Source organism: Saccharothrix sp. 6-C, from assembly GCF_016695385.1.
Lineage (GTDB): Bacteria > Actinomycetota > Actinomycetes > Mycobacteriales > Pseudonocardiaceae > Actinosynnema > Actinosynnema texasense.
Window position 1 is genome coordinate 2,228,862 of record NZ_CP064192.1, and the last position, 115,343, is coordinate 2,344,204.

The window sequence follows — 115,343 nt, forward strand, 5'->3', positions numbered from 1 at the left end:
CCCCGGCGACGGCCGAGGCCACCTCGTCGGCGGCCACCACGCGGACCAGGGCGCGGTAGTCGCGCAGGCGTTCGGCGAAGAGCTCCAGGTCACCGGGACCGCGGGTGCCCGCCGCCCGGTACTCGCGGGGCACGGGAGCCACCTCGCGCGGCCCCTTCGCCCGCCGCACCCTCGCCAAGACCTCGTCACGGGCACTCATCGGGACCCCCACCAGTCGCGGAACGTCTCCTTCGGCGGTTCGGGCAGGTCACGGGCCGTCGACCAGCCCGGCAGCGGCACGTGACGGCTCGCCACCCGGCCGAACCTGCCCAACCCCAGCAGCCGGCGCCACCGCCGCGCGTCCGACATCGCCCACGCCAACGCCCGCATCGCCGTCGACTCCGGTGTGGTCCGCTTCGCCGACACCACCCGCTCCCGCAGGTGCACCAGCATCGACGGGATGTCGATCGCCACCGGGCACACGTCGTAGCAGACCCCGCACAGCGACGACGCGAACGGCAGCGTCGGGTTCCGGTCCACCCCGGTGAGCTGCGGCGACAGCACCGCGCCGATCGGACCCGGGTACGTGGAGCCGTACGCGTGCCCGCCGGTCCGCTCGTACACCGGGCACGAGTTCAGGCACGCCGAACAGCGGATGCAGCGCAGCGCCGCCCGCCCGTCCGGGTCCGCGAGGGTGGCCGTGCGGCCGTTGTCCACCAGCACCACGTGGCTGGTCTGCCCCTCGGTCGGCCCCGTCCACACCGACGTGTACGGGTTCATCCGCTCACCGGTCGACGACCGGGGCAGCAGTTGCAGGAACACCTCCAGGTCCCGCCACGACGGCACCAGCTTCTCGATGCCCACCACGCTGATCAGGGTGCGCGGCAGCGTCAGGCACATCCGGCCGTTGCCCTCGGACTCGACCACCACCAGCGACCCGGTCTCGGCCACGCCGAAGTTCGCCCCCGAGATGGCCACGTCCACCGTCATGAACTTCTGCCGCAGGTGCTTGCGCGCCGCCTCGGCCAACGCCCTCGGGTCGTCGGTCAGCCCGGGGTCCACGCCCGGCATCGCGCGCCGGAACACCTCCCGGATCTCCGCCCGGTTGCGGTGGATCGCCGGCACCAGGATGTGGCTCGACCTGTCGTCGCCCAACTGGACGATCAGCTCGGCCAGGTCGGTCTCCACCGCGTGCACGCCGATCTCGGCCAGGGCCTCGTTCACCCCGATCTCGACCGTGGCCATCGACTTGACCTTGATCACCTCGCGCGTGCCGGTCGCCCGCACCAGGTCGCAGACGATCCGGTTGGCCTCCTCGGCGTCACGCGCCCAGTGCACCCGGGTGCCCCGGCTCGTCAACGCCTCCTCGAACCGCACCAGGTGCTCGTCCAGGTCGGCCAGCACCTCGTCCTTGATCGCCGCGCCCGCCGCGCGCAGCTGCGCCCAGTCCGGCAGCTCGCCGACGACGTTCGCCCGCTTGGCCCGGATCGTGGACGTGGCCTTGGCGAGGTTGCGGCGCAGCTGGGCGTTGCCGAGGGCCTCCCGCGCCGCCTTCGGGAACGGCTCGCCGGTCAGGTTCCCGCCACCGGCGGGCATCCCGAGGAACGTCGTCATCGCGTCTGCTCCAGGATCTGGGCCAGGTGCAGCGGCCGGACGCCGCTGCGCAGCCTGCTCAACCCGCCGCCGATGTGCATCAGGCACGACGAGTCGCCCGCCGTGACCACACCGGCCTTCGTGCTCAGCACCGCGCTCATCTTGTCGCCGAGCATGGCGGTGGACGTGTCGGAGTTCTTCAGCGCGAACGTGCCGCCGAACCCGCAGCACGTCTCGGCCGACGGCAGCTCGACCAGGTCGATGCCCTCGACCGCCCGCAGCAGCCGCAACGGCCGGTCCCGCACGTCCAGCACGCGCAACGAGTGGCAGGTGGGGTGGTAGGTGACCCGGTGCGGGAAGTACGCGCCCACGTCGGTGACCCCCAGGACGTCCACCAGGAACTCCGACAGCTCGTACGTGCGCTCGGCGGTGCCCGCGGCGGCCTCGGCCAGCTTCGCGTCACCGTGCGCGCGGGCGACGTCGGCGTGCTGGTGGCGCACCGACCCCGCGCACGACCCGGAGGGCGCGACGATCACGTCGGCGCCCTCGAACGCCTCCACGTGGTTGCGGATCACCGGCATCGCCTGACCGGCGTAGCCGGTGTTGATGTGCATCTGACCGCAGCAGGTCTGGGCGGACGGGACGACCACCTCGTGGCCGAGCCGTTCCAGCAGCCGGACGGTGGCCTTGCCGACGTCTGGGAACAGGCCGTCGACCAGGCACGTGACGAACAGCGCGACTCTCACCGCGCCGACTCTAGACTCCGTGGTCTGACCACACCAGGCTGTGGTCAGACCACACGACGGAGGTGTTCCGCTTGTCCGGGTACGGCACGGTGCTCAGGCACGTCGAGTCGGAGCTGACCGCGGGCCGGCTCGGCGTGGGGCAGCAGCTGCCCGCCGAGCGCAAGCTGGCCGAGGACCTCGGCGTCAGCCGCGCCACCGTGCGCGAGGCGATCCGGGTGCTGCAGGCGATGGGCGTGGTGCGCAGCGGCGTCGGCTCGGGCCCGGACGCGGGCACCACCGTCATCGCCGACCCGGCGGGCGGGCTCGGCGCGGCCCTGCGCCTGCACCTGGCCACGCGCCGGCTGCCGATGGCCGACCTCGTCGGCACCAGGGTGATGATCGAGAGCCACGCCGTGCGCGCGGCGGCCGCCGGTCCCGACCACCCCGACCTGGCCCGCGCCGCCGACCTGCTGACCCGCATGGACGCGCCCGACCTGGACGCGGACACCTTCCACCAGCTCGACGCCGACTTCCACGTCGCCCTCACCGCCGCCGCGGGCAACGCCGTCAACACCGCGATCATGGCGGCGCTGCGCGACGCGATCCACCGGACCGTGCTGGACGCCGTGCGGGCGTTGCCGGACTGGTCCCGCACCGCCGTCCGGCTGCGCCGCGAGCACCGGTCGATCCTGCGCGCCGTCCGAGCGGGCAACGGCGAACTGGCCGCCACCAGGGTCACCCGCCACGTCGAAGGCTTCCACCGCGAATGGGTCCGGCACTCGACCCGGGGCAACTGATCCGGCGACGCCCCGTCCGGCCGTGGTGGAGCGCCGTGCCGGCCCACGTCGCCGTACCGTGCTTCCTGGTGGGCCCGGTGAATTCCGCTACGCGTGCCCTGGGCGCATCCCCTACCGTGACGGCGTGTTCCCCGACTTCCACCGCGCGCCCAACATCGCCGACCACCCCGACCTGTACGAGCGGGAGAACGAGGCGATCGACCCCGCGGGTCTGCTGTGGCGGGCACTGCGCGACCAGGCCGACTGGGCCGGTCGCACGGTGCTGGACCTGGGCTGCGGCACCGGGTTCTGGCTGCCCCGGTACGCGGTCGACGCGGCCGCGGTGATCGGCGTGGAACCCGATCCGGACCTGGTGGTCAGGGCCCGCGAGCGGGGCGACGCGCGGCACGGCTCGGCCGAGCACATCCCGTTGCCCGATGCGAGCGTGGACGTCGTGCACGCCCGGTTCGCCTACTTCTTCCCGCCCGACGGCGAGCCCGGTCTCGCCGAGGTGCGGCGCGTGCTGCGGCCCGGCGGCGCGCTGGTCGTGATCGACAACGACTGGCGGCACGGCGAGTTCGCCGACCTGCTCGCCGCCTCACCGTGGGCGTCCGCGCAGGGGACGGCGGAGACGACCGACGCGTGGTGGCGGGCGCGGGGCGCCTCCCGGACCGAGGTGATGTCGGCGTGGCGGTGCCGTGACGCGGCGGAACTGGAAGCCGTGCTGCGCATCGAGTTCCCCGGCGACGTCGTGGACGCGTGGGTCCGCGCCAACCCCGGTCGGCGGGAGCTGACCTACGGCTACGTCCTGTTCACCACCACCACCTGACCACTCACCCCACCGCCCACGCCCGCAACGCACGTAGCCGGGCACGCGCAGGGTCCGTCCGCCGCTCGTCCAGTGCGCGGTCGAGCACCGCGAGCACTTCGTCCCGATGTCCACACTGGACCAGACGGGACGCCGCCAGCACACCCTGGTCGACGGCCTCGCCGTGGTCGCGGACCACGTGCGACCACAACGTCACCGCAGGATGCAGCAACCCTTCCGAGGCCAGCACATCCGCCACCATCACCCGGCGACTCGCGGGGAGCGCCAGCGCCTTGGCCACGATCTCGTCGGCACAGTCGATGCCGGCGGCTCTCATCCAGTCCCGGATGATGTAGTCGAACCAGTAACCGCTGCGCATGGTCGCCGCTGCCGCGCGCTCGGCCGAAGCGGCTGCTTCTTCCTTGCGTCCGCTGTCGACGAGCGCCTTGATGATCTTGTGTTTCTGGTAGCCGTCGCAGTCGAGGAGCCTTTCCATCGCTGCGGTCAACAGGCCGTCGGCGAGCTCGAACCTCCGATTGCCGACGAGGTCCGCCGCCACATCGGCCAGCAGGTCGGGTTCGGTCACGGTGTCGAGCAGGCCCCTGATCAGCTCGCCGACGTGCTCACCGTGCTCACCGCCGCTGAGCACTTCGATCGCCACGGCTCGGTGCTCGGGACTGCGTGAACGAGCTGCATCGGTGATGTCCGCCGCGGTGGCCGGATCGTCCGGGTCGAACAACGCGCGAACGGCTCTCTCGAAGTCCCACCTGTCCGCGGTGAGGTCGGCCAACGCGGACCGGGCGAATCGGCGTGCGGCCTCTGCGTCCTTCGTGTCCGAGAGCGCGGAAGCGACCTGCGTCAGGTGGTGGACGCTCAACCGCGGTTGCCCCTCCACGACCCGCAGGAGTTCAGGCACGGCGTTGCAGTGCACGTAGACCTGGACGGCCTTGTAGAACTCGTAGGGATCGACGTGCCGTTCCGACAGCACCCGGCGGGCCACCTCGACGGCCGCGTCGTGCTGCAGCGCTTCTTGGAGCGCCTGCGCCGCCGCGGTCAGGTACTTGACCGGCTTCGCCGCTGCGGCGGTCAGCACGATGGGCACCCCGTCGGAGTCGGCCGCTGACAGGACCGCCCCGACGGCGTCGCGGAACTCGTCGACGGTCGGGGTGCTCACGGCGAAAGCCCGGTCGGCAGCCCACAATGCCTCGTCACGGCACTTGGCCCTGGCGGCGAGCTTCGCGAGGGCGCCCCAACCGGCGGGGCCGGCGCCGGACAGGTCCGCGGCCGCCGAACCAACCGACGGCAGGGGCAGTGCCCGGTCGCCCGTCACCGCCGGATCGGCGCGCAGCCTGCGGACCAGCCTGCGGACCAGAGGCCCGGCGGCCTCCGTCGTCCCGGTGTCCAGCATGATCGAGACGATCGCGACCACCTGCGCGTAGTCCGGTTCGGCGGCCAGTCGGACGAGGAGGCGTTCCGCGCGATCGGCGCCTTCCGGGACGAGGTCCTTCAACGCCACGACGCCGCGCTTGATCCCGGCGGGACTGGCCTGGTCCGCGAAGTCCTCCAGCCACCGGGCCGCGGAGTCCGGGTCTTCGAGCTTGCCGAGCACGACGGCGGACTCGACGCGCACGGCTTCGGCGAGTTCCGCACGGTCCCGCAGGGCGCCCAGCCGGGTCATCACGGCCGGGGGCACTGCCTCCGGGGGCAGGGAGACGAGCACCTCGCCCGCTTCTTCGACGTCGCCCCACGGGTCGGGCAGGACACCGTTGGCCAGGATCAGCTCCACGACGCGGTCCACGACAGCGGCGGTCAGCGTCTCGTCGACCGCCACGCCCTCCGCGAGCAGCCGGCCGGCCAGCAGCACCTCGGGCTTCGCGCCCGCGAGCAGCACGGACAGCACGCGGCCGAGATCGCGCTCATCGCGTCCCCACAGCACGAAGGTGAACAAGGCGAAGACCCGGTTGTTCCCGGACAGACCGCGTTCGATCCACTCGTCCAGGTCCGGGAAGTCCGCCGGGATCTCACCGGCCCGCCGGCGCGCGGCCAGGAACTCGGCGAACGAGTGGTGCCGGAAGCGCAGGTCGTCGTCGGCGTGGACGAAGACGCCGGTCCCGGCCAGGAGTGCGCGCAGGTCGTCCTGCCACTCGTCCGGCAGGGCCGGGTGGTTCTCCCGCACCCACGTGCACGCGGCCTCGAACAGCGGCGATTCGGTGTCCAGCCGGTGGGTCGCGAGGTGCTCCACGATCCCGGTCCGATGCTGGTGCATCCACTCGACCAGGGCCTGCCGGTCCGGGTCGTCGCGCACCGAGCGGCGCAGTTCGGCGATCGTGTTGCGCCTGCTCGCGCCGTCGTCCAGCAGGTACTCCATGAACCGCCCGTACAGGTCGACCCGGTTGTTGGGCAACGGGCGGTCCGGTTCGAGGGTTTTCGCGATGGCGGCGATCGTGGCCAGCAGCGGGTTGCGCACCAGTTCGCGCAACCGGCCGTCGCGCACCTGCCGGACGAACGCCTCCGCCGAGCTCATCGCGGTGATCGGGGTCTGCGCCCGGAACCACGCCCGCGCGAACTCCTCCAGCTCGACCCGGCCGAACGGCTGGATGGCGTAGCTGTCGACGCCCGCCTGCTCCAAGGGCTTGAGCTCGTCACCGGGCAGCGGGCGGGTGGTGATCACCAGCCGGTGGTCCGACCCGCGCCGCACCTGGTGCGCGATCGCGTCGATGACCTGCGCCCTGGTGTCCGGTTCGATGATCTCGTCCAAGCCGTCGATGAACACCAGCCACCGCGCGCCCAGGGCGCGGCGGGCGAGCAACGCGGCCGGTGGGCGTTCGCCGAGCAGCCGCCCCAGCGCGTCCTCCGTGCCCGCGGCCAGGAGGTCTGCCCACGCCTTGTGCTGGGCCAACGCCCGTGCGGGCACCCGCAGCGGCAGGACCGGTTCGGTGAGGGGCGGCGGGCCATCGCTGCCGCTGAGCCAGAATTCCGAGATCTGCTGCACGTACAGGTAGCCGACGGTGGACTTGCCGCTGCCCGGCTCCCCGGTGATCATCAGGTGCCCGTTGCGGTCGAGCGCGCCGGCGATGGTCAGGGTGCGTTCGGTCGACTCGGCGGAGGGCTTGCGCTCGGGCTCGGGGGAGCGGTCGAGGACCTGCGGGCGCATGGTCTGCTGCACGTAGACCTGGGTCAGCTCCGGCTGCTTCACGCCGAGCAGCTTGTAGGGCAGCGACTCCGTCGCCCGGCGTTGCGCCTCCAGCAGGTCCCGCAACGCCGGGGTCAGCGCCGGGCGGTCCGACCAGGAGGTCAACGGCGGGGCCTCCCCCGACTGCGCGGCCTCGAACCGGACGGTCAGGTGGTCGATGCTGCCCGTCTGCACGACCGGACCGGTGAAGTGCCCGCCGGTGATCTCGTTGTGCCGTTCCGCCATGCCTGATTTCTACGCGGGAACACGGACCCGGTGACCGCACATCTCGGAAGATCCGCTCGGCGGAGTACCGCGGGCCCCGCTTGACCGTGCGCTGGGGGCAGGCGTTGGACAAGGCGGCACGACCGCACCGAGGGGGAGTTCACGTGATCGACCACACCACGCAGAGCCGGTTCACCGACCCCGGTCCGATGGCCGGGCGGTTGGACGGCGCCGGCGTAGCGGTTGGCGGAGGTCGACCTGCGGTACGCGGCGGACATTCCGGCCCGGCTGCACGCGCTGAACCCCGCGCCGTTGGGGAGGAGCGCGCGCCGACCGAGCGGATCGTGGGCTGCTGCCGGGCGGCGGTGGCGGCTGGTCGACCCGCAGTTCCTGGCCGGTCGACCTGATGGACGTGCCGACGGTTCGTGGTGTCGCCCGGGCTGACCGTCCCCGGCACCCGCAGGTGGACCCGGGTGCGGCACGGCCTCGTGCAGGACCTGGTGTCGTTGACCAAGCACGAGATGATTTTGTGGGGCGGGTTGAGCGACGTGGTGGAGCTGTCCGAGGAGGAAGTCGCGGCGGCGGACGAGCCGGCGGCCCTCCTGCAAGTGCCCGAGGTGGAGGTGCGGGCCGCCTTCGACACCGACGCCTACCGCGTGACGCCGGTGATCACGTCGCCTGACCAGGTGGCTCAGTCGCCGGTGGAGGTCGTGCTGCGCTAAGCCGCCGTGTTGCGCGACGCGGCTCTGCGGGCGGCATCGCGGACGGCTGTGCGGGTGGACGGCCCGAGCCGGTTCATCACGGCCAGGTAGGAGGTGGGGAAGAGGCGGGCGAGCAGGTCCGGCACGACGGCCGTCCACGCGATCAGCGCCCGGCCCTCGCGCTTCGCCACCCCGCCCAGGATCCGCTCGGCGGCCTTGTCCGCGGGGTACGTCAACAGCTTGGCGAAGCTCGCCTTGCCCTGCGCCGCCTCGACCTCGCCGACCCCCGACGCCACCCGCGCGGTCTCCGCGATCCTGGTGCGGATGCCTCCCGGGTGGACGCAGGTCACGCCCACGCCCCGGTCGACCAGCTCGTGGCGCAACGACTCGCTGAACCCGCGCAGCGCGAACTTGCTGGCCGAGTAGGCCGTCTGGCCGGGCGGCCCGATGAGCCCGAACAGGCTCGACACGTTCACGATGTGGCTGCCCGGCGCGGCCAGCAGGGTCGGCAGGAACAACCGGGTCAACGCCACCGGCGCCCGGAAGTTGACGTCCATCACCCAGTCGAACTCCTCGGCGTTCACCTGGTCGAACGTCCCGCCCAGCGCCACGCCCGCGTTGTTCGCCAGCAGGGTGATCCCGGGGTTCTCGGCCACCACCCGCGCCACGAGTTCTCCCAGCCCGGCGACCTCGGCCAGGTCCGCGACGTACGTCCGCACCCGCGCCCCCCGCACCCTCCCCGCCACCGCGGCGAGCCGCTCGGCGTCGCGGTCGATCAGCACCAGCCCGCAACCGCGCCGCGCCAGCCCGTACGCCAACTGCTCCCCGATGCCGCTGGCCGCTCCCGTCACCACCGCCGTGCCGCCTGCGAACCGGAAACGCGAGAGCTGCTGGGACATGCTGCCTCCTCGACGACGCTCACCGACGACACTCACCCCGGACCCCGCCATCAATCCTCGCCGGTCCGGCTCGACACCAGTACCAGTCTGGCCCGATGCCAGTCCGGCCCGATGGCAGTCCGGTCCGGCGCGTGCCCGCTGTGTCCGCTGGGCGGCGAGGGCGAGGGCGAGGCCGAGGCCTGGGGGTGGCGGGGCCGGGGTGGGTGAGCGGTGGGCTGGTGGCGTGGGGGTGGTTGGTCGGGGGCCTCATTTCTTCAACCGACGTTTAACGGCGAAGAAAACGGCGTTTTGGTTGATCGGTCGGTTCAGATTCACCCGTCCGTGAACGATCGACCTTCGCCCCGCCTCAGGTTACCCCAGGTAGGAGGGGTGGGCCGGCCATCCGACACACTGGGAGCCATGACCACACCCGAGCACCTCGACGTCGTGATCGTGGGCGCCGGACTGTCCGGTGTCGGCGCGGCCTACCGGCTCCGCACCGAGTGCCCCGGCAAGTCCGTCGCGATCCTCGAAGCCCGCGACGCGATGGGCGGGACGTGGGACCTCTTCCGGTACCCGGGCATCCGGTCCGACTCGGACATGTTCACCCTCGGCTACCCGTTCAAGCCCTGGCGGGAGGCGAAGTCGATCGCGGACGGCCCGTCGATCCTCGCCTACATCCGGGACACCGCCGCGCAGTTCGGCATCGACCGGCTCGTGCGGTACCGGACAAAGGTGGTGGCCGCCGACTTCTCCACCGAGACCGCCCGCTGGACGCTGACGCTCCACCGCCGCGACGGGCGGGGTGACGTCGAGACCAGGGTGGTCACCTGCGACTTCCTCTACTCCTGCGCCGGCTACTACGACTACGACCAGGGTCACGACCCGGTGTTCCCCGGCATCGGGTCGTTCCGCGGCGAGGTGGTGCGACCGCAGTTCTGGCCCGACGACCTCGACTACGCGGGCAAGCGGGTGGTGGTGATCGGCAGCGGGGCGACGGCGGTGACGGTGGTGCCGTCCATGGCGGAGACCGCCGCGCACGTCACGATGCTCCAGCGCTCGCCGACGTGGATGGGTGTGGTGCCGGGTCGCGACAAGTTCGCCGACAAGGTCCGCGAGCTGTTGCCCGCCAACGCCGCGCACCGGGTGATCCGCACCAAGAACATCCTGTTCAGCCTGGCCTTCTACCAGTTCTGCCGCCGCTGGCCGAAGGCCGCGCGCAAGGTGCTGACCAAGCTGTCCACCAAGGTGCTCGACGACGAGGCCGCGATCCGCGAGCACTTCACCCCCACCTACGACCCGTGGGACCAGCGGCTCTGCGCGGTCCCGGACGCGGACCTGTTCCGGGCCGTCAAGCGCGGCCGGGTGTCGGTCGTCACCGACCACGTGGACACGTTCACGCCCGACGGGGTGCGGCTCAGGTCCGGCCGGGAGCTGCCCGCCGACGTCGTCGTCACGGCCACGGGCCTGCGGCTGCTCGCGTTCGGCGGCATCACGCCGAGCGTGGACGGGCGCCGGGTGGAGCTGTCCGAGCAGTTCATCTGGCGCGGCGCGATGATCACCGGCCTGCCGAACTTCGCGGTCTGCGTCGGCTACACGAACGCCTCGTGGACGTTGCGCGCCGACCTGACCTCACGCCTGGTCTGCCGGGTGGTCGCCCACATGGACCGGCACGGTTACGCGTCCGTCGTCCCCACGCCGGACCGCCCGCTGGCCCGCCGGCCGCTGCTGGACCTGGCCTCCGGCTACATCCAGCGCGCCGTCGACGCGTTCCCGCGCCAGGGTGACCGGGATCCGTGGCGGGTCCGGCAGAACTACGTGCTCGACGCGGTGTCCACGTTGCGCGGCGACCTGGGCCGCCAGCTCGTCGGCACGCCGAGGGTGCTGCCCGCGTCTCACGGCCGGTAGCGCAGGCCGTCCATCACGAGGTCCAGCATGCCGTCCGCCGGGCCGACGTCGGGCACCGTGTGGGCGATGCCGGCGATGGTGGCGATCACGTCCAGCGGCGCGACGTCGGGGCGGTCGACGGCCTCGAGCAGCGTGCCCATCGCCTCGGTCAGCCGGTCCCTGCTCTGCGCGTACGGGTCGCCGCCGGACGCGATCACCGCGCGCAACGCGTCGCCCATGCCCTGCTTGGTGGCCATGTACTCGACGAACCGGTCCATCCACGCCCTGGTCGCCTCGTGCGGCGGCAGCGTGCGCAGCAGGTCGGGCACGGCGTCGCAGAGCTTGGCCAGCTCGTTGCGGTAGACCGCTTCCACCAGCGCCTCGCGGGTGGGGAAGTGGCGGTAGAGCGTGCCGATGCCGACGCCCGCGCGCTTGGCGATCGCGTCCAGCGTGGCGTCCGCGCCCTCGTCGGTGAACGCGGCCAGCGCCGTCTCGATCAACCGGTCGCGGTTGCGCTGGGCGTCCGCGCGCAGTGGGCGGGACACGGTGCCTCCCTATGGGTGTGACGCGGCTCTCGGTGCTAAACGGAGGAACCTCCGGTTAACGTGGAACGTAACGGAGGAACCTCCGCTTCAGTGTACGACAGCACGACAGGGGAACGGACATGACCGAGCACATCACCACGCCGTTCGGCGCGGAGTCCACCGCGGCGCAGGTCGTGGCGGGCATCGACCTGACCGGCAAGCGCGCGGTGGTCACCGGCGGCGCGTCCGGCATCGGCGTCGAGACCGCCCGGGCGTTGGCGTCGGCGGGCGCCGAGGTCACGCTGGCGGTCCGCGACACCGGGGCCGGGCGACGGGTGGCCGACGAGATCGGCCGCGACGTCCGGGTCGCCCGGCTCGACCTGGCGGACCAGGCGTCCGTGGCGGCGTTCGTGGCCGACTGGGACGGCCCGCTGCACATCCTGGTGAACAACGCGGGCGTGATGGCCGCGCCGGAGACCCGCACGCCGGAGGGCTGGGAACTCCAGTTCGCCACCAACCACCTCGGCCACTTCGCGCTGACCAAGGGCCTGCACCGGTTCCTGGCGCCGGAGGGCGCGCGGGTGGTGTCCGTCAGCTCCAGCGCGCACCTCATGTCGCCGGTCGTCTTCGAGGACATCCACTACACCGAGCGCCCCTACGACCCGTGGACGGCGTACGGGCAGTCGAAGACCGCGAACGTGCTCTTCGCCGTGGAGGCGACCAAGCGCTGGGCGGCCGACGGCATCACGGTGAACGCCCTGATGCCCGGTGGGATCGACACCAACCTGCAGCGCCACGTCGACGACGGGCAGTTGCGGGCGATGAGGGAGCGGGCAGCCGCGGACGGGTACCGGCTGAAGACGCCGGAGCAGGGCGCGGCCACGTCGGTGCTGCTGGCGACGTCACCGCTGCTGGAGGGCGTGGGCGGCCGGTACTTCGAGGACTGCGGCGAGGCGCTGCCGAGCCGGGGCGAGACCCTGATCCGCGGTGTCGCGGCCTACGCGCTCGACCCGGAGGCGGCCACCCGCCTGTGGGAGGTCACCGAGGAGACCCTGGCCCGCTGAGCCGGGCGAGCACCAGGTCGACCGCGGGCCGGTAGGCGCGGACCTGGTCCGCCGGCCGGTCCCCGCCGGCCAGGTCTCGGGTGACGATCCGGTAGATCAGCGCCCGCAGCACCACCTGGTGCCACGCCGGCAGGTGCGACCACCGGTCGAGCAGCGCCGGTGGTGCGCCGTACCAGCACAGGCAGTCCGCCACCACGACCGCCGCCGCCCACGACGCGGGCCGCCAGTACGGCGGCCAGTCGATCACCGCGGGCGGCAGGCCGGGGGCGAACAGCACGTTGCCCGCCAGGTCGCCGTGCACCACCTGGGCCGGCAGGTCCACCGGGCGCCGAGCCGTGACGAGCGGTTCCAGGAGTCCGAGCGCCGCCGGGCCGACGTCCACCGGCGACTCCTCCCACGCGACCCGGTCGCCGACCGACCACGGGTCGTCGCGGAGGTCGAGGTACGCGGGTCGGGGCACGTCGCGCACGGCGGCGTGGAACGCGATCCCGGCCCGCAGCACGTCGTCCGCGCGGCCGGTGTCCGGCTCGCCCGGCACGAACCGGCACGCCTCCCACCCGTCGACCACCCAGCCGCCGGACGCGGACCGCACGGGAGGCGCGACCCGGAACCCGGCCGACGGCGGCAGCGCGGCGAGCACGTCGGACCGCCACCGCGTCTCGGGCTCGAAGTCCACCGGCTTGAGGACCACCCCGCCGGCGCGCCACGTCCCGCCCCGGCCACCGGGCAGCGCGACGGGCTCGGCCGTGACGCCGAACGCGGACAGCACCGTGCGCGGAGGTCGTGGCACGCCGGGATCGTAGGCAGCCGGACCCGGTGGCGGCGCGCCCTTTTCGGCGGGGCACGGGGCAGGGCGGCCCGCCGCCCCGCCGGGTGGTCACGTCAGCTCGACGCCGGTGATCTCCGCGCACGCGTCGAGCAGGCGGTCCTGGACCTCCACGTCGTACGCGGCGGGGTTGGCGCGCAGGTCCTCGCGCCACTTGAAGTAGCGGCCGGTGACGGTGGCGGCGGGCTCGTCGCTCGTCGCGAGCCACACCTGGGCGTCCGCGCCCGTCGGCAGGTCGTCGGTGGCGTTCGGGCCGCCCAGCTTGGTCCTGATCCAGCCCGGGTCGACCGCGTTGCTGAGCACGTCCGGCCACCGGCGGGCCACCGCGAACGCCAGCGCCACGTCCAGCAGCTTGGAGTCCGAGTAGGCCTGCATGCCGTCCCAGGGGCCGCGCTCGTGCTGGAGGTCGTCGAGGTCCGCCACGCCCTGCGCCTCCAGCCCGGACGTCAGGTAGACCAGCCGCCGCGGCCGGGGCATCAGGGCCGTGAGCAGGTAGGGCGCCAGCACGTTGACCTGGAACAGCAGCTCCAGGCCGTCCTCGGTGACGGTCCGCTCGGGCAGCCCGCCGCCGAGCCCCGCGTTGTGGACCACCACGTCGAAGGGCTCGGCGGCCGCCGCCAGCTCCCTGGTCCGGGCCAGCGAGGCGAGGTCGCCGACCAGCACGCCGGCCGCGCCGGGCACGGCGGCCAGCGCCTGCCCGGCCCGCGCCTCGTCGCGCGCGTGCAGCACCACCCGGTGCCCCTGCGCCACCAGCGTCGCCGCCGTCTCCCGGCCGATACCGTCCGCCGACCCCGTCACCCACACGCTCACCATGCGCCGGAGCCTACCGTGGGAGCGCTCCCAGTCCGGGTTCGGCCGAGCGCCGGGGCGGTCAGCCGACGACCTGCCACCGGGCCAGCTGCGCGGCCGGCCAACCCGTGTTCCCGCTGAACCGCAGCCGCAGGTGGCGGGCGCTGAACCCGCTGGGCAGGGTGACCGTCACCGAGTTGCCCGCGGCCGGGTCGAACACGTACCCGGTCGCGCCGAGCACCGAGGTGAACGTCGAGCCGTCCACGCCCGCATCCACCGCGATGGTCTGGGTGCGGCGGCCCCACGCCGGGTTCGGCGGCAGGCTCAGCACCATCCGGCGCGGCGCGGCCACCGCGCCCAGGTCGACCCCGATCCACTGCGGGAACGCGCCGTTCGCGCTCTCCCAGTAGGTGTTCGGGTCGGCGTCCACCGCGAGCCGGCTGTCGTAGTGCTGGGTCTGGCTGCTCTGGGTGGTCGGCCGGCCCGCCGCCAGGTCGCGCTCGACCGGTGGCGTGTCGGAGAGCACCGGCTTCGTCGGGCGGATCGCCGTCAACGCGATCTGGCCCTTGAGCATCCGGCCACCGTCGCCGGTCAGGCGCAGGTAGTAGTCCGAGGAGCAGCGCGTGCCGTCCTCGTCCAGCGCCAGGAAACCGGAGCCGGCGGGGATGCCCGCCTGCGTCTCCGGCGTCTTGGCGATCTGGTTGGCCTCGTTGTACTCGTCGAACATCGAGATGTAGATGCCCTGCACGCCGAGGCGGCACATGTTGTAGAACTGCCGCCACATGAAGTCGCCGTGCGCCCGGTGCCGCCGGGACAGGTCGCCGGGCAGCACGCACGGCTGGTAGTCGATGCCGAGCCGGGCGCACTCGGCCACGTCCGGCGAGTTGACGTTCGCGTGGAAGTTGTCCGCGTCGGCGACGCTGCCGATCCGGCCGACCATCCACGGCGAGATCATGTGGAAGCTGCGGTAGACCTGGGCGAAACCGGGCCGCGAGTCCTCGATCTCGCGCCGCCAGTGCGTCGGCACGCCGCCGATCAGGTACACGCCCTGGCCCTTGAACCAGTCGATCACGTCCTGGCACTGCTGCGGGGTGAACGGGCGGCCCGGGTCGTTGAAGCCGAAGCCCCAGACGCACACGACCGGCTTGCCGTTCTGCCGCGCGTACATCGGTGACGAGGTGTACGCGCGCATCTTCTCCGTCCAGTCGGCCTTGATCTCCGACTGCATGTTCGTCCAGTTCGTGACGTCGTACATGACGTAGAACTTCACGCCGTGCGCCTCGGCGGCCCGCCGGACGTGGGCGGTGACGGCGTCGCGGATCGGGCCCTCGCCGCCGGTCGGGTTGAACCGCTGCAGGGCCGCGGTGTCGCAGCCGTACTCGCGCATCCAGCGGAAGTGCACGTCCACGGTCTGGTAGTCGTAGTTGGAGAAGACCGTCGCCGGTTGGCCGTTGCCCAGGGAGCCGAACGCCGTCGGGTACTTGGCGGTGTAGTCGGTCATGTCCGGCCACGACATGAGGGCGTGGTTGGTCGGCGACGGCGGCTGGCCCCAGTTGTCGCTCCAGTGCCACCAGCCGTTGACGGGGGAGTTGTCGCCGCGGGCCGCGAACCAGCCCTGGTAGCCGACGGTGATCTTGCCGACCACGTCGCCCGGTGGGCTGGCCGCGACCGCCGGGGTCGACGTGGTGGAGGCGAGGGCGGAGGCGGCCAGGGCCGATCCGATGAACGTCCTGCGTGACAGGGGCACCGCACGCTCCTTCGTTGGAGGGACGGCATCAGCATGCAAGAAGTGAGCAGCATCACGCAATAACTTGACAAACCGGGATTTGTGGGCCGGACCGGGACTACGCCAGCCCGGCCAGCAGCGCGGCGGCCTCCCGCGGTCGGACCAGGAAGCCCATGTGGCTGGTGTCGAGGCTGCGCACGTCGAACGGGTTGTCCGGGAGCAGCGCGTCGGCCTCGCGGATGAACCGGTCCTGCAGCCCGACCGGGATGGAGCGGTCGCCGGTCACGCGGACGTAGGTGTGCGGCAGGCGCGCCCACGCGTCCGGGTCGACGCGGTCGTCGCCACCGTCCAGGCTCTCGTCCGGCTCCAACGTGTTCAGCGCGGCCAGGAACTCCGCGTCCGTGCCGTCGGCGAACATCGCGGTCTTCAGCTTGGCCAGCAGCACCGGGTCGGCGGTGCGCCAGTTCATCCGGAGCACGCCCAGCTCGGCCGGGTTGCCCGCGAGCAGTCCCGCGCCGAGGTCGTTGAGCGCGCTCGACGCGTACTCGGGCTCCTGCATGTACCCGCCGACGCCCAGGTCGACGCAGCACCACGCGGTCACGTACACGACCCGGTGCAGCAGTTCCGGCACCGCGTTCGCCACCCCGGTCAGGGTCATCCCGCCCCGGCTGTGCCCGACGAGGACCACCGGGCCGTGCTCGCCGGCCCTCCGCACGACGTCGATCACGTGCGCGACGTTGTCGGCGTGGGTCGCGCCCTCGAGCCCGGCCGGCGCGGTCGCCAGCGCGGCGGGGTCCTGCGGCGCTTGGTAGGAGGTGGCGAACGTGGCGTCGAAGCCGTGTCCGGGCAGGTCGACGGCGAGCGCGCGCCGGCCGAGCAGGGTCAGTTCGCGGAGCAGGGGCGAGAAGTGGAACGAGTTGCTGTTGGAGCCGGGCACGAAGACGTAGATCGCGTTCATGCGGTGATCCTCACATTCGGCCGTGACCGGGCCAGCAGCACGCCGCCGACCACCACCACACCGCCCACCAGCGTGTTCCAGCCCACGTGCTCGCCGAGCAGCACCGCGCCGATCGCCGTCGACCACAGCGGCGTGACGTAGGTGACGGTCGAGGCGACCGCCGGTCCGGTCGCTCTGATGACGTCCAGGTTCAGCACGTACGCCAGGCCGGTGCCCGCCGCGCCGAGCACGAGCAGCGCCACCGCCGCCGACGTCCCCGGCCACGACGGCGTGCCGCCCAGGATCGGCGCGACCACCGCCAGTTGCAGCGTCGCGCAGGTGATCTGCACGGCCGACAACGCGCTCGCGCTGTGGTCGCCGCCGGAGAAGAACCGGCGGGTGTAGGCGAACCCCGCGCCGTAGCACGCGGTCGCGGCCAGGCAGGCGAGGCTGCCCCCGAGCACGTCGCCCGCCAACCCGCGCCACGCGCCCAGCACCACGAGCACGCCCGTGAAGCCGACCAGCAGCCCGACCACCCGGGCCCGCGTCATCCGCTCGCTCGGCACGACCAGCAGCACGAACACCAGTGTGGTCAACGGCGTGGTGGCGTTGAAGACACCCGCCAGCACCGAGCTGACCTGCGTCTCGCCGTGCGCCAGCAGCGTGAACGGCACCGCGTTGAGCAGCAGCGCGACCACCGCCGCGTGACCCCACGTGCGCCGGTCCAGCGGCACGGCCGCACCCCGCGCCAGGCAGATCCCCCACAGGGTGAGCGCGCCGAACAGGCAGCGCGCCGACGCCACCCACACCGGGGGCACGCCCGCGTCCACCGCCACCTTGATCAACGCGAAGCTGCCGCCCCAGATCGCGGACAGCAGCACGAACTTCCCGGACGTCTGCACCGGGCGAGGATCGCCGCACCTGCGATGATGAGTCCAACAAGTGACGCACCCCTACTCATGAGAGTTGTTCATGGCCCTGAACCTCGCGCAGCTCCGCGCGTTCCTCGCCGTGGTGGACGAGGGCGGCTTCGGCACGGCCGCCGACGCGCTGGGCCTCACGCAGTCCGCCGTGTCGCACGCGGTGGCCGCGCTCGAACGCACCCTCGGCCACCCGGTGCTCCTGCGGCGCGGCAAGCCGCGACCGACGGCGTTCGGCGCGCAGGTCGTGGCGCACGCCCGCGCCGCGGTGGCCGCGTCGGTGGCGATCACGGACCTCGCCGCGCGGCACGGCGGCGCGGCCAGGGGCACGATCAAGCTGGCCGCCCCGCCGACCGTGTGCCAGGGCCTGCTGCCGCAGCTGATGTCCCACTGGGAGGCAGAACACCCGCACGTGCGGGTGCGGGTGTTCGAGGGCGAGGACGACGAGGTCGCCGAGTGGCTGGCCAACGGCACGGTGGAGATGGCGGTGGCGGTCGACCCGCCGCCCGGCGCGGGCGTGCTGGTGGGCGAGGACGCGTTCCACGCCCTGCTGCGCACCGACCACCCGTTGGCCGGGGTGGGCGAGGTCGACGTGGCGGACCTGGCCGACGACCCGTTCCTGCTGTCGTGCGGCGGGTGCGAGCGGCACGTGCGGCAGGTGCACGCGGGCCTGCCGTTCGACCCGCTGCACCGGGTGCGCGAGCTGGGCACGCTGCTGGCGATGGTGCGGGCGGGCGTCGGCATCTCGATCGTGCCGGGCCTGGTGGCGTCGATGCTCGTGCCGGGGCTGGCGCTGGTGCCGCTGCGGCCGAGGGTGGTGCGCCGGCTGGTGGTGAGCGGACCGCCGGGCCGGGAGTGGCACCCGGCCGTCACCGCGCTGGTCGACTCCGCGCGGGAGCGTGATCACCGCCGGGTTTGACCCCCCGTGGAGTTTGATCTCTCTTGGGCGGGCAACTCCACGGCCATGACGAGAGGCACGCGAGCGCCGCTGGTGCTCGGCCTGGGGATCGGCGGGTTCGTGGACGGCATCGTCGTGCACCAACTGCTGGGCTGGCACCACATGCTGTCCGGTTGGCACCCCGACGACCTGCACCTCAACACCCGGGCCGACGGGCTGTTCCACCTGCTGTGCCTGGTGCTCGTGGTGGTCGGCGTGGCCATGCTCAACCGCGCGGGCACGCTGCCGCGCCGGGTGCTGTGGGGCGGTGTGCTGGCCGGCTGGGGTGTGTTCAACCTCGTGGAAGGCGTGGTCGACCACCTGGTCCTGGGCGTGCACCACGTGCGCGGCGGCCCGCACGAGCTCGCCTACGACCTCGGGTTCCTCGCGCTGGGCGCGGTGCTGGTCGTGCTGGGCCTGCTCGTCGCGCGGGAGCGGGTGGGCCGGTGAGCGGCGTGCGGAAGCGACTGCGCCGGGCCGCCGAGGACGTGTTCGGGTGGGCGGAGCTGCGCGACGAGCAGATCGACGCCATGGAGCAGGTGCTGGCCGGGCGGGACGTGTTCGTGGTGCTGCCCACCGGCGCGGGCAAGTCGGCGATCTACCAGGTGCCCGGTGTGCTGCTGGACGGCCTGGTCGTCGTGGTGTCGCCGCTGATCGCGTTGCAGCGCGACCAGGTGACGGCGTTGCGCGCCGCGGGCGCGCCGACCGCCGCCCTGGTGAACTCCGCGCAGTCCGATGCGGACAACGACGCGACGTGGGCGGCCGTGGGGCGCGGCGAGGTGCGGTACCTGTTCGTCTCGCCCGAGCAGCTGGCCAAGCCCGACGTGCCGGACCGGGTCGGCCGGCCCGTGTTGGTCGTCGTGGACGAAGCGCACTGCGTGTCCGCGTGGGGCCACGACTTCCGGCCCGACTACCTGCGGCTCGGGTCGGCGGTGGAGCGGCTCGGCCGGCCGCCCGTGCTGGCGCTCACCGCCACGGCGGGCACGACCGTGCGCGAGGACGTGATCGCCCACCTGGGGTTGCGCGACCCGGTCGTCGTGGCGGTCGGGTTCGACCGGCCCAACCTGTCGCTGGAGGTGCGCGCGTTCGTCGAGGACGACGACAAGCGGCGAGCGGTGCTCGACTGGGTGCGGGAGGCGCCGAAACCCGGGCTGGTCTACGTGGCCACGCGCAAGGACGCCCGCCGGTACGCGGAGGAGCTGGCCGCCAAGGGGGTGGTCGCCGAGCCGTTCCACGCCGGGATGAAGGCCGCCGAGCGGGAACGCGTGCAGGACGCGTTCATGCGCGGCCGGGTGGACGTGGTGGTGGCCACCTCGGCGTTCGGCATGGGCATCGACAAACCGGACGTGCGGTTCGTCGCGCACGCGTCCGCACCCGGCTCGCTGGACGCCTACTACCAGGAGATCGGCCGGGCGGGGCGCGACGGCGAACCGGCCGAGGCGGTGCTGTTCTACCGGTCGCAGGACCTGGGGTTGCAGCGGTTCCTGCGGTCGCGGCACGTCGACCGGGACGCCTTGGCCGACCTGGCGGCGTGCGTGCGCGACCACCCCGGGCTGCGGATCACCGAGCTGGCGCGGGAGAGCGGGCGGTCCCGCCACCGGGTCACCTCCGGGGTGAACCTGCTGGAGCGGGTGGGCGCGGTGAAGGCCGCCAAGTCCCGGTTCCGGCTGGTGGGCGAGCCGGAGCGGGCGGCCGACCTGGCGGTGGAGGAAGCGGACCGGCTGCAACGCCTGGACCGGTCGCGGATCGAGGTGCTGCGGGCGTTCGCGGAGACCCGGGCGTGCCGGCGGCAGCACCTGCTGGGGTACTTCGGCGAGGTGCTGGAGCGGGCGTGCGGCAACTGCGACACGTGCGCGCGGGGCGAGGCGGGCACCGGTGTGTCGGCGAACCCCGAGTACCCGGCCCAGTCGCGCGTGCACCACCGAGAGTGGGGCGCCGGCACGGTGGTGCAGAGCGAGACCGACCGGCTGACCGTGCTGTTCGAGCAGGTCGGGTACAAGACGCTGTCGCTGGAGGCGGTGCACGCCGCCGACGTGCTCGGTCGACACCCCGTGGACTGATCAGTCCACAGTGGACAAGTGGTTTACTGGTGCGGGGGCGACCGCCGCCGCGCCCCGGTTCCCCATGATCAACGTCGATCAGCCGGAGGAGACCACCTTGTCCGTCACCAGTTCCGCCCGAGGCTTGCTGCCGGCGCTGGCCGTCACGGCCGCCCTCGGGGCCGTGCTCGCGCCCACCGCGACCGCGGCCCCGACCACCGAGCTCACCATCTCCGTGCACGACCCGCTCGGGCCGGTCGCCCGGGAGTACCGCCTCACCTGCGACCCGGACGGCGGCACCCACCCGCGGGCCAGGGCGGCGTGCGACGCGATCCGCACGTCGCCGGGGACCATCGAGCCGCCCCCGCCGACCGCGAACTGCTACGACCGCGTCTTCGGCCCGCAACGCGCCGAGGTGTCCGGTCTGCTGGCCGGCGTCGAGGTCGCGGCGTCGTTCAGCCGGGTGAACTCCTGCGAGGAGGACCGCTGGCAGGCGTGGCTGCCGGTCTGGGGGTGACACCGGCGGTTCACCCGGTGCGGGCGGTTCGGCACCCGAGCGGGTAGCACGCGGCGATTCGGGGTGCGAGGACCCGAGCGTCGCCGAGCATTGAGCGCATGTCCCGGACCCGCTTGGTCGGAGCCGTCGGCGCGGCGGCGCTGGTCGCGGTCGTCGCGCTGGCCGGCGTCGCCGTCGCCTTCGCCGACCCGTTGCCGGGCGGGCTCGGGCCGTGCCTCGGACCGAGGTGCCCGGCGGAGTTCCCGCCCGTGCACAACGGCGCGTTCGCCGGCCGGGACGAGGCGGTGAACATCTTCGTCGGCGGCGACTTCCTGGTCCGGCAGAGCGCGGCCGAGGCCGAGGGCCGGGTCGTCGTCGGCGGCGACTTCGACCTGGCGAAGGCGCCGGGCGCCTCCTCGATCTACAACGTCGGCATCGTCGGCGTCGGCTCCCGGGTGCCGCCGCCGGACGGGACGGACTTCCTGGTGACCGGCGGCGCGGTCACGGTCGCGCCCGGCCAGACCCTGGTCGCCGAGGGCGGCGTCGTGCGCCACGCGGGACCGCTGACCGGCGTCGTCTCCGGCGCGGTCGACCCGGACCCCGCCGCGTTCACCCCGTACGAGGGGCTGTCCGCGCAGTTGACCACCGCGAGCCGGTGCTACGCGGCGGCGGCCGTCACGGGCACCGCCGTCAACCAGGGCCACCGGACCCTGTTCACCGGCGACGGCACGTCCGGCCTCCAGGTGTTCACCGTGGACTTCGACCTCGCCGGCCCCGCCGGCGGCCAGCAGGGCCTGGTGTTCGAGGGCGTCCCGGACGGCGCGACGGTGCTGGTGAACCTGGTCGGCGACGCCCGCCGGATCGTCACCTACACCGGCGAGCTGACCGACGAGGGGCCGCTCAACCGGCTGCGCGAGCGGTTGCTGTGGAACTTCCCGGACGCCACCACGGCCGGGATCGGCGGCACGGCCCAGTTCCAGGGCAGCGTGCTGGTGGGCAACCCGGCGAGCACGACGACGGTGACCGTGCCCGGACTGGCCGGCCGCTTCTTCACCACCGGCTCGCTGACCCACGGCGGCGCGGGCGGCGGCACCGGCAACGAGTTCCACGCCTACCCGTTCACCGGCGACCTGCCCGCGTGCGGCCTGCCCACCACCAGCCCGACCACCACCGCCACCAGTCCGACCACCACCACCGCGTCGACCACCACCGTCGAAACGACGACCACGACCGGACCGACCACGGACACCACGACCGCGCCGACCACGACCACACCGACCACCACCACGCCGACCGCCGCGGCACGCCCCGGTGACGACCACGACTCCCTGGCGGGCACCGGCGTGGACGTCGTCCGGCCCGCGCTGGTCGGCGGCCTGCTGCTGGTCGTGGGCGCGACGGCGCTGACCCTGGTCGCGCGCAGGCGGCGCGGCTGACGCCCCGGACCGGCGCACGACCGGCCCGGGGCGCCGGGCGCTACCCGCGGGTGATCTTGTAAGCGCGGATCACGGTGTGCTCGAACGTGTTGCCGTCGCTGTCGGCGCCGGACGCCCTCAGCGAGACGTACCCGGCCGCGTCGGGGTGCCGCACCAGGGCGACCCCGCCCGCGACCGGCGCCCGCCGCCAGCTCTTGCCGTCGTCGAACGACACGTCGACCCGGACCTGGCCCACCTCGCCGTTGTCCGCGCCGTCCTGCTGCTCCACGACGAGCGGCACGCTCAGCAGCCGGCCGGCGGGCGCGCCGCCGTCCGCGTCGAGCTCCGGGTTGAACCGCACCACCGACAGGGGCAGCCGCCGGCCATGGCCGTCGGGCAGCGTCGCCATCCGGAACGTCCACGCGCCGCTGACCCTGGTGGTCAGCTCGTGCGCCGCCGGGTCGCGGACGACGTCGTGCTCCACCCGGTAGCGGCCCTCGCCCTCCGGCACGGTGAACTCGCCCCACTGGTCGCGGATCTGGCCGACCAGCCGCCCGTCCCGGTACACCGAGGTGCGGGCCGACTCGTGGCTGCCCCGGCCGAGGTTGCCGTCGCGGTCGTTGATCAGCGGGATCTGGGCGGTGACCCGGTCCTCGTGCACGCCGAGGTAGGTGGCCGAGTAGCCGGACAGGCCGGGGCCGAGCACCGGGCGCCCGAACCGCTCCGCGTGCTGCTCGCCCAGCCGGTAGGTGCGGTTGAACGAGGAGTAGTCGGCCTCGGTCCGGTACTGGGGCGAGAGCCGCTGGAAGCCCCAGCTCCAGGTGAGCCGGTCGGGCGTGACCAGGTCGACCACCGCGCCGCCCGCGGGCACCGGCAGGCCCACGGACCAGCCGCCCGAGCCGTCCGGCGGGCTGGCGTTGCCGCTGTGCAGGTACTGCCGGTCGGCCGGGCCGGGCGCGAACGTGGTCCGCACCTCGGCCAGTTCGGCCCTGGTCGGGGCGCGGGTGTAGCCGGTGGGCACCGCGCCCTGCGCCATCCAGCGGAACCGGTAGTGCGTCGGCGTGCCGTCGACAGGGGGGCTCTGGAACTGGGCGCCGATCGAGACGGTCAGCTCGTCGTCGGTCAGGGTCGGGCCGACGTGGCCGAGCGTCATGTCGCCGAAGCCGCCGATGAACGCCGTGTTGAGCACGACGCGCCTGCCGTTGAGGAGCCGGGAGACGTTGATGTCGCCGATCATCGGCACCGCGGCGGGGTCGGGCGCGGTGACCTGCACCGGCCGGGCCACGCGGGCGTCGAAGGTGTAGCGGGTGTGGTCGGCGTCCACGGTCAGGACCGGCTGGGCGAGCACCGCGGTCCTGGGCCACGCGCGGATGACCGCGCGCGCCATGTACTGGCCCTTGGGGACGCGTGTGGTCGCGGTGCCGTCGGGGCCGTACAGGTTCTCGTAGACGTCGTTGTCCATGCCGACGAGCGCGGTCGAGTTGTCCAGCGCCGGGTTGCCGTCGGCGTCGATGTTCTCGATCGCGATGTCGTAGCTCTCGACCTCGCGGGCGAGGCTGACCGGGACCCGCGTCGGCCCGCCGACCAGCGCGCCGGCGAAGACGCCGTCGACCGCGCCGACCCTGGTGTCCGCGGTGACGGCCACCGCGGTCGTGCCGCCGGCGGGCACGGTCACCTTCGACGGGGTCACGGTGAGCAGGCCGGCGGGCGCGGCGGCGCCGTGGGGGCCCCGCAGCTCGGCGGTGAGGTCGAACGTGACCGGCTCGGCGCCGCTGTTGCGGTAGGTGACGGTCTTGGTGACCGGCGTGTCGTCGTGGTGCGGCCACAGCTGCTCTTCGAAGGTGACGCTCACCGGCGTGGCGCCGACGTTCGCGGTGATCGCGCGCGTCAGGTCCACCCGGCCGGTGCCCTGGTCGAACACGGACAGCCCCGGGTTCGGCTTGGCGGAGGCCATCAGGACGGCCTTGAGCTGCGCGCCGGTCCAGTCGGGGTGCCGCTGGGCGAGCAGGGCGGCCGCGCCGGCGACGTGCGGCGTGGCCATCGAGGTGCCGGACAGGGAGGTGTGCCGCCTGCCGACGGGCGTGCCGAGGGTGCCCTCGGCGGCCTTGGCGGCGACGATGTTCAGGCCGGGCGCGGTGATGTCGGGCTTCACCGCGCCGTCGCCGTTGCGCGGGCCGCGGCTGGAGAAGTGGGCGAGGTCGTCGTCGTGCCGGACCGCGCCCACGGTGAGCGCGGCGTCGGCGCTGCCCGGCGAGTCGATCGACCTGGACCGCCCGCCGTTGCCCGCCGCGACGACGAACAGGGTGCCGGTCTTCTCGGTCAGCTCGTCGACCGCGGCTTCGAGGGGGTCGATGCCGGGCGAGTCGTAGCCGCCGAGGCTGAGGTTGACGATGTCCGCGCCCTCGTCGACGGCCCACCGCACACCGGCCAGGATCGCCGACTCGGGGCAGCCGTTGGCGCCGCAGACCTTGCCGTCGAGGATCCGCGCGTCGGGCGCCACGCCCCGGTAGGTCCGGTCGCCGCTCGCGATGGTGGCGGCGACGTGCGTGCCGTGCCCGGTGACGTCGGTGGTGTCGGGGTCGTCGGTGAAGTTGCGCTCGGCGACCTCCTTGCCCTTGAGGTCGGGGTGCGCGCCGTCGACGCCGCCGTCGAGCACGGCGACCCGGACGCCCTTGCCGGTCAGGCCGGCCTGCCACGCGGTGGGCGCGCCGATCTGGGCGGTGGAGCGGTCGAGGGACGGGCGGAGCACCCCGTCGAGCCACACCTTGGTCACGCCGGGGTCGGCGAGCAGGTCGCGGAACACCGCGCCGGCGTCGGCCTTGGGCGCCCGGGTGGCCAGGGCGCCGGGCAGCGCGCGGGCGGAGCGCAGGCCGGTGGTCGGCGTGCCGGTGACGATGAGCGGCACGTCGTCGCTGCGGGCGTCGTCGTAGCCGGCCTCGATCAGGCCCGTCACGTCGAACAGCCGCGGGTCGAGCTTGCCGGTGGCCACGCCCTTGAGCGCGTCCTCGGGCACGACGGTCAGCCGACCGTCGCGGTGGGTCGAGTGGAAGGTGATCCTGTCGCGGCCGGGACCGGGCCGGAGCGACCCGACGGCCTCGCCGGTCACCACGACCCGGTCGCCGGTGACGAGCGTGACGGTCCGCGGCTGGACGCCGGTCCCCGCGGCCGGGCCGGCGGCTCTCGCGGGGGCCGCCGGCTCCGCGCCGGCCACCCCCGTGACCGGTGCGGCGACGAGCCCCACCGCCAGGACGGCGGCTCCCAGTGCTTTACCGCGCTTTCGTGGTCTGGACACACGTACCTCCCGGATTCGGCGCGCGCGATGGATCGCGCGGTCCGGGGCGTCGCAGACCCGCGGTGGCGGTGGACCGGAAGGTGACGATGCCCCCAACGCCTCGACGCTAGCCACCCGTCACGGTGCGGTCAGCGTCTTTTGGAAGGGTGTTCCGCCACCCGAATGCACCATCGGCGGACTGTGCGCGTTCACCCGGGGAGGCCGCCGGACTCCACCCGCGCGGTGGACGCGACGGCGTCCGGGGCCCACGGGCACGGCGGCAGGCGTGACGTCCAGCAGCGACGCGGGAGCGGGTCGCGGGTCAGGTCGAACGCGACCCGGCGGCGCGACCCGTCCTCGCCGACGACCGCGGCGCGGGCGGGCGCGGTGGCCGCCGGCGTCTCCTTTGGCGTGCGGAGGGGGAGGGACGTGTCGCCGCGGCGCCGCCCGGCGAACCGCGTGACGGAGCCGACGCCCTCGACGGGCGTGTCGCACTCGCGCGCGATCTTCGTGGCGCACCACCGGACTTCCGCGCTAGCCCACCTCCGCGTTCACCGGCATGCCGGTGACGGGCCGGCCGATGGCCGACGCGATCGCCGCCGCGGCCGGTGGGTAGGCCAGCTCGCCCAGGCCGCCGACGGGCGCGTCCGACCGCACGAGCACCACGTCGATGTCCGGCGCCTGGTCGATGCGCGCCCACGCGTAGTCGCGGAACGAGGACTGCACGACCCTCCCGTCCCGCACGGTGATCTGCGCGCCCGACACCGTGGACAGCGCGTCCATCACGCCGCCCTCGACCTGCGCGCGCACCCCGGACGGGTGCAGCACCGGACCCACGTCGACAGCCGCCGTGACGCGGCGGACCCGGCCCTCGGAGGCGTCCGCGACCACCGCGATCACCGAGCCGTAGTCGTCGTGGCACGCCACACCGCGGGTGAAGCCCGGCCGGACGGCACCGGCCCGCGCCGCCGCCGCGTCCAGCGCCCGCCGCAGCCGCGAGTCGGCGGGCAGCAGCCGACGCCGCAGGTCCACCTGGTCGAGCCCGGCGCGGTGGCCGAGCTCGCTGAGGAAGTTCTCCTCGACGTACTGGAACTGCCCGGCGTAGACCGCGCGCCAGAAGCCGGTGCGCAGCGGTGCGGCCCGCAGCGCCACGTCCACCCGGCCCGGCACGGCGTACGGGAAGTGGTCGCCACCGGCCTTGACGACGGCGGGGTTGTCGAAGAACGGGAAGACGGTCAACGGCCAGGTCGCGACGCCGTGCGCCCGCCACGTCGGCATGCCGGACGCGTCGACCACGGCGGACAGCCGGTGCACCGACATCGGCCGGTACGAGTCGTGCCGCAGGTCGTCGTCACGGGTCCACAGCACGCTCACCGGCGCGCCCGCGACCCGTGAGCAGGCGACGGCCTCCAGCACCGGGTCGGACTCGATCCGCCGGCCGAACGCGCCGCCGGCCAACGTCGCCTCGACCCGCACGTCCGCTTCGGCCAGCCCGAGCTGGCCGGCCAGGGCCCGCCGCAGCGAACCCGGGTCCTGGGTGGGCGCCCACACGGTGAGACCGGTGGCGGTGAGGTACGCCGTGGCGTTCATCGGCTCCATCGGCGCGTGCGCCAGCAGCGGCAGCTTGTAGGTGGCCTCGAACGCCACCGGCCCCGGCGCGGTCGGCACGGCGGGCAGCGCGGCCTCCAGGTCCGCGAGCCACTGCCTGCTGTCCGCGGTCGGCGTGCCGCCGCGCCACGTCACGCGCAACGCCTCACGTCCGCGCAGCGCCTCCGGCACCGACCGGGCGATCACCGCCACCCCGCCCTGGCCGGACGTCGCCGGGTCCAGCGTCGTCACCGCGACCACGCCCGGCACCGCCCTCGCCGCGCGGTCGTCCACCGCGTCGACCAGCGCGCCGATCCACTGCGGACGGAGGACGACGGCGACCAGCGCGCCCGGCGGGCGGGTGTCGATGCCGTACCGGGCCTTGCCGGTCACCACCGCCTTCGCGTCCACCCCGCCGGCGCTGGTGCGGCCGAGCAGGCGCCACCGCTCCGGCGGGGTCAGCGTCACCGGCACGGTCGCCGGGTCCACTGCCGCCGCCTCCCGCGCCAGGTCGCCGTACCGCAGCACGCGCCGCCCGTGGCGGACCGCGCCGTCCCGCGCCGAGCACTCCTCGACGGGCACACCCCACCGGCGCGCGGCGGCCGCGACGAGCAGGCACCGGGCGGTCGCGGCGGCGCGGCGCATCGGCTCGTGGAGCCGGCGTGCGGAGAAGGAGTTGCCGACGCCCTGCGAGCCGAACCGGGCCGGGTCGCCGTGCGCCTGCTCCAGCCGGACGTCGTCCAGGCCGACCGCCAGCTCCTCGGCGACCAGCAGCGCCACCATGGTGCGCACGCCCTGCCCGGAGTCGGGCGTGGGCACGGTCGCGGTGATCCGGCCGCGCTCGTCCACCCGGACGAAGACGTTGGGCGCGAACTCCTCGGCGGCCTCGGCCGCGCTGGGCAGCGCGACGGGCGCGGACACGACCAGCACGCCACCGAGGAACGCGCGTCGGCTGATGCTCACCGCTCACCCCGCTTCAGCTCCGCGGCACGCCGGACGGCCGCCCGCACCCGCGTGTAGGTGCCGCAGCGGCACACGTTGTCGCGCAGGGCGGCGTCGATCTCGGCGTCGTCGGGGTCGGGGTTGGCGGCCAGCAGCGCGACCGTCGACATGATCTGACCCGCCTGGCAGTAGCCGCACTGCGGGACGCCCAGCTCCAGCCAGGCCCGCTGCACCGGGTGGTCCCCGTCCTCCGACAGGCCCTCGATGGTGGTGACGCGCTTGCCGCGCACCTCCTCGACCGGTGTGACGCACGGCCGCGCCGCCTGACCGTCCACAAGGGACGTGCAGGCCCCGCACGCGCCGACCCCGCAGCCGTACTTGGGGCCGAGCAGGCCCAGTTGTTCCCGCAACGCCCACAGCAGCGGCGTCTGCGCGGGCACGTCCACCTCGCGCCGCTCGCCGTTGACGTGCAACCGGTATCGCCCCACCGCGGACCCCTCACGTTCGGCTGCCCTCATCGTGCTGGCGCGTGGACCAGCCGGCAATCATTCGTTCAGCCGCCGGCCGGCGGTCCGGGTACGGCCGTCAGGCGGTTGCGCGCGGGCCTCGGCGGCAGGGCGCGCACGCGCTTCGGCCGCCGGCGCGGTGCGGCGGGGTCGGGGTCGGCCGAGTCGGGCTATGAAACGTTTCACTCCTGTGCGAGAGTCGTGGTCCGCCGCCGTCCCGTCAACCGATCCCCGAGGTCTTCAATGAGGAAGGCACCACTCGCGGCGGCCGTCGTGCTCGCCGCGTCCCTGGTCCAGCCCGGCGTCGCGGACGCCGCGCCGGGCGTCACCCTGTTGTCCGACACGCTGCTCGACCAGTCGGCCCTCTACTTCGTGTCCTACGACGGCCTGGTCAACAACAACGCGTTCCAGGACGCCCTGATCACCTACAACGGCCACCAGTACGCGGCCTGGTACACGGCCGGCCGCAACGCCGTGATCGCCCGGCGGGCGTTGGGCGGCAGCTGGGAGAAGGCGGTGCTGCCGCACCGGCTGAGCGCCGACGACTCGCACAACGTGATCTCGCTGGGCATCTCGCCGCAGGACGGCACCCTGCACGTCGCGATGGACACCCACGACACGCGGCTGCACTACTCGAAGTCCGTGGCGGGGCTGGTGTCACAGCCCGGGTCGCACCCCTGGTCGCCGTCGGTGTTCGGGACCGTGCAGCGGACCCTGGGCGGCGTCGAGCTCGGCGCCATGACCTACCCGCAGTTCGTGGTCACGCCGGAGGGCGCGCTGCAGTTCAGCTTCCGCACCGGCAGGTCGGGCAACGGCGTGAACGAGCTGGCCGAGTACACCGGCGGCGCGTGGCGGAAGCTGGGCGGGTGGTCGTCGGCCACCGGCAGCTACACCGGGCCCAACGGGGTCGTGTCCACGACCCGCAACATGTACCTGCACGGCCTGACCTACGACCGGCGCGGCCGGCTGCACGCGGCGTTCACCTGGCGCGAGGGCAACTCGGGCGTGCTGTGCAATCCCGGCGGGCTGACCAACCACGACACCGGGTACGTCTACAGCGACGACCGCGGCCGGACGTGGCGCAACGCGGCGGGCGCGGTCGTCGGGACCACCGGCGGCACGCGCGTGTCGGTCGGCTCGCCGGGACTGGTCGCGGACCCGCTCGACCCGAACCACGGCCTGATGAACCAGGAGGGCCAGGGCGCGGACTCGACGGGCACGCCCCACGTGGTGATCAGCTACGTGCCGGGCCGGTTCACCCAGTGCGTCTCGAACTACGCGCAGCAGCGCACCCAGTACGGCCGGACGTTCCACGTCGTGCGCGGCTCGAACGGCACGTGGACCAAGCGGGAGGTGCCCGTGGCGCCGGGCAGCACCCAGCGGACGAAGCTCGTCTTCGACCGCGCCGACAACGCCTACCTGGTGATGCCGCGCGGCCGGATCGTGTCGGCGAGCAAGGCCAGCGGGTGGACCGACTGGGCGTTGGTGTTCGACCAGCCGTCGATGAACGCGTTCGGCGAGGTCAACGTCGACACGTCGAGGCTGGCCGCGGACGGCGTGCTGTCGGTCCAGTACCAGCAGCGCTCCAGCGGCACCACGCCGTCGCCGATCCGGGTGGCCGACTTCCGCCTGGGCTGAGCGGCGTCCCCGGGCACGGCGGCGCCGTCGGCGGCCGCCGTGCCCGTGAGCCGCGTCGAGGGGCCGGGCTCAGTACCCGACGTAGCCGGTGCCGGCGTTGATGCCGACGAGACCGGGGTGGTTGCCGAAGCCGCCGTAGCGCGCGTAGGTGTAGCGGACGCCCGCGATGATGTTGTCGACCGGCGCGTAGATGTCGTCGTACCCGGCCAGCTTGTACGTCTGGAACGTCGGGTCGATGCACTGCATCAGGCCCTTGGAGGGTGTGCCGCGGGCGGCGTTGGAGTCCCAGGTGTTGACGGCGTTGGGGTTGCCGTTGGACTCCTTGATGATGATCGTGTAGATCTCGTCGACGCTGCTCTCGTCGATCGCGGTGCCGTTGGCGGCCAGGACGCCGATCGCCTCGCGGATCCACCCCTCGACCTGGCGCTGCTTCGGCGGCTTGCGGGCCTCCTCGGCGTCGCGCGCCTCCTGCGCCGCCTTCTCCTCGGCCGCCTTGCGCGCCGCGTAGCCGTCCTGGGCGATGCCGCTGGCCTGGTTGAACGTGTGCAGCGCGGTCAGCTGCTCCTGGCGGATGATCCGGGCGGTCTCCGAGCCGAGGTCGACGGCGTGCACCGTGTCGACCTTGCCGGTGCGCACCGTCTCGTCCGGCACACCGCCGAGGTCCGCGCCACCGGCCACCGGGCTGAACGTCCCGGTCATCGCGTGGGCCGCGGCCCCGGCGCCGGAGACGATGCCGACGGCGACCGCGACACCGGCGATGCGGCGCGGGAGGACCCGCTCGGCCTCTGCCCGGTGCGCGCCCTTGTAACCGGGCGGCGGCGGGGGTACCTGGAACGTGGTCTGCCCACGTTTGTTCTTGTGACGGACGTGCCGAGCCAAGGGTGCAGCCTCCTGCGGTCGGGGAACTCCGTCACCGGACCTGGCGGGGGATCCAGGTGGACGTGGGCCGTATCGGGGGATGTCGGGCCCGTGTCCCTTCGGTGATGGAACCGTGATCTGCGGCCGAGAACGTAACCGTTCGTGTTTTGCGGAGGCAAGGCATGGACGTTAATGGGTGACACTCGTCACGTTTTCCGAGAGCAACCACTACCGATTGTTGCAGAGAGTGCCACTAACGGGTGAGGACGGTAACGGTGGTGGATCAAGGCGGCCCTGAACGGCCTAGAAGCGCGTCCGCACCGTCACACCGCCGGTGCTCGCCGGGGCTCGAAAGAGGGTGACAGCGGACGGTGACGACCGTTCCCGCGCTCGCCGCAAGAGTGCGGTGACGTGCGGCGACAGTGCCGGAACCGCCCGAACCGGACTGTCCGGACGGCTAAGGTCGGAAGTCCTGCGTCACGCCGGAGAGGGCGGGACGAGGCTGGTCCGCGAGGAGTCCGGTGGCCGAACACGGTGCTGGGGAACGATTATCGTCGGTCGACGTCGTGGACGAGCTGGTGAAGCTCTTGCAGGACCTCACCGAACGACCGCGGTTCGGCGAGCTGCCCGGCCGCCGGGCGGGCGCGCGGGTGAGCGGCGACCGGGGCATCCCGCTGGTCTGCCTGGTGCGCGGCGAGCCCGCCGACGGCCTGCTCCCGGCGCTGCAGGCCCACCTGCGCGGCGCGCACCCCGGCCGGGTGCCGCACGCCTACCACCGCTTCCCCGACGCGACCCCCGGCGTCGAACCGGCCGGGACCAGCACGCTCGAAGCGGTCGGCTCGGTGCTGGTGCGCGTCGCCCGTGACCTGGCGCACGGCGCGAACGACCGCTACGGGCGGCACGAGTTCCGCCGCTTCGAGCTCGTCTACTGGCTGATGAACCAGCGCCTGGACGGCGCCGACCCCGAGTCGGCCGTGACCCTGCTGACCCGGCTGCGGGAGCGGGACCTGGGCCGCCGCAGCGGCGACGACCTCAAGGACGTGCTGGACGACGCCGCCGGGACCGCGCCGTGGTGGGTGCGGCTGGTGGTGCGGCTCGTGCCGTCCTTCCTGTTCCGGGCGAAGCTGCGCGGGCTCGTGCCGGGCAGCGAGTACCGGTGGCTGCTGCGCCAGCCCTACCTCGCGCCGCACGACCCGGGCACGTTCATCGGCTTCGCCGAGCGGCTGACCTCCGCGCTGGTGCCGGGTCAGAGCGCCGAGCCGCGCGAGGACACCGGCCAACTGGCCAAGCTGCTGGTCAACGCGTTCCTGGAGGACGTGCGCCGCGCCTACCGCCGGTCGTGGTGGCGGATCAGGTCGGCCCGCCGCACCGTGTACCCGGTCGTGCTGCTGGACGGCATCCGCCGCGACAACGGCGGCTACGCCGTGCTGAAGATCATCAACGACGTGCGCAACGACACCGGCGCGTTCGACCCGCTGGTGATCATCAGCGGCAGCGCCAAGGTCCCGCCGGACGCGGAGACCACCGCCGAGCGCGAACCGGCTCCGGTGAGCCAGGCGAGCCACGCCTACGAGACGTGGGCGCGCAAGCTGGCCACCGACAGCCGGGCGCGCCGGCCCACCGCGTGGTTCCTGCCGTTGCAGGTGCCCGACGTGCGCGTCGTGCGCGGCGAGGTGCCGCCCACGGCCACGCTGTCCGTGCGGCAGGCCCCGGTCTGGTCGCGCACGTCGGTGCTCGCGATCGTGGTGCTGCTGCTGGTCGCGTCGGTGGCCACGGTCGGCTACCGGCACGTGCGCGACGTCGTCGCGGCGAACGAGTCGTGGCGCTACGAGCACTGCGGGCTGGACCGCGACAACCCCGACGCGCACACCCTCAAGCGGATCGGCGACGACTGCGTCGGCGTCACCACGGGGCAGGTGCCGCTGTTCGGCCAGGCCGACAGCGAGGACCTCACGCGCTTCAACCGCGTCCAGGACCTGATCGTCCGGCAGAACCGGCTGGTGCTGGAAGCGCACGCGCGCGACCCCGGCCGCCCCTACGCGACCGTCGTGTACGTCTCGGCGATGGGCGCGGCCCGTGACGCGCTGGCCAGCAACACCGCCCGGCTCGTCGGGGTCGCGGCCAGGCAGGCGCGGCAGCTCGACCGGACGGACTCCGACGAGCCGCTGGTCCGTATCCTGCTCGGCAACGCCGGGTCGGCCATGCAGCACGGCGACGCGGTCGCCGGCACGCTCCGGTCGATGCTGGAGAAGGACAAGAGCATCATCGGCGTGCTCGGCATGGCGTTGAGCAGCACGCCGACCAGGAACACGATCACCGTGCTCGGCGAGGTCGGCCTGCCGGTGGTCGCCGCGACCCTGTCGGACGACGCGATGCCCACCGCGTCGCGGATGTACTTCCAGATCTCGCCGACCAACGACCGCCAGGCGCAGGTCGCGGCGCGGCACGTGCGCGCGGCCTACCCCGACAAGCGGGGCGTGGTGATCGTGCACTCCAGCGACGAGGCGGACTCCTACGCGGCCAACCTGCGCCTGGACGTGGCGGCGCGGTTCGACGAGCAGGGCCTGCGGGTGCGCGACGAGCCCTACCAGCCGTCGTCGGCGGGGCAGGGCTCCGACGCCAGGCGGCTCGGCCAGTCGCTGTGCGAGGTCGGCGACGACGAGGTGGTGTTCTTCGCCGGCCGGCCCGCGGACTTCGGCAAGCTGATGGACGGGGTGAGCGCCGGGTGCAAGGGCGACCCGCCGGCGCTGCTCGCGGGTGACGACATCGCCCGCTACGCCGCCGACGACACGTTGCGCGGCCGGCACCCGGAGATCCCGTTCGAGTACGTGTCGTTCGCTATCGGGGCCAAGGGCTGCGCGGCGGCGACGGAGATGAACCAGGCGTTGCGGGTGCTCGTGCCGGAGGAGTGCGAAGGTGGCGCGAACCCGTCGCTGGACGGGCACGCCGCGCTGACCTACGACGCCCTGTACCTGTTCGTGCACGCCATGATCCAGCTCGGGGACATCCCCGTCTCACCCGGCCACATTTGGACGGGATGGCGGACCTCGGCGGTGACGATGTGTTGCCGGCGCGATCAGCTTCGCGGGCGGCCAGGCCGGTCGACAAGTTCACCGCCGTGCTCCGGGTAACCGATGGCAAGGCGCCCACCTCGCTGGCCTCGTGAGTACTGGTCGGAGTGGGCGGCGATGTGCTCGATCGCGGAGACGTTTCGGGGTGTCCGGCGAGACGCTGCGCAACTGGGTGCTGCATACCCGAGGTCGACGGTGGGCAGCGTGCGGGGACCACGACGGAGGAGTCCGCGGAGCTGAAGCGGTTGCGCCGAAAGAATGCTGAGCTCAGCTGCAGATGGTCGCGCAGCAGGTGCACGTGGTGCGGCACCTGCCTGGAGGGTTTCAGTACCCGTTTCCGAGCTTGAGCTGGTGAAGGCCCCTTTGGTGCGCAGACGAGGAACTCCTGGTAGATCGGACGTTGTCGAAGCGCCGCTCTGCCAGGAGTTCCGTTGTTATCGTGCCCGATGCCCGCGGGCGGTTCCGTCGCGGGTGCCCCGTGCTGTCGTCTGTCCGCCTCCCACCGGTCCACCGAACGGACGGCCCGGCATCCCACCGACGTCACCGACGCCCAGTGGGTCAAGCTGGACCCGTTGCTGCCCGATCCGTCGTGCCTATCGGGTCGGGGTGGGCGGTGGGAGGGGCACTGCCGCCGGCTGCTCGACGCGTTGCGCGACCGCGTCCGACTCGCAGAGGGGCGGGAGGCGGCGCCGTCGGCGGCGATCGTGGACTCGCAGCCGGTGCGCGCGGCCGAGACCGTCGGCCGGGCCACGCGCGGTTGGGACGGCGGGAAGAAGGTCGCCGGTCGCAAGCGGCGCATCGTTGTGGACACCCTCGGCTTGCTGTTGGCCGTGTTGGTGACGCCTGCCTCGACGCAGGACCGGGTCGCCGCCCGCAGCCTGCTGCGCCGGATGCGCGACACCGCCGGCGGGCGAGTCCGTCTGGTGTGGGCCGACGGCGCCTAGACCGGCCCTCTGATCGACTGGGCACGAAAGACACTTCGTCTGGTCGTCGAGATCGTCCAACGCCCGCAAGTGCCGTACTTCACCGTGCTGCCCCGCAGGTGGGTGGTGGAGCGCACCCTGGCGTGGATTACCGGACATCGCCGCTGCGTCCGCGACTATGAACGGCTCCGTCATCACCGCGAGGCCATGGTCCGCTGGTCCATGATCCGCATCACCACCCGCCGACTCACCCAACAGCAGTAGCTCGGAAACAGCTACTTACAGCCAGCCGAGATATGGTCAGGAATTCGACTTCACACCGAATGCTTTGACCCATTCGAGTGAATCTATCGCCGGAGCGGTTCCCGTGGCGCGGATCGTCTGGCAATGATGGAGCGCGAGCTTTGGGGTCACCGGAAGCGGGCGTCAATTTCCGCTCGAGGGGTATCCGCTTTTCACACGCACAATTGGGGGAATCGTTATGGCGCGCAGGCTGACGCTCGTGCTCGTTCGGTCGATACTCGCGTCGACGTATCGGGGGCTTTCCGGCCGTTCGCCGAGTTAACGCGTGGACCTTCGGGGTCGACCGGTTTCCCGCTGACCTGTCGGACCACCGCTTCCCCTGCTCACACATGTCCGTCGATCGGATCCGATAGTCGTTGAAGACCCGTTCGGTCGGAACGGGTGGGTTTTGCTGCCCAAAATACCTCTGTCGGACACTGGAAATGCATTTGGGAGGTGGCGTATGGCTGTGATCACGACGCCCGGACGTAGTCCCTCGTTGTTGGTGCTCGAGGACGGGCGCGAATTTCGTGGCCGATCCTACGGTGCCACCGGGCAGACTTTCGGCGAAGCGGTGTTCTTCACCGGGATGACCGGCTACCAGGAGACGCTTACCGACCCGTCCTACCACCGCCAGATCGTGGTGCAGACCGCTCCGCAGATCGGCAACACCGGGTGGAACGACGAGGACGACGAGTCGTCCCGCATCTGGGTCGCCGGTTACGTCGTCCGCGAACCCGCCAGGCTCGCCTCCAACTGGCGCAGTCGCGGCAGTCTCGACGACGAGCTGGTCCGCCACGGTGTCGTGGGCATCAGCGGCGTCGACACCCGGGCGATCACCCGCCACCTGCGCGACCGGGGTGCGCTGCGCGCGGGCATCTTCTCCGGCGCGGCGCTCGCGGACGTCGACGTGCTCGTCGACCGGGTGCGGGCGCGCCCGGGAATGGTCGGCGCCGACCTCGCTGGCGAGGTCACGGCGCCGCACCCGTACACCGCGCCGGCCGGGGGCGGTGGCGACCGGCGGTTCCGGGTCGCCGCGTTGGACTTGGGCGTCAAGCGGACCATGTTGCGCGAGCTGACCAGGCGCGGCGTCGAGGTGTGCGTGCTGCCTGCGCATGCGGACGCCGAGGACCTGTTCGCCCTGGAGGTCGACGGCGTGTTCGTGTCCAATGGACCCGGCGACCCGGCGACCACCGGGCACGCGGCCCGGTTGGTCCGGGCGGCGCTGGAGCGGCGGATTCCGCTGTTCGGCATCTGCTTCGGACACCAGGTGCTCGGTCGGGCGCTGGGGTTCGACACCTACAAGCTCGACTTCGGCCACCACGGCGTCAACCTGCCGGTGAAGGACCGGCGCACCGGCCGCGTCGAGATTACCTCGCACAACCATGGGTTCGCCGTGCGCGCGCCGCTCGACGAGGTCACGCGGACGCCGTTCGGCCGTGTCGAGGTCAGTCACGTGTGCCTCAACGACGGCGTCATCGAGGGCTTGCGCTGCCTGGACGTGCCCGCGCTCAGCCTCCAGTACCACCCGGAGGCAGCGGCCGGACCGCACGACGCCGCGCACTCGTTCGACGAGTTCGTCGCGACGATGGCCGCGTCGACGTCGGAGGCCACGCGTGCCTAGACGATCTGACCTGTCCTCGGTGCTGGTCATCGGATCCGGTCCGATCGCGATCGGGCAGGCGTGCGAGTTCGACTACTCGGGCACCCAGGCGTGCCGGGTGCTCGCCGACGAGGGTTTGCGCGTGGTGCTGGTCAACTCCAACCCGGCGACGATCATGACCGACCCGGAGTTCGCCGACGTGACCTACGTCGAGCCGATCACCCCCGAGTACGTAGAGAAGATCATCGCGCGGGAACGCCCGGACGCGCTGCTGCCGACCCTGGGCGGCCAGACCGGGCTCAACACCGCGATGGCGCTGGCGCGTTCCGGCGTGCTGGAGCGCTACGGCGTCGAGCTGATCGGCGCGAGTGCGGATGCGATCGCCTCCGGCGAGGACCGGCAGAAGTTCCGCGAGATCGTCGATCTGGTCGGCACGAGCCTGCCCGCCGCGACCTCGGCGCGCTCGGTCATCTGCCATTCCCTGGCCGAGTGCCTGGCCGCGGTCGGCGAGGTCGGTGGGTTCCCAGTCGTCGTGCGGCCGTCGTTCACGATGGGCGGCGCGGGGTCCGGGATCGTGTCCGACGAGGCCTCGTTGGCCCTGGTGGCAGGCCAGGGCCTGCACCTCTCCTCGATCGGGGAGGTGCTGATTGAGGAGAGCGTGCGGGGGTGGAAGGAGTACGAGCTCGAGCTGATGCGCGATCGCGACGACAACGTCGTTGTCGTTTGCTCGATCGAGAACATCGACCCGATGGGCGTGCACACCGGCGACTCGATCACGGTCGCGCCCGCGATGACGCTGACCGACCGCGAGTATCAGCGGTTGCGGGACATCGGCATCGCGGTGATCCGCGAGGTAGGGGTGAACACCGGCGGCTGCAACATCCAGTTCGCGGTCAATCCCGCCGACGGCCGGATCGTGGTGATCGAAATGAACCCGCGCGTGTCGAGGTCGAGCGCGTTGGCGTCCAAGGCGACCGGGTTCCCGATCGCCAAGATCGCCACGAAGCTCGCCATCGGCTACGCGTTGGACGAGATCGTCAACGACATCACTGGACGAACCCCGGCGAGCTTCGAGCCCGCGTTGGACTACGTGGTGGTGAAGGTGCCGCGCTTCGCGTTCGAGAAGTTCCCCGGCGCGGACACCTCTTTGACCACCGCCATGAAGAGCGTCGGCGAGGCGATGGCGATCGGCCGATCGTTCCCCGAGGCGCTGCAGAAGGCGCTGCGGTCACTGGACCGGCGAGGCGGCGAGCTGTCCTGGGCCGCGCAGCCGCAGGGATCCGTGGCGGATGCGCTCGCCGAGGCGGCGGTGCCGACCGAGGGTCGGCTCGACGCAGTGCTGCGAGCGCTCCAGCTCGGCGCCGCTGTGGCGGAAGTGGTCCAGATCACCGGGATCGACCCGTGGTTCGTCGACCAGCTCGCGCTGCTGGACGAGGTCGCGGCCGGGCTCGCGGCGGCGACCGAGTTGGACGGCGACGTGCTCGCCCACGCGAAGCGGCACGGCTTCTCCGACGAGCAGATCGGCGCCATCAGGTCAATCGAGCCTGCCACGGTTCGCGAACTGAGGCACGCCAACGGAATTCGACCGGTGTACAAGACAGTAGACACGTGCGCCGCCGAGTTCGACGCACGCACGCCGTACCACTACTCGTCCTACGACGACGAGACCGAGGTGCGGTCGAGGACGGCACCCGCCGTTCTCATCCTCGGCTCGGGGCCCAACCGCATCGGCCAGGGCATCGAGTTCGACTACTCGTGCGTGCACGCCTGCCTCGCGCTGCGCGAGGCGGGGTACGAGGCTGTGATGGTCAACTGCAACCCGGAGACCGTGTCCACCGACTACGACACGTCCGACCGGCTGTACTTCGAGCCGTTGACGCTGGAGGACGTGCTGGAGGTCGTCCACGCCGAGCGGCTGGCCGGTCCAGTCGCGGGCGTCATCGTCCAGCTCGGCGGGCAGACCCCGCTGCGGCTGGCTGCGGAACTCCAGCGGGCGGGCGTGCCGGTGGTCGGCACGTCGCCGACCGCGATCCACCTCGCAGAAGACCGCGCGGAGTTCGGGAAGCTGCTGGGACGTTTGGGTCTGCGCGCCCCGCGGCATGACTCGGCCGTGTCCTTCCTCCAGGCTAGGGACATCGCCGCACGGATTGGGTATCCGGTCCTGCTGCGACCGTCCTACGTGCTCGGCGGGCGCGGCATGGAGATCGTCTACGACGACGACGCGCTGCGCGACTACATCGGCCGGGCCACCGAGATCTCGCCCCGGCACCCCGTTCTGGTGGACGAGTTCCTCGACGACGCGGTGGAGATCGACGTGGACGCCCTGTACGACGGCGTGGAGCTGTACCTCGGTGGGGTGATGGAGCACGTCGAGCAGGCTGGTGTCCACTCGGGTGACTCGGCGTGCGCGCTGCCGCCGTTCTCGCTGGCTGGCTCGCAGCTCGCCCGACTGCGCGAGCACACCGAAACCCTCTCGCGCGGCCTTGGGGTGCGCGGCCTGGTCAACATCCAGTTCGCGCTCGCGGCGGGCGTCCTGCACGTGCTGGAGGTTAACCCGAGGGCATCGCGGACCGTGCCGTTCGTGTCCAAGGCGACCGCCGTGCCGCTCGCCAAGGCTGCGGCCCGGATCTCGCTGGGCGCGACGATCGCAGGGCTTCGCGCGGAAGGTCTGCTGCCCGCAACCGGGGACGGCACGCCCCCGCCTGGGCACGTCGCGGTGAAGGAGGCCGTGCTGCCCTGGAACAGGTTCCGGGACGTGCGCGGCCTCGGCGTGGACACCGTGCTCGGACCGGAGATGCGGTCGACCGGCGAGGTGATGGGCATCGACGTCGACTTCGCAGGCGCGTTCGCCAAGGCCCAGACGGCGGCGGGATTGCGGCTGCCGGACCGGGGAACGGTGTTCGTCTCGCTGGACGAAGAGCACCGGCGCTCAGGCGTCGGACCGGTCAAAGCGCTGGTGGAACTGGGGTTCAACGTCATCGCCACCGAGCGGACGGCGGAGTGGCTGCGGCACGACGGGGTCGACGTCGAGGTGGCGCCGATCGACGGCGCGGCCGAACTGGTCGACCGGCGGGTGGTCGATCTGGTGGTCACCACGGTGTCCAACAGGCCGGTCCAGCCGGGCGGACGGGCACTGCGAGTCGCCGCCGCCGCACGGGGCGTGCCGTGCGTGACGACCGTGCCCGGTCTGCTGGCGACGGTCCGGGCCGTCCGGTCCGGTGCCGATCGCGACTCCGACGTGCTGCCGCTACAAGAGCTGCACTCCCTGCACACCAAGGCCGTCCGCGCGTCGGTCGCACCGGATTGAGGAGGAGTCGACCACCGTGATCGTCTGTGGTTTGAAGTTGACGCACGACGGAGCCGTCGCCCTGCTGCACGGAGACAAGCTCGTGTTCAGCATTGAGATGGAGAAACTCGGCAACGGCGCGAGGTACAGCCCGGTGGCCGACCTCGACGTCGTGCCGAAGCTGCTGGCCGACTACGGCTACCGGATCTCCGACGTCGACCAGTGGATCATCGACGGCTGGGACGGCTCGAAGCACGGCATCGCCGAACTGTCCAACGATGGCACGCCGGTGACGATCCGGGTCGCACCGTACCGGGAGAACGACGCCGTGCCGGATCTGCTGACCCCGGGCTACACCGGGAAGTTCCGCATCGGCGACGAGGTCTTGCCCTACACGAGCTTCCTGCACGTGACGGGACACCTGGTCAGCGCCTACTGCTCCAGCGACTTCGCCAAGCGCGGCGAGCCGTCGTTCGTGCTGGTGTGGGACGGCGGTATGTTTCCCCGGCTGTACTTCGTCGACCCGGACACCGGGGTGAGCAACGGCGGTGAGCTGTTCCCGCTGATCGGCCACGGCTACGCCACCGCGGCGCACCACTTCGGGCCGTTCCGCAGGCACGACGAGTCGCGGACGGTGGACGATCTGTCCGTCGCTGGCAAGCTCATGGCCTACATCGCCCTGGGCACGCCCCGTCCCGATGTGCTGCGGGTGCTGGCCGAGCTGTTCGACGAGCACTTCGAGGCGGACACGCCGAAAGCCCAGGCGTACCGAACCGCGATCGGCGGGTGGGGCAGCAACTCCGAACCCTCCCTGCACTACGTGCACGCGTTCTTCCGGGACGTGCGCACCCGCGTCGACGAGCTGGGCGCGAACGACGAGGACGTGCTGGCCTCCGTGCACACATTCCTGGAAGGCCTGCTCGTCGAGCGGATCACCGAGAAGGTGACCCGGTGGAAGGGTGATGGTCCCTGGAACCTCTGCTTCATCGGCGGGTGCGCGCTCAACATCAAGTGGAACAGCGCGTTGCGCGCACTACCCGTCTTCGCCGGGGTGTGGGTGCCGCCGTTCCCGAACGATTCGGGTTCGGCGATCGGCACCGCGTCCGCCGGTCTGGCCGGCCAGTTCGGGCTCCGCGCGATCGACTGGCATCCACGCAGCGGTCCGGCGCTCGTGCCGACCGGAAAGGTCCCGGAGGGCTGGGACGTCTCGCCGTGCACACCGGCCGAACTGGCCGCGATCCTGCACGAGACCGGCCGACCGGTGGTGCTGCTTAACGGTCGCGCCGAACTCGGCCCGCGCGCGCTCGGCGGTCGCAGCATCATCGCGCCCGCCACGGACCCCGGGATGAAGGACGAGTTGAACCGGGTCAAGTTCCGGGAGAGCTACCGTCCCGTCGCGCCGATCTGCCTCACCGAGTTCGCGCCGGACATCTTCTCGCCCGGCACGCCGGATCCGCACATGCTGTTCGACCACCGGGTCCGACCGGACTGGGTGGACCGGGTGCCCGCGATCCTGCACTTGGACGGCACGGCACGGCTGCAAACCGTCAGCACCGGGGACGACCCGACCCTGGAGGCGATCTTGCGCGCTTACTACCTGCTCAGCGGGATTCCCGTGCTGTGCAACACGAGCGCCAACCTCAACGGCAGCGGCTTCTTCCCGGACGTGGACTCCGCCCTGGCGTGGGGCCGCGTCGGTTTGGTGTGGAGCGAGGGAACGCTCTACCGCCGCACCGCCGTCGAAGCGGCTTCGGTCTGAGACCGCATCTCATTTGGAGTGCTACAGGGTGGGCGAGATCTCGATCAGCGATGAACGAAGTGGAGCAGTGGTGCCCGGAACGGTTGTGGCTGTTGGCGAAGACGTTGCTGCACGACGCGCCGCAACGCCATTAGGGTGGGGCCGTCGTCGGCTGGGCCGGACTGTGTTGGCGGCCGTCCCTTACGTGCTCCGGACCGGCTGTACATGGTCGGTGCCACCCGCCTCATTCGGGATCAATTCGCCCTCCGCCCACCGCGCATCGCCGGTTCGCCGAGTTGATCGAGGCGGACGTGCTCGCCCGACTGCACCGTACGACGCTGGACCTGCTCGGCTTCGCCGGGACGATCGACTGGTCGCGGGTGTCGGTGGACAGCGTGCACGTCCGCGCGGTCAACGGGGGGATCCGACTGGCCCAGCCCGGTCGACCGGGGCAAACCCGGCTCGAAGATCCACGAGGTGAGCGACTGCGGCGGCATCCCGCTGACCATGGCGGTCGGGGCGTCATCGCCCGGATCGCCCGCTGCTACGAACGCAACGCGGCCCACTTCACCGCGTTCACCCAGCCGGCCTGCACGGTGATCTGCCACCGCCGAGCCGACGAGTTGGACCTGTTGCCCCACAACACCCCCGAATGAGATGTGGTCCAAGCTCGGCACACCACGAAGGTCCGACCCCTCCCCGGCTCACAGAGAGATGTCACGATGACCTACATCCTGGGACTCAACCTCAGCCACGACCGGTCCGCCGCCATCATCAAGGACGGCGAGGTCGTCGTCGCGATCGAGGAAGAGCGCCTCGACCGGATCAAGCACACCGAGGGCTTCCTGATCCAGGGCCACTTCGAGCGGTTGACCAAAACCCTACCCATGCGGTCGGTCACCTACTGCCTGGACGCGGCGGGTATCGGCATCGACGACATCGGCCTGGTGGTGGGCAACCGGCCGCTGGGTGATGGCGCGGTCCGGCGCATCACCAACGAGCTGCCTATCCGCGACAAGAGCAAAATCCACGAGCTTCCGGTGCCGTCGCACCACATGGCGCACGCCGCCGTCGCGTTCTACCCGGCGCCGTTCGAGGACGCCGCGGTGCTCGTGGTGGACCAGGCCGGTAGCCGGTTCCCCGGTACCAAGAACATCGAGAAGCACACCGTGCTGGTCGGCGAGGGCGTGTCGCTGCGCAGCGTCGCCGCGACAACCTACCCGGTCGACTACACCGACCTGAGCCTCGGCCTGTTCTACGACTTCTTCACTGCCAAGATGAACTTCTTGACCCGATGGGGCACCCCGGAGTTCGGTGTCTTCGGCTGTGGCGGCTACCCCGAGGCGGGCAAGACGATGGGCCTCGCGCCCTACGGGAGGCCCCGGCCGGAGTGGAAGCCCTGGCTGACCTACGACGGCCTGGACATCAGGGTGTCGCAGGACGACCTGGAGAAGATCTGGCAGGAACTCCTGGTCTCGGAGGGCGAGGACTACGACGCCGGGGTGCGCGGCTCGTGGCAGCACCAGTTCGCCAAGGACATCGCGTACAAGATCCAGGAGGAACTGGAGAACGCGTTCCTGCACCTCGCGCGGCAAGCGCACGAGCTGACCGGCAAGAAGTACCTGTGCCTGGCGGGCGGCGTGACGCTCAACTCGGTGGCCAACCAGCGGGTGCGCGAGGAAGGCCCGTTCGAGGACATCTTCATCCCTGCGCCCGCGGGCGACGCCGGCTGCGCGATCGGCGCGGCGCTGTGGGGCTACCACAACCTGTTGGGCGGCACGAAGCGGGTCCCGATGCGACACGCGTCGTTCGGCAGGCGTTATGACCGCGCGGAGGCGCTCAAGGCTCTGGAGCCCTACGAGGGCAGGCTCACCTGGCGTGAGGCCGCCATCGACGAGGTCGCCGAACTGGTGTCGCAGCACTACGTGGTGGGGTGGGTCAACGGCGGCTCCGAGATGGGCCCGCGCGCACTCGGCCACCGTAGCATGATCGCCGACCCCCGGCACCCCGGGATGCGCGACTACATCAACGAGGTCGTCAAGCACCGCGAGGTGTTCCGGCCCTACGCGCCGTCGGTGCTCAACGAGCACGCGGCCGACTGGTTCGACGGCCGGGGTGAGAGCCCGTTCATGCTCCTGGTGCCCGGTGTCCGCGAGGACCGGCAGGCGGCCGTGCCAGCGATCACGCACGTGGACGGCACCGCCCGGGTGCAGACCGTGCGACAGGATGTCAGCCCCGAGTACCACGAGTTGATCAGCGGGTTCTTCCGCCGCACGGGTGTGCCGCTGGTGCTCAACACGTCGTTCAACGACAACGGCGAGCCGATCGTCGAGACGCCGGAGCACGCGCTGCGGACGTTCGCCCGCACCCAGCTGGACTTCTTGTACTTGGACGGCTTGCTCGTCTCGAAGGTCGGCCACGAGCCGCACCCCGACCACCCTCACCGCACCCCGGTGCGGCCCGCCTGACACACCGTAGTCGCCGACCGTCAGCTCTGGGCGGCCAGCGCGCTGATTGCCCGTGGGGAGCTAACCTTGTCATACGAGAAACCCAGGCTGGAGAACATCAAGGCCTTCGACTCCTGGTACGACCGCGCGGGCGTGCGGTCCGGTCCGCGCCGCACCTTCGCGGAGGACGCGGACATCCTTAAGGAGTTCTTCCCCGTGCACCTCGTGCCGCACCTGGGCCACCCCCAGGTGCAGCAGTCTGAGGGACCAATCCAGCGCTACCTGTCCGCGCAGCACCTGTTCCAGTGGCTCAGGTTCACCTCGCACTTCGAGGTGGCGGTGGTGAACCGCGCCACGCAGCGCATCGCCGAAGGTTCCTCGGGCCTGGAACTGCCGAACTGGGCCTGCCTGGTCGCGTTCCAGATCTACGTCGACGAGGGGTACCACTCGCTGTACAGCCTCGACGTGCTGCGGCAGGTCGAGGAGCGGTCCGGCATCCAGGCGCTCCCGTACGACTTCCAGCGGTTCCTGGCCAAGCTCGACGGTGTCGGCCACGAGTACCCCGATTACCGTCTGCTGATTCAGTTGTTGCAGGTGGTGGTGTTCGAAACGCTGATCACGTCGATCTTGATGGACATCCCGAACGACCGGAGCGTCATCGAGGTTGTCCGGGAGACCGTACGGGACCACGCGATCGACGAGGGCAGGCACCACGCCTACTTCTCTAACTTCTTCAAGTACTTGTGGGGCCAACTCGACCACGGGACGCGTCGCCTGGTCGCCACCTTCCTGCCCAGCCTCATCGTGCAGTCGCTCCAGCCCGCGACTCGGCCCGCGACCGCGGCGTTGCTCAAGGCGGGGTTCTCGGAGGCGAAAACGCGGGAGATCGTGGCGGAGTCCTACAACCGCGCGGGAGTCACCGCGAGCATCCGGGTCGCCTCGGCCAAGACGGTCGCGCTGTTCGAGCAGCTCGGCGTGCTGGACATCCCCGGCTCGCGGGAGCGTTTCGTGGAAGAGGGGTTGCTGGACCCCTGACCCCTTCGATCCCTGATGGACACTGCCGGGAACGTCATGCCACGAGTGTGTTGTGGCACGACGTTCCCGGTAGTGTCGTCCCGCCTCCGGCAGGAACCTGACACGACCGGGTGGAAGCCTTCGGTCAGCGCAGACTCGCTTGTTTGCGACAGGGTGTAACCCTACACTGACGAGTCGTGACCACTTCGTCTTTGCTCGGTTTCACCGCTCTGGTGGCCTTGCTGACCATCGCACCGGGTCCGGACATCGCCGTCGTCATGCGCACCGCCATCGGCGGGGGCTGGACGCGAGCGTTCCTGTCCGCCCTCGGGATCACGGCGGGCTGCTTCATCTGGGGTTTGGCCAGCGCGCTGGGGCTTACGGCGCTGTTGGCCGCGTCGTCGGTGCTGTACGACGGTCTGCGCATCGCCGGTGCGCTCTACCTGTGCTGGCTGGGCGTGCAAGCGCTCCGGAGCGCGCGCAAGCCGCTACCCGAAATCACGGACGGCGGCGAGGTGCCGCCGAGTGTGTCGGCGGCGCAGTCGTTCTCCTCCGGCTTCCTGACGAACCTGTTGAACCCCAAGGTCGGTGTGTTCTACCTGTCGCTGCTGCCGAACTTCGTGCCCGCCGACTCGGCCGTGCTGCCGATGACGATGCTCCTGGTCGGGATCCACGCGGTGCTCGGCATCGTGTGGCTGAGCCTGGTGGCGGCGTTGGTGGAGCTGGCGAAGGCGACCTTGACCCGACGCCGCGTTCGCAAGGCGTTCGAGCAGGCGACTGGCGTGGCCCTGATCGGGTTCGGCGTCGGAGTAGGGGTGGAAACCGCGATCGGCGGCTAGTTGTTCTGTCCTGTGAGGTTGGGGACGCGGGTGGCGGGTGGTTGGCCTGCGAGTGCGGTGTGGCCGCGGTGGTGATTGTAGGTATGCAGCCATCGCGGTAGCGCCGCTCGTCGTTCGGCCTCCGAGGCGTAGGGCTGGGCGTAGGCCCATTCGTCGAGCAGGGTGCGGTTGAAGCGTTCGACCTTGCCGTTGGTCTGGGGCCGGTAGGCGCGGGTGCGTTTGTGGGTGACGCCGGCGCCGGCGAGGGTGTCGCGCCACAGGTGTGAGCGGTAGCAGGAGCCGTTGTCGGTCAGCACCCGCTTCACCGTGATCCCGGCGGCCTGGAAGAAGGCGTTCGCCCTGGTCCAGAACTCGGCGGCGGTCTGTTTGGTCTCGTCGGGCAGGATCTCGGTGTAGGCCAGGCGGGAGTGGTCGTCCACGGCGTTGTGCAGGTAGGCGTAGCCGAGGTTGGGGCGGCCGTGGGCCTTGCGTGGCCTGCCCGGGTCGCGGTGGGCGGAGCTGTTGCGCCCGCCGGCCTGCCGTCCGTGGATCTTGTGGCCGCCGCCGTCGGGGATGTTGCCCAGCTTCTTGATGTCGACGTGGACCAGGTCGCCCGGTGCGGCGTGTTCGTAGCGGCGCACCGGCGTGGCGGTGGCGCGGTCCAGGTGGACCAGGCGGGCCAGGCCGAAACGGCGCAGCACCCGGTGCACCGTGGAGGGATTCAATCCGAGCAGGTGGGCGATGCGGGCCGGTCCCCAGCGGCGGGCCAGGCGGACCTTGACGATTCTGCGTTCGCGGCGGGTGGGCAGGCGACGCGGACTGTGGCGGGGACGGCTGGAACGGTCGACCAGACCGGCCTCCCCGTGCTCGCGGTAACGGGAGGCCCAGCGGGCGGCGGTGGTCGGCGAGACCTGGAACCGCTCGGCCGCCCGCCGCAGCGGCCAACCCTCCTCCACGACACACCGGGCCAGACGCAGCCTGCCCACCGGAGTCAGCGGTGCGTTAGCGTGGATCACGAGGGCCTCCGTCAGCTCGGTGCAGATGTCGCAATCCACACCGAACCCGGAGGCCCTCCCTCATTCCAACATCATCCGACTACGTGTCCCGGTGTCCACAACCTCCCAGGGCAGTACAGCTAGTGAGCCGTGTCCAACCTCATCCGGCGGCGAGGTGGAGTGCGAGGACAGCTCTGGTCAGGTTGGTGATGGGGTGGTGGAGCAGCGGAGTCGGCGTAGCAGTCGCCAGGTCTTGAGGGTGGAGGCGGCTCGATCGCCGAGGGGGCGGACGCGGGTGTGGGAGCGGTTGACCGCTTGCTGCCGGAGTGCCCGCTCCTTGATTGGCCTTGTACGCCCAGCACGGAGTGTCCGCCGCGGTGAGAGCGTCGATGATGCCGCGGGTGCGGGCCGCGGTCAGGTCGTGGGCCGAGCCGGGCAGTGCGGGCGAGGTCCACAGCAGTCGTCCGGCCGGGTCGGCGAGGTCTAAGAGGGCATCTGATCTACTTTGGGCGAGTATGTCTGTTTTGCGTAGATCGTTTCGCCACGTTTGGGTGGATTCTCCGGTCAGAACGCGGCTCATTATGTTAGCCATCGCCCAGTGGGTCATCGTGCGTGAGCGTTGCGGCAGGGTCTCGTAGTCGCGCACGAGTCGGCGATGCTGCATCAGCCAACCCAGGGTCCGTTCGACCACCCACCTCTTGGGCAGCACGTGGAACCTGTGCGGCAATCCGTTTGACGACCTTGACGCGGATTCCCCTTCGAGCGCCGTGGCGGACGACCTCGTCGTTGTAGCCGCCGTCCGCCCAGGCGATCGACACGTCCGGTTGCGTGGCGGCCACGTGCTCCAAGAGCTGCCGACCGGCGGTCGAGTCCGAGACCGAGGCCGCGGTCACGATCACCGCGAGCAGCAGGCCGAGTACGTCGGTGGCGATGTGCCGCTTCCGGCCCTTGATCTTCTTGTTCGCATCGATGCCCTGATCGGATTCGTTGACATTGCAAAAATTCTTCACACTCTGCGAGTCGAGGATCGCCGCCGTCGGGGAGGCCGTGCGTCCACTTGCGACACGGACCCGTTCTCGGAGTAGGTCGTGTAACGCCTCGGCGGTGCCGTCGGTCTCCCACTTGGCGTAGTAGTCGTAGACCGTCTTGTACGGCGGGAAGTCGTGCGGCAGGTAGGCCCACGCGATCCCGGTCCGGCACACGTACAGGATCGCATTGACGATCTCCCGCAGGTCGTGCACCCGTGCCGCGGTTCCCGGCCCGCGCCGAGCGGCACGCCACGCCGTCAACGTCGGCTCGATCAACGCCCACCGGGCATCGGACAGGTCACTGGGGTACGCACGCCGAGAGCTCACAGTTGATCAACTTTAAAGCGGTCGGCAAACCGGACAGATCACCCCAAACCAAGATCAGATGCCCTCTCAGTAGCGTGTCGCTGCTTCGCGTGCCTCGACGCTGTCGGCGCGGTGGTCGACACCGGCTTCACCGGTGATCTGCACGTCGACCCGGATCTGCTGACGCCGCGCGGTCACCGGCCTCGGGTGAGCCAGTCGCCCCGGTGCGGAGCTTCCGCGCCGATCGTCGTGTCCTCGCCGTGGCCGGTGTGCACGACCGTCCGCTCCGGCAGGGTCAGCAGCCGCCGCGAGATCGAGTCGACGATCAGGTCGAAGTCGGAGTACGACCGCCCGGTCGCGCCCGGACCGCCGTGGAACAGCGTGTCGCCGGTGAACACCGCGCCCAGGGCGGGCACGTGGAAGCAGCACGCGCCGGGCGCGTGGCCGGGCGTGTGCAGCACGTGCAGCGCGATGTCCGCCACCTCCACCACCTGGCCGTCGGCGAGCTCGCCGTCCGGCGCCACGTCCGGGTGCGTCAGGTCCCACAGGACTCGGTCGGCGGGGTGCAGCAGCACGGGCGCGCCGGTCGCGCGGGCCAGGTCCGGCGCGACGCGGACGTGGTCGTCGTGGGCGTGCGTGGCGAGGATCGCCTTCACCTCCCGGCCGCCGACGACGCGGAGGATCGCGTCCACGTCGTGCGGCGCGTCGATCACCACGCACTCGGTGTCGTCGCCGACGACCCAGACGTTGTTGTCCACGGCGAACGTCTGGTCGTCGAGGCTGAACGTGCCGCGCGTGACGGCGTGGTCGACGCGGGCCATCAGAAGACCACCACCGAGCGCAGCACGTCGCCGTGGTGCATCTTCGCGAACGCCTCCTCGACCTGGTCGAGCGCGATGGTCTCGCTGACGAACGCGTCGAGGTCCAGCCGGCCCTGCCGGTGCAGGTCGACCAGGTACGGGAAGTCGCGGGAGGGCAGGCAGTCGCCGTACCAGGACGACTTCAGCGCGCCGCCCCGGGAGAAGAAGTCGATCAGCGGGAGGTCGATGCGCATGTCCGGGGTCGGCACGCCGACCAGCACGACGGTGCCGGCCAGGTCGCGGGCGTAGAACGCCTGCTGCCACGTCTCGGGCCGGCCGACCGCGTCGATCACCACGTCCGCCCCGAACCCGCCGGTCAGCTCCTTGACGCGGGCCACCACGTCCTCCGACCCGGCGTCCACGGTGTGGGTGGCGCCGAGGCCGCCCGCCCACTCCAGCTTCCGGGGGTCGAGGTCGACGGCGATGATCGTGGTCGCCCCGGCGAGCGCGGCGCCCGCCACCGCCGCCGCGCCGACCCCGCCGCAGCCGATGACGGCGACGCTGTCACCCCGGCCGACGCCGCCGGTGTTGACCGCCGCGCCGAACCCGGCCATCACGCCGCAGCCGAGCAGCCCGGCCACGGCGGGCGACTCGCGCGGGTCGACCTTGGTGCACTGCCCGGCGTGCACGAGGGTCTTCTCGGCGAACGCGCCGATGCCGAGCGCGGGCGACAGCGGCGTGCCGTCGGCCAACGTCATCGGCTGCGCCGCGTTGTGGGTGTCGAAGCAGTACCAGGGCCTGCCCTTCAGGCACGCGCGGCACGCGCCGCACACCGCGCGCCAGTTCAGCACCACGAAATCGCCGGGCGCGACACCGGTGACGCCGTCGCCGACCTGCTCCACGACCCCGGCGGCCTCGTGGCCGAGCAGGAACGGGAACTCGTCGTTGATGCCGCCTTCCCGGTAGTGCAGGTCGGTGTGGCACACGCCGCAGGCCTGCACCCGCACCACCGCCTCACCCGGTCCCGGGTCGGGCACCACGATGTCGGTCACCTCGACCGGGACGCCCTTGCCCCGGGCCACCACGCCACGAACCGTCTGAGTCACTGATGACCTTTCTCGTCGTCGTGCCCGAGCGGGTCGCTCGCACGCGTCGTCGCGGCCGTCTCCACCGCACGGGCTCGTCGAACGCCACCCTCGCAAGCCGGGCCCCCACCCGCAACCGCTGCCGCGGTCGGCTGTTCGAGGCGTTCGCGGTCCTGGCTGGTCAGCGCTCCACGGCCAGCCGGACACCCAGCCCGATGAACACGCCGCCGGTCACGACGTCGATCCGGCGTCGGGCGGCGTGCCTGCGGCGCAGCCAACCGCCGATGCGACCGGCCAGCACGCCGACCGCGCCGTCCACCAGGAACTCCAGCGCGATCAGGATCGCGCCGAGGACGGCGAACTGGAGCCACACCCGCCCCAGGTCGGGGTCGATGAACTGCGGCAGGAACGCGATCGTGAAGGTGACCATCTTCGGGTTCAGCAGGTTGGTCGCCATGCCGGTGAGGTAGGCCCGGCGGCCGGAGATGCCGCCCGCCGCCGGCTCGGCCGCCACGACGCGCCCGCGGTGGCGGATGGCCTGCACGCCCAGGTAGACGAGGTAGGCCGCGCCGACCGTGCGGACCACGGTGAACGCCACCGGCACCGCGGCGAACAGCGCCGCCAGCCCCGCGGCGGCGACGACGACGTGGACGGCCTCGCTCGTCGCGACGCCGGCCGTGGCCAGCAGCCCGGCGCGCGGGCCGCCGCGCATCCCGCAGCCGAGGACGAACAACATGTCCGGGCCGGGCGTGATCATCGCGACGACGGTGGTCACCGTGAACAGGACGAGCAGGTGCTGGTCGATGGGCATACCCGCATGCAACACCCGCCGAGCGCGCCACGCCCGTCAATTTCCCGGGCGACGGGACCGGTGGCGCCGGACGTCCGGAGTGGACACCCGGGATTGTGGGACCCCTTCGGCACATCACGTGTCGAGGGTCGGTGTCGGTGGCGGGCAGGCGGCGCGGCGCGGCGTGGTTGGCGGAGGCGCATCCCGGCGCGTCGGTGGTGGGCGTGACGACGTGGCGGACCTGCGCACCCCGCTCTCCCACGCCGCCCTGATCGCCGCCCACCCGACCAACCGCCGGCCGTCCCGATTCACCGCCCGCCGAACGGACCCCAGCCGCGTCGACCACCGCATGCGGAAGCCCTCGGGCCGTGCTGATCACGCACTCGGCCGGCCACCAACCCGCACTGGCGGCCCGCTGCTCGGCGGGCCGCCGGCCGTCCTGACGGCTGCGCGCTTGGCGAAGCTCCGGCGGGCGCCGATGGCCGCGCCCTCGGCGGGCGACCGGCGAGTGCTGATCGCTGCGCGCCTTGGCGGACACCGGCCGCGCCGATGATCGCGGACTTCCTGGATGTGCGGCGGGTGTTGGTCGTCGCGCTGTGGCGCACACCGGCCGTGCCGGCGCTTGCGGGCTTCGCGGACCGCGGCCGGCGCCGGCCGGCCGCGTGCCTGGTGGACTGCCGGTGGGTTCGTGGCGGTGGTGGCGCACCAGGGCGGTCCGGTGGCCGTAAATTGGTGCCATGAGCAGCGCGACGGGCAGCGGTCAGCAGCCGCGGGTGGTTTCCGGCAGGCAGTCCGAGCTGCTGGGCCTGCTCCGCGACGAGGGCGCGATGTCCCGGGTCGCGCTCGGCGAGCGGCTGGAGTTGCCGCGGGCCAAGTTGACCGCCGAGCTGGGCAGGTTGGTGGACGTCGGCCTGGTCCAGGTCGGGGGACCGGCGGCGAGCCGGGGCGGGCGGCGGTCGACGCTGGTCCACCTGGCCGACGACCTGCGCGTGCTCGGCGTGGACGTGGGCGCCACCTCGGTCCGGGTGGCGGTCACGGACGGCCGGTGCGAGGTGCTGGAGAGCCGCAGCGAGGAGTGCGACGTGCGCGGCGGGCCGGCGCCGGTGCTGAGCCGCGTCGCCGAACTGGCCGACGTCGTCTACGCCAAGGCGTCGGGCCGGCTCATCGGCGCGGGCATCGGCCTGCCCGGCCCGGTGAGCTTCCGCGACGGCATGCCGGTCGCACCGCCGATCATGCCCGGCTGGGACCGCTACCCCGTGCGCGACGAGCTGGCGGGCCGGTGGGGCTGCCCGGTGACGGTCGACAACGACGTGAACGCCATGGCGCTGGGCGAACGCCACGCGGGCGTGGCCCGGTCGCTGGAAGACCTGATCTTCGTCAAGGTCGGCACCGGCATCGGCTGCGGGATCGTCCTCGGCGGGAAGGTGTACCGGGGCGTCGCCGGGACCGCGGGCGACATCGGGCACATCAGGCTGGACGACTTCGGCCCGGCCTGCGCGTGCGGCGAGGTCGGCTGCCTGGAGGCCTACTTCGGCGGCTCGGCGCTGGCCCGTGACGCCACCACCCTGGCCCGCAGCGGTCGTTCCGTCGCCCTGTCCACCACCCTGCACGACAAGGGCCTGCTCACCGCCGAGGACGTCGGCACCGCCGCCGCGGCCGGTGACTTCGCCGCGGCCAACCTGGTGCGCGAGGGCGGCAGGCGGCTCGGGCACGTGGTCGCGTCCCTGGTCAGCTTCCTGAACCCGGGCATGGTCGTCATCGGCGGCGGCGTCTCCCGGCTGGGGCACTCCCTGCTCGCCGAGGTGCGCAGCGCCGTCTACCGCCGCTCCCTGCCCCTGGCCACCGGCAACCTGCCCATCGTGCTCTCGGAGCTGGGCGACCTGGCCGGCGTGACGGGCGCGGCGTGGTCCGCCACCGACCGCGCCTTCTCCCCGGCCGGATAGCCACCCGAGCCCCGAGCCACCCCGGCCGCCGCCGGACCACCCGCCGGCACCGCGACTCTCCTCACCGCGCCACCCGCTGCGATCCGCGCCCCGGGTACCGCGCGCCTCCCGGGCATCGTGACCGTCCCGAGCCCGCGTCCCGCCGCGCCCACGCCCGAGCGCCCGCCGCTCCCCAGCCCGGCCGTTTCGGAGCCGCAATCGCGAGCTTCCGTCAAAACCGACCCTACTTTTGCAACGAATCGACAAAAGTGAGGCCAAGTTCTTGTCAGACCGCGCGATCAAATGTCAGGATCTGCCGCAACCCACCCCCGAACGTGAGCTGGACCACCCCGTTCGATCGCCTCCCTCAACGAAGTCGGAGCCACGATGCAGGCGCAGGTCGAAGGCAGGCGCGAGGCCGTCGTCGAAGGCGTGTCGACAGCCGGCCGGGCGCCGGACCAGGACAGCGACCCGAAGACGCGCGGCTCACGAGAAGGGGATTCGGCATGACCCTGCTCCGGATGGCCGGCATCGGCAAGACGTTCCCCGGCGTGCGCGCCCTGGACCAGGTGGACCTGGAAGTCGCCGAGGGCGAGGTGCACTGCCTGCTCGGCCAGAACGGCGCGGGCAAGTCCACCCTGATCAAGGTGCTGGCCGGCGCGCACCAGCCCGACGACGGCGAGATCTCCTGGCGCGGCACGAGGACCACCCTGCCGTCGCCGGTCGCCGCGCTGCGGCTGGGCATCGCCACCATGTACCAGGAGCTTGACCTGGTGTCGGACATCTCGGTGGCGGAGAACGTGTTCCTCGGCCACGAGCCCGCCAGGTTCGGCTTCACCCGCCGCCGGGCGGCCCGCGACCTCACCAGGACGTTGATGACCCGCCTCGGCCACCCCGAGATCGGCCCCGACCGCGAGGTGGGCCTGCTGTCCGCGGCCGGTCAGCAGCTGGTGTCGATGGCACGCGCGCTGGCGCACGACGCCCGGCTGATCGTGATGGACGAGCCGACCGCCGCCCTGGCCGCCGACGAGGTGGACAACCTGTTCCGCATCGTCGGCGAGCTGACCAAGGACGGGGTCGCCGTCCTCTACATCTCCCACCGCCTCGAAGAGATCCGCCGCATCGGCAGCCGCGTCACCGTCCTGAAGGACGGCCGCACGGTCGCCGCGAACCTCCCCGCCGACACCCCGACCGCCGACCTGGTCGACCTGATGTCCGGCCGCAAGGTCGAGACGGTGTTCCCGCACCGCGAGGCGTCCACCGCGGACACCACGCGCGAGGTGCTCACGGTCACCGGACTGAGCCGCGAGGGCGAGTTCCGCGACGTCGGCTTCCACGTGCGCGCGGGTGAGATCCTGGGCATCGCGGGCCTGGTCGGCGCGGGTCGCAGCGAGATCCTCGAGACCGTGTTCGGCGCGCGGAAACCCGACGCCGGGCACATCGCGGTCGACGGGAAACCGGTGCGGCCGGGCAGCGTGGTCGCCGCGGTGAAGGCGGGCATCGGCCTGGCGCCCGAGGAGCGCAAGGCGCAGGCCCTGCTGCTGGACCTGCCGGTCGCGCACAACGTGACGCTGTCCAGCCTCCCCGCCTACAGCCGCGCCGGGTTCCTGGACCGGGCCCGCGAGCTGAAGGACTCCAAGACCACCCTCGAACGGCTCGAGCTGCGTCCCGCCGACCCGCGCCGGCTGGTCGCCGAGTTCTCCGGCGGCAACCAGCAGAAGGCCGTGGTGGCCCGGTGGCTGGTCCGGGGCTGCAAGGTGCTGCTCCTGGACGAGCCGACGCGCGGCGTGGACGTGGGCGCGCGCGCCGAGCTGTACCGGGTGATCCACGAGCTGGCCGCGGCCGGCGTGGCCGTCGTGCTGGTGTCCAGCGAGGTCGCCGAGGTGCTCGGCCTCGCCGACCGGGTGCTGGTGCTGCGCGACGGCGAGGTGATCGCGGACCGGCGCGCCGACGAGCTCACCGAATCCGCCGTGTTGGACATGGTGATGGCGGGCAGCGCCGTCACCGAAGCCGCCGTCACCCCAGATGACGCGCCTGAGGAGACCCCGTGACCGAGGCAAGGGTCCTCGACCCGAAATCCGCCGCACCCCAGGAGCCGCCCAAGCAGCGGCGCAACCTCGACCTGAGGCTCACCGGGCTGCTCGGCGTGCTGGTGGTGCTGTGCGTCGTCGGCTACGCCACCCGGCCCGACAGCTTCCTCACCGAGGCCAACATCTCCACCATGCTGCGGCTCGCCGCGGCGATCGGCGTGGTCAGCGTCGGCATGACGTTCGTGATCATCAGCGGCGGCATCGACCTGTCCGTCGGCTCGATCGTGGCGTTGTCCGGCGTGTGGATGACCACCGTCGCCACCCAGTCCTACGGGCCCGTGGTGATGGTGCTGTGCGCCCTGCTGGTCGGCCTCGGCTGCGGCCTGGTCAACGGGGTGCTGATCTCCTACGGCAAGATCGTGCCGTTCATCGCCACCCTCGCCATGTACGCGTCGGCGAAGGGCCTGGCCGAACGGCTCTCCGGCCGCCGCACGCAGGTCGTCACCGAGACCGGGTTCTCCACCTTCTTCCGGGGCGACATCCTCGGCGTCCCGGTGCTGATCTGGATGCTGGCCGCGGTGTTCGCGGTCGGCTGGGTGCTGCTCAACCGCACCACGTTCGGCCGCCGAACGTTCGCCGTCGGCGGCAACGCCGAAGCCGCCCGCCTGGCCGGCATCGACGTCCGCAGGCACACCGCGCTCGTCTACGGCATCGCCGGCCTGTGCTGCGGCATCGCCGCGCTCATGGTCGTCGCCCGCACCACGTCCGGCGCGTCCACCAACGGCATGTTCTACGAGCTGGACGCGATCGCCGCGGTCGTCATCGGCGGCACCCTGCTCAGCGGCGGCCGGGGCTCGCTGATCGGCACGCTGATCGGCGTCCTCATCTTCACCGTGGTGGGCAACATCTTCACCCAGAACAACCTCGACACCGACATCCAGAACATCGCCAAGGGCGTGATCATCATCGCCGCGGTGCTCCTCCAGCGCACCACCGCCCGCCGCCGCGGCACACGCGCCACCTGACGCGCACGGCACACCCACCACCCCCACACCCGACCCGACACACCGCCCGGGAGTCAGCCATGCCCTCACTCGACCGCCGCCGCTTCCTCTGGGGAACCACCGCCGTCGGCACCGCCGCCCTGCTGGCCGGGTGCACGTCCAACGAGTCCGCCAACACCGCGCCGAACGCCGTCGCGGGCGGCTCGGGCCAGAACACCCAGCCGGGCAAACAGGTCACCATCGGCTTCTCCGCGCCCGCCGCCGACCACGGCTGGATGGCCGCGATGACGAAGAACGCCAAGGCGCAGGCCGACGAGTTCTCCGACGTCACGTTCAAGGCCACCGAGGGCACCAACGACGTCAACCAGCAGATCGGCCAGGTCGAGACGCTGATCAACGACAAGGTCGACGTGCTGGTCGTGCTGCCGTTCGACGGCAAGGCCCTCACCGAGGTCGGCCGCCAGGCCATGGACGCGGGCATCCCGGTGATCAACCTGGACCGGGTCTTCGACACCCCGCTCGCCTACCGGCTGTGGATCGGCGGCGACAACTACCGCATGGGCGTCAACGCGGGGGAGTACATCGCCTCGCAGCTGAAGGCCAAGAACATCGCGAACCCGATCATCGGCGAGGTCGCCGGCATCGACTCGCTGCCGCTGACCCAGGAGCGCAGCAAGGGCTTCAGCGACGCCCTGGCGAAGGCGGGCTTCGCCGTCGGACCGCGCGTCTCGGCGTCGTTCACGTCCGAGTCCGGTGAGCAGCAGACGGCCAACCTGCTCCAGTCGGCGCCCAAGCTGGACGCGCTGTGGAACCACGACGACGACCAGGGCATCGGCGTCATGGCCGCGATCGACAGCGCCGGCCGCAAGGAGTTCGTCATGGTCGGCGGCGCGGGCTCGCGCAACATGATGGACCTGATCAAGGCCGACAGCGGCGTGGTCAAGGCGACCGTCCTCTACAGCCCGTCGATGGCGTCCTCGGCGATCGCGCTGGCCAGGCTGCTCGGCCAGACCAAGGGCATCGGCGACATGGCCGAGCACGACATCCCCGCGTCCATCACCACCTACTCGGCCGTGGTGACCAAGGAGAACGTCGACCAGTACCTCGACGTCGGCTTCGACTCCTGACCGGGTCGGCGGACCGACGCCGTCACCGGATCGACACTGCTGCGAAAGGCTGCTGATGACGGAAGAGATCGGCGTGGGCATGGTCGGCCACGCGTTCATGGGCGCGGTGCACTCGCACGCCTGGCGCAGCGTCCACCGGTTCTTCGACGTGCCCCTGACGCCTCGCCTGGCCGTCCTCGGCGGGCGTGACCCGGTGCGCACCAAGGACGCGGCGACCAAGTACGGCTGGGCGGCCGTCGAGACCGACTGGCGCGCGCTCGTCGCCCGGGACGACGTCGGCCTCGTCGACATCTGCACCCCCGGCGACACGCACGCCGAGATCGCGCTCGCCGCGCTCGCCGCCGGCAAGCACGTGCTGTGCGAGAAGCCGCTGGCCAACACGGTCGCGGAAGCCGAGGCGATGGCCGCCGCCGCGGAGGAGGCCGCCGGGCGCGGCGTGCGGTCGATGGTCGCGTTCAACTACCGGCGGGTGCCCGCGATCGCGCTGGCCCGCAAGCTGGTGGAGGAGGGCCGCATCGGCGAGGTCCGGCACGTGCGCGCGGTGTACCTGCAGGACTGGCTGTCGGACCCCTCGTCGCCGATGACGTGGCGGATGCGCAAGGAGAAGGCCGGGTCGGGCGCGCTGGGCGACCTCGGCGCGCACATCGTGGACGCCGCGCAGTTCGTCACCGGCGACCTGATCACCGGTGTCAGCGCCACCACGGAGACCTTCGTCCGCTCCCGGCCCGACGGCGACGGGTTCGCCGACGTGACGGTGGACGACGCGGCCGTGTTCCTGGCCCGCTTCTCGTCCGGCGCGCTGGGCACGTTCGAGGCGACCCGGTACGCGTTGGGCCGCAAGAACTCGATGAGGCTGGAGGTCAACGGCACGCGCGGCAGCCTGGCGTTCGACTTCGAGTCGATGAACGAGCTGTCGGTGTTCTCGGCCGACGACGGCTCGGCGGCCGGGTTCCGGCGGATCCTGGTGACCGAGGCCGACCACCCGTACGTGGGCGCGTGGTGGCCGCCGGGTCACCTGCTCGGCTACGAGCACACGTTCACGCACGAGGCCGCGGACTTCCTGACCGCCATCGGCGGTGGCGTCGACCCGGCGCCGAGCTTCACCGACGGCCTGCGCGTGCAGCGGGTGCTGGCGGCGGTGGAGGAGAGTGCCGGGCAGCAGTCGACGTGGACGATGATCGGAGACCCCCGATGAGCCGACCGGTCACCTTGTTCACCGGCCAGTGGGCCGACCTGCCGTTCGAGGAGGTGTGCCGGCTCGCGTCCGGCTGGGGCTACGACGGGCTGGAGATCGCCTGCGGGGGCGACCACTTCGAGGTGGACAAGGCGCTCGCGGACGACGACTACGTGCCGGCGAAGCGCGCGATGCTGGCGCGGTACGGGTTGGACGTGTTCACGATCTCCAACCACCTGGTCGGGCAGGCGGTGTGCGACGACCCGATCGACTTCCGGCACAAGGCGATCCTGCCGTCCCGCATCTGGGGCGACGGCGAGCCGGAAGGCGTGCGGCAGCGCGCGGCCGCCGAGATGGCGGACACCGCGCGTGCGGCGGCCCGGTTGGGCGTGGGCACGGTGGTCGGGTTCACCGGCTCGTCGATCTGGAAGTACGTGGCGATGTTCCCGCCCGTGCCGCAGGCCGTGATCGACGAGGGGTACGCCGACTTCGCGCGGCGGTGGAACCCGATCCTGGACGTGTTCGACGAGGTGGGGGTGCGGTTCGCGCACGAGGTGCACCCGTCGGAGATCGCGTACGACTACTGGACGACGCGGAAGGCCCTGGACGCGGTGGGCAACCGGCCCGCGTTCGGGCTGAACTGGGACCCGTCGCACTTCGTCTGGCAGGACCTGGACCCGGTCGGGTTCATCCTCGACTTCGCCGACCGGATCTACCACGTGGACTGCAAGGACACGAAGAAGCGCTTCGACGGGCGCAACGGGCGGCTCGGGTCGCACCTGGCGTGGGCCGACCCGCGGCGCGGGTGGGACTTCGTGTCGACCGGCCACGGCGACGTGCCGTGGGAGGAGTCGTTCCGCGCGTTGAACGCGATCGGGTACCGCGGGCCGATCTCGGTGGAGTGGGAGGACGCCGGGATGGACCGGTTGCGCGGGGCGGAGGAGGCGGTCGGGTTCATCCGGCGGCACCTGTTCGACCCGCCGGCCGCGTCCTTCGACGCCGCGTTCAGCACCGGCGAGTGACCAGGCCGGCGCCCACCTGCGCCGGTGGGCGCCGGCCACTGCCCACCGCCCGGTTCACCAGGTGATCGGCAGCGAGCGGAGGCCGTAGATCGGCGCGTCGAACTTGAACTCGACGTCCTCGAACGGCACGGCGAGGCGCAGGGTCGGCAGGTGCGTCACCAGCGCCCGCAGGGCCACGCGCATCTCCAGGCGCGCCAACAGCTGCCCGACGCACTGGTGCACCCCGCTGCCGAACGCGAGGTGCGCCCGCGCGTCCCGGCGCAGGTCGAGGCGGTCCGGGTCGGGGAACGCGGCCGGGTCGCGGTTGGCGGCGAACAGGGAGGCGATCACGCCTTCGCCCGCCGCGAGCACCGTCCCGCCGACGGTCGCCTCACCCGCCACCGCCCGCACCACCCCGTGGTGCACGGGGCTCAAGAACCTCAGCAGCTCCTCCACCGCGTTGTCGACCAGGCCGGGTGCCGCGACCAGCGCCTCCCACGCCGCCGGCTCCCGTTGCAGCGCCAGCACGGACAGCGCGATCGAGTTCGCCGTCGTCTCGTGCCCGCCGACGAGCAGCAGCACGGCCATCCCGACCGCCTCCTCGTCGGTCAGCCCCGGCTCCCGCACCAGGCGGCTGATCAGGTCGTCGCGGGGGTCGAGGCGGCGGGCGCGGATCAGGTCGGCCAGGTAGGCGTGCAGCTCGTCCAACGCCGCCCGCACCCGCTCGGCGGACAGCGACCGGTCCAGGTGGGCGCGGCTCCGGGTGGAGAAGAACTCCTGGTCCGACACCGGGACGCCGAGCAGCAGGCAGATCACGTCCGACGGCACGGGCAGCGCGAACGCGCTCACCAGGTCCGCCGGCCGAGGCCCCGACCGCAGCGCGGCCAAGCGTTCGTCCGTGATGCGTTGCACTTCGATGCGCAACGCCTCCATCCGACGCACGGTGAACTCGCCGGTCACCATCCGGCGGTAGCGCGTGTGCTCGGGCGGATCGGTGACGAGGAAGCTCCCCGGCGCGGCCTTGCGGTCCACCACCGGCCGCAGCTGGGGGAAGCCGGGCGTGCTCGGGTCCGACGAGAACCGGTCGTGATCCCGCAGCACCGCCCGCACGTCGTCGTACCGCGTCACCAGGTGCGCCTGCTGACCGTGCCGCAACGACACCGGGCACACCGGCGCGTCCACCCGCAACGACGCGAACTCCGCCGGAGGGTCGAACCCGGGACGACGCGCGATCGGGTAGTCCATGGTGATCGACCTTATCGCCGCGACCCGCCACCAACAGGCCCCCGGAAGACGCACACTGCACCCGTGGACCCGGTGACAGCGCACGCCTGGGCGGCCCTCGGCGGCCGACCCGACCTGACGGTCGACTACACCTCGGCGGGCGACGTGCTCAGCGCCCGACTGCCCGTCCGCGACCTGGCACGCGCCACCGTGGGGGTGTGCGCCCTCGCCGCGGCCGAGCTGAAAGCCGCGCGCGACCACACCCCGATCCCGCCGGTGACGGTGCACGAGGCCGCCGTCGCCACGGCGTTCACCAGCGAGCGCCACCTCCGCGTCGACGGCCGCCCGGGCGGCGGCTTCGCGCCGCTGTCCGGGTTCTGGCGCACCGCCGACGGCTGGGTCCGCACCCACGCCAACTACCCCCACCACAAGGAACGCCTGCTCGGAGCCCTGGGCGTGGCCGACGACCGCGCCGCCCTGGCCGATGAGCTGGCCACCCGCCGAGCCGTCGAGGTCCAGGAGACCGTCTACGCGGCGGGCGGCCTGGCGGTCGCGGTCGCCACCGGACCCGATCCCACCCGGCGTCCCCTGGTCGACGACCGCCCCACGCCCGCCGCGAAACGCGTCCTCCCGCCGGCCGCGCGCGCCGCCGACGGCGTCCGGGTCCTCGATCTCACCAGGGTCATCGCGGGCCCGGTCGCCACCCGCACCCTCGCGTTCCTCGGCGCGGACGTCCTCCGCGTCGACCCGCCCCACCTGCCCGAGGACCCCGACATCCACGCCGACACCGGCATGGGCAAGCGCTCCACCCTGCTCGACCTGGCCACCCGGCACGGCCGGCGCGCGTTCGACGACCTCCTCGACCACGCCGACGTCGTCGTCACCGGCTACCGGCCGGGCGCGCTCGACCGCCACGGCGTGAGCCCGGAAGCACTGCACGCGCGACGCCCCGACCTGGTGATCGCCCGGCTGACGGCCTGGGGCCACACCGGCGACTGGGCGGACCGGCGCGGGTTCGACAGCCTGGTCCAGGCCGCCACCGGCATCGCCGCCGCCGAGAGCGCCGACGGCCTGGGCCGCGCCGACGGACCGGGCGGCACCCCCGGCGTGCTGCCCGCCCAAGCCCTCGACCACGGCACCGGCTACCTGCTCGCCGCCGCCGTCCTCCGGGCCCTCACCGAACCGCTGGGCCGGCGCCTGGACCTGTCGCTCGCCGCCACCGCGTCCTGGCTCCTGCACGACGCCGAACCCTCACCCGCGCGCGGCGCCTACGACCCCGACCCCTGGCTGGTCGAGACCCCGTCGCCCTACGGCGTCCTCCGCCACGCCCGCCCGCCGCTCGTCCACGGCGGAACGTGGGACCACCCGCCGACCGCCTGGGGCGCCGACGAACCCCGCTGGCGGTGAGAGCCGACCGGCGAAGTCCACAAAGGACCGTGCCGTCGAGTCCGCGGAACACGCCCCCCGAGGGTTCGGTGGCGCGCGGCTCACCTGCGTGACCGACCCGCGTGGTGAAGGGACAAACGACCACTGGAAGTGTTACGACTGAAACGCACGTTCGAGTGGTAGCCCGATCGGGTACCCCGTCGCCGGACGTGCGCGCGACGTTGGGAGCACGGGTGGTGGACCGCACTATCGCAGGCCGGTATCGGCTGACCGAGCGGATCGGCACGGGCGGGATGGGGGTGGTGTGGCGGGCCGAGGACCAGCGGCTGCGCCGCATCGTCGCGGTCAAGGAACTGCTGTCCCGCACCGGGTTCGACCAGGAGTCGATCGACCGCGCGGTCCGGGAGGGGCGCATCGCGGCCCGCCTGTCGCACCCCAACGTGATCGCCCTGTACGACGTGGTCGAGTACGACGGCCACCCGTGGCTGATCATGGAGTACCTGCCGTCGCGCAGCCTGGCCACGGTGATGAGCGAACGCGGCACGCTGCCGGCCGAGGAGGTGGCCCGGCTCGGCGTGCAGCTGGCGGACGGGCTGGCCGCCGCCCACCGGGCGGGTGTCACGCACCGTGACGTGAAGCCGGGCAACGTGCTGGTCACCGAGTTCGGCACGGTCAAGGTCACCGACTTCGGCACCTCGCGCGCGACCGACGAGGCGACCGTCACCGCGTCCGGGCTGCTCGTCGGCACGCCCGCCTACCTGGCCCCGGAGGTGGCGCGCGGCGGGAAGGGCGAGTTCCCGGCCGACGTGTTCGCGCTGGGCGCGACGCTGTACGCGGCGCTGGAGGGCACGCCGCCGTTCGGCGTGGACGGCAACACCATCGCCCTGCTGCACCGGGTCGCCGACGGCCGGTTCCCGCCGCCGCGCAACGCCGGTCCGCTGACGCCGGTGCTGATGCGCCTGCTCGACACGGACCCGGAGACCCGACCGAGCATGCCCGAGGCCGCCGACATGCTGCGCGACGTGCGGTTCGACGGCCCGACGCCGCCGCCTGCGCCGCCGTCCCCGACGCCGACCGCGATCCTGGCCTCACCCCTCGATCCGGTGCCCACGCCCGAGCCGACGCCCGTCGAGCCGACGCCCGAACCCCAGCCCGCCCAGGTCAAGCCGGTTCCGGTGCAGCCCGCCCCGGTCCAGCCCACCCCGGCCCGTTCCGCCCCGGTCCGGCCCGCGCCGCCGCAACCGAACCCGTCCCCACCGGACCCGCCCCGGCCGGCACCGGCCCGGTCCGCGCCGCCGGACGAGGAGAAGCGAGGCGACCGCAAGGCGCTCATCGCCCTCGCCGTCGTGGCCCTGATCGCCATCGCCGTCGTGACGTACCTGGTCACCCGGGACGGGGACGGCTCATCGGCCGCGGGGACGGACCCGACCAGCCAGACCACCGCCGAGGCGACCACCGGCGCGCCCGCCGAGACCCGACCCGACCAGACCACCGAGGAAGAGCAGCCGACCACGACCACCACGCCGCCGCCCGGACCGACGACCTCCGACACCACCCAGCCGCCCGTCGAGATCGGCCCGGACCAGGCGCTGAGCGAGTACTACGGCCTGCTGCCGAACGACCTGGAGACCGCCTACGGCCGCCTCACCGACGGGTTCAAGGCCGCCAGGTCGCCGAGCTTCGGCGCCTACCAGGGCTTCTGGGGGCAGATGAGCGCGGTGTCCGTCAGCGACGTGCAGGCCGTCGGCCCGCAGCAGGTGACGGCGACCGTGTCGTACACGTTCAAGTCCGGCCAGACCCAGACCGAGCGGCACCTCTACACGTTGGTCAAGATCAACGGGCAGTGGGCGATCGACGGTCAGCAGGCCGCCTAGCGGACTCCGGCGGCGTCGCGGCCGGTCACCCGAACCGGCCGCGCCACACGTCGATCACCAGCACCGGCCGCATCCCCACCGACTCGTAGAGGCCGAGCGCGGGCGTCGGGTTGTTCGAGTCGACGTGCAGGACCGTGCCCACGCGACCGTCGCGCGCGTCCAGGTGGAAGGCGTGCCCCAGCAGGTGCTTCGCCACCCCGCGACCCCGCGCCCCGGCCCGCACGCCCAGGTGGCCGACGTAGCCGCGGTTCTCGTCGGCGAACTGGTCGGTGCGCTCCAGGAACCCGGCCGGCCGGCCGTCCAGCTCCGCCAGCCACAGCCCCGACCAGTCGAAGACCGACTTGCGGTCCTGCCCGTCGTGCCACTCCCCGTAGGTCTTCGGCACGAACCCGAAGTGCCCGGCGAACGACGCGTTCCACACCTCGTGCGCGGCCCGCCGGACCCGCGGGTCCACGGCCTGCCGCAGCACCAGCCCCGGCACGGGCGCGGGCGGCGGCACGTCGCCGACGTGGTCGACCCGCATCCGGTGGAACGTGGTCGCGACCTCGAACCCCAGCGCGGCCACCCGCTCCCGCAGCGCCACGTCGTCCCGGTAGACGCCGTGGTCGACGGTCACCGCGTCGTGCCCGCCGGCCTGCCCGAGCTCACGGGCACGGCGCAGCACCCTGGTGAACAGCCAGTCCACCAGCACCGGGTCCCGGGACACCACTTCGACGTCCACCTGGTCGCTGCCGCCCTTGCCGTTCGCGGTCGCGTACCCGACCGGCGCGCCCGCCGCGTCGAGCACCAGCCACGCGTCGCGGGCCAGGTCGAACCCGGGCCGGGCCAGCTCGTCCCGCATCTCGTCGAGCGTGTAGTCGGCGAACCCGACGACCGCCGTGGTGCAGGCGTGCACCAGGCCGAGGATCGGCTCGGCGTCGTCCGCGCGCGGCGGCCGGACGGTGTGACCGGCGGGAAGGGCGTCCATGGCGGACATGGTGCGCGGCGCTTCCGGGCCCTGTCGATCGGGTTTCGACCGGGTTAGGGTCTCCGGATGGTCGAAGGCGCCCGTCGGGTGTTGGTCCTGCTCATCGTGATCGCCGGGGTGGGTGTGACGGCGGTGCTGGGGTTCCGGCCGCCCTCGCCCGTGGCGGACGCGCCGCCGGCGGAGTTCGCCGCCGGGCGCGCCGAGCGGCACCTGGCAGCCATCGCCCAGCGGCCGCACCCGATCGGTTCGGCGGACAACGAGCGCGTCCGCGACTACATCGTCGACACCGCCCGCGGCCTCGGCGCGGACGTCGCGGTGGAGTCCGACGACGTCGTGCGGCCGTGGCGCGGGGTCCGGGTGGCCACCACGCACAACGTCGTCGCGCGCGTGCCCGGCGCGGAGCCCTCGGTGAGCGGCGGCAAGGCGTTGCTGCTGGTCGCGCACTACGACTCGGTGCCCACCGGTCCGGGCGCGGCCGACGACGGCGCGGCGGTCGCCGCGATGCTGGAGACGCTGCGCGCGTTGACCACCGGCGGGGTGCGCAACGACGTGGTGTTCCTGTTCACCGACGGCGAGGAGGCCGGCGCGCTCGGCGCGGACGCGTACGTGCGGCGCCACGGGGTCGACGGCGTCGGCGCGGTGCTGAACTGGGAGGCGCGGGGCAGCGGCGGGCCGGTGTGGATGTTCCAGACGGGTGCGGACAACGCGCCGCTCGTGTCGGCGTTCGGGCGGGCGAGCAGCAGGCCGATCGCGAACTCGTTCGCCTACGAGGTCTACCGGAGGATGCCGAACTACAGCGACTTCACCATCTTCCAGGACGCGGGCGCGCGGGGGTTGAACAGCGCGTTCATCGAGCACGTGCACGACTACCACTCGCCTTACGACGACCTGTCGCGACTGGACCGGGGGAGCCTCCAGCACCACGGCGAGACGATGGTGGGGCTGGTGCGGGCGCTGGGCGACCGGGACCTGCGGGCCGGTGGCGGTGGCGGTGACGCGGTGTACTTCGACCTGTTCTCCCGGGTGCTGGTGCACTACCCGACGTGGCTCGCGGTGGCGTTGGCCGCGGTGACGGTGGTCGCGCTGGCGTCGGCGTTGGTCGCGGGTGTCCGGAGTGGCCGGCTGCGGTGGTCCGGTGTGCTCGGGGTGGCCGGCGTGGCGGTCGGCGCGGTGGTCGTGGTGGGCGCGGTGTCGTTCGGGGCGTGGGCGCTGGTGGCGGCGGTGCGGCCGGGCCTGGGGTTCCTGGCGTTGTCGGAGCCGCACGAGCGGGGCTGGTTCGTCGCCGGGTTCTGCGTGCTCGGGTCGGCGGTGCTGGTCGCGGCGGCGCGGGTGGCGCGGCGGTGGTCGCCGGCCGAGGTCGTCGCCGGGGTGCTGGTGGTGACGGCCGTGCTGCTGGCCGCCGCCACGGTGGCCGTGCCGGGCGCCGGGTTCCTGTTCCAGTGGACGCTGCTGCTCGGCCTGCCCGCGTTGTGGACGACCCGGCTGGCCTTCGTCGCGCCGCTGGTGGCGGCGGCGACCTTCCCGCCGCTGGTCGGCACGATGATGGTGGCGTTGGGCATGCCGTTGAGCGCGGTCGCGGTGGTGTTCGCGGCACTGGCCGGTGTGCTGCTGCTGCCGCTGCTGCCCTCGGGTTCGTGGTGGCCGGCGCTCGGCGTGACCGCGGTGGCCGTGGCGCTGATCGCGGTGGGGACCGCGCGGTTCGGCTTCGCGCCGGACGAGCCGCGCCCCGACTCGCTCGTCTACCTCCAGGACACGGGCGGCGCGAGCTGGCTCTCCGCCGACCCGGCGCCCGACGAGTGGACCTCGCGGGTGCTGGGGGAGAACCCGGAACGGGTGACGCTGCCGTACCCGGCGCTGGACAAGCCGATGATGCGCGCCGCCGCGCCCGACCTGCGCCTGCCCGCGCCCGGCGTGACCGCGGTGGCCGCCATCGACGGCCCGGTGCGGACGGTGACGTTCCGCGTCACGCCGAACGCGCGGGCGTGGCGGACCCACGTGACGCTGTCCGACCCCGGCCGGCGGGCGTGCCGCCTCGGCTCCACCGACCTGCCCGGCTCGGTGCTGGACCTCTACGGCCCGTCCAGTCGCGAGATCACCTGCGAGCTGGACCCCGGGACGCCGCTGGAGGTGGCCGTGGCCGACCAGTGGGCCGGCCTGCCCGCCGAGGCGACCGCCCTGATCGGCCCGCGCCCCCCGGACACCATGCCGGTCCAGTCGGGCAGCCGCGCCTTCGACGCCGCCGTGGTCCGCGCCGAGTTCCGCCTCTGACCGCTCTGCATAGGGATCTGACCCGCGTGCCCATCAGACGCGGTCACCGTGAGCGAGAACACGCAGTCTCACGATCACAGCACTCGACATCAGGCCACCACTTCGCGCCGTCGTGCCTACTGGCCGGACAGCACCCGGCCAAGCATGCGATGCTTTCGCGCGTGATCTCTACGCTATGCCTGGCCGAGTTGAAGGCAGGCACCCTGTCAACCACGGGAGCTAACCCATGCTGTCGATACATGGCCCAGGCAACGAATCGGCGACAAGGGGCATCGTGCGACATGGAGGATGCTCTATGACAGAACGTTGCGCGCTTCTTTACACGATCAGTTTGGTGAATTTTAGCAACTGAAGACTCGAAGTCACCCGTGGAATCTATCGTAACTTTCATTCGCGCAGAACGACAGGTGTATTTGTGAATCGAGAAGCAGAGATCACTAAGAGATTTGAAGATGCGCAAAATGCGCTAGTGCTACAGGCCTCCGATCTTTCGCTCGAAACTATTGCGGCAATGGTCGAAGCGGAATCGATTGACATCCGGCCGCAGTTTCAACGTAGGGAAAGATGGGACATCGCGCGACAGTCCGCCTTGATTGAATCTTTCTTGCTGAACATTCCCGTCCCGCCCGTCTATCTCGCTGAGGACGACTTCGGCAAGTATTCGGTAATTGATGGCAAGCAGCGCATCACTGCAATCGCCAACTATATGCGTAATGGTTATCAGCTGAACTTTATAGACCGTTTCCCGGAAGTGCAGGGGGCTTACTTCTCGGATCTCCCTAAACGTCTTCAGAACGCACTCACCGTTCGGCCTTATATCCGAGCTATCACGATTTTGCGTCAATCGGGGCGGCAAACAAAGTATGAGGTCTTTCACCGGCTGAACTCAGGGGGACAACCTCTTAATGCCCAGGAGATCCGCAATGTCATATACCGTGGCCTTCTCAACGACGCGCTGATCGAACTGTCAAAAAATTCCTTCTTGCGAAAACAGCTCAAGATCAAGGACGATCGCTCACCAGCTTATCAGGCTATGACTGACGTCGAGTTTGTTCTGAGGTACTTGACTCTGACAGAAGAGTGGCAGAACTTCTCCAGTGATTATAGAAAATCAATGGATAACTTCATGGAGCGTCACGAAGATGCGAGCTCTCGTGAAGTGGCGGAATATAAACTTTCTTTCCAGAGGTCTATAGGATACTGTGAGAGCATTTGGGGTGAGTTTGCCTTCAAGCGTCCGGATAAGAATAGCTGGCGTGATCAGGCTCTTGCGGGAATGTATGACGCTCAAATGGTCGCCATCGGTCTTCTGACCGACAAGCAGGCGGAAGCGGCGGTGAGAAGGCGTACAAGCGTGATCGATGGCACTCGTGATCTTTTCAATGATGACGAATTCGAAACAGCTGTTCGAGTGGCGACCAACACGCCGAGTCGGGTGCGCCTACGCGTGGAACGAATGTACGATCTACTGAGGACTGTTGGTCGATGAGTACACTATCTCCTGCGCGTGCCGCTCTCATCGATCGTATCTCGGTGACCAGGGCAGCTTTGCAGGAAGAACTTCTTATCGATAAGCAGCTTACTGCAAAAGAGCATAACCAGCGGGCTTCTCTCATCAGGAACGGGCTGATGGTCGTTGCCTTTACTACTCTTGAAGATTTCATTAGAAACAGGATTGCAGAACTGCTTGTTCATCTTAGTCGGACCATCGTTCACTTCGAGGATCTTCCAAAAGAGTTGCAACATGCCGCAACCATGGAAGCGGCCCGCGCCGCTCATAGCCGTGCCTTGATGCTGATGCGATCGGGAGAAGACCCGTTGTCGTTGATACAGCAAGCGGCCGGGGAGATCGCGAGCACGGGGCAGGGGGCATTGCAGATAAGTCCCTACAGTTTTGGATATAAAGGGTCAAACCTATCAAGCGGAGAGATTGCCGAGATACTGCGGTGCCTACAGGTGGCGGACGCGTGGAATGAAATGTCAAACATAGCGTCTCGTTGTGGTTTCGGAAGCTTGCCACTAAAGGCTCAATTTGATCAGGGTGCACAAAACCGGCACAGCGCCGCGCACAGCACTTCCACGAACATCCAGCCCGTGGATCTCGAGAATTTCTGTAAACAGGCTTTGGCCATCGCGTCTAGCTTTGACATTCTTGCAAGTCGCGCGGTACGTCTAATCAAAGAAGGTGTCGGTGATATATTGGTGGCAAAAATCAAACTTTCCTCACATGTAAGTTTGAGGTTTATTGATACCCAGGCAGGCAAGTATGCGGAGAAGAACGAGGGAAGTCATCGGGCTTTCCGGGTTCACGACGATTTGAAGTCTGCGTGGCGTGAAACTGTGGGTCGCGCTCGGGTCGACCACCGTCCGATCATTCAACGTGACGCCGCGAAATTTCCGGTGGATTGGATGGTTACTGACTTCTAGTCGGTAGCTCGGCGAATGCTAGATCGTTTGCTCTTGCCGCGATCGGCCAAAATACGGTTGGCGCTTCATGTCTTACGTCCATGATGACTATCGTGGATATGTTCCGCTCATGGCGTGTCGCTGGCTCGATCTAGACTTAAGTTTGAGTTGGTTCAATGCGACTGAAAATGGTTTAGTTTTCCACTGATTCGGGCTCGGTAAGCTCTCGGTGTTTCATGTCTTCGAGCGGTATTATTCAATTGAACTAGCCAGTAGTTGTAAATTTGGCGACTCTGTCGAGCAGTGTTACCACTCCGTTGTCGAACGCTCGCGGCCCGATCAGCTCCAGGTTCGCCTGGTCGTTCTCGGGCCTGAATCTGCTGCCTGCAGCACAACAGCACGGAGTGGACGTACACCCGGTAATGGTCGATCAGGCCGAGGTGGCACAACGGGACGTCCAGGTTCGGCCGCTCGCCCCAGGTCCGCGCCCACCGAAGCCTTCGACGCCAGAACCTCCTCCGGCACCACGTCACGCACGATAGTCGAGTTCGGTCCCACTGCCCCCACGTCCGTCAGTACACGACCCTGGGCATGCCACGCCATATCCGGGCGGATTGCACCACCCCCGGGAGGCGGCCGCGTAGCAGCCTGCAGTCGGGTAGTGCTTGTCCATCAGGTCGTAGATCCGCCGCCCCTTCGAGTACGCTCATCGACGTGCTCGGCGTTGAGAGCCGGTGCAGCTTGCCATCCACCGAGTGCCGGTCGACTGGGCCGTCGAGCCCTTCGAAGAACCCGTCGACCGACACCGGAGGGAGTGTCCGATCTTCCGAGCGTACGGCTCACCAGTCGTGGAGGGTGCCGTCCGCCAGGCGGTTGACCGGCAGGTAGGCGGCGCGGTAGGGGAAGCGGGCGGCGGCGTTCCCGTCCAGTTCCACGCCCAGCCCCGGCGCGTCGGACGGGTGCAGCAGGCCGTCGGTGAACGTGCAGGACGTGCGGAACACCTCCAGCGTTTCCGCCGAGTGCGGCATGTACTCCTGGATGCCGAAGTTGTGCACGGCCAAGTCCAGGTGCAGCGCGGCGGCCATGCCGACCGGGGAGATGTCGGTCGGCCCGTGCATCCCCGACTTGACCCCGTACACCGCGGCGAAGTCCAGCACCTTCTTCAACGCCGTCACCCCGCCCGTGTGGGTGACCGCCGACCGGACGTAGTCGATCAACCGCTCGCTCAGCAACGTCGTGTAGTCGTGCACCGAGTTGAACACCTCGCCGATCGCCAGCGGCGTGGTGGTGTGCTGCCGGATCAGCCGCAACGCCGCCTGGTCCTCGCCGGGCGTCGCGTCCTCCAACCAGAACAGGTCGTACGGCTCCAACGCCTTGCCCAGCCGGGCCGCCTCGATCGGGGTCATCCGGTGGTGGCCGTCGTGCAGCAGCGGCAGCTCCGGGCCGAACTCCGACCGCACCGCCTCGAACACCGACGGCACGTGCCGCAGGTAGGCCCGCGTGTCCCAGCTCTCCTCCACCGGCGACGCGGTGGGCCGCGCCGGCTCGTAGTCGTACCGGTCGCCGCCGCCGGCCGCCGACGCCGCCACCCCGTACACCGTCGCCAGCCCGGGGATGCCGGTCTGCACCCGGATCGCCCGGAACCCCAGCTCCAGGTGCAGCCGGATCGAGTCGAACAGCTCCGGCAGGTCGCGCCCCGACGCGTGCCCGTAGGCCAGCGCGCCGACCCGGCACGCCCCGCCGAGCAGCTGGTACAGCGGCATCCCCGCCGCACGTGCCTTGATGTCCCACAAGGCCGTGTCGACGGCGGCGATCGCGGCCATCGTCACGGGACCGCGCCGCCAGTAGGCGCCCCGGTACAGGTACTGCCAGGTGTCCTCGATGGCCGACGCGTCCCGCCCGACCAGCAGCGGCACGACGTGCTCCCGCAGGTACGCCTCCACCGCCAGCTCGCGCCCGTTCAGCGTGGCGTCGCCCAGCCCGGTGATCCCGTCCTCGGTGGTGACCCTGAGCGTGACGAAGTTCCGCCCCGGACAGGTCACCACGACCTCCACCGCCGCGATCTTCACGACTGCACCTCCCGCACTTCCGCCACGACGACGCCGTACGCGGCCAGCTCCACGGCGGCCATCGGCGCGCCGTCCAACGTCACCAACCGCCCGTCGAGCACCGGTCGCACCACGACCGGCGAGGCGTGCTGGCTGACGAACCACGCGAACACCCGCCCGTCGACCGAGTGCTCCATGAGCCCCGTCATCACCAGCGGGTCGTCCACCCGGACGGCGGGCGGCACGCCCGCGACTGCGGCCAGCGCCGCGTACAACCGCCACGTCGGCTCCGGGTTCACCCGCGGCGTCATCGCGGCCATGTGCTCCAACGGGTACGTGCACAGCACGACCCACCCGTCGCCGACCCGGTGCCGCAGCAGCGCGGGCCGCCCGTGCCCGTCCACCGCCAGCACCTCCGCGCCGTCCGGCGCCACCGGCAGGAACGCGCGCGACTCGGCCGTGCCGCCGACCCGGAACACCAGCTCCTCGCCCGCGCCGATGCCGCCGAAGTCCCGCTGGAACACCATCCGCAGCGAGTCGTCCTCGATCGGGTCGACCAGCCCGTACCGCAGCTGCTTCACCACGCCGAACGTCTCGTCCAGGTCGGGCCACCACGGCCCGCGCTGCGTCCGGTGCTCGCCCACGAAGTACGACGCGTAGACCACCGCGCCCGCGGCGGCGCGCTCCACCAACGTCCGCCACGTCGGCGCGGTGAGCTGCTTGACCGACGGCACGAGGTACAACGCGCAGTCCTCCGGCACGCCGTCCAGCTCGCGCACCACCCCCACCGGCAGGTCCGCCTCCCGTGCCGCGATGTACGCCTGCCGCGAGTTGTCCGCCACGGCGGTCGCGTCCTCGGGCTGCGTGAACGGGTACCGCGCTTCCAGGAACGACGACACCAGCAACGCGATCGAGGTGTCCGGCCGTCGCAGCCGCGCGAAGTCCGTGCGCCGCAGCACTTCGGTGAACGCGTGCACCTCCCGCAGCTGCGCCTTCGGCCGCCCCTCGGAGTCCGTCAGCCCGAAGTGCATCTCGAACGGGTGGTGCCGGTACGGCTCCTGGTCGGCCAGGTGGTCGTAGTCGGTGTTGTTCCACGGTATCCAGCCGGTCGCGCCCGCCAGCAACGTCGTGTGCAGCACCTGCCGGTAGTAGTGGGCGGCGTTCTCCTCCGACGCGTAGTCCGACGTCACGCCGAACTCCTCCAGCACCACGGGCTTGCCGCCGATGTCGAGCAGCTCGCAGACGAACGCCGCGCCGAGGTGCAGCCGCACCTGGTCGTCGTCCATCCGGTACACGTGCGGCCCGTGGAAGTCGATCAGCGGCGCCAGGTCGCGCACCCGGAAACCGTTGTCCAGCCCGGTGACCTCCACGCCCCACGCGCCGTCGCCCACCGACACCGGCTGGGTCGCGCCCGCCGCGCGGATCTCGCCGATCAACGCCGCCGCCCACGCCGTGACCGCGTCCGCGTCCAGCGTGCCGATGCCCCGCGACCGCCAGTCGGCGTAGATCGGGATCTCGTTGCTCAGCAGCCACCCCGCCACCGCCGGGTGGTCGTGCCACCGCTCGGTCAGCTCGCGGACGTACCAGCGCTGCCGGTCCAGGAACGACTCGTCGGTGAAGACGTCCCGGCCGTCCCGCCACGCCGGGTCCCAGTTCTGGCCCGACATGTGCCCGACGACGAAGGTCGGGATCGTCCGCATCCCCCACGCGCGGTGCCGGTCGAGGAAGTCGTCGTACCGGGCCAGCAGCTCGCCGTCCAGCGAGTCCTCGGCCGGCATGAAGTCCGGCCAGTAGCAGAAGCTGCGGGTCAGGCCGATCCCGTGCTCGCGCATCACGCGCAGCTCCTCGTCCACCACGGACGGGTCGTAGTCGCGCCACATCAACGGGCCGCCGGTCCGCGACCAGTAGTTGACCCCGACCCAGACGTCGGGGCCGGCGAGCTTGGCGGAGTTGCGCTGCATGGCCACAGGTATATCGTTTAACCTGACGTATGTCGAGGCACTGCGATCAGCCGGTGTAACGTTCACCGAGTGGCCAGCCGCAAGCCGACGATCGCCGACGTCGCCGCTCTCGCCGGCGTGTCGGTGGCGGCCGTGTCGAAGGTCGTCAACGGCAAGGCGGGCATCTCCGCGCCGACCCGCGACCGCGTCCTGACCGCCGCGAGCAAGCTCCGGTGGACGCCGTCCGCCGCCGCCGTGGCCCTGCGCTCGGCGAAGACGCGCGCCATCGGCATGGTCGCCCGGCGCTCGCCGGACCTGCTCAGCGCCGACCCGCACTTCACCCTGCTGATCTCCGGCATCGAGGGCGAGCTGTCCCCGCTCGGGTACGGCCTGCTGCTGCACATCGTCGGCGAGGAGCCGAGCGCGGAGGAGGTCGCCTACCGCAGGCTGGCCGACGAACGGCGGGTCGACGGCGTCGTGCTCACCGAGAGCCGGATCGGCGACACCCGGTTCGAGCTGCTGCGGACCCTGGACGTGCGCACCGTGCTCATCGGCACGCCGTGGCGCGCCGACCCGGTGCCGTCCGTGCAGGCGACGGGGCTGGACAGCGGGATCCGTGCGGCCGTCGAGCACCTCGTCGCGCACGGGCACCGGCGCATCGCCTACGTGTCCGGCCCCGAGGACCGGGTCCACACCCTCCACCGGCGCCGCGTGTTCCAGGACGCGCTGGCCGCGCACGACCTCGCCCCCAGCCACTCGGTCGTGTCCGACTTCACCGCCGCCGGCGCGGTCGACGCCATCGGGAAGCTCCTCGCGGAGCACCGCCGCCCCACCGCCGTGCTGTTCGCCAACGACTCGATGGCCGTGGCCGGGATGAGCGCCGCCCGCCGGCTGGGCGTCGACGTGCCCGGCGAGCTGTCCGTGGTCGGCCACGACGACCTGCCGCTCGGCGAGCTGGTCTACCCCCAGCTCACCACCGTGCGCCAGGACCTGATCGGTCTGGGCCGCGCGGCGGCACGCGTGCTGCTCGCGTCCCTGGGCGAGGTCGAGGACGCGTCGGTCGACGTCCGGCCGCCGGAACTGGTGGTCCGCGAGTCCACCGGACCGGCGCCCGACCGCACGTAAGGTGGAGGCCATGCGAACCCGGCCGACGTTGAGCTGGACGCCGACCGGCGCGCCGTTGCCGCGCACGACCAGCCTGGACGAGGTCGTGCGGGTGGTCGCGGACGGCCGGGTGCTGGTGCTCAGCGGCGCGGGGCTGTCGACCGAGTCCGGCATCCCCGACTACCGGGGCGCGGCGGGCAGCCTGCGCAAGCACACCCCGATGACCTACGACGAGTTCGTCGGCAGCGCGGAGGGCAGGCGCCGGTACTGGGCGCGCAGCCACCTCGGCTGGCGGACCATCGCCCGCGCCGCGCCCAACACCGGCCACCACGCCGTGGCCGAGCTGCACGCCCGCGGCCACCTGTCCGGTGTCATCACGCAGAACGTCGACGGCCTGCACCAGGCGGCCGGCACGCCCGACGTGGTCGAGCTGCACGGCAGCCTCGACCGCGTGGTCTGCCTGGACTGCCGCGAGGTCAGCGCCCGGGAGGACCTCGACCGCCGGTTCCGGGCCGCCAACCCCGCCTTCGAGGCCACCGCCACCCGGATCAACCCGGACGGCGACGTGGACCTCGCCGAGCACGAGGTGCGGTCGTTCCGGCTGGTCGGGTGCGCCGGCTGCGGGAGCGGCGTGCTGAAGCCGGACGTGGTGTTCTTCGGCGAGAACGTGCCGCGCCCGCGCGTCGAGCGGTGCTACCGCCTGGTGGACGAGGCCGACGCGCTGCTCGTGCTCGGCTCGTCGCTGACCGTCATGTCCGGCCTGCGGTTCGTGCGGCACGCCGCCACCGCCGGCAAGCCCGTCCTCATCGTCAACAAGGGCGAGACCAGGGGCGACGTCCACGCGACCGTGCGCGTCGACCTCCCCTTGGGGCAAGCCCTGACCGAGCTGCTCGCCCGGCTGTAGCGCTCCGTTCCCGAGCCGGGGCCCGACATCACCCGGCGGGGTGACCAGCGTCCGTCGGCCGAGTGCCGGCACACGGCCCGGGTACGCCTCCGTGCATGACGAGCGAAACCATCGACGTGCCGGCACGGACGCCGGTGGCCCCGGACGGGACGCTGGGAGCCGCCCCGCTGCACCCCGGCCTGAGCGACCCCGCCTACCTCCGGCGCCGTGACGCGATCGTGGCGCGGGCCGAGGGCCACGAGGTGGGCGAGCCCTCGCCGCCGGTCACCTACACCGAGCGCGAGCACGAGACCTGGCGGCAGGTGCACACCGCGCTGGCCGCGGTCCAGGAGGACGCGGTGTGCCGGGCGGTGCTGCGCGCCCGGGACACCGCGCCCATCCCCGCCGACCACGTGCCGCAGCACGCCGAGGTCGGCGACCGCCTGCACGAGCTGACCGGGTTCCGGTTCACCCTCGCCGGCGGGATCGTGCCGGACGAGCGGTTCCTCGGCGCCATGGCGCGCGGGTACTTCCACGCCGTGCAGTACGTGCGGCACCCGGCGATGCCGCTCTACACGCCCGAGCCCGACGTCCTGCACGACGTGCACGGCCACGGCACGCACCTGTCCTCGCCGTGGTTCGCCGACCTCTACCGGCTGGTCGGCACGGCGGCGGCCCGGGTGTCCGGCGCGGCCGCCCTGGACCTGATCAGCCGCGTGTACTGGTTCACCCTGGAGTACGGCGTCGCGGTCGAGCGGGGCCGGGTCAAGGCGTACGGTGCGGCGCTGCTGTCCTCCTACGGCGAGCTGGGGCGGCTGCACCGCGCCGAGATCCGGCCGTGGGCCGTGCCGCGGGTCGTGACCACCCCTTACACCGCCGCCGGGTACCAGCCGGTGCTGTACGCGATGCCCTCGCTGGAGCACGCCGCCGACGCCCTGCACGACTTCCTGGACGAGTTCGACGAGGACACCCCCGCCCGCCTCGGCCTGCCCGCGCCGGCCGAGGACGGGCACGGCGCCGCCGCCTGACGTGGGTCGTCGTGCTCGTCGTGGCGGGACGCCGGCCGTCCTCAGCCGCGCTTCAAGCGGAGCACGACGTCGGTGCGCGTGCCGTGCACCTGCTCCGGGCTGATGATCTCCCGCTCGACCGACTCGTCCACCTCCACCACCCACTCCGGGCCGAGGCGCAGCGAGCCCAGCACGTCGGCGTTGGTCGGGAACCGGTACTCCACCGGCGGGTTGTCCGCCAGCCACGTCGGCCAGCCGGCGTGGCCCACGACCAGCAGCCGCCCACCGGGCGCGACGGCCTCCGCGGCCCGCGCGAGGATGCCCTCCCGCTCGCCCTCCACCGCCACCGACGAGTGCAGGAACTGCGCCGAGACCAGGTCGAACACCCCGGTCGGGAACGAGCGCGCCAGGTCGTGCCGCTGCCAGTCGATGCGCGGGGCCAGCCCCACCTCGGTGGCCCGCGCCGCGCCCCTGGACAGGGCCACGGCGGACACGTCGACGGCGGTCACCCGCCAGCCCTGCTCGGCGAGCCACAACGCGTCACCGCCCTCGCCGCAGCCCAGGTCCAGCGCGGTGCCCGGGTCCAGGTGGGCGACCTCGCGCACCAGCAGCTCGTTGGCCTTGCCGGTCCACACCTGGCCGCGGTCGCGGTAGAACGTCTCCCAGTACTCCTCAGTTGCGTCCATGCCCCGATAGTGCGGACCACCCCGGTCGGCCGGCAAACAAAGTTGCCGATCCGGCAACTCGGGCGCCGGTGCACCCCCGCGTGCGCGCTGTACGCCCACTGGCCGTGGCGGCGCCACCGGAGTCGGCCGTCGAGGCGGACACCTCCGGCGACGAGCGCCGGCCGCTGCCGGCGGTATGCGCGAGCACCGTGGCGAACTACGGCCGTGCCGTGGCGGCACCCGCCGCGGTGGTTCCTGTCCCGGTGGTCCCTGCCCGGTGGTCCCTGCCCGGTGGTCCGTTCCACGCGGAAACCGTTGAGTAGTCAGAGGGTTAGCTCGATCGTGTAGTCGCCTATCGCTCGAACGAGTCGAGGTCTTTCGGGTTCTACGCTCCCCTTCCGATATCGGGATCACACCGACCGCTTCCGCGCGCCGGCTGTCCCCACGGGCCGATATCTCGATGGGAAGGGTCGCGTGACTGGCTACCTCGAACTCGCCGCGTCCGCGGTGCTGTACGCGCTGGGCGTCGTCGCCCAGGCGGTCGCCTCCCGGCGCGCCGACGACGACGTCGGCGGGCTCGGGCTGCTCGCCAGGCTCGCCCGCGACCGGCTCTACCTGCTCGGCTTCGCGGGCCAGGTGGGCGGCTTCGCGCTGGCGTTCCTGGCCCGCGCCCGGCTGCCGCTCTACCTCGTCCAGGCCGGCTCGTCGTGCGCCGTCGGCCTCGCCACCCTGTTCGGCATCGCGGTGCTCGGCTGGCGGGTCCGCGTGGTCGAGGTCGTGGTGCTGGTCGTGATGGCGGCCGGGCTGGTCCTGCTCGTCGCGGCGGCCACCCCGTCGGCCGCGCACGACGTGCCGCAGGGCCCCGGCATCGTCCTGTTCGGACTGCCCCTGGTCGCGCTCGCCCTGGCGCAGCGCCGGATCGGCGGTGTGGTGCCGCTGGCCGCGGCCGCCGGGGTGGCGTTCGCGGTGGTCGCCATGACCAGCCGCACGCTGGCCGACGAGCCCTTCCCGACCCTCCCGCTGTACCCGCTGGCGTGGCTGATGGTCGTCGCCGCGCTCGTCGGCCAGTCCTACCTGGCGCTGGCCCTGCGCCGCGGCTCGGCCACCTCGACCGTCGCCACCATGGACGCCACCACCGTCGTGCTCACCTCGGTCATCGGCATCGCCGCGCTCGGCGACGCGATCACGCCCGGCCGCGAGTGGTGGGTGGCGCTGGGCGTCGCGCTCGTCGTGTCCGGCGTGCTCCTGCTCGGCTACGCCGACCGCTTCGCCAAGGCGCCGGCGGAGGTGGCCGGGTGAACACCGCCAGCGTCTCCCTCGACCTCGACAACCTCTGGGCCTACCTGAAGACCCACGGCGACCCCGAGTGGGAACGCCGTCCCAGCTTCCTGCCCACCGCCGTGCCGCGGCTGCTCGAGGTCTTCGGCGCGCACGGCCTCACCACGACCGTCTTCGTCGTCGGCGCGGACGCCGAGCGCGACGACGGCGCGCGGGCCGTCGCCGACATCACCGCCGCCGGGCACGAGGTCGGCAACCACTCCTACGGCCACGAACCCTGGCTGCACCGCTACACCCGCGACCGGCTCGAAGCCGAGCTCGCCCGCACCGAGGCGGCGATCGTCGCGGCGGGCGCGCCGCGGCCGACCGGGTTCCGCGGCCCCGGCTACAGCGTCACCCGCGACCTGCTGGAGCTGCTCGCCGAGCGCGGCTACCGCTACGACGCCAGCACCCTGCCCACCTGGATCGGCCCGCTCGCCCGCGCCTACCACAACCGCACCGCGCCGACCGGCGGCGAACGCGACCTGTTCGGCGGCTTCTCCCGCGTCCGCGCGCCGAACCGCGCCTACCGCTGGCGGGTCGGCTCGGGCCTGGTCGAGCTGCCGGTCACCACGATGCCGCTGCTGCGCGTCCCGATCCACGGCTCCTACCTGCTGCAACTGCACCAGCTCTCGCCGCGGGTGGCTCGTGCGTACTTCACCGCAGCGTTGCGGTTGTGCCGGGCGCGGGGCGTTCAGCCGTCGCTGTTGCTGCACCCCACGGACGTGCTCGGCGCGGCCGAAGCGCCCGGCATGGAGTTCTTCCCCGGCATGGCGGTGCCCGGCGCGCGGAAGGTCGAGTTCCTCGGGTGGGTGCTGGGCGCGCTGCGCGAGCACCACTTCGAGGTGATCGGCACCGGCGCGCACGTCGACCGGCTCGACGCGGGACTGCGCGAGCACGACACCGGGCTGCTGGCGCGGTGCGGCGGGTGACGCGGCGGACGGCGTCGCGAGCGACCGGCCGGGCGACGGGCCGTGGCGCGGGGGCGGCGTCGGACCGGGTGGTGTCGGGGTGACGGACCGGGTCGCGCCGGGGCGACCGGGTGTGCCGTGGCGCTCGGGTGTGCCGTGGCGGTCGGGTGCGTCGGGTCGGCCGGTGGGGTGGGCGGCGGGTCCGGCGGGGGTCGAGGGGTGGTTGGCGGGGCTGGTGCGGGTCCTGGCGTGTGCGACGGTGTTCGCCGCGCCGTTGGAGGGCTACCTCCTCCAGGTGCACGGCCACCTGGCCAAAGCGCCGTCCGCGCTGCTCGTGCTCGCCTGGGCCGTGCTGAGGGCGCGGCAACGCCGCGCGCCCGAGCCGCACCCGGCGCACGTGGTCCTCGCGGCGCTCGCCGTCGTGCTCCTGGCGTCCTGGGCGGTGCACGCGGGCGGTCCGTTCGCGACCGGGTACGCCGTGCGCTGGCTGCCGTTCCTGCTGATCACGGTGGTGCTGATCGACGTCGTCTCCCGGGAGGCGCCCCTGCGCGCGGTGCTGGTCGCGACCGTGGCCGGAGCGGTGGTCGCGGCGGTCGGCGCGTTGGCGGGCCTGGTCGCCGAGGGGCAGACGCGGGCCGCCGGGCCGCTGGAGGACCCGAACGACCTGGCCTACTTCCTGGTCGCCGCCCTGCCGCTGGTGGTGGCGCTGCGCCACCGCGTGCCGACCGCCGTGGCGGCCGTCGTGCTCGCCGCGGGCGCGGCGGCGACGTTCTCCCGGGGCGGCGCGCTCGCCCTCACCGCCGCCGTGGCGTGGCTGCTCGCCCGCCGCGCGGTGCCGCTCAGGGCGTTGGCGGGCGGTGTGGCGGCGCTGGCCGTGCTCGGGGTGGCCGCGGTCCTGTTCGCCGGACCGGAGCTGGACCGGGCGGTGCGGGAGAAGAACCACGTCGCCGGGACCAACGTGGACACCCGCGAACTGCGCTGGCAGGCCGCCGCGCGCATGGTCGCCGAGCACCCCGTGCTCGGCGTGGGACCGGGCGGGTTCCGCGAGGGCTACCCCGCCGCGTCGAACAACGCCGAGATCGACGAGCAGACCCCGGTGGCGCACAACATGTACCTGGAGGTCGCCGCCGAACTCGGCGTGCCCGGCTTCGCGCTGTTCGCCGCGCTCCTCGTGCTCACCGCGGCCACCAGCGAACGCGTGCGCCGCACCACCGACGACCCGCTGCCGATCGTCGCCGTCCAGGCGTCCCTGATCGCGGTCGTGGTCGCCTCCACCTTCCTGTCCCAGCAGTACTACCTGCCGTTGTGGTCGCTGGTCGCGGTCGTGGCCGCGGCCGACCTGCGTCTGAGGAGAGCGAGCGACGTTGCGTGTGCTCCACGTGATCAGTGAGATGGGTACCGGCGGCGCCGAGGCGCTCGTCGCCGGGATGGCCAGGTCGGGCGAGCAGTTCGGCTGGCACTCGGCCGTGGCCAGCGGCGGCGGGCACCGGGCCGAGGCGTTGCGCGCGTGCGGCGTGCCGACGTTCACCGTGCCCGTGGCGCGGCGCCGCGCGACCGGCGTGCTGCGCGCGACCACGGCCACCAAGGCCGCGATCCGCAGCTTCCGGCCGGAGGTGGTGCTGGCGCACAACGTCTCGGCCAGCGTCGTCGCGCGCCTCGCCGTGCTGCCGGGCAGGCTGCCGCTGCTGACGGTGTTCCACGGCGTCGCGGAGACCGACTACACCGGCGCGGCCCGCATCCTCAAGCGCACCTCGCGCACGGTCGTCGCGGTCGCCGACGCCACGGCCGACCGGCTGCGCGCGGCCGGCGTGCCCGACCCCGTGGTGATCCCGAACGCGGTGTTCCCGCAACCCGAACGGGTCGACCGGAACGCGGTCCGCGCGGTGCACGGCGTCGCACCGGACGCGCCGGTCGCGCTGTGCCCGGCCCGGCTGGAACCGCAGAAGCGGCACGACGTGCTGCTGGAGGCGTGGGCGGAGGTGGACGGCGGCGCGGTGCTGTGGCTGGCGGGCGACGGCAGCCTCGGGGACGTGCTGCGCGTGCGCGCCGCCGAACTGGGCATCGCGGACCGGGTGCGGTTCCTCGGCAACCGCTGCGACGTGCCCGACCTGCTGGCCGCCGCCGACGTCACCGTGCTCACCAGCGACTGGGAGGGCATGCCGATCGCGGTGCTGGAGTCGCTGGCCGCCGGACGCCCCGTGGTGGCGACCGACGTGGACGGCGTGCGGCAGGCGCTGGCCGGCGGCGGGGGAGTGGTGGTGCCGCGCCGCGACCCCGGCGCGACGGCCAAGGCGCTGCGGTCACTGCTGTTCGACCCCCGGGCCCGGGAGGAACTGGCCGAGGCGGGCCGCGCGTCCGTGCGGCGCGAGCACGACCCGCGGCTGCTGATGCGGTCCTACGACGAACTGCTGCGCACCGCGATCGGAAGGTCATGATGGAGCTGAACGTGCCGCGGGTCCTGGGCGCGCTGAAGGAGCTGCGCGTCCCGGACGTCCTGAAGCGCCCGCTGGCGCTCAGCCTCGGGATCGCGCTGCTCGTCGCGACCGCCGTGGTGGTCGCCGTCGAGGTGGCGGGCAAGGAGTACGAGAGCCGCGTCGGCGTGCTCGCCGTGCCGGCCGTCGGCGACCCCGACCAGCCGCCCGAGGCGAGCTTCGGCGAGGTCGTCGCCCTGTCGCTGCCCGCCCTGGTCGAGGTGTCGCGCAGCCCGTCCGTGCTGCGGGTCCCGGCCGAGGAACTGGGCACCACGATCGACGACCTGGCCCGCCGGGTGTCCGTGGAGCTGGTGCCCGCCTCCGGCCTGGCCCGGCTGTCGGTGCGCGCCGAGACCGCCGACCGGGCCGCGCAGGCCGCGACCCGGATCGCGCGGACCGTGGTGGACGCCGACCTGTTCGCGCCCTCCGCCCGGCTGCGCCTGCTGGACCGGCCCGAGACCACGCAGGTCGCGCCCGACCGGCCACTGGCCTACGGCCTGGCGCTGATCGCGGGCGTCCTGGCGGGTCTGGCCGCGCACGCCGTCGGCCACCTGCGCCGGACCCGGCCCCGCGACCAGGTGCGCGCCGCGCTCAACGCCGGCGGCGTGCGCCGGCCGGTGGCCGTGCTGCCCGACGACGACCCCGGGCTGGCGCAACGGCTCGCGTTGCTGTGCGAGGCGTCGGCCCGGCCCGCGCGGGTCGTGGCGGTGGTGCCGGAACTGGCCGACCGCGCCGAAGCCCTGGCCGCGGAGCTGCCGGAGAAGACCGGTGAACCGGCCGACGGTGACGCGGTGATCGCGGTCGTCCCCCACGGGGGCCCGCAGGAGGAGCTGGCGACCGTGGTCGGCGCGCTGCCCGCCACGGCGACCCTGGTGGCGGTGGTGACGTGCTGAAGACCGCGGCGGTGAAGGACAAGGTGCGGGTGCTCACCGCACTGGTCGTGCTGGTCGGCGCGGTGGCGTCGTGGCGCGCGTTGCGGCCGTCGTGGCAGGCGCCGCTCCCGACGGGGGACACCCTGGCCGAGGAGCGGATGCAGGACTTCCGGGACGCGCTGTACTTCCCGATCCGGGAGTTCCTGGCGGGCGGCAACCCCTACCACCCGGCGACCATGCTGGACCACTGGCCGGTGCGGCAGAGCTTCAACCTCTACCAGCCCTACCACCTGCTGCTGCACGCCCCGTTCGCGCTGCCGGGGTACCGGGTCGGCGCGGTCGCGTTCGCGCTGGCGTCGCTGGTGCTGCTGGTCGCGCTGGCGGTGCTGGCGGCCGGCCGGTTGCGCCCGCACGTGCCGATGGCGCTGGGCACCGCGGTGATCGCGACCCTGCTCCTGCTCAGCCAGGTCGGCAAGGCGCAGCTGTACGTCGGCCAGGTGAACCCGCTGATCGCGGTCGGCGCGGCGGGCGCGTTGCTGGCCCGGCGCGACGCGCCCCGGTGGGCGGCGGTCGCGTTGGCGCTGGCGTGGCTCAAGCCCCAGTTCGGCCTGCCGCTGGCGGTGCTGCTGTTCGTGCGCGGATCACGGCGGGTGGCGTTGACCGGGACGGCGGTCGCGGCGGTCGCCGGCCTGGTCGTGGTGGTGCCGCTGGTGGCTCGCGGCGGCGGCGTCGGGCCGTTCCTGGACGTGATCGCGGCGAACCTGGCCCACGCGAGCCAGACCGCGTACGGCGCGGTCGACTCGATGACGGCGCAGCGGATCGACCTCGCGGCGGTGCTCTACCGGGTCACGGGCGGGCTGCCGGGCGGCGCGGAACCGTTCGCGCTGGTGGCCGTGCTGGTGGTGACGGCGGTGCTGGTGCGGCGGCTGGACCGGATGGGCCAGCCCGCGGCGGCGGACCTGCTCACGTGCCTCGCGGTGGTGGCGGCGGTGGTGCACCAGCCGGGTGACGTGCTGATCGCCGTGCCGTCGTTGGTGGCGGTCGGCGTCGTGTGGTGGCAGGGCCGGTGTGAACGGGACTGGCGGCTCGGGATGTCGGTGGTGCTGCTGCTGGTTCCGTTCGCGCACCTGCACTTCGTGAGCGTGGCGATCCGGGAGGTCACGGGGGCGCGGGTGGACGTGACGGTCGACGGGGTGGCTGTGGTGGTGGCGTGGGTGTCGGCGGCGGTGTTCGCGGCGACGCGCCGGTGTTCGGCCGTGGGCACGGTTCGAGCGTGACGCCGGGGTCTGGGCCGGAGACGGGGACTGGGTCTGGGCCGGAGATGGGGACTGGGGCGGGGTCGGAGACGGGGACGGGGACTGGGGCGGGGTCGGGTTCTCAGTCGGGTTCTGGTTCCGGGGTGGGGGTCGGGGCTGGTGTGGGTGCGGGAACGCGGTGGTTGTTCCTGGTCAACCTGATCAGCAAGGGCAGCCAGATGGCCGTCACGCTGGTGCTGGCCGCGTTCCTCACCGAAGAAGGGCTGGGGCTGGTCGCGCTGGCCGTCGCGCTGGTCAACATCGGCCAGGTCGTGCAGTCGATGGGCGTCTACGACGTGGTCAGCCGCACCGACCGCGACCCGCGCCAGGTGGCGGGCACGTTGCTCGTGCTCAGCGCGGGCACGGGGGTGGTGCTGGCGTCGGCGCTGGCGCTCGCGGCCGACGGCATCGCGCACGCGTTGGACGCGCCGTCGGTCGCGCCGCTGCTGCGGCTGGCGGCGGCGAGCCTGCCGTTCTCGGCGGTGGCCGGGGTGCAGATGGGGCTGCTGCACCGGGACCTGGACTTCCGCCGTCGGCTGCTGCCCGACGCGGGCGGCGCGGTGCTCGGCGCGGCGGTCACGGTCGTGCTGGCGGTGACCGGCGCCGGACCGCACTCGCTGGTCGTCGGGTTGCTGTGCACGGCGGTGGCGCAGCCCCTGCTCGGTGCGGTGGTCGGCGTGCGGGTGCGGCCGGTGTGGGACGCGGGCGCGGCGGCCGAGGCGCTGCGCTGGATCGCGGTCGTCGGACCGGGCGCGGTGGTGGCCGTGCTGCTGATCAACCTGGACTACCTGGCGATCGCACGGGCGCACGGGCCGGAAGCGGTCGGCGTGTACTCGTTGGCGTACCGGATCGCCTGGGTGCCGTACATCCTGGTCGCGGTGGTGCTGGGCGGCGTGGTGCTGCCGCTGTGCGCCAAGCTGATCCGCGAGGGCGTCGGGCTGTCCCAGGTGGTCGGGCGGTTCACCACGGCGGTGCTGGTGCTCACCGGCGGCCTGTACGCGGTGACGGCGGCGTTGGCCGACCGGGTGGTGGTGTTCGGGGCGCGCTGGGCGGAGGCCGCCCTGCCGCTGGCCCTGCTGTGCCTGTACGGCTTGGGGATCAGCCTGCTGCACCTGTGGTACCAGGTGCTCAAAGCCGCCGGCCACGCCCGACGCTACCTGGCCCTGGAAGTGAGCCACCTCGTGCTGCTGGTCGGCGGGCTGCTGGCGTTCGCCCGACAGGGGGTGGTGGCCGTCGCGCTGGTGCAGGTCGCGGCGGCGTGGCTGGTGGTCCCGTGCACGTGGTGGTCGTTGGCGCGGCGGGGAATAGGCCCGCCGCCGGCCTCGCTGGTGCGCGGCATCGGCGGGGTCGCCGCGGCGGCGGCGTGCTGCGCGGCGGTGGCGTCCGGGATCGGTGACGTGTTCGGACCACCCGGATCGGTGGTGGCCGCAGTGGGCGAAGGGGTCGTGTTGGCGGTGGTGTGCGTCGTGGCCGTGCTGGTGGCGAACCCGGAGGTGGTGCGTCGGTGAGGGTCGTGCACGTGAGCCAGCCCGTGACGGCGGGGGTGGCGGCGGTGGTGCTGGAACTGGCCCGCGCGCAACGGGACCTCGGGTGGTCGGTGACCGTGGTGTCCCCGCCCGGACCACTGGCCGAACGGGCCCGTGCGCTGGGGGTGGAGGTGCGGGAGTGGCAGGCCCGTCGGCAACCGGGGATCAGGACGGTGGGTGAGGCGGTGCGGCTGCGGCGGGTGCTGCGCGGGCTCGACCCGGATGTCGTGCACCTGCACAGCTCCAAGGCCGGTCTGGTGGGACGGCTGGTGGTGCGCGGACGTCGCCCGACGATGTTCCAGCCGCACATGTGGTCGTTCCAGAGCACCGGCGGGGTGGTGGCGCGGGCGGCGAAGGTGTGGGAACGGGCCGGGGCGCGGTGGACGCACCAGCTGGTGTGCGTGAGCGACGACGAACTGGCCGCCGGACGCGCGATCGGGGTGCGAGGTGCGGCGGAGGTCGTGTGCAACGGAGTGGACGTCGAGCGGTTCCGGCCGGCGGACCGGGTGGCGGCACGGCGTCGGTTGGGGCTGCCGGACGTGCCGACAGCGGTGTGCGTGGGGAGGTTGGTGACGTACAAGGGGCAGGACCAGCTGCTCGCGGCGTGGCCGGCGGTGCGGGCGCAGGTGCCGGGCGCGCGGCTGGTGCTCGTCGGGGACGGTCCGATGGGGGAGAGGTGGCGTGCCGCGTGCGACGACGAGTCCGTGTGGTGGTGGGGGCACGACGACGCGGTCGCTGACTTCTACGCGGCGGCGGACGTGGTGGTGATGCCGTCGAGGGCGGAAGGGATGGCGTTGGTGCCGTTGGAGGCGATGGCGTGCGGCCGGTCCGTGGTGGCCTTCGACGTGAGCGGGGTGCGGCAGAGCGTCGGCGAGGCGGGGGCGGTGCTGGCCGCCGGTGACGTGGAGGGGTTGGCGGAAGCGGTGGCGGTGCGGCTGGCCGACCCCTCGGCGGCGGATCTGGAAGGTGCGCACGGGCGGAGGCGGGTGGAGTTGCTGTTCGATCGGCGGCAGGTGGCGGATCAGGTGGCGACGTTGGTGGACAAGTTGATGGTGGGGGCCCGGTGAGGGTCAGGGTGATCGGTGGTGCGGGGCGGCTCGATTTGACATGGGGCCCTTACGGGCGCTCCAGGCAGGCCAAAGCCGGGCAGGCCTGGCGGGAAGGGCGTCCGCCAAGCCTGCCCGGCTTCGATCAGCCTAAAGCACCCGAACCCATGTCAAATCGGGCCTCGGTGCGGAGGTGGCGGGCCCGTTGTAGTCGAGATGTCGGGCGGAGTTCGGTGGGTGGAAGGTGAGCGGGCGGTTGAGGGTGGCGTACTTGTTGACGCAGGACAGTGGGGGGCCGGTGGACGTCACGGTCCGGTTGGCGCGTGCGTTGGCGGAGTCCGGTGAGGCGGAGGTTCGGGTGTTCGGGCCCGTGCCTCGGCGTGGGGCGGAGGCGTTGGGCGGGCACCACGAGGTGGTCGAGGTGGGGGACAAGGCCGATGTCCGGGCCGGGCGGCGGGCGCGGGCGGTGGTGCGGGAGTGGCGGCCGGACGTGGTGCACGCGCAGGATCGGCGGGCCGGGTTGGTCGGTGCGGGGTTGCGGTTCCGGCACAAGGTGATCCAGACGTACCACGGTGTGCCGGATGACGTGGGTGAGCAGTGGTTCCGCGGTGTGCGGGGCGCGGAAGGGCCTTCTGCCTACACGCGGACCGTGTTGGCGGCGGATGCCGTGGTGGCGCGGGCGGTGCACCGGACGGTGGTGCCGGCGCAGGCGATGGGACGGTTCCTGAGCGGGCGGTTGAAGGTGCCGGCGACGAGGTTGGCGCACATCGACAACTGCGTTGAGCCCGCGCACGTGCAACCGCCGGTGGGGGTGGTGCGGCGGTTGGTGTTCGTCGGGTTGCTGGTGCAGCGCAAGGGGTTGGCCACGTTGTTGACGGCGTTGGCGTTGCCCGGGGTGATGCCGGCGGACGCCACGTTGACCGTGGTGGGCGACGGGCCGGAGCGGGCGAAGGCCGAGGAGTTGGCGCGCGCGTTGGGCGGCAGGGTGGAATTCCTGGGGTTCCGGGCCGATGTGCCCGACCTGCTGCGGCACCACGACGCGCTCGTGCTGCCGTCCGCGTTGGAGCAGCAGCCGTTGGTGGTGGCGGAAGCGATGGCGGCGGGCAAGCCGGTGGTGGCGACCGACACCGGCGGGGTGGCCGACATGCTCGGGCCCGGCGCGGCACTCGCGGCGCCGGGGGACGTCGACGGGTTGGCTGCCCGGTTGCGCGCGTTGTTCGAGGAACCCCACCCGGAGCGGATCGGAGCGGGACTCGCCGAGCGGGCGCGGGCCCGGTTCGCGCCGGACGTGTGCGCGCGACGCCACCTCGACCTCTACCGCCGGCTGCTGGGTGGAGAGGACGACAAGGTCGGCGAGGTCGGCGGGTGAGTGGGTGGGGCGGTGAGTGGGTGGGGCGGTTACGTGGTGGGGGTGGTTGGTTCGGAGGTGGTTGGTGGGGTGGTTGGTTCGGTGGTCACCGGTTCGGTGGTGGTGGTGGTTGGTTCGGTGGTGATGGGGGCGGTGGTGGTGGTCGGGGTGGTCGGGGTGGTCGGGGTGGTGGTGGGGGTGGCCGCGGTGGTCGTCGTGGCGGTGGCGACGGTGGTGGTGGTGCCGGTGGGGGTGACGAGGACGATGGCGTCGCCCGCGGCGATCTCGACGGTGGCCGGGGCGGCGGCGCCGCCGTCCAGGTTGACCAGGCCCGGTGGTGGGGTGATCCTCGCGGCTTTGCCGGTGGGGTTCACCGCGACGTAGCCGCCGGTGAAGCGGCGGTCCCACACGCCGGAGGGGAGGCGGTTCGCCGTTTCCACGGCCTCGCCCAGGTTCGACTCCTGGTAGCGGGACCAGTCGGGGTTGCGGTAGTCCTTGGTGGTGGCGCCCGACCAGCACGTGTGCGGGCTGGCCAGCAGGGCGGCGGTGGCGTAGCCGACGCGCTCCTCGCGGGCCCCCTTGGTGTGGGTGATCAGCAGGAGCCACGTCTCGCCCAGCGCGGCCTGCGAGCGCAGCTCCTTCCACTCGTTGCCCTTGAACGTGAGCAGTTCGCCGGTGCCGGTGTCGCGCAGGCCGAAGTTCTCCTCCATCGCGCCGTCGTAGCGCGAGTGCGCCGTCCACCGTCCCGCGGTCAGGTGGGACTCGGACACGTTCGGGATCAGCATCTTCCCGGCCTTGTGCAGGGCGTCACCGGCCGTGGTGAGGAACGTGTCCATGCCCTCGCGGATCACCCGGTCGGACTCGGCCGCGTCCTCGGTGCCCTTCAGCACGGCCGACGAGTAGTACTTCAAGGAGCTGAAGTCGTTGTCGGCCAGCACGCCGTCCCAGCCCTCGCGCACCACCTCGGCGGTGACGGCGTCGCTCCACGCCTTCTGGTAAGCCGGGTCCCACACGGTCATCTGCCAGTGCTTCGGGTAGGAGTTCCACTCGATCCGGTGGTTCTTGGTGTCCACCGCGAACCAGTGCGGGTTCTCCCGCTCGGCCTTGAAGTAGCCGATCCCGGTGGGCAGGAACGGCGCGTCCACGTCGCCGACGACCGCCCCGGGGTAGTTGCGGGCGCTGGAGAAGTCCTTGTAGACCAGCACCTTCACCTTCGGGTTGAGCTGCTTGAGCCGGCGCAGCGACTTCGTCTCGGTGGCGTTGAGCACCACCAGTCCGTAGTGCTGCGCGGCGAACGTGATGTCACGGGTGCTCGGCGGCTCGCCGATGCCGTACCACCAGCCGCACGGCGCGAGCGGCTTCGGCAGGGGGCCGAGCGGGAAGTGCGGCGGGTTGCCGGCGGCGGCGCCCACCGTGCACGCCGCGCTCGGCACCAGCAGCGCGGCGGCGCACAGCAGACCGAGGACCCGGCGGGATCGTCGTCGGTTCAGCGGTTCCTTCGGCACAACAGCTCACCCACCGTCTGCAACAGGATTTTCACGTCCAGCCACAACGACCAGTTGGCTATGTAGTAGTTGTCGTATCGGGACCTGTCGACAATCGAGGTGTCACCCCGTAGGCCGTGCACCTGCGCGAGTCCGGTCAGCCCCGTGGGAACCCGGTGCCGGGCCCAGTATAGCTCGTGGATGGCCGAGAACTCCCGAACGAAACCGGGTCGTTCCGGGCGTGGTCCGACGATGGACATGTCGCCCTTGAGGATGTTCCACAACTGGGGGAGTTCGTCCAGCGACGTGCTGCGCAAAAATCGTCCCACTGGTCCGACCCGGCGATCCCCGACCACCGACCAGGTGACTTGGGAATCGTCTTCGCCGTTCATCCTCACGCTGCGCAGCTTGTAGAGCACGAATGGCTGATCGTCCATTCCGACCCGGACCTGGCGGAAGACGACCGGCCGGCCGCTCTCCAGCAGCACGGCCAGCGCGCACAGCCCGATCACGGGGGACAGCACGACCAGCGCCACGGCGGCCAGCAGCACGTCCATGGCCCGCTTGACCCACCAGCTCGGCCTGCTGGTGGGGGCGGTGCCCAGCCGCATCAGGGGGTAGCTGCGCAGCCGCTCGATGTCGGGCCCGTCCTGGTACAGCTCGAACATCCGGGGCACGACCAGGGTGGTGCAGCCGAGCCGGTGCGCGGTGATGGCCGAGTCGACCACCGACGACTCGCGGGCGTGGGAGAACGCCAGCACGACCGTGCCGACCCCCAGCCGGGTGATCGCGTCGGCCAGGTCCTCGTCCATCAGGCCGACCGGCAGGGCGGCGCGGTCCAGGGCGGGCTCCGGGTCGACGAAGCCGACCGGGCGCAGGCCGAACTCCGGGTGCGCCAGCATCGCGCCGACCAGGTCGACCCCGACCTTCCCGGCGCCGACCACGATCGTGCGGTCGCAGCGGTCGAACCTCCGCCGGCACCAGCGGCCGAAGGCGAACACGACGAGCCGCGCCGGTTCGCTCAGGGCGGCGAACGCCAGCACCGCCCACTGCGTGGCGAGGGTGGTCCCCGGCGGCGCGCCGCCGACCAGGCCGGCCAGCGTGACCAGGGCGAACGCCACGGCCGTCGCGGCGAGCGAGCGCGGCAGGTCGTGGAACCAGGACAGCCACAGCCGCCGCCGGTACAGCCGGCACGCGGCCCGCACGCCGAGCAGCGCCGCCGCCACCACCGCGGTCCACCGCGCGCCCGGCGAGTACCGGGCCGCCACGGCGGCGACCGCGGTCAGGTCCACCGCGACCAGCAGCACCGCCACCGCGTTCACCCGCCGCAGCAGGTCCGACCCCGACGCCTCGCGCGGCCGCTGGTGCCGCCACCTGGACACCAGGGTCGGGGTGGCCGCCGAGCCGACCCCGTTCACCGCGGACCGCCCTTGCCAGGGACCGAGCGCGTCCCGCCCACGCCACACCACATACGGACGACGTCCTTCCCACCATGAACCCGATTTATCTGGTCACCCGTTCGAGATCAACCGAACGGGACTCTCTGCTCACTCGGTGTATATCAAGCGTGATTCATCGGCTCTCGTTCACTCTGTCGGTGATGTCTATTCTCCTTTGTGGGTGACGGTCCGGCTCGGGCCCTGCGGTAATTCATCCAGACGTGCGACAGAAAGCCACCGGGGCGGTCGAATCTCGTGGCGGTCCGGAGGCGAATAATTCTGGACCGTCAGCCGCCATCCAGTGAAATGGGGCCCATTGAGCGTCGATGAAGGAGACGTGCGCACCGCGTCGGAAGAGGCCGGACCGGCCCTTTCCGACGGCCCGCGCACCCACGCCCGCGCCCACGTCGTGCTGCCCGCCTACAACGAAGCGGCGTCGCTGCCGCCGCTGCTGACCCGGCTCGCCGAGGCCGCCCTCGCCGGGAAGCTCACCGCCTGGGTCGTGGACGACGGCTCGTCCGACGGCACCGCCGACGTCGTCGCCGACGGCTGGCCGGGCCTGGACGTCCGGCTGGTCAGCCACCCGGTCAACCTCGGTCTCGGCCAGGCCGTCCAGTCGGGGCTGCGCGCCGTGCTGGCCGAGGCCGGCGACGAGGACGTCGTCGTCGTGATGGACGCCGACGACACCCACGACCCGGCCCTGATCCACCGCATGGAGCAGGAGATCTCGGCGGGCGCGGACGTGGTGATCTGCTCCAGGTTCGTCGACGGCGGCGACGACGCGACCGCGCCCCCGCTGCGCCGGCTGCTCTCGCGCGGCGCGGCGGTGCTCTTCCGCCGCGTGCTGCGGGTGGACGGCGTCCGCGACTGCACCAGCGGCTTCCGCGCCTACCGGGTCAGCCTGCTGGCCCGCGCCGAGCGGCACTGGGGCGAGCGGCTGATCGAGGAACGCGGGTTCGCGTGCATGGTCGAGCTGCTGCTCAAGCTGCGGCACTGCCGGCCGGTCGTCACCGAGGTGCCGCTGGCCCTGCGCTACGACCGCAAGCACGGCCCGAGCAAGATCCGGCTCGTCCGCACCATCGGGCAGTACCTGAAGCTGCTGGTCCGCGACCGGCTCACGCCCGCGCCGTACCGGGCGCTGTGATGCGGCCGGCGGACGGCGGGCACGTGGTGGTGGTCGGCGGCGGCATCTGCGGCCTCGCCGCCGCGCACCGGCTGGTGCGGACCGGCGCGCGGGTGACGTTGTTGGAGGGCAGCGACCAGCTCGGCGGGCTCGGCACGTTCTTCGCGTGGCGCGACCGCTGGGTGGAGCGCTTCTACCACTGCGTGATGCCGACCGACGACCACCTGCTCGACCTGCTCGACGAGCTGGGGCTGCGCGACTCGGTCACGTGGCGGCCCACCCGGATGGGCATGGTCGTGGACGGCCGCGCGTTCCCGTTCAACACGGCCCGGGACCTGCTCGGGTTCACCCCGCTGGGCGTGCTCGACCGGCTGAGGTTCGGCGCGGTCTCGGTGCTGCTGCGGCGGCTGGGCCGCGGCAAGGACCTCGACGGCACGCGCACCGAGGACTGGCTGCGCGGCCTGTACGGCGACCGGGTGTGGGAGCTGCTGCTCGCGCCCCTGTTCGGCGCGAAGTTCGGCGCGCGGTTCGGCGACGTGCCCGCGCTGTACCTGTGGCAGCGCCTGGGGCGTGAGGGGGCCGTGTCGGTGCGCGGGTACCCCGAGGGCGGTTACCGGGCCGTCATCGACGCGCTCAGGGCGTCGATCGAGGCCGGCGGCGGCGTGGTGCGGCTGGGCGCGCCGGTGCGGCGGATGGGCGTGACCGACGGGCGGGTGCGGATCGCCCTGGACGGCGGCGAGTCGGTGACGGCGGACCACGTGGTGTCGACGCTGCCCCTGCCGTTGCTGCGGCAGCTCGCCGACGAGGACCTGGCCGCGCGGCTGCCGGACGTGCGGCTGCCGTACCAGGGCGTGGTGAACGCGCTGTTCTTCCTGCGCCGGCCGCTGTCGGGGCACTACTGGACGCCGGTGGTGCGGTCCGGCACGGAGTTCGACGGCCTGATCCAGATGACCCCGCTGGCGGGCGTGGAGCGCTACGACGGGCGGCACCTCGTCTACGCGATGCGGTACACCGACCGGGAGTCCGCGTTGTTCCGGGAGGACGACGCGGCGATCGCGGCGCGGTGGACGTCGCAGCTGCTGGCGCTGCACCCCTCGTTGTGCCGCGAGGACGTGGAGGACGTGCGGGTGTTCAAGGCGCCGTTCGTGGAACCGGTGTACCCGCTCGGCTACCTGGCGCAGCGGCCCCCGGTGGTGGTCGCCGGCACCCCGCTGCTGCTGGCGACCACCGCGCACGTCTACCCGGACGTCACGAGCTGGAACTCGAGTGCGGGACTGGCGCGACGGGTCGCCGAGAAGCTGGCGGGGGCACCACAACCCGTTCCGGGCTGAGCTGCCGGGTGTGCACCGGTTCGCCGCCGACCAGCCGCCGGAGCGCGGCGGCGATCCGGGCCGACGGCGAGCCGGTGCCGTAGGGCGACGGGATGTGCTCCAGGCGTTCCCGGTGGCCCGCCACGTCGTCCAGCCACCGCAGCACCTCCGCGCGCACCCGCGGTCCCGGCGGCACCAGGGTCCCGAACGTGCCCTCGATCTCGGGGCGCTCCGTGCTGCGGCGCACCACGACCACCGGCCGCTTGAGGACGCTGACCTCCTCCTGGATGCCGCCGGAGTCGGACACGACCACCGCGGCGCACCGGGCCAGCGCCAGGAACGCCGGGTAGGCCTGCGGCTCGACCACCTTCAGCGGGCGCAGCAGCGCGCTCAGGCCGAACGCCTCGACCCGCTTGGCCGTGCGCGGGTGCAGGGGCAGCACCACCGGCAGCGGCAGGCGGTTCAGCTCGCGCAGGATCGCCTCCAGGCTGACCGGGTCGTCCACGTTCTCCGGCCGGTGCACGGTGGCCAGCACGTAGCCGTCGCGCTCGAGCTCGTGCGCGGCCAGGACGACGGCCTCCTCGTCCCGGCCGGGCAGCGCCGTCACGAGGGCCTCGACCACGGTGTTGCCGGTGACCGCGATGCGCTCCTCGGGGACGCGCTCGGCCACCAGGTTGGCGTGGTTGAGCGGGGTCGGCGCGCAGCACAGGTCGGCGAGGTGGTCGATGGCGACCCGGTTGTGCTCCTCGGGCATCGCCCGGTCGAAGCTGCGCAGCCCCGCTTCGACGTGCACCAGCGGCACGTCGTTGGCGTTGGCGGCCAGCGCGCCGGCGAGCGCGGACGTCGTGTCGCCCTGCACGATCACCGCCCTGGTCGGGTGCCGCGCCAGCAGCTCGTCCACGGCCGCGACGGCCGCGCCGAGCTGGCCGCCGCGCGTGCCGCCGCCGACGGACAGCTCGTGGAACCGCCCCGGGCGGCCGATGTCCTGCCGGATCCGGTGGTACATCGCGGTGTCGTAGTGCTGTCCGGTGTAGACGACGGTGGCGCTGGCGCCCATCACGCGGATCAGCGGCGCGAGCTTGATCAGCTCCGGCCTGGTGCCGCACACCATCGTGACGGTGCCGGGGACTCCCTGGTCGATCGGACCCACCTCCAGTCGCGGACGACGCGCGCCCGGGGCGCGATCGCGGTGAAGGTTAGAGTCCCGGTGGTCGATTTCCCTTGTGCCTCAGTCGATCGAGTGAACTTGACCGTGGCTGGGCCCGAGTTGTCGGTGCGGCTCAGTAGGTTGGTGAGTGGATCATTCTGGAGTGGACGGGTAGTTCGATGATGCGAAGACACCTGGCGTTGATCACCACGGCGGTGCTCGTGGCGGCGGGCGTGGGGCCGTCGCACGCGCAGGGGGCCGAGCAGGTGCTGCTCCCGGACCTGCGGCAGGCCCCGGTGGGGTGCGGCGGCGGGTTCTCCGGCAACCCGTCGTGGTGCGTCGACTGGGACGTGTGCCCGGTCGCCGACCCGGCCGCGCCGAACGGCGAGTGCGTGCAAGTGGGCCCGATCGGGGCAGTCCGGCTGCGGTTCACCACATCGGCGGACAACGTCGGCGACGGGCCGTTGCTGATCCACGGCAGCCGGGCGGACGCCGGGCAGCGGGAGATGACCGCGCGGCAGGCGTTCCAGTCCGCTGTGGACGGTTCGATCCCGATGGCCTACGACCAGGCGCAGCACCCCGTGCCCGCCACCCTGTACTACGAGCCGGCGGCGACGCACGAGCACTGGCACCTGCTCGGCTTCGAGCACTTCCAGCTCCGCACACCTTCGGGTGACACGGTGGTCACCGACCGGAAGACCGGCTTCTGCCTCGGCGACCGGTACGAGACCCGCGACCGGCTGCCGAACCGCCCGACCGCGGACGACAGCCCGCAGAGCCGGTTGGCGGCGGCGTTGCAGGTGAACCGGTGCGGCCACCACTCACCGGGGGCGTTGAGCGTGGTGCAGGGGATCTCGGTCGGCCACGGCGACGACTACCTGCACACCGTCGACTTCCAGTGGCTGGACATCACCGCGGTGCCTTCCGGGGTGTACGACGTGGTGAACGTCGTCAACGGCGACCGCACCCTGGTCGAGAAGTCCTACGCGAACAACGCCTCGGCCATGGCCGTGTCGATCCGCTGGCCGGGCAACGCCACCGCGCCACCGGCCACCGTCACCATCCCGCCGCAGGTGCGGCTGCTGCGGAACTGCCCGGGCGCCGAGCGGTGCGCCGCGCTGCGCCGGTGACGGTCAGGCCGGTCGGCGAGCGGTCCGCCCGTGCCCGCCGCGCGCTGTAACGCGGGCGGTCCGGAGGCCGATCCACGGTGACACGGCCCGGAGCCCCACGTGGTTCCGGGCGTGGCTCCGGGAGAGGACCAGGGTGGCACTGTTCGGCAACAAGGAGAGCGCGGAGGTCGCCGCGCTCCAGCAGCAGCTGGCCTCGGCGCACGCGACGATCGCCGAGCTGCGCGGGTGGGTGGGCCACCTGCGCGGCGCGGAGACGGGGGAGCTGGAGGCCGAGCTGCGGGGGCTGCGGTCGGCGGTGGAGCAGGTCGAGAAGGAGGGCGCGACGCTCGCCGAGTCCCGGCGGCGGCTCGTGGCCGAGGTCGACGCCTGGCGGGCGCGGCTGGTCGAGACCCGTGAGCTGGCCCTGCTGCAGGAGGTCGGGGTCTACGAGTACGCGCACCCGTTGGACGACGCGCTGGCCTACAAGAGCGCCTTGGACGAGGTGAAACAGCAGGTCAAGTCGGCGGCGAAGGACGACGCGGTGGCCTGCCAGGTCGACTGGGCGGTGAACGGGTCGCTCAAGGAGGGGCAGAAGCTGGGCCGCGACATCGCCAAGCTGATGCTGCGCGCCTACAACGCCGAGGCCGACAACGCGGTGCGCGCGGTCAAGCCGCACACCCGTGAGGCGGTGAAGAAGCGGCTGACCACCACCCGCGACACCATCGGCAAGCTCGGCGCGCTGATGCGCATCGTCATCTCGCCGGACTACCACCGGCTGCGGCTGCGCGAGATCGACCTGACCGCCGACTACCTGGTCAAGGTCGAGGCGGAGCGCGACGCGGCCCGGGCGGAGCGCGAACGGCTCCGCGAGCAGGCGAAGGTGATGAAGGAGATCGAACGCGAACGGGCCAGGTTGGCCAAGGAGCGGTCGCACTACGCCACCGTCGTGGCCAAGCTGGAGGCGAAGGGCGACGCCGAGGGGCTGGCGCGGGCGCGGGAGCAGCTCGCGGCGGTCGACGACGCGATCACGGGGGTGGAGCGCCGCGCGGCGAACGTGCGGGCGGGCTACGTCTACGTGATCTCCAACGTCGGCGCGTTCGGACCGGACGTGGTCAAGATCGGCATGACGCGGCGGCTGGAGCCGATGGACCGGGTGCGCGAGCTGGGCGACGCGTCGGTGCCGTTCCGGTTCGACACCCACGCCCTGTTCTTCTCCGAGGACGCGGTCGCGCTGGAAACCGCGTTGCACCAGCGGCTGACCCACAAGCGGGTGAACATGGTCAACCCTCGGCGCGAGTTCTTCTACGCCACGCCGGCGGAGGTCCGGGATCTCCTGGTCGCGTTGGGCGACGACCACGTCCTGGAGTACAACGACACCGCGGAGGCCGTCGAGTGGCGTGCCTCGGACCCCGGCCGGCGGCTCGCCGGCGGCGCGGCGCGGCCCGAGCCGGTGCTGTCGGCGGTCGCGGCCGTCGACGCCGGGGCGGACGGCGACCTGTCCGACGACGGCGGTGAGTGACCGTGCCCCACCCGTCCGCCGCGTGGCTGACCGATCCCCTCGACGACGCGCTGGTCCGCTACTGGGACGGTCGCCGCTGGACCTTCCACACGGCCGTGCGCCAGGTGGCGGCCGCCGCGCCGCCGCCGTCCGCGCCGCCGCCGCCCGCCCCCACCCTGCGGCCCGACGTGGCACAGGCCCTCGACCGGGTGCGAGGCGTGCTCGTGGGCTCGATGAAGGAGGTCAACCTCCTCGGCGGCTACCTCCGCCCGGAAGAGCGGGTGCTGGCCCTGACCGGCGCGCAGGGCGAGGGCTCCGGCGTGCTCGCCTGCACCAACCACCGGCTGCTGTTCCTCTTCGTCGGCCTGGTGCGCAAGCAGGTCCTCCAGGTGGACTGGAACCAGGCCAAGGGGGTCACCTACGACCGGGCGTCGAGGATCTTCGCCGTCTACACGACGAAACCGACGAAACGGGCCGTGCCCGCGATGGCCGTCCGCGTGCGCAACCTGGCCGACGCGCAGGCCGTGGCCCAGGCCGCGCAGTCCGCGTCCGCCGCGCCGCGCCTGGACGTCCTCTGACGGGGGCCGGCGGTTTGACCACCTCGCCGGGCGGGAATTCGGCAGACGTCCGGATAGGCGACCGAAGGGTGGGGCCATGTCGTTGGCCACCGAGGACCGCGTGCTCGAAGGTCGCTACCAGCTGACGGGCAAGCTCGGCGTGGGCGGCACGGCCGAGGTCCACCGGGGGTGGGACCTGCTGCTGCGGCGGTTCGTCGCGGTCAAGGTGTTCCACGGCGACGAGGTGGACGGGCGCCGGTTCGACAACGAGGTCCGCACGCTGGCCGGGCTGTCGCACCCCGGGCTGCTGTCGGTCTACGACGTCGGCTCGTGCGACGGGACGTCGTACGTGGTCATGCAGCTGGTCGAGGGCACGACGTTGCGCGACCGGCTGTTCGACGGCACGTTCACGCCCGTGCAGGCGCGCGCTCTCGGCCACCAGGTCGCCGACACCCTCGCCCACGTGCACGAGCAGCGCGTCGTGCACCGGGACGTGAAGCCGTCGAACGTCCTGCTCGACGGCTCCGACACCGCCTACCTGGCCGACTTCGGCCTGGCCCACCCGCTCGGCTCGACCCGCGTCACCAAGACCAGGGAGGTCGTCGGCACCGCCGCCTACCTGGCGCCGGAGCAGGTGCGCGGCGAGGAGGTCGGCCCGCCCGCCGACGTCTACTCCCTCGGCCTGCTGCTGCTGGAGTGCCTGACCGGCTACCGGGAGTACCCGGGCAACCGGGTGGACGCCGCGATCGCCCGCCTGCACCGCCCGCCCAGGGTGCCGCAGGAGGTGCCCACCGGCCTGGGCCGACTGATCGCGCTCATGACGTCGCCGTCCCCGAGCCGCCGTCCCTCGGCCGCCCGGGTCGCCGACGAGCTCCGCCCCGCGCCGGCCGCGCTGCCGCGCGACCGGCTCCTGTGCGGTGTCCGCACCCCCAGCCGGCCCGCCGCCTGAGGCCCGCCTCTCAGAGCGTGGCCAGGAACCGCTCGACCGCGTCGGTGAACTCCGCCGGCCGTTCGAGGTTGGGCAGGTGGCCCGCACCGGGGATCACCGCGAGCGTCGAGCCGGGGATGGCCGCGTGCATCCGCTCGGCCACGGCGACCGGCGTGTACTCGTCCTCCTCGCCGACGACCACGAGCGCCGGCACGGCGACGCGGGACAGCGAGTCCAGGTAGTCGGGCCGCTCCGCACGTCCGCGCCACCCCGCCGCCGCGCCCTCCGGCGACGTGCCGCGCATCATCCCCAGCACGTGCTCGGCGACGGCGGGCAGCGCGACGACGTTGGCCGGCGAGATCATCTTGTCCAGCACCTCGTCGGCGTACGGGCCCATGCCCTCGCGCAGCACCCGCGCCGCCAGGTCGTTGCGCAGGTCGCGGCCCGCCGCCGTGTCCGCCTCCGGGAACGTGTCCGCCAGCACGAGCGCGCGGACGCGCGCCGGGTGCGACCGGTGCAGCTCCATCGCGATCTGGCCGCCCATCGACAGCCCGCACAGCACCACCCGGTCCAGGCCGAGGCGGTCGAGCAGCCCGATCAGGTCGTCGGCGAACACGTCGAGCGGGGTCTTGCCGGGCACGACCGTCGACTCGCCGTACCCGCGCAGGTCGGGTGCGACGACCCGGTGCCGGGCGCGGAGCCGCTCGACCTGGGGCCGCCACATCGAGCGGTTGAACGGGTGGCCGTGCACGAGCAGCACCGGGACGCCGTCGCCCTCGTCGTCGTAAGCGATGTCGATGTCGTTGACCCGCATGTTCCCCCCAGCGCCGGTTGACGTCAGGAGCCTAGGAACGCGACCCTGCTCGGTGCAATGAAAACAATGCTCTCGGTGCAATGTGGGGTGCTCGCGTGGCGGACTACCGCCTGATCGCCGACCGGCTCGCCGCCGAGGTCGCGGCCGGCCGGCTCAAGCCCGGTGACCGGCTGCCGCCGCAGCGCGCGTTCGCCCGCCGCCACCGCATCGCCGGGTCCACCGCGGCCCGCGTCTACGGCGAGCTGATCCGCCGCGGGCTCGCGGTCGGCGAGGTCGGGCGCGGCACGTTCGTGCGGGCCGCGCGCCCGCCGGTCGATCCCGCGCCGGCCGAACCGGGCGGGGCGCGGGTCGACCTGGCGCTGAACTTCTGCGTGCTGCCCGACCAGCCCGCCCTGCTGGCGCCCGGCCTCGACCGGCTCGTCCGGCACGGGCTCGCCGACGCGCTCACGCCCGTCGGCGTCCGCGGCACGCCGGAGGCACGCGCCGCCGTCGCGCGCACGCTGGCACGGGGCGGGTGGACGCCGGACGAGAGCCGGGTGTTGTTCACCGGCAACGGAAAGCAGGCCGTCGCGGCCGCGGTGGCGGCCTTGGTGCCGGTCGGCGGCCGGCTCGGTGTGGAGACCGTGACCTACCCGGTGGTGAAGGCGATCGCGGCCAGGCTGGGCGTCACGCTCGTGCCGCTGCCGGTGGACGAAGCGGGCGTGCTGCCGCGGGCGATCCGGGCGGCCGACGTGCGCGCGGTCTACCTCCAGCCGATCCTGCACAACCCGCTCGGCGCCACCATGCCCGACCAGCGCCGCGCCGAACTCGTCGACACCGTGCGGGAGCTGGACGTCCAGGTGGTCGAGGACGCCGTCTACGCCTTCCTCGGCCCCGACCTGCCGCCGCTCGCGCCCGAGCGCACGACCGTGGTGGACAGCCTCTCCAAACGCCTCGCGCCCGGCCTCACGGTCGGGTTCGCCGTCCCGCCCGCGCACCTGGTCGACCGGGTCGCCGCCGCCGCGCGCTCCGGCGGCTGGACCGCGGGCCGCTTCGCGCTCGCCGCCGCGACCGAGTGGCTCACCGACGGCACGGTGGACGCCGTGGTGGAGCGCAAGCGCGTCGTCGCGCTCGAACGGCAGCGTCTCGTGCGCGACCGCCTGGCGGGCTTCGACCTCGGCGCCGACCCCGGCTCCTACCACTGCTGGTGGCGGCTGCCGGACCGGTGGCGGGCCGACACGTTCGTGGCCGCCGCGGCACGGCGGGGCATCGCCGTCACGCCCGCCGCCGCGTTCGCGGTCGTGCCCGGTCACGCGCCGAACGCCGTCCGGCTCGCCCTCGCCTCCACCTCGACCCCTGTGCTGACCGCGGCGCTGGACGTGCTCGCCGCCCTCGCCGAAGGCGGTCCGGAGGACGAGCAGGTCGACTAGGGTTCGCGCATGACCAGGCTCTCTTGGCTGCTCGACGCCGATCCGGCGCTGCGCTGGCAGGTCGAGCGCGACCTCGCCCACGAACCGCCCGAGGTCTGGGAGGCGACGCGGGCCAGGATCGCGACCGAGGGCTTCGGCGCGCGCCTGCTCGCGCTCCAGGACCCGGACGGGCAGTGGGCGGGCGGCGCGTTCTTCCCGGCGGGCTTCGACTTCCACGGCCCGGAGGCGGCCGAGGGCGCCGGGCAGCCCTGGACCGCGACGACGTGGACGCTGGACTCGTTGCGCGAGTGGGGGATGGACCCCGCGGTCCTGCGCGAGCGCCGCACGGTCGAGCTGCTCGACCGCAACTGCCGCTGGGAGTACGACGACCTGCCGTACTGGGGCGGTGAGGTCGACTGCTGCATCAACGCGTGGACCGTCCGGAACGGCCTGTGGCTCGGCGCGGACGTGACCGGCATCGTGGACTGGTTCGTCGAGCACCGCCTGCCCGACGGCGGCTGGAACTGCCAGTGGGTCGAGGGTTCGACGCGGTCGTCGTTCCACTCGACCCTCAACTCCCTCAAGGGACTGCTCTCCTACGACGCCGCGACCGGCGGCACGGACGCGACGCGGGCCGCCCGCCGGGCCGGGGAGGAGTACCTGCTGGCACGGGGGCTGTTCCGCCGGCTGTCCACGGGCGAGCCGGTGGCGCCGTGGGTGAACCGCTTCTCCTACCCGTTCCGCTGGTTCTACTCCGTGCTCAACGCGGCCGAGCACTTCCGCCAGGCCTCCCTGCTCGACGGCACGCCGCCGGACCCGCGCATGGCCGACGCGATCGAGCTGGTCCGCGCCGAGCGGCAACCCGACGGCACGTGGCTCCAGGCGCGCCGGCACCCGGGACGCGTCTGGTTCGAGGTCGACGTGCCGCCGGGGGAGCCGTCGAAGTGGCTGACCCTGTACGGGACACGCGTGCTCGACTGGTGGGACACCGCCGCCCGGTCGGCGCGCTAGCCGCCCGGCCGCCGCCCGGTCAGGACCGCGCCAGCCACGCCAGCACGCCGCCCCGCGACCAGCAGCGGCCGACCGCCTCGGCGTGCAGGGTGGACCCGTCGAGCACGACCGGGCCGATGGTGCTGTGCCCGGAGGCGCGGCGGTCGCCGAGCGTCGGCACCGACGGTGCGACCCCGACCCCTTCCACCGACACCCACGCCACCGGTCGGCCCGCCGCGGCGTCGTCGAGGCGGTGCAGGAAGCGCAGCCGGCCCTCCAGCGGGAAGCTCGACAACGCCCACGTCGTGAGGACGACCGGCAGGGCGTCCGACGGCACCCGGGCGACCGCGTCGGGCAGCACGTCGACGGCGTCACCGCGCAGCAGCAGCGGGGGGTCCGCCGCGGCCAGCGCGACCTCCGCCTCCAGCTTCGCCCCGCGCTCCGGTCGGTCGGGCGGCACGCAGGCGCGCAGCCAGCGGACGTCGTCCGGGTCGGTCACGTCGAGCGGGTCCAGGTCGACGCCGACCTTGGCGACGACCTCGGGCAGCGCCCGCGTCGGCACGGGCCGGTCGCCCACGACCGACGCCGTCAGCCGCACCGGGGAGGCGGGGTCGCCGAGCGACTGCCCGTTGCCGTAGGCGATGCCGACGCGGTCGACCGTGAGGTCGAGACCTGCCGAGCAGCCCACGTCGACCAGCCCGACCGCGTCCGCGCCCGCCCGGCGGGCCACCTCGGCGACGGCCGGGTACAGCACGGCGCCGTGCCCGGTCTCGTCGGCGCGGAGCCGCCGGCGCGCGACGAGGTCGACGACCGGGTCGGTCAGGCGCACCAGCGCGTCGACGGCCGCGCCGGCGGCGGCGTCGCCGTCCCCGGTGGCGTAGGCACCGGCGAGTGCCGGGGCACGTCCGGCGAGGGCGAGGTCGTGCAGCGCGGCGAGGACCAAGGAGGGGTGCCGCTTGCGCGCGGGGGCGGAGCCGATGGCGCGCAGCGCCTCGGCGGACTCGCTGAGGGCGATGGCGACGCGCTCGTGCAGCGGCGACGTCCCGGCGGCGGCCTCGCCGAATCGTCGGTACACCTCGGCGAGCGTGCGGGCCTCGGCCACGGGCGGCGTGCCTCCTGCGGTCGGCCCGGCATCACGGCGATCCTAGTGGCCGGCCGGTGCCGGCGTCGCCCGCGATGCGGCGATCAAGGGTTTGGTGACGGGCGACCTCAGGTTCGGGCAGGACCTGGTGCGGGCGCTGCTGCGGGAGCAGCACCCGGATCTCGCGGACCTCGGACTGCGCGACGTGGACGGGGGGTTGGGACAACCAGCTGTGGCGACTCGGGGACGAGCCGGCCGTGCGCCTGCCGCGCACCGAGCGCGCGCCCGCCCTGCTGCGCGCCGAGCGGACGTGGCCGCCGGTGCCGGCGGACCGGCTGCCGCTGCCGACACCGGTCCCGGTGCGCGCCGGCCACCCGTCGAGCCTGTTCGAGCACACGTGGACGATCGCGCGCTGGGTCGAGGGCGAACCGGCCGACCGCGCGCCGATCACCGGCGCCGACGCGGCCGGCGACCTCGCGGGGTTCCTGCACGCGCTGCACGACCGGGCTCCCGCCGACGCGCCGGCCAACCCGACGCGCGGCATCCCCCTGGCCGGGGTGCGGGACGGGGCGGGGGACTGGTTCGAGCTGATCGCCGACCACCCGGGCGCCGACCGCGCGCGGGAGGTGGGGGAGCGGGCCGTGGCGGCTCCCGCCTGGTCGGGCCCGCCGCTCTGGCTGCACGGCGACCTGCACCCGGCGAACGTGGTCGTCCGGGACGGGACGCTCGCCGGGGTGGTCGACTTCGGCGAGCTGTGCGCGGGCGATCCCGCGACGGACCTCTCCGCCGCCTGGGTCCTGCTGCCCGCCGGCGCGGCGAGCCGGTTCCTCGACGCCTACGGGCAGGCCGACGACGCCACCGTCACCCGGGCCCGCGGCTGGGCGGTCCTGCGCGCCCTGGGCCTGATCGGGATCGGGCGGAACGGACGGCTCGGCCTGGCCGGGGGCGAACCGACCTGGGAACCGGCGGGTCACGCCGCACTGGACCGGGTCTGGCGGAGAGCTGACCGCGACCACCCCGGCCCCCGCGCGGCACGTCAGGCGAAAGCCACCAGGTACGTCGCCAGCACCGCGAGCAGGTAGACCGGGTAGCCGACGCGCGAGGCGCGGGCCAGTCGCCGTTCCGCGTCGTCCCGCCGCACCGACGCCAACCGCTTGCGCAGCATGGCGACCAGCACGCACCCGACGGCCAGCAGGATGAACGCGTAGTAGCCCCACTCCAGCGCCACCGTGTAGCTGACCGACGGCAGCTGCGACGTCACGTTGGTCAGCAGCACGGCGGTGCTGAGGATCGCCGTGACACCCATCGACACGGGCGCGGCGCCGTCGGCGGCCTTGAAGAACAGCGACAGGTACGTGACGCAGATCAGCAGCAGCAACGGCAGCAGGTTCTTCAGCAGGAACGGCAGCGTGTCGCGGACGATCTCCACCTCGCCCGTGTACTGGCTGTAGTAGATGCCCTCGGCGACGCCCGCCGCGGAGCCGTTGCCGAGGGCGTCGCTGCTGCCGACGGTCCGCTGGAAGAACCGGGCCGACGTGGCCAGCCAGTTCGGGATGGCGTTGATCGTGGCCTCCGCGTCCGCGCCGCTGCGCAGGTGGTGCTCGGCCGGCTGGTCCAGCACCTCCTTGTCGGTCACGTACACGACCTCGTCGGCGGTCCGGGTCCGGTTCTGCAGCACGACCTCCAGGTGCTGGTGGTCGAACGGGAAGCTGCGGAACTCGAAGCCGTTCTTGAACCGGTCGGCCACCCGGTACAGCCGGTAGGTGCCGTTGTCGTCGGTGACGTCGCGCAGCGGCTCGCCCAGCTCCAGGTCCGGCTCGACCGCGTTGACGAACTGCACGTCCGCCGCCGTGTGCGGGCCGGTGTACTTCAGCCACAGGAAGAAGTCCACGAAGTACGTGCCGTCGCGGGTGTCCAGGTCCCGCACCTCGTTGAGGTTGATGCCGGTGGCCACGACCTGGCGGCGGGTCAGGTACCGGTCGCCGACCGGGATCACCGTGCCGTCGGCCACGGCGGCGCCCAACGCCTGCGGCGACGGCGGCTCGTACACCGTCAGCTGCACGGGCGCGGACACCAGCCGCGTGCCGTCGCTGGTCACGAACGACACCGGCATCTGCGCCGAGCCGTTGGCGGTGAAGTACAGCGGGCCCAGCAGCGCCGGGAACGCGTTCTTCTTGTCCTTCAACGCCGCGAGGCCGTCGCGCAGCCGCCCGCGGTCCTCGGCGATGGTCGTCTCGTCGAGGCCGATGCGGCCGGTGGTGAGGACGTGCAGGCCGACGTTGAGCGCTTCCCGCGCGGTGGCGGCGTGCCAGCGCGGTCGTTCGCCGTAGCGCCGCTGGTAGTCCTCGGCCCAGGCCAGCGCGGGACCGGACAGCGAGTCGTGCGCCATCGGGGTGGCCAGGTGCAGGTCGCGCGTGGCGCCGCCCAGGGCGTCGTGGAACGACGTGGTGCCCAGGGAGGCGGTGCCCAGGATCGGCGCGGTCACGCCCGCCTCCCGCAGGCCCTTGACCAGCGGGACGCCGTTGCGGTCCTCGGTGGCGAGCAGGACCGGCGTGCCGGGGGGCAGGGCCTTGACCCGGTCGATCGCCGGCCGGGGGTCGTCGGCGACGGCCACGGTGGCGACGACCTCGCCGAACTGCCGGTAGGACGCCGTGAACGCGGCCTGCGCGGACCGGCCCGAGGCGTGGTCGTCGTGGATGACCGCGACCTCGCGGGCGCCGAGCACCCGGGCGGTGTAGACGGCGAGGAAGTCGCCCTGGGTGCGGTCGCCGAACATGCTGCGGAAGTACCAGTCGCTGCTGTCGGTGACGCTCGACCCGCTGGCCGACGGCGTGACGGCGGGGATGCCGGCCGCGCGGTAGATCGGGGCGGCGGCCAGCGACGTGACCGTGACGCCGTGCCCGATGACGTACAGCGCCCGGTCCTCGCGGACGATCTCCTCGGCGATGCGCTCCGCCCGCTCGGGCTGGTCGGCGTCGTCGTAGACGAGCAGTTCCACCGGGTGCCCGTTGACGCCGCCGGCGGCGTTGACGTCCTCCAGGCCCATCCGCACGCCGCGCTCGACGTGGGCGGCGGCGGCCGGGTCGCGCCCGGTCAGGCCCACCACCAGGGCGACGTGCACGGGGGTGTCGGTGGCCTGGCCGACCGCGGTCCACACGCCCGCGCCGGTCGCCGCCACCAGCACCACGACGCCCGCCGCGAGCAGCCCTTTCAGCTTCGTGCGGCGTTTCGGCGCGTGGTCGACGGGGTCCGGGCGAGGCGGCTCGACCACGTCGCGGGCCTCGGGCGGCGCTTGCGGTTCGACGCCCCGCAGCGCGCGCCGGGCCCGGCCGGTGGCCGGGTCGGCCTTGATCGCGTACGCCCGGTCCAGGCAGAACAGGCGCTCGGCGTCGTCGGCGACGAGTTCGGCGAGCCAGCGCCAGGCGGGTTCGTACTCGGCGTCCTCGGCCAGCGCCACGCCGAGCAGCCTGCGCGCCGCGGCGGGGTCCGCGGCGCGCAGGGCGATGGCCTGGTGGGTGAGCGTGACGGCGGTGTCGGGCTTGGCCGGCGTTTCGGGCACGGGCGGAGGCTAGGTTCACCACCCGGTGCCCGATGGAGGATCCCCTGACCGTGGCACGTCCACCTGATCGGGTGTTCTGCGTGGTCGTTCGGTGGCATCGGTCATTCGGTCGGGCGGCCGTCCTCGTCCACGATGTGCATGGCCGCGTCCTCGGGGCCGCGGAGGTAGTCGGACCCGGCCTCGGCCGCGATGGACGTCGGCTCCTCGTCGACGAAGTCGCCGTCGTCGTCGGGCGCGGTGTACTGCGGGCCCGCGGTTTCCGGGTCGTGCAGCGGTTCGCGACCCGCCCCCTCGCCCCATCGCGGTTCCATTGCCTCCTGCTGCTCGGACATCGGTCCTCCGTGGGCTCGCACTCGGTCGTCGGCCATGGTCGGGCTCCTCCCGTGCCGGTCAGGGGGCACACCGACGGGTTACCCGGGTACGCCGGTCGGACACTGTTCCGTTTGCGCGTGCGCGAGCCGGTGAACCCGGAGGTCATGACGAGGACCGGCACGATGGCGGTGTCGGTCGACGCCTGGGGCGTCGACCTGGCCGCTGACCTCGGCGTTCCGTCCGATCCGGCCGGTGTGGTGGTGTTCGCGCACGGATCGGGCAGCTCGCGGCACAGCGGGCGCAACCAGGCCGTGGCGGAGTCGTTGCGGCGGGACGGCTACGCGACCCTGCTGCTCGACCTGCTGACCGAGCGCGAGGAGCGGGAGGACCGGGTCACCGGGCGGCTGCGGTTCGACATCGGGCTGCTGGCGGAGCGGGTGGCGGCGTCGGTGGAGTGGACGTCGAGGGCGCCGGCGACGCGGGGGTTGCCGATCGGCCTGTTCGGCGCGAGCACGGGCGCGGCGGCGGCGCTGGTGGCGGCGGCCGGGACGTACCTGGTGCGGGCCGTGGTGTCCCGGGGTGGCCGGCCGGACCTGGCGGGACGCGCGCTGTCGCGGGTGCGCGCGCCGACGTTGCTGGTGGTCGGCGGCGACGACGAGGAAGTGCTGGAGCTGAACCGCGCGGCGGCCGAGGAGTTGGCGGTGCTGTGGCGGCTCGAGGTGGTCGAGGGCGCGACGCACCTGTTCGTCGAGCCGGGCGCGCTGGACCAGGTCGCCCACCTGGCGGGAACGTGGTTCCGGGACTTCCTCTGACCTCTGGCGGCGCGGGGGTGGACGCGGCGCGACCGCGGTGTCCGCGCCGCGCCGCGTCCAGCCGGTGGCGCGGTCCTAGCCGCGGCGCCACTTCTGGTTCGCCGTGCCGCCGCACTCCCACAGCTGCAGGACCGCCCCGTTGGCCGGGTTCCAGTCGGCGATGTCCAGGCACTTGCCCGCCTGCGGGTTGACGAGGTCTCCCGCGGCGGTCAGGACGAACTGCTGGGCGGGGTTGCCGCTGCACCTCGCGACCTGGACGGCGGCGCCGTTCGCGGTCGAACCCCAGGCCACGTCCATGCACATGTCGTTCTGCATGCGCAACGTGCCGCCGGTCGCCTCCCACTGCTGGTTGGTGCCGCCGGTGCAGTCCCACACGACCAGGCGCCGGCCGTCGGTGAAGTCCCGGTTCGGCACGTCGACGCACTTGCCGTGCCACGCGCTGACGATGCCGCCCGCGGACACCGGCGGGGGAGTGGCGCCGCCGCCGGTGAACGGGGTCAGGGTGATGCCCGCCGAACGCGGGTCGCCGTCGTGCACCAACGACTCCTGCGCCTGCACGTCGTCGAACGCGAAGCCGTAGGCCTTGCCGTCCACCATGTTCCGGTGCACGAGCCGCGAGTAGTGGTTGGTGATCGCACCCCGGTAGAAGTCGGCGGGACCGCCGCCGGGCTGGGTGTCGACCGTGCCGAGCGTGGAGCGGTGCAGCGCGGCGCACAGGGTCCGCGCGATCGGGCCCACGACCTGGTCGTTGGGCGCGTGCAGCGCGCCGTCGCAACCCCACACGTCCGAAGTGGACGGTTTGGCGAACGACGCCACCTGACGACCCGACGGGTCGGTGAAGGTCATGGTGGCGCCCGAGGTGCGGCCGGAGTAGCGGATGTCCGGCCGGTCGCCGAACGGGACCACGGTCAACGTCTTGGCGGTGTAGGCGTTCCACGCCTGCGTGATGTAGGGGTCGAGGTAGTCGCGGGCGAACAGGCCCGCGTCGGCGGCCTTGCCCGGCGCGAGCACGCGCACCACGGTGCCGTCGGCGCGGGTGCGGACCGAACCGGCCCAGCCCGCTTGGCCGCGCAGGCCGTCGATGACGTTGTCCCGGCCGTTCGCGACGAGTTCGCCGGTCTTCTTCGTCACGCCGCTCGCACCGGTCACGCTCACCGCGTGCGGCACGGCGAACATGTCCACCTGGGAGCTGTTGAGCCACAGGCCCGCGTCGTTGTAGGTGAACTCGCTCCAGTCGAACAGGATGTCCCGGTTCGGGTCGCTCGGCGACCACGGCGCGGGCTGCACCAGGCCGTCCGGGGTCAGGAAGAACTTCAGCTTCTCGCCGAACGACAGGTAGACGCGGCCGGAGATGAACCGCGGCACGCGCACGGTGACGCTGCCGCCGTTCGCCGGGCCCGCGATCGACACGTCCGGCGCGGGCGAGGGCGGGTTGGCGCCGGCCGGCCACGGGGTGAACGTGCCGGACCGGTCGACGTGCCCGAGCCGGCCGCCGGGGCGGATGTCGGTGCCGAGGACGTACAGGTGGACGGCTTCGGACCGGCCGCTGTGGTTGGTGATCGTGAGCGGCAGCAGGTCCGGTCCGACGGCCGCGGCCGGTGTGGCGGCGGCCAGTGACGCCGATGTGACGAGCGCGGCGAACGCGCTCAACCACCTCGTCGGGGTGCGCATGGTGACTCCTCGGTGCAGGGGGTGGTCCCGACCTCCGGGCCGGTTTCAGGGCGGCCAGGCGGTCGACGCCGACGCGGACGGGGTCCGTGAGAGCGCTTCCATAGGGTTGTGCGATGGTTGGACCACTGTCAAGACCGGAACGTGACCCGGATTACTGGAGTCCGATGTGGATCGGCGGTCAGAGTGGGGGCATGACTTACGACGTCGACTCCGTCCGCGCCCGCTTCCCCTCCCTCGCCACCGGCACCGCCCACTTCGACGGCCCGGGCGGCTCGCAGGTGCCCGCCGCCGTCGCGGACGCCATGCGGGACGCGATGACCTCGTCCCTGGCCAACCGGGGCGCGGTGACCGACGCCGAGCGCGCGGCCGACACGATCGTGCTGGACGCCCGGCGCGCGGTGGCAGACCTGCTCGGCGCGCCGCCGGAGGGCGTCGTGTTCGGGCGCAGCATGACGCAGCTGACCTACGACTTCGCCCGCACCCTGGCCCGCACCTGGCGGCCCGGCGACGAGGTGGTGGTGACCAGGCTCGACCACGACGCGAACGTGCGGCCGTGGGTGCAGGCCGCCGAGGCGGTGGGCGCGGTGGTGCGGTGGGTCGGGTTCGACCCGGCGACCGGTGAGCTGGACGACGTCGCCGGGGCGCTGTCGGAGCGGACGCGGCTGGTGGCCGTCACGGCGGCGTCGAACCTGATCGGCACGCGGCCCCCGCTGGCGCGGATCGCCACCGCGGCGCACCAGCGCGGCGCGCTGTTCTACGTGGACGGCGTGCACCTCACCGCGCACGACGCGGTGGACGTGGCGGCGTTGGGGGCGGACTTCTTCGCGTGCTCGCCGTACAAGTTCTTCGGCCCGCACTGCGGAGTGGTGGCGGGGCGGCCGGAGGTGCTGGCGGACCTGCGGCCGGACAAGCTGCTGCCGTCGTCGGACGCCGTGCCGGAGCGGTTCGAGCTGGGCACGTTGCCGTACGAGGTGCTGGCGGGCTGCACGGCCGCGGTGGACTTCATCGCCGACCTGGTCCCGTCCGGCGGCACCCGGCGGGACCGCGTCGTGGCGTCGTTGGCGGCGGTGGGCGAGCACGAGGACCGGTTGCGGGAGAGGGTCGAGGCGGGGCTGGCGGAGCTGCCCGGGGTGACGGTGTGGTCGCGGGCCCGGCTGCGCACGCCGACGGTGCTGGCGACGTTCGCCGACCACGCGGCGGCGGACGCGTACCGGCACCTGGCCGGGTTGGGCGTGAACGCGCCGGCGGGCTCGTTCTACGCGATCGAGGCGTCCCGCCGGCTGGGGCTCGGCGACACCGGCGGGCTGCGGGTCGGGCTGGCGCCGTACTCGACCGAGGCCGAGGTGGACCGGCTGCTCGACGGGTTGGGCTCGTTCCTGCGTTCGGCCTAGCGGCGACCACCGACGTGCCGAGCCGACCGGCGTGATGCCGGCGGCGCGGGTGAGCAGGGCCCGCCCGATGGTGGGGAGTCCGTGCCCCGACCGGTCTGCGCCGGTCGGGGCGGGGTCGGGTCGGGTCGGTCGGAGCGCGCCGGCCAGGCCGGGAGCGGCCGTGACGGCGCCGGGGTCCTGGCGTGTCAGCGGTGGCGCGGGCCGAACGTCATCCGCATCCGGCGGACGGCGACGCTGACCAGGGGCCGGTGGGGGAGCAGCCAGGCCAGCGGGCCCGCCGGGTCGACGCGCCAGCGGGCCCGGACCGGGGCCACGCGGCCGGTGGCGCGCAGGGGTGTGCGGGCCACGCCGTCGCCGAACGCCTGCCACGTCGACGTCGCCGCCGGCGCCGGCACGTCGAACCGGGGCGCCCGCGCCCGCACCGAGGCGATGGGGCCGTGCCCGTCGCGGGCGGACGCGGCGAGGTCGCCGCCCCACTCGAACTCGGCCAGGTCCTTCGGGATGCCCCACAGCTCCCGGCCGCCCGCCCGGGACGACGGGCTGTCCACCCAGATGCGCGTGATCGACACCCCGAACCGCCACCCCCGCCGCACCAGCACGGCGGCCAGCACCTCGTGGTACGCCATGCCGGGCGGCCGGTAGTCCACGAACGCCGTGCCGACCGCGGCCCGCCCGAGCACCGTCACCGGCCGCACCGGCAGCGGTGGCAGCGCCGCCGCCCGGACCAGCCACACCGACACGCACGCGCGGCCGTGCAGCACCCACGGTTCCGGCGGATAGCTCATCGATCACCCCTCACGGTCAGGCGCGACGCGCCGGGAGCGGCCCGCGGCACGACCGGGTGCCGCGGCGCGACCGCCGGCAGCCGGACGTGCGCCGCGCCCGGCTCCGGCCGCGGGTCCGGTTCACCATTGTCGGGCCACGACGACATCGCCCGCTCGGCGAGCGCGGTGATGGTCAACGCCGGGTTCACGCCGAGGTTCGCCGGGATCGCGGAACCGTCGACCACGTGCGGGCCCGGGTAGCCGTGCACCCGGTGGCACGGGTCGACCACCCCGGGGCGAGTCGCCGATCACGCACCCGCCGATCAGGTGGCCGGTCAGCGGCACGTCCGCCAGGTCCGGCCACGCACCGCGCGCGACGCCGCCGACCCGTGCCGCGACCCGCCGCGGTGTTCCACGGTGGTCAGCGAGTTGTTCAGGCTCTGCATCACCAGCAGCGCGATGGTCTGCTCCGACCACCGGCGCGGGTCGTGCAGCCACCCGAGGTCACGCCACCCGCGCGCCAGGTCGCGCACGCCTCGCCGCAGCCGCCGCGGCCCGCCGTCGACCAGCGCGGTCATCAGCAGGCCCATCAGGCTGCTGCCCCGCCCGTACCGCACGGGTTCGACGTGCGTGTGCACGTCCGGGTGGAACGACGACGTGATGGCGACCCCGGCGAGTGGTCCGCCCCGCCGTCGCGCACCAGCACGCCCAGCACCGCCTCGGAGTTGGTGCGGCACAACGCGCCCAGCCGCGGCGAGAGCCGCGGCAGGCTAGCTACCAGGAGCTGCTGGACGAGGCGCGGGCGGAGGAGCTGCTGACCACGAACGACCTGCCGGTGGAGCGGATCGCGGCCCGTCTGGGCTACGGGGAGACGGCGGCCTTCATCCACGCCTTCCGCCGCTGGCACGGCACCACACCGGGCGACTACGGCCGACGCCGGCGCGCGGGCTGATCGGCGCCGGGTGCGCCGGTCCCGTCGGCTCGGCCGACCCCCGCGGTGCGCTCGGGCCGCGCCGGAGCGGGTCGGCGGCGTGCTCGACCCGGGGTCAGCGGCCGACGGGGGCGGTCGACTCGCGCCGCACCAGGCGGACCCCCATGGTCACCGCAGCCGTCGCGAGCGTGCCGGTCTCCACCGAGTCCAGCAGCATCCGCACCGCCGTGATCGCCTTCCCCGCGATGTCCTGCGCGACCGTGGTCAGCTTGGGTGTCACGTACTCGCACAGGTCGAGGTTGTCGAACCCCACCACCGACACGTCGTCGGGCACGGAAGCGCCGTCGGACAGCAGCCCCTCGACCACGCCGATCGCCAGGATGTCGGCCGTGGCGAACACCGCGGTCGTCTCCGGGTGGTCCACCAGCAGCCGCCGCCCCAGCGCGAGCCCCTCGGCGTGCGTGGTCGCGTCGACGGTGGCCACCAGCCGGTCGTCCCACTCCACGCCGACGTCGGCGAACGCCTGCCGGAAGCCCTCGAACCGCTGGTGCACCACGCCCACCGACGAGAACGACGGCCCGGCGAACACGACGCTGCGGTGACCCAGGTCGAGCAGGTGGCGCGCGGCGAGCCGGGCGCCGGTGAAGTCGTCCGACCGCGCGCCCGCGGTGAGCGGGTTCGCCGAGTAGCTGTCGATCGCCAGCACCCGGACCGCGCCCACCACGTCGGCGGTGAGCCGGTCGACCTCCTCGTCCAGGAAGCCGAGCAGGATCGCGCCGTCCAGGCTCCACGACCGCAGCGCCTCGGTCACCTCGCCGAGGTCCGTGATGCCGCGCAGCAGCAGGTGGTAGCCGCCCTTGCGCAGCTCGCGCTCGATCTGGCCGACCATCGCCACGTTGTGCGGGCTGATCATCAGGCTGTCCTCGCCCGCCGCGGGCACCAGCAGCCCGATCAGCCGGGACGACCGCGCGGCCAGGCTGCGCGCCGACGCGCTCGGCACGTACCCCAGCTCGGCGGCGATGCGCCGGACCCGGTCGATCGTCTCCGGTGAGACCCGCGCCCGGTTGTCGTTGACGACGTTCGACACGGTCATGATGCTCACGCCCGCCGCGTCGGCGATGTCGCGCAGCGTGACCCGCCGTCCTGGTGTCGGCACGCGACCAGCGTACGGGAACTGATCTTCGGCGACGACGCGCAGATGACCGCGGCCCGGACCGCGTCCACCACCGTCGCGGGGCCTCGGCCGCCGGTGTGCTCGACGGCGGCGGACGCCGAGGCGACCACGACCATCGGGCAGGCGGTGGTGACGGGCCTCGGACGCGGCACGGTCGGGTACTGTGCCGCGCCAGTAGCCGACAGCGTGGCGTTCCGACGAAGGCAGGCGCAGCGTGGTCACCGCCATCGAGGAGCACGCGCCCGCCGAGGCGCGAAGACCGTCCGCGTTCCGCACCGACATCCAGTCCCTGCGCGCCGTCGCGGTGCTCGCGGTGGTGCTCAACCACCTCTGGCCGACCGCCCTCACCGGCGGTTACGTCGGCGTCGACGTCTTCTTCGTCATCTCCGGCTTCCTGATCAGCTCCCACCTCGACCGCGAGATCACCGCCACCGGCCGCGTCCGCCTCGGCCGCTTCTACGCCCGCCGCGTCCGCCGGCTGCTGCCCGCCGCGTTGCTGGTGCTCGGCGTCAGCGTCGCCGCCGCCTACTTCCTGCTGCCGTACCCCCGGTGGGAAGCGACCGCGACCGAGGCGTTCGCCGGCGCCCTGTACTGGGAGAACTGGCTGCTCGCGGCGAAATCGGTCGACTACTCGGCGGTCAACGCGACGGCCGGCCCGGTGCGGCACTACTGGTCGCTGTCGGTGGAAGAGCAGTTCTACCTGGTCTGGCCGGTGCTCCTGGTGGCGCTGTTCAAGATCCGGCGGCGCCGGGCGCAGGTCGTCGGCATCGCGGCGGTCGGCGTGGCGTCGTTGGCGTTCAGCGTCCACTACACGCAGGTCGAGCCGAACCAGGCGTACTTCGTCACGCAGGGTCGCGTCTGGGAGTTCGCGCTGGGCGCCCTCGTCGCCCTGACCGGCGTCCACGTGTCGAAGCGGCTCGGCGGGATCGCGTCGGCGGTCGGCTTCGCGCTGATCCTCGGGTCGGCGTTCCTCTACGACCACGCCACCCCGTTCCCCGGGTACCTCGCGCTGGCGCCGACGATCGGCACGGCCCTCGTCATCGCGGCCGGCCAACGCCCGGGACGGCAGTGGCACACGGCGGTCACGGCGTCGTCACCGGTGCAGTTCCTGGGCGGCATCAGCTACTCGCTGTACCTGTGGCACTGGCCGCTGGTCGTGGTCGCGCCGTTCGTGTTCGCCGACGCGGTGGACGCGGGCCGGATGACCACGCCGCTGCTGCTCGCCGTGCTCGCGACGGCACTCGTGCTCGCCCACTGCTCCAAGGTGCTGGTGGAGGACCGGGGCGTCGCCGCACGCCTCGGGACCGCGCCGACGTTCGCCGCGATGGCCGTCGGCCTGCTCGTCGTGTCCGCCGCCGCGGCCGGGCTGGGCGCGGCCTACGCGCGGGACGCGGCGCGAGCCGAGCGGAAGGCCCAGGAGTTCCGCACCGGGTCGTGCGTCGGCGGGCAGGCGATGATCCCGGCCAACAGGTGCCCGGACCCGTTGGGACCGGCCGAGGTCGTGCACCTGGGACCCGCCGACGCCTACTTCAAGCCCTCACCCGGCTGCGTCGTCGTGAAAGGCCTCGTCGACGTCTCGAAGTGCGACTACAGCAGGGGAGCGACGTCCGCGCGGGTGGTCTGGCTCGTCGGCGACTCGC

At 72.6% G+C, this 115,343-nt stretch carries 90 protein-coding genes and 4 pseudogenes (2 of these 94 cut by a window edge); 57 read left to right on the forward strand and 37 right to left on the reverse strand.

Annotated elements, in window-relative coordinates; translation table 11 throughout:
* The 3 genes in view from IOD16_RS40035 to IOD16_RS10255 are tightly spaced (each overlapping or abutting the next) and all read right to left on the reverse strand, a layout consistent with a single transcriptional unit that may run on beyond the window.
* A protein-coding gene (locus tag IOD16_RS40035; RefSeq protein WP_236594867.1) for a LutC/YkgG family protein crosses the window boundary here: on the reverse strand, positions 1-199 show its 5' end (the start). 617 nt of this gene lie to the left of the window's left edge; the window shows 199 of its 816 coding nt (coding positions 1-199); its start codon is at positions 197-199; the stop codon falls past the left edge of the window.
* The gene (locus IOD16_RS10250) at positions 196-1,593 is read right to left on the reverse strand and encodes a lactate utilization protein B (RefSeq protein ID WP_201439833.1); all 1,398 of its coding nucleotides are present in this window, start codon (positions 1,591-1,593) and stop codon (positions 196-198) included. The genes IOD16_RS40035 and IOD16_RS10250 overlap by 4 nt, the downstream gene beginning before the upstream one ends.
* A complete protein-coding gene (locus tag IOD16_RS10255; RefSeq protein ID WP_201439834.1) occupies positions 1,590-2,318 on the reverse strand; it encodes a (Fe-S)-binding protein in 729 nt (242 codons plus the stop codon). Before IOD16_RS10255 ends, IOD16_RS10250 begins: the two co-directional genes overlap by 4 nt.
* Before the next feature lie 62 nt (positions 2,319-2,380).
* On the opposite strand from IOD16_RS10255, the gene IOD16_RS10260 reads away from it, so the two are divergent.
* Positions 2,381-3,094 (forward strand): FadR/GntR family transcriptional regulator, encoded by a 714-nt coding sequence (locus tag IOD16_RS10260; protein ID WP_236594868.1) that lies wholly within the window; start codon positions 2,381-2,383, stop codon positions 3,092-3,094.
* A 124-nt stretch (positions 3,095-3,218) separates the two neighbouring features.
* Positions 3,219-3,902 (forward strand): class I SAM-dependent methyltransferase, encoded by a 684-nt coding sequence (locus IOD16_RS10265; RefSeq protein ID WP_236594869.1) that lies wholly within the window; start codon positions 3,219-3,221, stop codon positions 3,900-3,902.
* A 4-nt stretch (positions 3,903-3,906) separates the two neighbouring features.
* On the opposite strand, the gene IOD16_RS10270 is transcribed toward IOD16_RS10265, so the two are convergent.
* Positions 3,907-7,299, reverse strand: a complete 3,393-nt coding sequence (locus IOD16_RS10270) for an NACHT domain-containing protein (RefSeq protein WP_201439836.1) — start codon at positions 7,297-7,299, stop codon at positions 3,907-3,909.
* A gap of 404 nt (positions 7,300-7,703) precedes the next feature.
* On the opposite strand from IOD16_RS10270, the gene IOD16_RS10275 reads away from it, so the two are divergent.
* Positions 7,704-8,000, forward strand: a complete 297-nt coding sequence (locus tag IOD16_RS10275) for a hypothetical protein (protein WP_201439837.1) — start codon at positions 7,704-7,706, stop codon at positions 7,998-8,000.
* Here the strand turns inward: IOD16_RS10275 and IOD16_RS10280 are convergent.
* Entirely contained in the window at positions 7,997-8,833 is an 837-nt protein-coding gene (locus IOD16_RS10280; RefSeq protein WP_442978115.1) for an SDR family NAD(P)-dependent oxidoreductase, read from the reverse strand. The genes IOD16_RS10275 and IOD16_RS10280 overlap by 4 nt on opposite strands.
* Before the next feature lie 444 nt (positions 8,834-9,277).
* On the opposite strand from IOD16_RS10280, the gene IOD16_RS10285 reads away from it, so the two are divergent.
* Positions 9,278-10,765, forward strand: coding sequence for a flavin-containing monooxygenase (locus tag IOD16_RS10285; protein ID WP_201439839.1), 1,488 nt, complete (start codon positions 9,278-9,280; stop codon positions 10,763-10,765).
* On the opposite strand, the gene IOD16_RS10290 is transcribed toward IOD16_RS10285, so the two are convergent.
* On the reverse strand, positions 10,753-11,289 hold the full coding sequence (locus tag IOD16_RS10290; protein WP_201439840.1) for a TetR/AcrR family transcriptional regulator: 537 nt from the start codon (positions 11,287-11,289) through the stop codon (positions 10,753-10,755). The two genes, IOD16_RS10285 and IOD16_RS10290, sit on opposite strands and share 13 nt — an antisense overlap.
* 119 nt (positions 11,290-11,408) lie before the next feature.
* Here IOD16_RS10290 and IOD16_RS10295 point away from each other — a divergent pair, with 119 nt between their 5' ends.
* Positions 11,409-12,332, forward strand: coding sequence for an SDR family NAD(P)-dependent oxidoreductase (locus tag IOD16_RS10295; protein WP_201439841.1), 924 nt, complete (start codon positions 11,409-11,411; stop codon positions 12,330-12,332).
* Here the strand turns inward: IOD16_RS10295 and IOD16_RS10300 are convergent.
* From IOD16_RS10300 to IOD16_RS10320, 5 genes are all read right to left on the reverse strand, one after another.
* A complete protein-coding gene (locus IOD16_RS10300) occupies positions 12,307-13,122 on the reverse strand; it encodes a TIGR02569 family protein (protein ID WP_201439842.1) in 816 nt (271 codons plus the stop codon). The two genes, IOD16_RS10295 and IOD16_RS10300, sit on opposite strands and share 26 nt — an antisense overlap.
* Before the next feature lie 87 nt (positions 13,123-13,209).
* The gene (locus IOD16_RS10305; RefSeq protein WP_201439843.1) at positions 13,210-13,971 is read right to left on the reverse strand and encodes an SDR family NAD(P)-dependent oxidoreductase; all 762 of its coding nucleotides are present in this window, start codon (positions 13,969-13,971) and stop codon (positions 13,210-13,212) included.
* A gap of 58 nt (positions 13,972-14,029) precedes the next feature.
* Positions 14,030-15,694 carry a discoidin domain-containing protein gene (locus tag IOD16_RS10310; RefSeq protein WP_201439844.1) on the reverse strand — a complete coding sequence of 555 codons (1,665 nt, stop codon included), beginning with the start codon at positions 15,692-15,694 and terminating at the stop codon, positions 14,030-14,032.
* A 97-nt stretch (positions 15,695-15,791) separates the two neighbouring features.
* Positions 15,792-16,631 carry an alpha/beta hydrolase gene (locus IOD16_RS10315; RefSeq protein WP_201439845.1) on the reverse strand — a complete coding sequence of 280 codons (840 nt, stop codon included), beginning with the start codon at positions 16,629-16,631 and terminating at the stop codon, positions 15,792-15,794.
* Positions 16,628-17,512, reverse strand: a complete 885-nt coding sequence (locus tag IOD16_RS10320; protein ID WP_201439846.1) for a DMT family transporter — start codon at positions 17,510-17,512, stop codon at positions 16,628-16,630. The genes IOD16_RS10315 and IOD16_RS10320 overlap by 4 nt, the downstream gene beginning before the upstream one ends.
* A gap of 70 nt (positions 17,513-17,582) precedes the next feature.
* Here IOD16_RS10320 and IOD16_RS10325 point away from each other — a divergent pair, with 70 nt between their 5' ends.
* The 5 genes from IOD16_RS10325 (at position 17,583) to IOD16_RS10345 (ending at position 22,438) form a co-directional block, all read left to right on the forward strand.
* Complete coding sequence (locus IOD16_RS10325) at positions 17,583-18,449, forward strand: LysR family transcriptional regulator (protein WP_201439847.1); 867 nt, start codon at positions 17,583-17,585, stop codon at positions 18,447-18,449.
* Between the two features lie 45 nt (positions 18,450-18,494).
* Positions 18,495-18,917 carry a DUF2243 domain-containing protein gene (locus tag IOD16_RS10330; RefSeq protein WP_201439848.1) on the forward strand — a complete coding sequence of 141 codons (423 nt, stop codon included), beginning with the start codon at positions 18,495-18,497 and terminating at the stop codon, positions 18,915-18,917.
* Positions 18,914-20,527: a RecQ family ATP-dependent DNA helicase gene (locus IOD16_RS10335; protein WP_201439849.1), complete on the forward strand. Its 1,614-nt coding sequence runs from the start codon at positions 18,914-18,916 to the stop codon at positions 20,525-20,527. Before IOD16_RS10330 ends, IOD16_RS10335 begins: the two co-directional genes overlap by 4 nt.
* 97 nt (positions 20,528-20,624) lie before the next feature.
* Complete coding sequence (locus IOD16_RS10340) at positions 20,625-21,023, forward strand: SSI family serine proteinase inhibitor (protein WP_201439850.1); 399 nt, start codon at positions 20,625-20,627, stop codon at positions 21,021-21,023.
* 98 nt (positions 21,024-21,121) lie between these two features.
* Positions 21,122-22,438 carry a choice-of-anchor A family protein gene (locus tag IOD16_RS10345; protein ID WP_201439851.1) on the forward strand — a complete coding sequence of 439 codons (1,317 nt, stop codon included), beginning with the start codon at positions 21,122-21,124 and terminating at the stop codon, positions 22,436-22,438.
* Positions 22,439-22,478: 40 nt separating this feature from the next.
* Here the strand turns inward: IOD16_RS10345 and IOD16_RS10350 are convergent, their stop codons facing one another.
* From IOD16_RS10350 to IOD16_RS10360, 3 genes are all read right to left on the reverse strand, one after another.
* On the reverse strand, positions 22,479-25,709 hold the full coding sequence (locus IOD16_RS10350) for a S8 family peptidase (protein WP_201439852.1): 3,231 nt from the start codon (positions 25,707-25,709) through the stop codon (positions 22,479-22,481).
* Positions 25,710-26,222: 513 nt separating this feature from the next.
* Positions 26,223-28,238, reverse strand: coding sequence for a xanthine dehydrogenase family protein molybdopterin-binding subunit (locus tag IOD16_RS10355; RefSeq protein ID WP_201439853.1), 2,016 nt, complete (start codon positions 28,236-28,238; stop codon positions 26,223-26,225).
* Positions 28,235-28,705 (reverse strand): (2Fe-2S)-binding protein, encoded by a 471-nt coding sequence (locus IOD16_RS10360; RefSeq protein ID WP_328809442.1) that lies wholly within the window; start codon positions 28,703-28,705, stop codon positions 28,235-28,237. Before IOD16_RS10360 ends, IOD16_RS10355 begins: the two co-directional genes overlap by 4 nt.
* A 261-nt stretch (positions 28,706-28,966) precedes the next feature.
* On the opposite strand from IOD16_RS10360, the gene IOD16_RS10365 reads away from it, so the two are divergent.
* The gene (locus IOD16_RS10365) at positions 28,967-30,361 is read left to right on the forward strand and encodes a BNR repeat-containing protein (RefSeq protein WP_201439855.1); all 1,395 of its coding nucleotides are present in this window, start codon (positions 28,967-28,969) and stop codon (positions 30,359-30,361) included.
* 69 nt (positions 30,362-30,430) lie between these two features.
* Here IOD16_RS10365 and IOD16_RS10370 read toward each other — a convergent pair whose 3' ends face one another.
* Positions 30,431-31,240 carry a transglycosylase SLT domain-containing protein gene (locus IOD16_RS10370; RefSeq protein ID WP_123742471.1) on the reverse strand — a complete coding sequence of 270 codons (810 nt, stop codon included), beginning with the start codon at positions 31,238-31,240 and terminating at the stop codon, positions 30,431-30,433.
* 500 nt (positions 31,241-31,740) lie between these two features.
* On the opposite strand from IOD16_RS10370, the gene IOD16_RS10375 reads away from it, so the two are divergent.
* The 10 genes and pseudogenes from IOD16_RS10375 to IOD16_RS10420 all read left to right on the forward strand — a co-directional run bounded on the left by IOD16_RS10375 (position 31,741) and on the right by IOD16_RS10420 (position 46,422).
* Positions 31,741-34,350, forward strand: coding sequence for an ABC transporter substrate-binding protein (locus tag IOD16_RS10375; RefSeq protein ID WP_201439856.1), 2,610 nt, complete (start codon positions 31,741-31,743; stop codon positions 34,348-34,350).
* Positions 34,351-34,392: 42 nt separating this feature from the next.
* Positions 34,393-34,559, forward strand: a pseudogene (locus tag IOD16_RS40040) (transposase); the annotation flags it as partial.
* A gap of 177 nt (positions 34,560-34,736) precedes the next feature.
* On the forward strand, positions 34,737-35,234 hold the full coding sequence (locus IOD16_RS10380; RefSeq protein ID WP_201439857.1) for a transposase: 498 nt from the start codon (positions 34,737-34,739) through the stop codon (positions 35,232-35,234).
* A gap of 724 nt (positions 35,235-35,958) precedes the next feature.
* A complete protein-coding gene (gene carA / locus IOD16_RS10390; RefSeq protein ID WP_201439859.1) occupies positions 35,959-37,119 on the forward strand; it encodes a glutamine-hydrolyzing carbamoyl-phosphate synthase small subunit in 1,161 nt (386 codons plus the stop codon).
* A complete protein-coding gene (gene carB, locus IOD16_RS10395; protein ID WP_201439860.1) occupies positions 37,112-40,405 on the forward strand; it encodes a carbamoyl-phosphate synthase large subunit in 3,294 nt (1,097 codons plus the stop codon). Before carA ends, carB begins: the two co-directional genes overlap by 8 nt.
* Positions 40,406-40,421: 16 nt before the next feature.
* On the forward strand, positions 40,422-42,143 hold the full coding sequence (locus IOD16_RS10400; protein WP_201439861.1) for a carbamoyltransferase N-terminal domain-containing protein: 1,722 nt from the start codon (positions 40,422-40,424) through the stop codon (positions 42,141-42,143).
* Positions 42,144-42,433: 290 nt separating this feature from the next.
* Entirely contained in the window at positions 42,434-42,778 is a 345-nt protein-coding gene (locus tag IOD16_RS10405; RefSeq protein WP_236594871.1) for a hypothetical protein, read from the forward strand.
* Between the two features lie 66 nt (positions 42,779-42,844).
* Entirely contained in the window at positions 42,845-44,590 is a 1,746-nt protein-coding gene (locus IOD16_RS10410; protein WP_201439863.1) for a carbamoyltransferase family protein, read from the forward strand.
* 66 nt (positions 44,591-44,656) lie between these two features.
* Positions 44,657-45,604 carry a diiron oxygenase gene (locus IOD16_RS10415; protein WP_201439864.1) on the forward strand — a complete coding sequence of 316 codons (948 nt, stop codon included), beginning with the start codon at positions 44,657-44,659 and terminating at the stop codon, positions 45,602-45,604.
* 191 nt (positions 45,605-45,795) lie between these two features.
* The gene (locus IOD16_RS10420) at positions 45,796-46,422 is read left to right on the forward strand and encodes a LysE family translocator (protein WP_201439865.1); all 627 of its coding nucleotides are present in this window, start codon (positions 45,796-45,798) and stop codon (positions 46,420-46,422) included.
* On the opposite strand, the gene IOD16_RS10425 is transcribed toward IOD16_RS10420, so the two are convergent.
* The 6 genes and pseudogenes from IOD16_RS10425 to IOD16_RS10445 all read right to left on the reverse strand — a co-directional run bounded on the left by IOD16_RS10425 (position 46,419) and on the right by IOD16_RS10445 (position 51,426).
* Positions 46,419-47,417 carry an IS481 family transposase gene (locus tag IOD16_RS10425; protein WP_201439866.1) on the reverse strand — a complete coding sequence of 333 codons (999 nt, stop codon included), beginning with the start codon at positions 47,415-47,417 and terminating at the stop codon, positions 46,419-46,421. The genes IOD16_RS10420 and IOD16_RS10425 overlap by 4 nt on opposite strands.
* Before the next feature lie 139 nt (positions 47,418-47,556).
* Positions 47,557-47,877: pseudogene (locus IOD16_RS40045) on the reverse strand (transposase family protein); the annotation flags it as partial.
* A gap of 48 nt (positions 47,878-47,925) precedes the next feature.
* Positions 47,926-48,751 (reverse strand): annotated as a pseudogene (locus IOD16_RS10430) (IS5 family transposase); the annotation flags it as partial.
* A 173-nt stretch (positions 48,752-48,924) separates the two neighbouring features.
* Entirely contained in the window at positions 48,925-49,554 is a 630-nt protein-coding gene (locus tag IOD16_RS10435) for an MBL fold metallo-hydrolase (RefSeq protein WP_123747871.1), read from the reverse strand.
* Positions 49,551-50,636, reverse strand: a complete 1,086-nt coding sequence (locus tag IOD16_RS10440) for an S-(hydroxymethyl)mycothiol dehydrogenase (protein ID WP_201439867.1) — start codon at positions 50,634-50,636, stop codon at positions 49,551-49,553. The genes IOD16_RS10435 and IOD16_RS10440 overlap by 4 nt, the downstream gene beginning before the upstream one ends.
* A gap of 160 nt (positions 50,637-50,796) precedes the next feature.
* Positions 50,797-51,426: a LysE family translocator gene (locus IOD16_RS10445; protein WP_123742468.1), complete on the reverse strand. Its 630-nt coding sequence runs from the start codon at positions 51,424-51,426 to the stop codon at positions 50,797-50,799.
* Between the two features lie 716 nt (positions 51,427-52,142).
* Between IOD16_RS10445 and IOD16_RS10450 the strand changes: the two genes are divergently transcribed.
* The 6 genes from IOD16_RS10450 to IOD16_RS10475 all read left to right on the forward strand — a co-directional run bounded on the left by IOD16_RS10450 (position 52,143) and on the right by IOD16_RS10475 (position 59,684).
* Positions 52,143-53,348 (forward strand): ROK family transcriptional regulator, encoded by a 1,206-nt coding sequence (locus tag IOD16_RS10450; RefSeq protein ID WP_123742467.1) that lies wholly within the window; start codon positions 52,143-52,145, stop codon positions 53,346-53,348.
* A gap of 485 nt (positions 53,349-53,833) precedes the next feature.
* A complete protein-coding gene (locus IOD16_RS10455) occupies positions 53,834-55,378 on the forward strand; it encodes a sugar ABC transporter ATP-binding protein (RefSeq protein ID WP_201439868.1) in 1,545 nt (514 codons plus the stop codon).
* A complete protein-coding gene (locus IOD16_RS10460; protein ID WP_201439869.1) occupies positions 55,375-56,382 on the forward strand; it encodes an ABC transporter permease in 1,008 nt (335 codons plus the stop codon). Before IOD16_RS10455 ends, IOD16_RS10460 begins: the two co-directional genes overlap by 4 nt.
* A gap of 59 nt (positions 56,383-56,441) precedes the next feature.
* Positions 56,442-57,488, forward strand: a complete 1,047-nt coding sequence (locus IOD16_RS10465; RefSeq protein WP_201439870.1) for a substrate-binding domain-containing protein — start codon at positions 56,442-56,444, stop codon at positions 57,486-57,488.
* Between the two features lie 55 nt (positions 57,489-57,543).
* Positions 57,544-58,683 (forward strand): Gfo/Idh/MocA family protein, encoded by a 1,140-nt coding sequence (locus IOD16_RS10470; protein WP_123742463.1) that lies wholly within the window; start codon positions 57,544-57,546, stop codon positions 58,681-58,683.
* Positions 58,680-59,684: a sugar phosphate isomerase/epimerase family protein gene (locus tag IOD16_RS10475; RefSeq protein WP_123742462.1), complete on the forward strand. Its 1,005-nt coding sequence runs from the start codon at positions 58,680-58,682 to the stop codon at positions 59,682-59,684. Before IOD16_RS10470 ends, IOD16_RS10475 begins: the two co-directional genes overlap by 4 nt.
* 54 nt (positions 59,685-59,738) lie before the next feature.
* Here the strand turns inward: IOD16_RS10475 and IOD16_RS10480 are convergent, their stop codons facing one another.
* Complete coding sequence (locus IOD16_RS10480) at positions 59,739-60,908, reverse strand: cytochrome P450 (RefSeq protein WP_201439871.1); 1,170 nt, start codon at positions 60,906-60,908, stop codon at positions 59,739-59,741.
* Positions 60,909-60,971: 63 nt separating this feature from the next.
* Here IOD16_RS10480 and IOD16_RS10485 point away from each other — a divergent pair, with 63 nt between their 5' ends.
* Together IOD16_RS10485 and IOD16_RS10490 are read left to right on the forward strand one after the other, a co-directional pair.
* Positions 60,972-62,294 carry a CoA transferase gene (locus IOD16_RS10485; RefSeq protein WP_201439872.1) on the forward strand — a complete coding sequence of 441 codons (1,323 nt, stop codon included), beginning with the start codon at positions 60,972-60,974 and terminating at the stop codon, positions 62,292-62,294.
* A gap of 212 nt (positions 62,295-62,506) precedes the next feature.
* A complete protein-coding gene (locus IOD16_RS10490; RefSeq protein ID WP_236594872.1) occupies positions 62,507-64,147 on the forward strand; it encodes a serine/threonine-protein kinase in 1,641 nt (546 codons plus the stop codon).
* Positions 64,148-64,172: 25 nt separating this feature from the next.
* Here IOD16_RS10490 and IOD16_RS10495 read toward each other — a convergent pair whose 3' ends face one another.
* Complete coding sequence (locus IOD16_RS10495) at positions 64,173-65,114, reverse strand: GNAT family N-acetyltransferase (protein ID WP_201439873.1); 942 nt, start codon at positions 65,112-65,114, stop codon at positions 64,173-64,175.
* 66 nt (positions 65,115-65,180) lie between these two features.
* On the opposite strand from IOD16_RS10495, the gene IOD16_RS10500 reads away from it, so the two are divergent.
* From IOD16_RS10500 to IOD16_RS10510, 3 genes are all read left to right on the forward strand, one after another.
* On the forward strand, positions 65,181-67,382 hold the full coding sequence (locus IOD16_RS10500; RefSeq protein ID WP_201439874.1) for a M20/M25/M40 family metallo-hydrolase: 2,202 nt from the start codon (positions 65,181-65,183) through the stop codon (positions 67,380-67,382).
* 415 nt (positions 67,383-67,797) lie between these two features.
* Complete coding sequence (locus IOD16_RS10505) at positions 67,798-68,871, forward strand: DUF262 domain-containing protein (RefSeq protein ID WP_201439875.1); 1,074 nt, start codon at positions 67,798-67,800, stop codon at positions 68,869-68,871.
* Between the two features lie 44 nt (positions 68,872-68,915).
* On the forward strand, positions 68,916-69,809 hold the full coding sequence (locus tag IOD16_RS10510; protein WP_201439876.1) for a HEPN domain-containing protein: 894 nt from the start codon (positions 68,916-68,918) through the stop codon (positions 69,807-69,809).
* Between the two features lie 818 nt (positions 69,810-70,627).
* On the opposite strand, the gene manD is transcribed toward IOD16_RS10510, so the two are convergent.
* Entirely contained in the window at positions 70,628-71,857 is a 1,230-nt protein-coding gene (gene manD, locus IOD16_RS10515) for a D-mannonate dehydratase ManD (RefSeq protein WP_201439877.1), read from the reverse strand.
* Positions 71,854-73,797: a cellulase family glycosylhydrolase gene (locus IOD16_RS10520; RefSeq protein ID WP_201439878.1), complete on the reverse strand. Its 1,944-nt coding sequence runs from the start codon at positions 73,795-73,797 to the stop codon at positions 71,854-71,856. Before IOD16_RS10520 ends, manD begins: the two co-directional genes overlap by 4 nt.
* Positions 73,798-73,866: 69 nt before the next feature.
* Here IOD16_RS10520 and IOD16_RS10525 point away from each other — a divergent pair, with 69 nt between their 5' ends.
* The 3 genes from IOD16_RS10525 (at position 73,867) to IOD16_RS10535 (ending at position 76,791) form a co-directional block, all read left to right on the forward strand.
* Entirely contained in the window at positions 73,867-74,901 is a 1,035-nt protein-coding gene (locus IOD16_RS10525) for a LacI family DNA-binding transcriptional regulator (RefSeq protein WP_236594873.1), read from the forward strand.
* A 10-nt stretch (positions 74,902-74,911) separates the two neighbouring features.
* Positions 74,912-75,784: an NAD-dependent protein deacetylase gene (locus IOD16_RS10530; protein ID WP_201439879.1), complete on the forward strand. Its 873-nt coding sequence runs from the start codon at positions 74,912-74,914 to the stop codon at positions 75,782-75,784.
* 95 nt (positions 75,785-75,879) lie between these two features.
* A complete protein-coding gene (locus tag IOD16_RS10535) occupies positions 75,880-76,791 on the forward strand; it encodes a phenylalanine 4-monooxygenase (RefSeq protein ID WP_201439880.1) in 912 nt (303 codons plus the stop codon).
* 41 nt (positions 76,792-76,832) lie between these two features.
* Here the strand turns inward: IOD16_RS10535 and IOD16_RS10540 are convergent, their stop codons facing one another.
* Positions 76,833-77,456 (reverse strand): SAM-dependent methyltransferase, encoded by a 624-nt coding sequence (locus tag IOD16_RS10540; protein WP_201439881.1) that lies wholly within the window; start codon positions 77,454-77,456, stop codon positions 76,833-76,835.
* A 453-nt stretch (positions 77,457-77,909) separates the two neighbouring features.
* Between IOD16_RS10540 and IOD16_RS10545 the strand changes: the two genes are divergently transcribed.
* From IOD16_RS10545 to IOD16_RS10585, 9 genes are all read left to right on the forward strand, one after another.
* Entirely contained in the window at positions 77,910-78,734 is an 825-nt protein-coding gene (locus IOD16_RS10545) for a hypothetical protein (protein WP_201439882.1), read from the forward strand.
* On the forward strand, positions 78,731-79,684 hold the full coding sequence (locus IOD16_RS10550) for a polysaccharide deacetylase family protein (protein ID WP_201439883.1): 954 nt from the start codon (positions 78,731-78,733) through the stop codon (positions 79,682-79,684). Before IOD16_RS10545 ends, IOD16_RS10550 begins: the two co-directional genes overlap by 4 nt.
* A 79-nt stretch (positions 79,685-79,763) precedes the next feature.
* Entirely contained in the window at positions 79,764-81,053 is a 1,290-nt protein-coding gene (locus IOD16_RS10555) for an O-antigen ligase family protein (RefSeq protein ID WP_236594874.1), read from the forward strand.
* A gap of 1 nt (position 81,054) precedes the next feature.
* On the forward strand, positions 81,055-82,098 hold the full coding sequence (locus tag IOD16_RS10560) for a glycosyltransferase (protein ID WP_201439884.1): 1,044 nt from the start codon (positions 81,055-81,057) through the stop codon (positions 82,096-82,098).
* The gene (locus tag IOD16_RS10565) at positions 82,095-83,027 is read left to right on the forward strand and encodes a hypothetical protein (protein ID WP_236594875.1); all 933 of its coding nucleotides are present in this window, start codon (positions 82,095-82,097) and stop codon (positions 83,025-83,027) included. Before IOD16_RS10560 ends, IOD16_RS10565 begins: the two co-directional genes overlap by 4 nt.
* Entirely contained in the window at positions 83,021-84,283 is a 1,263-nt protein-coding gene (locus tag IOD16_RS40915; protein WP_268957696.1) for a glycosyltransferase 87 family protein, read from the forward strand. The genes IOD16_RS10565 and IOD16_RS40915 overlap by 7 nt, the downstream gene beginning before the upstream one ends.
* A 140-nt stretch (positions 84,284-84,423) precedes the next feature.
* Positions 84,424-85,809 carry an oligosaccharide flippase family protein gene (locus IOD16_RS10575; protein ID WP_236594876.1) on the forward strand — a complete coding sequence of 462 codons (1,386 nt, stop codon included), beginning with the start codon at positions 84,424-84,426 and terminating at the stop codon, positions 85,807-85,809.
* Positions 85,806-86,894 (forward strand): glycosyltransferase, encoded by a 1,089-nt coding sequence (locus IOD16_RS10580; RefSeq protein WP_201439886.1) that lies wholly within the window; start codon positions 85,806-85,808, stop codon positions 86,892-86,894. The genes IOD16_RS10575 and IOD16_RS10580 overlap by 4 nt, the downstream gene beginning before the upstream one ends.
* Before the next feature lie 241 nt (positions 86,895-87,135).
* Positions 87,136-88,242, forward strand: a complete 1,107-nt coding sequence (locus tag IOD16_RS10585; RefSeq protein ID WP_328809490.1) for a glycosyltransferase family 4 protein — start codon at positions 87,136-87,138, stop codon at positions 88,240-88,242.
* Between the two features lie 29 nt (positions 88,243-88,271).
* Here IOD16_RS10585 and IOD16_RS40920 read toward each other — a convergent pair whose 3' ends face one another.
* Positions 88,272-89,726, reverse strand: coding sequence for a putative glycoside hydrolase family 15 protein (locus IOD16_RS40920; RefSeq protein WP_268957698.1), 1,455 nt, complete (start codon positions 89,724-89,726; stop codon positions 88,272-88,274).
* A complete protein-coding gene (locus IOD16_RS10595) occupies positions 89,708-91,123 on the reverse strand; it encodes a sugar transferase (RefSeq protein ID WP_201439888.1) in 1,416 nt (471 codons plus the stop codon). The genes IOD16_RS40920 and IOD16_RS10595 overlap by 19 nt, the downstream gene beginning before the upstream one ends.
* 358 nt (positions 91,124-91,481) lie before the next feature.
* Between IOD16_RS10595 and IOD16_RS10600 the strand changes: the two genes are divergently transcribed.
* Together IOD16_RS10600 and IOD16_RS10605 are read left to right on the forward strand one after the other, a co-directional pair.
* The gene (locus tag IOD16_RS10600) at positions 91,482-92,288 is read left to right on the forward strand and encodes a glycosyltransferase (protein ID WP_236594878.1); all 807 of its coding nucleotides are present in this window, start codon (positions 91,482-91,484) and stop codon (positions 92,286-92,288) included.
* Complete coding sequence (locus tag IOD16_RS10605; protein ID WP_201439890.1) at positions 92,288-93,598, forward strand: FAD-dependent oxidoreductase; 1,311 nt, start codon at positions 92,288-92,290, stop codon at positions 93,596-93,598. Before IOD16_RS10600 ends, IOD16_RS10605 begins: the two co-directional genes overlap by 1 nt.
* Here IOD16_RS10605 and wecB read toward each other — a convergent pair.
* The gene (gene wecB, locus IOD16_RS10610) at positions 93,516-94,688 is read right to left on the reverse strand and encodes a non-hydrolyzing UDP-N-acetylglucosamine 2-epimerase (protein WP_201441299.1); all 1,173 of its coding nucleotides are present in this window, start codon (positions 94,686-94,688) and stop codon (positions 93,516-93,518) included. The genes IOD16_RS10605 and wecB overlap by 83 nt on opposite strands.
* Positions 94,689-94,903: 215 nt before the next feature.
* Here wecB and IOD16_RS10615 point away from each other — a divergent pair, with 215 nt between their 5' ends.
* From IOD16_RS10615 to IOD16_RS10630, 4 genes are all read left to right on the forward strand, one after another.
* Positions 94,904-95,854, forward strand: a complete 951-nt coding sequence (locus IOD16_RS10615; RefSeq protein WP_236594880.1) for a lysyl oxidase family protein — start codon at positions 94,904-94,906, stop codon at positions 95,852-95,854.
* Between the two features lie 133 nt (positions 95,855-95,987).
* Positions 95,988-97,352: a DUF4041 domain-containing protein gene (locus IOD16_RS10620; protein WP_201439891.1), complete on the forward strand. Its 1,365-nt coding sequence runs from the start codon at positions 95,988-95,990 to the stop codon at positions 97,350-97,352.
* A gap of 2 nt (positions 97,353-97,354) precedes the next feature.
* The gene (locus tag IOD16_RS10625) at positions 97,355-97,909 is read left to right on the forward strand and encodes a DUF2510 domain-containing protein (RefSeq protein WP_236594881.1); all 555 of its coding nucleotides are present in this window, start codon (positions 97,355-97,357) and stop codon (positions 97,907-97,909) included.
* A 76-nt stretch (positions 97,910-97,985) separates the two neighbouring features.
* Positions 97,986-98,837 (forward strand): serine/threonine-protein kinase, encoded by an 852-nt coding sequence (locus IOD16_RS10630; protein WP_201439893.1) that lies wholly within the window; start codon positions 97,986-97,988, stop codon positions 98,835-98,837.
* 10 nt (positions 98,838-98,847) lie between these two features.
* Here IOD16_RS10630 and IOD16_RS10635 read toward each other — a convergent pair whose 3' ends face one another.
* Complete coding sequence (locus IOD16_RS10635) at positions 98,848-99,630, reverse strand: alpha/beta fold hydrolase (RefSeq protein WP_201439894.1); 783 nt, start codon at positions 99,628-99,630, stop codon at positions 98,848-98,850.
* A 95-nt stretch (positions 99,631-99,725) separates the two neighbouring features.
* Here IOD16_RS10635 and IOD16_RS10640 point away from each other — a divergent pair, with 95 nt between their 5' ends.
* Both IOD16_RS10640 and IOD16_RS10645 read left to right on the forward strand, forming a co-directional pair.
* Positions 99,726-101,039: an aminotransferase-like domain-containing protein gene (locus tag IOD16_RS10640; RefSeq protein WP_201439895.1), complete on the forward strand. Its 1,314-nt coding sequence runs from the start codon at positions 99,726-99,728 to the stop codon at positions 101,037-101,039.
* Between the two features lie 9 nt (positions 101,040-101,048).
* Positions 101,049-102,029, forward strand: coding sequence for a squalene cyclase (locus IOD16_RS10645; protein ID WP_201439896.1), 981 nt, complete (start codon positions 101,049-101,051; stop codon positions 102,027-102,029).
* A gap of 19 nt (positions 102,030-102,048) precedes the next feature.
* Here the strand turns inward: IOD16_RS10645 and IOD16_RS10650 are convergent, their stop codons facing one another.
* Positions 102,049-103,110 carry a DUF2332 domain-containing protein gene (locus IOD16_RS10650; protein ID WP_201439897.1) on the reverse strand — a complete coding sequence of 354 codons (1,062 nt, stop codon included), beginning with the start codon at positions 103,108-103,110 and terminating at the stop codon, positions 102,049-102,051.
* A gap of 236 nt (positions 103,111-103,346) precedes the next feature.
* On the opposite strand from IOD16_RS10650, the gene IOD16_RS10655 reads away from it, so the two are divergent.
* Positions 103,347-104,171 carry an aminoglycoside phosphotransferase family protein gene (locus IOD16_RS10655; RefSeq protein WP_236594882.1) on the forward strand — a complete coding sequence of 275 codons (825 nt, stop codon included), beginning with the start codon at positions 103,347-103,349 and terminating at the stop codon, positions 104,169-104,171.
* On the opposite strand, the gene IOD16_RS10660 is transcribed toward IOD16_RS10655, so the two are convergent.
* Together IOD16_RS10660 and IOD16_RS10665 are read right to left on the reverse strand one after the other, a co-directional pair.
* Positions 104,126-106,648, reverse strand: a complete 2,523-nt coding sequence (locus tag IOD16_RS10660) for an ABC transporter substrate-binding protein (protein WP_201439898.1) — start codon at positions 106,646-106,648, stop codon at positions 104,126-104,128. The genes IOD16_RS10655 and IOD16_RS10660 overlap by 46 nt on opposite strands.
* A 101-nt stretch (positions 106,649-106,749) precedes the next feature.
* Positions 106,750-106,980 carry a hypothetical protein gene (locus tag IOD16_RS10665; RefSeq protein WP_201439899.1) on the reverse strand — a complete coding sequence of 77 codons (231 nt, stop codon included), beginning with the start codon at positions 106,978-106,980 and terminating at the stop codon, positions 106,750-106,752.
* 144 nt (positions 106,981-107,124) lie between these two features.
* Here IOD16_RS10665 and IOD16_RS10670 point away from each other — a divergent pair, with 144 nt between their 5' ends.
* Positions 107,125-107,772, forward strand: coding sequence for a dienelactone hydrolase family protein (locus IOD16_RS10670; protein WP_442978116.1), 648 nt, complete (start codon positions 107,125-107,127; stop codon positions 107,770-107,772).
* Positions 107,773-107,847: 75 nt separating this feature from the next.
* On the opposite strand, the gene IOD16_RS10675 is transcribed toward IOD16_RS10670, so the two are convergent.
* Positions 107,848-109,443: a glycoside hydrolase family 64 protein gene (locus IOD16_RS10675; protein ID WP_201439900.1), complete on the reverse strand. Its 1,596-nt coding sequence runs from the start codon at positions 109,441-109,443 to the stop codon at positions 107,848-107,850.
* Positions 109,444-109,634: 191 nt separating this feature from the next.
* Between IOD16_RS10675 and IOD16_RS10680 the strand changes: the two genes are divergently transcribed.
* Complete coding sequence (locus IOD16_RS10680; RefSeq protein WP_201439901.1) at positions 109,635-110,834, forward strand: cysteine desulfurase-like protein; 1,200 nt, start codon at positions 109,635-109,637, stop codon at positions 110,832-110,834.
* Between the two features lie 185 nt (positions 110,835-111,019).
* On the opposite strand, the gene IOD16_RS10685 is transcribed toward IOD16_RS10680, so the two are convergent.
* Both IOD16_RS10685 and IOD16_RS41410 read right to left on the reverse strand, forming a co-directional pair.
* Entirely contained in the window at positions 111,020-111,619 is a 600-nt protein-coding gene (locus IOD16_RS10685) for an acetoacetate decarboxylase family protein (protein ID WP_201439902.1), read from the reverse strand.
* Positions 111,616-112,370 (reverse strand): annotated as a pseudogene (locus tag IOD16_RS41410) (GMC oxidoreductase); the annotation flags it as partial. The gene IOD16_RS10685 and the pseudogene IOD16_RS41410, both read right to left, overlap by 4 nt.
* 57 nt (positions 112,371-112,427) lie before the next feature.
* On the opposite strand from IOD16_RS41410, the gene IOD16_RS41415 reads away from it, so the two are divergent.
* A complete protein-coding gene (locus IOD16_RS41415) occupies positions 112,428-112,550 on the forward strand; it encodes a helix-turn-helix domain-containing protein (RefSeq protein WP_442978117.1) in 123 nt (40 codons plus the stop codon).
* Between the two features lie 94 nt (positions 112,551-112,644).
* Here the strand turns inward: IOD16_RS41415 and IOD16_RS10695 are convergent, their stop codons facing one another.
* Positions 112,645-113,685 carry a LacI family DNA-binding transcriptional regulator gene (locus IOD16_RS10695; RefSeq protein WP_201439903.1) on the reverse strand — a complete coding sequence of 347 codons (1,041 nt, stop codon included), beginning with the start codon at positions 113,683-113,685 and terminating at the stop codon, positions 112,645-112,647.
* Between the two features lie 232 nt (positions 113,686-113,917).
* On the opposite strand from IOD16_RS10695, the gene IOD16_RS10700 reads away from it, so the two are divergent.
* A protein-coding gene (locus tag IOD16_RS10700; RefSeq protein ID WP_201439904.1) for an acyltransferase family protein crosses the window boundary here: on the forward strand, positions 113,918-115,343 show its 5' portion. The gene runs 641 nt beyond the window's last position; 1,426 of the gene's 2,067 nt are visible here — the first part of the coding sequence; its start codon is at positions 113,918-113,920; its stop codon lies off the right edge, out of view.

Excerpts from the sequence above, each read along its gene's own strand:
- IOD16_RS10250 (WP_201439833.1), bottom strand. The coding sequence starts at position 1,593 with ATGACGACGTTCCTCGGGATGCCCGCCGGTGGCGGGAACCTGACCGGC.
- IOD16_RS10270 (WP_201439836.1), bottom strand. The coding sequence starts at position 7,299 with ATGGCGGAACGGCACAACGAGATCACCGGCGGGCACTTCACCGGTCCG.
- IOD16_RS10285 (WP_201439839.1), top strand. The coding sequence starts at position 9,278 with ATGACCACACCCGAGCACCTCGACGTCGTGATCGTGGGCGCCGGACTG.
- IOD16_RS10295 (WP_201439841.1), top strand. The coding sequence starts at position 11,409 with ATGACCGAGCACATCACCACGCCGTTCGGCGCGGAGTCCACCGCGGCG.
- IOD16_RS10305 (WP_201439843.1), bottom strand. The coding sequence starts at position 13,971 with ATGGTGAGCGTGTGGGTGACGGGGTCGGCGGACGGTATCGGCCGGGAG.
- IOD16_RS10315 (WP_201439845.1), bottom strand. The coding sequence starts at position 16,631 with ATGAACGCGATCTACGTCTTCGTGCCCGGCTCCAACAGCAACTCGTTC.
- IOD16_RS10325 (WP_201439847.1), top strand. The coding sequence starts at position 17,583 with ATGGCCCTGAACCTCGCGCAGCTCCGCGCGTTCCTCGCCGTGGTGGAC.
- IOD16_RS10330 (WP_201439848.1), top strand. The coding sequence starts at position 18,495 with ATGACGAGAGGCACGCGAGCGCCGCTGGTGCTCGGCCTGGGGATCGGC.
- IOD16_RS10345 (WP_201439851.1), top strand. The coding sequence starts at position 21,122 with ATGTCCCGGACCCGCTTGGTCGGAGCCGTCGGCGCGGCGGCGCTGGTC.
- IOD16_RS10365 (WP_201439855.1), top strand. The coding sequence starts at position 28,967 with ATGAGGAAGGCACCACTCGCGGCGGCCGTCGTGCTCGCCGCGTCCCTG.
- IOD16_RS10380 (WP_201439857.1), top strand. The coding sequence starts at position 34,737 with ATGCCCGCGGGCGGTTCCGTCGCGGGTGCCCCGTGCTGTCGTCTGTCC.
- carA (WP_201439859.1), top strand. The coding sequence starts at position 35,959 with ATGGCTGTGATCACGACGCCCGGACGTAGTCCCTCGTTGTTGGTGCTC.
- IOD16_RS10410 (WP_201439863.1), top strand. The coding sequence starts at position 42,845 with ATGACCTACATCCTGGGACTCAACCTCAGCCACGACCGGTCCGCCGCC.
- IOD16_RS10445 (WP_123742468.1), bottom strand. The coding sequence starts at position 51,426 with ATGCCCATCGACCAGCACCTGCTCGTCCTGTTCACGGTGACCACCGTC.
- IOD16_RS10450 (WP_123742467.1), top strand. The coding sequence starts at position 52,143 with ATGAGCAGCGCGACGGGCAGCGGTCAGCAGCCGCGGGTGGTTTCCGGC.
- IOD16_RS10455 (WP_201439868.1), top strand. The coding sequence starts at position 53,834 with ATGACCCTGCTCCGGATGGCCGGCATCGGCAAGACGTTCCCCGGCGTG.
- IOD16_RS10465 (WP_201439870.1), top strand. The coding sequence starts at position 56,442 with ATGCCCTCACTCGACCGCCGCCGCTTCCTCTGGGGAACCACCGCCGTC.
- IOD16_RS10470 (WP_123742463.1), top strand. The coding sequence starts at position 57,544 with ATGACGGAAGAGATCGGCGTGGGCATGGTCGGCCACGCGTTCATGGGC.
- IOD16_RS10475 (WP_123742462.1), top strand. The coding sequence starts at position 58,680 with ATGAGCCGACCGGTCACCTTGTTCACCGGCCAGTGGGCCGACCTGCCG.
- IOD16_RS10480 (WP_201439871.1), bottom strand. The coding sequence starts at position 60,908 with ATGGACTACCCGATCGCGCGTCGTCCCGGGTTCGACCCTCCGGCGGAG.
- IOD16_RS10495 (WP_201439873.1), bottom strand. The coding sequence starts at position 65,114 with ATGGACGCCCTTCCCGCCGGTCACACCGTCCGGCCGCCGCGCGCGGAC.
- IOD16_RS10500 (WP_201439874.1), top strand. The coding sequence starts at position 65,181 with ATGGTCGAAGGCGCCCGTCGGGTGTTGGTCCTGCTCATCGTGATCGCC.
- IOD16_RS10520 (WP_201439878.1), bottom strand. The coding sequence starts at position 73,797 with ATGCAGCGCAACTCCGCCAAGCTCGCCGGCCCCGACGTCTGGGTCGGG.
- IOD16_RS10530 (WP_201439879.1), top strand. The coding sequence starts at position 74,912 with ATGCGAACCCGGCCGACGTTGAGCTGGACGCCGACCGGCGCGCCGTTG.
- IOD16_RS10535 (WP_201439880.1), top strand. The coding sequence starts at position 75,880 with ATGACGAGCGAAACCATCGACGTGCCGGCACGGACGCCGGTGGCCCCG.
- IOD16_RS10540 (WP_201439881.1), bottom strand. The coding sequence starts at position 77,456 with ATGGACGCAACTGAGGAGTACTGGGAGACGTTCTACCGCGACCGCGGC.
- IOD16_RS10560 (WP_201439884.1), top strand. The coding sequence starts at position 81,055 with ATGGGTACCGGCGGCGCCGAGGCGCTCGTCGCCGGGATGGCCAGGTCG.
- IOD16_RS10565 (WP_236594875.1), top strand. The coding sequence starts at position 82,095 with ATGATGGAGCTGAACGTGCCGCGGGTCCTGGGCGCGCTGAAGGAGCTG.
- IOD16_RS10605 (WP_201439890.1), top strand. The coding sequence starts at position 92,288 with ATGCGGCCGGCGGACGGCGGGCACGTGGTGGTGGTCGGCGGCGGCATC.
- wecB (WP_201441299.1), bottom strand. The coding sequence starts at position 94,688 with ATGGTGTGCGGCACCAGGCCGGAGCTGATCAAGCTCGCGCCGCTGATC.
- IOD16_RS10615 (WP_236594880.1), top strand. The coding sequence starts at position 94,904 with ATGATGCGAAGACACCTGGCGTTGATCACCACGGCGGTGCTCGTGGCG.
- IOD16_RS10630 (WP_201439893.1), top strand. The coding sequence starts at position 97,986 with ATGTCGTTGGCCACCGAGGACCGCGTGCTCGAAGGTCGCTACCAGCTG.
- IOD16_RS10635 (WP_201439894.1), bottom strand. The coding sequence starts at position 99,630 with ATGCGGGTCAACGACATCGACATCGCTTACGACGACGAGGGCGACGGC.
- IOD16_RS10645 (WP_201439896.1), top strand. The coding sequence starts at position 101,049 with ATGACCAGGCTCTCTTGGCTGCTCGACGCCGATCCGGCGCTGCGCTGG.
- IOD16_RS10665 (WP_201439899.1), bottom strand. The coding sequence starts at position 106,980 with ATGTCCGAGCAGCAGGAGGCAATGGAACCGCGATGGGGCGAGGGGGCG.
- IOD16_RS10670 (WP_442978116.1), top strand. The coding sequence starts at position 107,125 with ATGACGAGGACCGGCACGATGGCGGTGTCGGTCGACGCCTGGGGCGTC.
- IOD16_RS10675 (WP_201439900.1), bottom strand. The coding sequence starts at position 109,443 with ATGCGCACCCCGACGAGGTGGTTGAGCGCGTTCGCCGCGCTCGTCACA.
- IOD16_RS10680 (WP_201439901.1), top strand. The coding sequence starts at position 109,635 with ATGACTTACGACGTCGACTCCGTCCGCGCCCGCTTCCCCTCCCTCGCC.
- IOD16_RS10685 (WP_201439902.1), bottom strand. The coding sequence starts at position 111,619 with ATGAGCTATCCGCCGGAACCGTGGGTGCTGCACGGCCGCGCGTGCGTG.